At 36.5% G+C, this 115,343-nt stretch carries 125 protein-coding genes and 2 pseudogenes (2 of these 127 cut by a window edge); 25 read left to right on the forward strand and 102 right to left on the reverse strand.

Features of this window, described 5'->3' with window-relative positions; all coding sequences use genetic code 11:
- The 10 genes from U9M49_RS15875 to U9M49_RS15920 all read right to left on the reverse strand — a co-directional run.
- Positions 1–243: the 5' end (the start) of an NUDIX hydrolase gene (locus U9M49_RS15875; protein WP_322910153.1), read on the reverse strand. The gene continues 276 nt to the left of window position 1, outside the view; 243 of the gene's 519 nt are visible here — the first part of the coding sequence; it begins with the start codon at positions 241–243; its stop codon lies beyond the left edge, outside the window.
- 667 nt (positions 244–910) lie between these two features.
- On the reverse strand, positions 911–2,440 hold the full coding sequence (gene ahpF / locus U9M49_RS15880) for an alkyl hydroperoxide reductase subunit F (protein WP_307315039.1): 1,530 nt from the start codon (positions 2,438–2,440) through the stop codon (positions 911–913).
- A 13-nt stretch (positions 2,441–2,453) separates the two neighbouring features.
- The gene (gene ahpC, locus U9M49_RS15885; RefSeq protein WP_095370569.1) at positions 2,454–3,017 is read right to left on the reverse strand and encodes an alkyl hydroperoxide reductase subunit C; all 564 of its coding nucleotides are present in this window, start codon (positions 3,015–3,017) and stop codon (positions 2,454–2,456) included.
- 426 nt (positions 3,018–3,443) lie between these two features.
- Positions 3,444–4,442 (reverse strand): NADP-dependent oxidoreductase, encoded by a 999-nt coding sequence (locus U9M49_RS15890; RefSeq protein ID WP_322910154.1) that lies wholly within the window; start codon positions 4,440–4,442, stop codon positions 3,444–3,446.
- 22 nt (positions 4,443–4,464) lie between these two features.
- A complete protein-coding gene (locus U9M49_RS15895; RefSeq protein WP_095370570.1) occupies positions 4,465–4,803 on the reverse strand; it encodes an ArsR/SmtB family transcription factor in 339 nt (112 codons plus the stop codon).
- 252 nt (positions 4,804–5,055) lie between these two features.
- A complete protein-coding gene (locus U9M49_RS15900; RefSeq protein ID WP_322910155.1) occupies positions 5,056–5,541 on the reverse strand; it encodes a GNAT family protein in 486 nt (161 codons plus the stop codon).
- Between the two features lie 27 nt (positions 5,542–5,568).
- Positions 5,569–6,048 carry a hypothetical protein gene (locus tag U9M49_RS15905; RefSeq protein ID WP_095370572.1) on the reverse strand — a complete coding sequence of 160 codons (480 nt, stop codon included), beginning with the start codon at positions 6,046–6,048 and terminating at the stop codon, positions 5,569–5,571.
- A 44-nt stretch (positions 6,049–6,092) separates the two neighbouring features.
- Positions 6,093–6,560 carry an NUDIX domain-containing protein gene (locus U9M49_RS15910; RefSeq protein WP_322910156.1) on the reverse strand — a complete coding sequence of 156 codons (468 nt, stop codon included), beginning with the start codon at positions 6,558–6,560 and terminating at the stop codon, positions 6,093–6,095.
- A gap of 186 nt (positions 6,561–6,746) precedes the next feature.
- Positions 6,747–7,130, reverse strand: a complete 384-nt coding sequence (locus U9M49_RS15915) for a GNAT family N-acetyltransferase (protein WP_322910157.1) — start codon at positions 7,128–7,130, stop codon at positions 6,747–6,749.
- Positions 7,094–7,282: a hypothetical protein gene (locus U9M49_RS15920; protein ID WP_322910158.1), complete on the reverse strand. Its 189-nt coding sequence runs from the start codon at positions 7,280–7,282 to the stop codon at positions 7,094–7,096. The genes U9M49_RS15915 and U9M49_RS15920 overlap by 37 nt, the downstream gene beginning before the upstream one ends.
- A 709-nt stretch (positions 7,283–7,991) precedes the next feature.
- On the opposite strand from U9M49_RS15920, the gene U9M49_RS15925 reads away from it, so the two are divergent.
- Both U9M49_RS15925 and U9M49_RS15930 read left to right on the forward strand, forming a co-directional pair.
- Positions 7,992–8,303 (forward strand): GyrI-like domain-containing protein, encoded by a 312-nt coding sequence (locus U9M49_RS15925; RefSeq protein ID WP_267892256.1) that lies wholly within the window; start codon positions 7,992–7,994, stop codon positions 8,301–8,303.
- The gene (locus tag U9M49_RS15930) at positions 8,284–8,424 is read left to right on the forward strand and encodes a GyrI-like domain-containing protein (RefSeq protein WP_267892257.1); all 141 of its coding nucleotides are present in this window, start codon (positions 8,284–8,286) and stop codon (positions 8,422–8,424) included. The genes U9M49_RS15925 and U9M49_RS15930 overlap by 20 nt, the downstream gene beginning before the upstream one ends.
- 356 nt (positions 8,425–8,780) lie before the next feature.
- On the opposite strand, the gene U9M49_RS15935 is transcribed toward U9M49_RS15930, so the two are convergent.
- The 13 genes from U9M49_RS15935 to U9M49_RS15995 form a co-directional block, all read right to left on the reverse strand.
- On the reverse strand, positions 8,781–9,947 hold the full coding sequence (locus U9M49_RS15935; RefSeq protein ID WP_180317009.1) for a hypothetical protein: 1,167 nt from the start codon (positions 9,945–9,947) through the stop codon (positions 8,781–8,783).
- A gap of 125 nt (positions 9,948–10,072) precedes the next feature.
- Entirely contained in the window at positions 10,073–10,858 is a 786-nt protein-coding gene (locus U9M49_RS15940; RefSeq protein WP_095370575.1) for a hypothetical protein, read from the reverse strand.
- 19 nt (positions 10,859–10,877) lie between these two features.
- Positions 10,878–11,963 (reverse strand): UvrD-helicase domain-containing protein, encoded by a 1,086-nt coding sequence (locus U9M49_RS15945; RefSeq protein ID WP_095370576.1) that lies wholly within the window; start codon positions 11,961–11,963, stop codon positions 10,878–10,880.
- Positions 11,947–13,557, reverse strand: coding sequence for an ATP-dependent nuclease (locus U9M49_RS15950; RefSeq protein ID WP_095370577.1), 1,611 nt, complete (start codon positions 13,555–13,557; stop codon positions 11,947–11,949). Before U9M49_RS15950 ends, U9M49_RS15945 begins: the two co-directional genes overlap by 17 nt.
- A gap of 330 nt (positions 13,558–13,887) precedes the next feature.
- Positions 13,888–14,643, reverse strand: a complete 756-nt coding sequence (locus U9M49_RS15955) for a hypothetical protein (RefSeq protein ID WP_095370578.1) — start codon at positions 14,641–14,643, stop codon at positions 13,888–13,890.
- 893 nt (positions 14,644–15,536) lie between these two features.
- Positions 15,537–15,707, reverse strand: coding sequence for a hypothetical protein (locus U9M49_RS15960; protein WP_157733796.1), 171 nt, complete (start codon positions 15,705–15,707; stop codon positions 15,537–15,539).
- A gap of 323 nt (positions 15,708–16,030) precedes the next feature.
- On the reverse strand, positions 16,031–16,276 hold the full coding sequence (locus tag U9M49_RS15965; protein ID WP_322910222.1) for a DUF1643 domain-containing protein: 246 nt from the start codon (positions 16,274–16,276) through the stop codon (positions 16,031–16,033).
- A 463-nt stretch (positions 16,277–16,739) separates the two neighbouring features.
- Complete coding sequence (locus U9M49_RS15970; protein WP_416337103.1) at positions 16,740–19,907, reverse strand: type I restriction endonuclease subunit R; 3,168 nt, start codon at positions 19,905–19,907, stop codon at positions 16,740–16,742.
- Positions 19,908–19,919: 12 nt separating this feature from the next.
- A complete protein-coding gene (locus U9M49_RS15975) occupies positions 19,920–21,149 on the reverse strand; it encodes a restriction endonuclease subunit S (RefSeq protein WP_095370580.1) in 1,230 nt (409 codons plus the stop codon).
- The gene (locus tag U9M49_RS15980; protein WP_095370581.1) at positions 21,139–22,731 is read right to left on the reverse strand and encodes a type I restriction-modification system subunit M; all 1,593 of its coding nucleotides are present in this window, start codon (positions 22,729–22,731) and stop codon (positions 21,139–21,141) included. The genes U9M49_RS15975 and U9M49_RS15980 overlap by 11 nt, the downstream gene beginning before the upstream one ends.
- A 1,169-nt stretch (positions 22,732–23,900) precedes the next feature.
- Positions 23,901–25,280: a 23S rRNA (uracil(1939)-C(5))-methyltransferase RlmD gene (gene rlmD / locus U9M49_RS15985; protein ID WP_095370583.1), complete on the reverse strand. Its 1,380-nt coding sequence runs from the start codon at positions 25,278–25,280 to the stop codon at positions 23,901–23,903.
- Between the two features lie 115 nt (positions 25,281–25,395).
- Positions 25,396–26,106 carry an alpha/beta hydrolase gene (locus tag U9M49_RS15990; RefSeq protein WP_095370584.1) on the reverse strand — a complete coding sequence of 237 codons (711 nt, stop codon included), beginning with the start codon at positions 26,104–26,106 and terminating at the stop codon, positions 25,396–25,398.
- A gap of 73 nt (positions 26,107–26,179) precedes the next feature.
- Positions 26,180–27,103: a diacylglycerol kinase gene (locus tag U9M49_RS15995; protein WP_095370585.1), complete on the reverse strand. Its 924-nt coding sequence runs from the start codon at positions 27,101–27,103 to the stop codon at positions 26,180–26,182.
- 290 nt (positions 27,104–27,393) lie between these two features.
- On the opposite strand from U9M49_RS15995, the gene U9M49_RS16000 reads away from it, so the two are divergent.
- Together U9M49_RS16000 and U9M49_RS16005 are read left to right on the forward strand one after the other, a co-directional pair.
- Positions 27,394–28,494: an MBL fold metallo-hydrolase gene (locus U9M49_RS16000; protein ID WP_157733797.1), complete on the forward strand. Its 1,101-nt coding sequence runs from the start codon at positions 27,394–27,396 to the stop codon at positions 28,492–28,494.
- Between the two features lie 15 nt (positions 28,495–28,509).
- A complete protein-coding gene (locus U9M49_RS16005; protein ID WP_095370587.1) occupies positions 28,510–28,767 on the forward strand; it encodes a DUF3006 domain-containing protein in 258 nt (85 codons plus the stop codon).
- A 79-nt stretch (positions 28,768–28,846) separates the two neighbouring features.
- On the opposite strand, the gene U9M49_RS16010 is transcribed toward U9M49_RS16005, so the two are convergent.
- From U9M49_RS16010 to U9M49_RS16060, 11 genes and pseudogenes are all read right to left on the reverse strand, one after another.
- Complete coding sequence (locus U9M49_RS16010; RefSeq protein WP_095370588.1) at positions 28,847–29,137, reverse strand: hypothetical protein; 291 nt, start codon at positions 29,135–29,137, stop codon at positions 28,847–28,849.
- Between the two features lie 7 nt (positions 29,138–29,144).
- Positions 29,145–29,606 (reverse strand): ASCH domain-containing protein, encoded by a 462-nt coding sequence (locus tag U9M49_RS16015; RefSeq protein WP_095370589.1) that lies wholly within the window; start codon positions 29,604–29,606, stop codon positions 29,145–29,147.
- 24 nt (positions 29,607–29,630) lie between these two features.
- Positions 29,631–29,756 carry a hypothetical protein gene (locus tag U9M49_RS16020; RefSeq protein WP_267892258.1) on the reverse strand — a complete coding sequence of 42 codons (126 nt, stop codon included), beginning with the start codon at positions 29,754–29,756 and terminating at the stop codon, positions 29,631–29,633.
- Between the two features lie 78 nt (positions 29,757–29,834).
- A complete protein-coding gene (locus U9M49_RS16025) occupies positions 29,835–29,978 on the reverse strand; it encodes a hypothetical protein (RefSeq protein ID WP_157733799.1) in 144 nt (47 codons plus the stop codon).
- Positions 29,957–30,163 carry a hypothetical protein gene (locus tag U9M49_RS16030; RefSeq protein ID WP_322910159.1) on the reverse strand — a complete coding sequence of 69 codons (207 nt, stop codon included), beginning with the start codon at positions 30,161–30,163 and terminating at the stop codon, positions 29,957–29,959. The genes U9M49_RS16025 and U9M49_RS16030 overlap by 22 nt, the downstream gene beginning before the upstream one ends.
- 1,124 nt (positions 30,164–31,287) lie before the next feature.
- Positions 31,288–32,538, reverse strand: a pseudogene (locus tag U9M49_RS16035) (FtsW/RodA/SpoVE family cell cycle protein).
- Complete coding sequence (locus tag U9M49_RS16040; RefSeq protein ID WP_322910160.1) at positions 32,535–32,966, reverse strand: PadR family transcriptional regulator; 432 nt, start codon at positions 32,964–32,966, stop codon at positions 32,535–32,537. Before U9M49_RS16040 ends, U9M49_RS16035 begins: the two are co-directional and overlap by 4 nt.
- Positions 32,967–32,982: 16 nt before the next feature.
- Positions 32,983–33,480 carry a sigma-70 family RNA polymerase sigma factor gene (locus U9M49_RS16045; RefSeq protein WP_322910161.1) on the reverse strand — a complete coding sequence of 166 codons (498 nt, stop codon included), beginning with the start codon at positions 33,478–33,480 and terminating at the stop codon, positions 32,983–32,985.
- 421 nt (positions 33,481–33,901) lie between these two features.
- On the reverse strand, positions 33,902–34,339 hold the full coding sequence (locus tag U9M49_RS16050; protein ID WP_322910162.1) for a GNAT family N-acetyltransferase: 438 nt from the start codon (positions 34,337–34,339) through the stop codon (positions 33,902–33,904).
- Between the two features lie 209 nt (positions 34,340–34,548).
- On the reverse strand, positions 34,549–35,040 hold the full coding sequence (locus tag U9M49_RS16055; protein ID WP_095370607.1) for a DUF3291 domain-containing protein: 492 nt from the start codon (positions 35,038–35,040) through the stop codon (positions 34,549–34,551).
- A gap of 123 nt (positions 35,041–35,163) precedes the next feature.
- Entirely contained in the window at positions 35,164–35,940 is a 777-nt protein-coding gene (locus U9M49_RS16060) for a class I SAM-dependent methyltransferase (RefSeq protein ID WP_322910164.1), read from the reverse strand.
- 796 nt (positions 35,941–36,736) lie between these two features.
- Between U9M49_RS16060 and arr the strand changes: the two genes are divergently transcribed.
- Positions 36,737–37,153, forward strand: a complete 417-nt coding sequence (arr, locus tag U9M49_RS16065) for an NAD(+)--rifampin ADP-ribosyltransferase (RefSeq protein ID WP_322910165.1) — start codon at positions 36,737–36,739, stop codon at positions 37,151–37,153.
- Positions 37,154–37,339: 186 nt separating this feature from the next.
- Here the strand turns inward: arr and U9M49_RS16070 are convergent, their stop codons facing one another.
- From U9M49_RS16070 to U9M49_RS16090, 5 genes are all read right to left on the reverse strand, one after another.
- The gene (locus U9M49_RS16070) at positions 37,340–37,831 is read right to left on the reverse strand and encodes a hypothetical protein (protein ID WP_322910166.1); all 492 of its coding nucleotides are present in this window, start codon (positions 37,829–37,831) and stop codon (positions 37,340–37,342) included.
- Between the two features lie 133 nt (positions 37,832–37,964).
- Entirely contained in the window at positions 37,965–38,843 is an 879-nt protein-coding gene (locus U9M49_RS16075; RefSeq protein WP_322910167.1) for an alpha/beta hydrolase, read from the reverse strand.
- Positions 38,844–39,008: 165 nt separating this feature from the next.
- Positions 39,009–39,278, reverse strand: coding sequence for a CPCC family cysteine-rich protein (locus U9M49_RS16080; protein WP_322910168.1), 270 nt, complete (start codon positions 39,276–39,278; stop codon positions 39,009–39,011).
- A 228-nt stretch (positions 39,279–39,506) separates the two neighbouring features.
- Entirely contained in the window at positions 39,507–40,271 is a 765-nt protein-coding gene (locus U9M49_RS16085; protein WP_322910169.1) for an HAAS domain-containing protein, read from the reverse strand.
- Between the two features lie 14 nt (positions 40,272–40,285).
- The gene (locus U9M49_RS16090) at positions 40,286–40,612 is read right to left on the reverse strand and encodes a PadR family transcriptional regulator (RefSeq protein WP_095370623.1); all 327 of its coding nucleotides are present in this window, start codon (positions 40,610–40,612) and stop codon (positions 40,286–40,288) included.
- A 294-nt stretch (positions 40,613–40,906) separates the two neighbouring features.
- On the opposite strand from U9M49_RS16090, the gene U9M49_RS16095 reads away from it, so the two are divergent.
- Positions 40,907–41,857, forward strand: a complete 951-nt coding sequence (locus U9M49_RS16095; RefSeq protein ID WP_322910170.1) for a lytic polysaccharide monooxygenase — start codon at positions 40,907–40,909, stop codon at positions 41,855–41,857.
- A 153-nt stretch (positions 41,858–42,010) separates the two neighbouring features.
- Here U9M49_RS16095 and U9M49_RS16100 read toward each other — a convergent pair whose 3' ends face one another.
- From U9M49_RS16100 to U9M49_RS16120, 5 genes are read right to left on the reverse strand one after another with little or no spacing between them, the layout of a single operon-like run.
- Positions 42,011–42,613 (reverse strand): YIP1 family protein, encoded by a 603-nt coding sequence (locus U9M49_RS16100; protein WP_095370624.1) that lies wholly within the window; start codon positions 42,611–42,613, stop codon positions 42,011–42,013.
- 55 nt (positions 42,614–42,668) lie between these two features.
- On the reverse strand, positions 42,669–43,862 hold the full coding sequence (locus U9M49_RS16105) for an ABC transporter permease (RefSeq protein WP_095370625.1): 1,194 nt from the start codon (positions 43,860–43,862) through the stop codon (positions 42,669–42,671).
- Between the two features lie 2 nt (positions 43,863–43,864).
- Positions 43,865–44,551, reverse strand: a complete 687-nt coding sequence (locus U9M49_RS16110; protein ID WP_095370626.1) for an ABC transporter ATP-binding protein — start codon at positions 44,549–44,551, stop codon at positions 43,865–43,867.
- On the reverse strand, positions 44,548–45,669 hold the full coding sequence (locus U9M49_RS16115; RefSeq protein WP_307315174.1) for an efflux RND transporter periplasmic adaptor subunit: 1,122 nt from the start codon (positions 45,667–45,669) through the stop codon (positions 44,548–44,550). The genes U9M49_RS16110 and U9M49_RS16115 overlap by 4 nt, the downstream gene beginning before the upstream one ends.
- Before the next feature lie 7 nt (positions 45,670–45,676).
- Positions 45,677–46,336, reverse strand: coding sequence for a Yip1 family protein (locus U9M49_RS16120; RefSeq protein WP_307315176.1), 660 nt, complete (start codon positions 46,334–46,336; stop codon positions 45,677–45,679).
- Positions 46,337–46,501: 165 nt separating this feature from the next.
- On the opposite strand from U9M49_RS16120, the gene U9M49_RS16125 reads away from it, so the two are divergent.
- A complete protein-coding gene (locus U9M49_RS16125) occupies positions 46,502–46,750 on the forward strand; it encodes a hypothetical protein (protein WP_307315178.1) in 249 nt (82 codons plus the stop codon).
- Positions 46,751–47,030: 280 nt separating this feature from the next.
- Here U9M49_RS16125 and U9M49_RS16130 read toward each other — a convergent pair whose 3' ends face one another.
- Together U9M49_RS16130 and sipW are read right to left on the reverse strand one after the other, a co-directional pair.
- Positions 47,031–47,633: a TasA family protein gene (locus U9M49_RS16130; protein WP_251163232.1), complete on the reverse strand. Its 603-nt coding sequence runs from the start codon at positions 47,631–47,633 to the stop codon at positions 47,031–47,033.
- 51 nt (positions 47,634–47,684) lie between these two features.
- A complete protein-coding gene (sipW, locus tag U9M49_RS16135) occupies positions 47,685–48,224 on the reverse strand; it encodes a signal peptidase I SipW (protein ID WP_233435312.1) in 540 nt (179 codons plus the stop codon).
- A gap of 254 nt (positions 48,225–48,478) precedes the next feature.
- On the opposite strand from sipW, the gene U9M49_RS16140 reads away from it, so the two are divergent.
- Together U9M49_RS16140 and U9M49_RS16145 are read left to right on the forward strand one after the other, a co-directional pair.
- Complete coding sequence (locus tag U9M49_RS16140; RefSeq protein WP_322910173.1) at positions 48,479–50,203, forward strand: M4 family metallopeptidase; 1,725 nt, start codon at positions 48,479–48,481, stop codon at positions 50,201–50,203.
- Positions 50,204–50,746: 543 nt separating this feature from the next.
- Positions 50,747–51,469 (forward strand): MerR family transcriptional regulator, encoded by a 723-nt coding sequence (locus U9M49_RS16145; protein ID WP_322910174.1) that lies wholly within the window; start codon positions 50,747–50,749, stop codon positions 51,467–51,469.
- Here U9M49_RS16145 and U9M49_RS16150 read toward each other — a convergent pair.
- Positions 51,461–53,479 (reverse strand): HelD family protein, encoded by a 2,019-nt coding sequence (locus U9M49_RS16150; protein WP_322910224.1) that lies wholly within the window; start codon positions 53,477–53,479, stop codon positions 51,461–51,463. The two genes, U9M49_RS16145 and U9M49_RS16150, sit on opposite strands and share 9 nt — an antisense overlap.
- Positions 53,480–53,688: 209 nt before the next feature.
- Between U9M49_RS16150 and U9M49_RS16155 the strand changes: the two genes are divergently transcribed.
- Together U9M49_RS16155 and U9M49_RS16160 are read left to right on the forward strand one after the other, a co-directional pair.
- Positions 53,689–54,921: a helix-turn-helix transcriptional regulator gene (locus tag U9M49_RS16155; protein WP_322910175.1), complete on the forward strand. Its 1,233-nt coding sequence runs from the start codon at positions 53,689–53,691 to the stop codon at positions 54,919–54,921.
- Between the two features lie 293 nt (positions 54,922–55,214).
- Entirely contained in the window at positions 55,215–56,426 is a 1,212-nt protein-coding gene (locus tag U9M49_RS16160) for an MFS transporter (protein WP_322910176.1), read from the forward strand.
- Positions 56,427–56,459: 33 nt separating this feature from the next.
- On the opposite strand, the gene U9M49_RS16165 is transcribed toward U9M49_RS16160, so the two are convergent.
- The 3 genes from U9M49_RS16165 to U9M49_RS16175 form a co-directional block, all read right to left on the reverse strand.
- Positions 56,460–57,800, reverse strand: a complete 1,341-nt coding sequence (locus tag U9M49_RS16165) for a DUF4179 domain-containing protein (protein WP_322910177.1) — start codon at positions 57,798–57,800, stop codon at positions 56,460–56,462.
- Entirely contained in the window at positions 57,766–58,314 is a 549-nt protein-coding gene (locus U9M49_RS16170) for a sigma-70 family RNA polymerase sigma factor (RefSeq protein WP_322910178.1), read from the reverse strand. The genes U9M49_RS16165 and U9M49_RS16170 overlap by 35 nt, the downstream gene beginning before the upstream one ends.
- Positions 58,315–58,445: 131 nt before the next feature.
- Positions 58,446–58,742 carry a hypothetical protein gene (locus U9M49_RS16175; protein WP_322910179.1) on the reverse strand — a complete coding sequence of 99 codons (297 nt, stop codon included), beginning with the start codon at positions 58,740–58,742 and terminating at the stop codon, positions 58,446–58,448.
- A gap of 119 nt (positions 58,743–58,861) precedes the next feature.
- Between U9M49_RS16175 and U9M49_RS16180 the strand changes: the two genes are divergently transcribed.
- Positions 58,862–59,455: a hypothetical protein gene (locus tag U9M49_RS16180; RefSeq protein ID WP_180317013.1), complete on the forward strand. Its 594-nt coding sequence runs from the start codon at positions 58,862–58,864 to the stop codon at positions 59,453–59,455.
- A gap of 5 nt (positions 59,456–59,460) precedes the next feature.
- Here the strand turns inward: U9M49_RS16180 and U9M49_RS16185 are convergent, their stop codons facing one another.
- The 4 genes from U9M49_RS16185 to U9M49_RS16200 form a co-directional block, all read right to left on the reverse strand.
- On the reverse strand, positions 59,461–59,775 hold the full coding sequence (locus U9M49_RS16185) for a hypothetical protein (RefSeq protein WP_322910180.1): 315 nt from the start codon (positions 59,773–59,775) through the stop codon (positions 59,461–59,463).
- 16 nt (positions 59,776–59,791) lie between these two features.
- Positions 59,792–60,190: a hypothetical protein gene (locus U9M49_RS16190; RefSeq protein WP_322910181.1), complete on the reverse strand. Its 399-nt coding sequence runs from the start codon at positions 60,188–60,190 to the stop codon at positions 59,792–59,794.
- A 69-nt stretch (positions 60,191–60,259) separates the two neighbouring features.
- The gene (locus tag U9M49_RS16195) at positions 60,260–60,715 is read right to left on the reverse strand and encodes a hypothetical protein (RefSeq protein WP_095370640.1); all 456 of its coding nucleotides are present in this window, start codon (positions 60,713–60,715) and stop codon (positions 60,260–60,262) included.
- Positions 60,705–61,283, reverse strand: coding sequence for a histidine phosphatase family protein (locus U9M49_RS16200; protein WP_322910182.1), 579 nt, complete (start codon positions 61,281–61,283; stop codon positions 60,705–60,707). Before U9M49_RS16200 ends, U9M49_RS16195 begins: the two co-directional genes overlap by 11 nt.
- 234 nt (positions 61,284–61,517) lie before the next feature.
- Between U9M49_RS16200 and U9M49_RS16205 the strand changes: the two genes are divergently transcribed.
- Positions 61,518–62,711 (forward strand): MFS transporter, encoded by a 1,194-nt coding sequence (locus U9M49_RS16205; protein WP_095370642.1) that lies wholly within the window; start codon positions 61,518–61,520, stop codon positions 62,709–62,711.
- On the opposite strand, the gene U9M49_RS22705 is transcribed toward U9M49_RS16205, so the two are convergent.
- Genes U9M49_RS22705 through U9M49_RS16215 form a run of 3 tightly spaced genes read right to left on the reverse strand, consistent with a single transcriptional unit; the run spans position 62,652 to position 63,562 of the window.
- The gene (locus U9M49_RS22705) at positions 62,652–62,927 is read right to left on the reverse strand and encodes a GNAT family N-acetyltransferase (RefSeq protein ID WP_416337104.1); all 276 of its coding nucleotides are present in this window, start codon (positions 62,925–62,927) and stop codon (positions 62,652–62,654) included. The genes U9M49_RS16205 and U9M49_RS22705 overlap by 60 nt on opposite strands.
- A 24-nt stretch (positions 62,928–62,951) precedes the next feature.
- The gene (locus U9M49_RS16210) at positions 62,952–63,197 is read right to left on the reverse strand and encodes a hypothetical protein (RefSeq protein WP_322910183.1); all 246 of its coding nucleotides are present in this window, start codon (positions 63,195–63,197) and stop codon (positions 62,952–62,954) included.
- Complete coding sequence (locus U9M49_RS16215; protein ID WP_095370644.1) at positions 63,194–63,562, reverse strand: VOC family protein; 369 nt, start codon at positions 63,560–63,562, stop codon at positions 63,194–63,196. Before U9M49_RS16215 ends, U9M49_RS16210 begins: the two co-directional genes overlap by 4 nt.
- A gap of 342 nt (positions 63,563–63,904) precedes the next feature.
- Here U9M49_RS16215 and U9M49_RS16220 point away from each other — a divergent pair, with 342 nt between their 5' ends.
- Entirely contained in the window at positions 63,905–64,402 is a 498-nt protein-coding gene (locus U9M49_RS16220) for a hypothetical protein (protein WP_322910184.1), read from the forward strand.
- A gap of 415 nt (positions 64,403–64,817) precedes the next feature.
- Here U9M49_RS16220 and U9M49_RS16225 read toward each other — a convergent pair whose 3' ends face one another.
- The 10 genes from U9M49_RS16225 to U9M49_RS16270 all read right to left on the reverse strand — a co-directional run bounded on the left by U9M49_RS16225 (position 64,818) and on the right by U9M49_RS16270 (position 72,190).
- Entirely contained in the window at positions 64,818–65,423 is a 606-nt protein-coding gene (locus U9M49_RS16225; RefSeq protein ID WP_322910185.1) for an AAA family ATPase, read from the reverse strand.
- Positions 65,424–65,604: 181 nt separating this feature from the next.
- On the reverse strand, positions 65,605–66,147 hold the full coding sequence (locus tag U9M49_RS16230) for a histidine phosphatase family protein (RefSeq protein WP_322910186.1): 543 nt from the start codon (positions 66,145–66,147) through the stop codon (positions 65,605–65,607).
- A 4-nt stretch (positions 66,148–66,151) separates the two neighbouring features.
- Complete coding sequence (locus U9M49_RS16235) at positions 66,152–66,607, reverse strand: GNAT family N-acetyltransferase (RefSeq protein ID WP_322910187.1); 456 nt, start codon at positions 66,605–66,607, stop codon at positions 66,152–66,154.
- Positions 66,604–67,146, reverse strand: coding sequence for a GNAT family N-acetyltransferase (locus U9M49_RS16240; RefSeq protein WP_095370650.1), 543 nt, complete (start codon positions 67,144–67,146; stop codon positions 66,604–66,606). Before U9M49_RS16240 ends, U9M49_RS16235 begins: the two co-directional genes overlap by 4 nt.
- Positions 67,147–67,273: 127 nt before the next feature.
- Entirely contained in the window at positions 67,274–68,083 is an 810-nt protein-coding gene (locus U9M49_RS16245) for a glycerophosphodiester phosphodiesterase (RefSeq protein WP_095370651.1), read from the reverse strand.
- A gap of 223 nt (positions 68,084–68,306) precedes the next feature.
- Entirely contained in the window at positions 68,307–69,089 is a 783-nt protein-coding gene (locus U9M49_RS16250) for a tyrosine-protein phosphatase (protein ID WP_095370652.1), read from the reverse strand.
- 96 nt (positions 69,090–69,185) lie between these two features.
- Entirely contained in the window at positions 69,186–70,115 is a 930-nt protein-coding gene (locus U9M49_RS16255; RefSeq protein ID WP_095370653.1) for a hypothetical protein, read from the reverse strand.
- A gap of 7 nt (positions 70,116–70,122) precedes the next feature.
- Positions 70,123–71,190 (reverse strand): hypothetical protein, encoded by a 1,068-nt coding sequence (locus tag U9M49_RS16260; protein WP_095370654.1) that lies wholly within the window; start codon positions 71,188–71,190, stop codon positions 70,123–70,125.
- Positions 71,187–71,648, reverse strand: a complete 462-nt coding sequence (locus tag U9M49_RS16265; protein ID WP_095370655.1) for a hypothetical protein — start codon at positions 71,646–71,648, stop codon at positions 71,187–71,189. The genes U9M49_RS16260 and U9M49_RS16265 overlap by 4 nt, the downstream gene beginning before the upstream one ends.
- On the reverse strand, positions 71,645–72,190 hold the full coding sequence (locus U9M49_RS16270; protein WP_095370656.1) for an RNA polymerase sigma factor: 546 nt from the start codon (positions 72,188–72,190) through the stop codon (positions 71,645–71,647). Before U9M49_RS16270 ends, U9M49_RS16265 begins: the two co-directional genes overlap by 4 nt.
- Positions 72,191–72,406: 216 nt before the next feature.
- Between U9M49_RS16270 and U9M49_RS16275 the strand changes: the two genes are divergently transcribed.
- The 3 genes from U9M49_RS16275 to U9M49_RS16285 all read left to right on the forward strand — a co-directional run bounded on the left by U9M49_RS16275 (position 72,407) and on the right by U9M49_RS16285 (position 74,850).
- On the forward strand, positions 72,407–72,841 hold the full coding sequence (locus U9M49_RS16275) for a cell wall hydrolase (protein WP_095370657.1): 435 nt from the start codon (positions 72,407–72,409) through the stop codon (positions 72,839–72,841).
- A gap of 573 nt (positions 72,842–73,414) precedes the next feature.
- Positions 73,415–74,029 (forward strand): glycerol-3-phosphate 1-O-acyltransferase PlsY, encoded by a 615-nt coding sequence (plsY, locus tag U9M49_RS16280; protein WP_095370658.1) that lies wholly within the window; start codon positions 73,415–73,417, stop codon positions 74,027–74,029.
- Between the two features lie 11 nt (positions 74,030–74,040).
- On the forward strand, positions 74,041–74,850 hold the full coding sequence (locus tag U9M49_RS16285; protein ID WP_095370659.1) for a GNAT family N-acetyltransferase: 810 nt from the start codon (positions 74,041–74,043) through the stop codon (positions 74,848–74,850).
- Here the strand turns inward: U9M49_RS16285 and U9M49_RS16290 are convergent.
- From U9M49_RS16290 to U9M49_RS16300, 3 genes and pseudogenes are all read right to left on the reverse strand, one after another.
- Entirely contained in the window at positions 74,830–75,942 is a 1,113-nt protein-coding gene (locus U9M49_RS16290; protein WP_322910188.1) for an alpha-hydroxy-acid oxidizing protein, read from the reverse strand. The two genes, U9M49_RS16285 and U9M49_RS16290, sit on opposite strands and share 21 nt — an antisense overlap.
- A 23-nt stretch (positions 75,943–75,965) precedes the next feature.
- Positions 75,966–76,698, reverse strand: a pseudogene (locus U9M49_RS16295) (class I SAM-dependent DNA methyltransferase).
- Positions 76,699–76,714: 16 nt separating this feature from the next.
- Positions 76,715–77,461, reverse strand: coding sequence for a metallophosphoesterase family protein (locus tag U9M49_RS16300; RefSeq protein WP_322910189.1), 747 nt, complete (start codon positions 77,459–77,461; stop codon positions 76,715–76,717).
- Between the two features lie 469 nt (positions 77,462–77,930).
- Between U9M49_RS16300 and U9M49_RS16305 the strand changes: the two genes are divergently transcribed.
- The 3 genes from U9M49_RS16305 (at position 77,931) to U9M49_RS16315 (ending at position 80,661) form a co-directional block, all read left to right on the forward strand.
- The gene (locus tag U9M49_RS16305; protein ID WP_322910190.1) at positions 77,931–78,857 is read left to right on the forward strand and encodes a manganese-dependent inorganic pyrophosphatase; all 927 of its coding nucleotides are present in this window, start codon (positions 77,931–77,933) and stop codon (positions 78,855–78,857) included.
- 110 nt (positions 78,858–78,967) lie between these two features.
- A complete protein-coding gene (locus U9M49_RS16310; RefSeq protein WP_157733804.1) occupies positions 78,968–79,459 on the forward strand; it encodes a DUF3888 domain-containing protein in 492 nt (163 codons plus the stop codon).
- 68 nt (positions 79,460–79,527) lie between these two features.
- Complete coding sequence (locus U9M49_RS16315) at positions 79,528–80,661, forward strand: zinc-dependent alcohol dehydrogenase (RefSeq protein WP_322910191.1); 1,134 nt, start codon at positions 79,528–79,530, stop codon at positions 80,659–80,661.
- A gap of 494 nt (positions 80,662–81,155) precedes the next feature.
- On the opposite strand, the gene U9M49_RS16320 is transcribed toward U9M49_RS16315, so the two are convergent.
- Entirely contained in the window at positions 81,156–82,253 is a 1,098-nt protein-coding gene (locus tag U9M49_RS16320) for an NADH:flavin oxidoreductase (RefSeq protein WP_322910192.1), read from the reverse strand.
- Between the two features lie 132 nt (positions 82,254–82,385).
- Between U9M49_RS16320 and U9M49_RS16325 the strand changes: the two genes are divergently transcribed.
- Positions 82,386–83,237, forward strand: coding sequence for a LysR family transcriptional regulator (locus U9M49_RS16325; RefSeq protein WP_095370668.1), 852 nt, complete (start codon positions 82,386–82,388; stop codon positions 83,235–83,237).
- Positions 83,238–83,311: 74 nt separating this feature from the next.
- Here the strand turns inward: U9M49_RS16325 and U9M49_RS16330 are convergent, their stop codons facing one another.
- Positions 83,312–84,325, reverse strand: a complete 1,014-nt coding sequence (locus tag U9M49_RS16330; RefSeq protein ID WP_322910193.1) for a DUF3231 family protein — start codon at positions 84,323–84,325, stop codon at positions 83,312–83,314.
- 699 nt (positions 84,326–85,024) lie between these two features.
- Between U9M49_RS16330 and U9M49_RS16335 the strand changes: the two genes are divergently transcribed.
- Positions 85,025–85,474 carry a hypothetical protein gene (locus U9M49_RS16335; protein WP_322910194.1) on the forward strand — a complete coding sequence of 150 codons (450 nt, stop codon included), beginning with the start codon at positions 85,025–85,027 and terminating at the stop codon, positions 85,472–85,474.
- 389 nt (positions 85,475–85,863) lie between these two features.
- On the opposite strand, the gene U9M49_RS16340 is transcribed toward U9M49_RS16335, so the two are convergent.
- From U9M49_RS16340 to U9M49_RS16405, 14 genes are all read right to left on the reverse strand, one after another.
- Positions 85,864–87,054, reverse strand: coding sequence for a cytochrome P450 (locus tag U9M49_RS16340; protein ID WP_322910195.1), 1,191 nt, complete (start codon positions 87,052–87,054; stop codon positions 85,864–85,866).
- A 204-nt stretch (positions 87,055–87,258) separates the two neighbouring features.
- On the reverse strand, positions 87,259–87,951 hold the full coding sequence (locus tag U9M49_RS16345; protein ID WP_095370672.1) for an LrgB family protein: 693 nt from the start codon (positions 87,949–87,951) through the stop codon (positions 87,259–87,261).
- Complete coding sequence (locus U9M49_RS16350; protein ID WP_095373534.1) at positions 87,921–88,325, reverse strand: CidA/LrgA family protein; 405 nt, start codon at positions 88,323–88,325, stop codon at positions 87,921–87,923. Before U9M49_RS16350 ends, U9M49_RS16345 begins: the two co-directional genes overlap by 31 nt.
- Before the next feature lie 44 nt (positions 88,326–88,369).
- Complete coding sequence (locus tag U9M49_RS16355; protein ID WP_180317015.1) at positions 88,370–89,026, reverse strand: GntR family transcriptional regulator; 657 nt, start codon at positions 89,024–89,026, stop codon at positions 88,370–88,372.
- Positions 89,007–89,159 (reverse strand): hypothetical protein, encoded by a 153-nt coding sequence (locus tag U9M49_RS16360; protein ID WP_180317016.1) that lies wholly within the window; start codon positions 89,157–89,159, stop codon positions 89,007–89,009. The genes U9M49_RS16355 and U9M49_RS16360 overlap by 20 nt, the downstream gene beginning before the upstream one ends.
- An 89-nt stretch (positions 89,160–89,248) precedes the next feature.
- On the reverse strand, positions 89,249–89,689 hold the full coding sequence (locus U9M49_RS16365) for a GNAT family N-acetyltransferase (RefSeq protein WP_095370674.1): 441 nt from the start codon (positions 89,687–89,689) through the stop codon (positions 89,249–89,251).
- Positions 89,667–90,284, reverse strand: a complete 618-nt coding sequence (locus tag U9M49_RS16370) for a nucleotidyltransferase domain-containing protein (RefSeq protein ID WP_322910196.1) — start codon at positions 90,282–90,284, stop codon at positions 89,667–89,669. The genes U9M49_RS16365 and U9M49_RS16370 overlap by 23 nt, the downstream gene beginning before the upstream one ends.
- A 113-nt stretch (positions 90,285–90,397) precedes the next feature.
- Complete coding sequence (locus U9M49_RS16375; RefSeq protein WP_095370676.1) at positions 90,398–91,468, reverse strand: NAD(P)H-dependent flavin oxidoreductase; 1,071 nt, start codon at positions 91,466–91,468, stop codon at positions 90,398–90,400.
- 13 nt (positions 91,469–91,481) lie between these two features.
- On the reverse strand, positions 91,482–92,033 hold the full coding sequence (locus U9M49_RS16380; RefSeq protein ID WP_095370677.1) for a thioredoxin family protein: 552 nt from the start codon (positions 92,031–92,033) through the stop codon (positions 91,482–91,484).
- Between the two features lie 55 nt (positions 92,034–92,088).
- Positions 92,089–92,538: a DinB family protein gene (locus U9M49_RS16385; protein ID WP_157733805.1), complete on the reverse strand. Its 450-nt coding sequence runs from the start codon at positions 92,536–92,538 to the stop codon at positions 92,089–92,091.
- A gap of 22 nt (positions 92,539–92,560) precedes the next feature.
- Positions 92,561–93,286, reverse strand: coding sequence for an MOSC domain-containing protein (locus tag U9M49_RS16390; protein ID WP_095370679.1), 726 nt, complete (start codon positions 93,284–93,286; stop codon positions 92,561–92,563).
- 116 nt (positions 93,287–93,402) lie between these two features.
- A complete protein-coding gene (solA, locus tag U9M49_RS16395) occupies positions 93,403–94,539 on the reverse strand; it encodes an N-methyl-L-tryptophan oxidase (RefSeq protein WP_095370680.1) in 1,137 nt (378 codons plus the stop codon).
- Positions 94,540–94,775: 236 nt separating this feature from the next.
- Positions 94,776–95,012 (reverse strand): hypothetical protein, encoded by a 237-nt coding sequence (locus U9M49_RS16400; RefSeq protein ID WP_095370681.1) that lies wholly within the window; start codon positions 95,010–95,012, stop codon positions 94,776–94,778.
- Between the two features lie 207 nt (positions 95,013–95,219).
- Complete coding sequence (locus U9M49_RS16405) at positions 95,220–96,329, reverse strand: Xaa-Pro peptidase family protein (RefSeq protein ID WP_322910197.1); 1,110 nt, start codon at positions 96,327–96,329, stop codon at positions 95,220–95,222.
- A 99-nt stretch (positions 96,330–96,428) separates the two neighbouring features.
- Here U9M49_RS16405 and U9M49_RS16410 point away from each other — a divergent pair, with 99 nt between their 5' ends.
- From U9M49_RS16410 to U9M49_RS16420, 3 genes are all read left to right on the forward strand, one after another.
- Positions 96,429–96,971 carry a cupin domain-containing protein gene (locus U9M49_RS16410; protein ID WP_095370683.1) on the forward strand — a complete coding sequence of 181 codons (543 nt, stop codon included), beginning with the start codon at positions 96,429–96,431 and terminating at the stop codon, positions 96,969–96,971.
- Positions 96,972–96,999: 28 nt separating this feature from the next.
- The gene (gene eutH, locus U9M49_RS16415; RefSeq protein ID WP_322910198.1) at positions 97,000–98,094 is read left to right on the forward strand and encodes an ethanolamine utilization protein EutH; all 1,095 of its coding nucleotides are present in this window, start codon (positions 97,000–97,002) and stop codon (positions 98,092–98,094) included.
- 293 nt (positions 98,095–98,387) lie between these two features.
- Complete coding sequence (locus U9M49_RS16420) at positions 98,388–99,266, forward strand: hypothetical protein (RefSeq protein WP_322910199.1); 879 nt, start codon at positions 98,388–98,390, stop codon at positions 99,264–99,266.
- A gap of 128 nt (positions 99,267–99,394) precedes the next feature.
- Here the strand turns inward: U9M49_RS16420 and gatB are convergent, their stop codons facing one another.
- The 16 genes from gatB to pruA form a co-directional block, all read right to left on the reverse strand.
- A complete protein-coding gene (gatB, locus tag U9M49_RS16425) occupies positions 99,395–100,822 on the reverse strand; it encodes an Asp-tRNA(Asn)/Glu-tRNA(Gln) amidotransferase subunit GatB (RefSeq protein ID WP_322910200.1) in 1,428 nt (475 codons plus the stop codon).
- Between the two features lie 16 nt (positions 100,823–100,838).
- Positions 100,839–102,296, reverse strand: a complete 1,458-nt coding sequence (gene gatA, locus U9M49_RS16430; protein ID WP_322910201.1) for an Asp-tRNA(Asn)/Glu-tRNA(Gln) amidotransferase subunit GatA — start codon at positions 102,294–102,296, stop codon at positions 100,839–100,841.
- Positions 102,297–102,312: 16 nt separating this feature from the next.
- On the reverse strand, positions 102,313–102,603 hold the full coding sequence (gatC, locus tag U9M49_RS16435; RefSeq protein WP_095370688.1) for an Asp-tRNA(Asn)/Glu-tRNA(Gln) amidotransferase subunit GatC: 291 nt from the start codon (positions 102,601–102,603) through the stop codon (positions 102,313–102,315).
- 466 nt (positions 102,604–103,069) lie between these two features.
- The gene (locus U9M49_RS16440) at positions 103,070–104,320 is read right to left on the reverse strand and encodes a glycosyltransferase (protein ID WP_322910202.1); all 1,251 of its coding nucleotides are present in this window, start codon (positions 104,318–104,320) and stop codon (positions 103,070–103,072) included.
- The gene (locus U9M49_RS16445) at positions 104,313–105,095 is read right to left on the reverse strand and encodes a hypothetical protein (protein ID WP_322910203.1); all 783 of its coding nucleotides are present in this window, start codon (positions 105,093–105,095) and stop codon (positions 104,313–104,315) included. Before U9M49_RS16445 ends, U9M49_RS16440 begins: the two co-directional genes overlap by 8 nt.
- Before the next feature lie 102 nt (positions 105,096–105,197).
- Entirely contained in the window at positions 105,198–105,767 is a 570-nt protein-coding gene (locus tag U9M49_RS16450) for a hypothetical protein (protein WP_095370691.1), read from the reverse strand.
- Complete coding sequence (locus U9M49_RS16455) at positions 105,760–106,284, reverse strand: GNAT family N-acetyltransferase (RefSeq protein WP_322910204.1); 525 nt, start codon at positions 106,282–106,284, stop codon at positions 105,760–105,762. The genes U9M49_RS16450 and U9M49_RS16455 overlap by 8 nt, the downstream gene beginning before the upstream one ends.
- 306 nt (positions 106,285–106,590) lie before the next feature.
- Positions 106,591–106,713 carry a hypothetical protein gene (locus tag U9M49_RS16460; protein WP_322910205.1) on the reverse strand — a complete coding sequence of 41 codons (123 nt, stop codon included), beginning with the start codon at positions 106,711–106,713 and terminating at the stop codon, positions 106,591–106,593.
- 20 nt (positions 106,714–106,733) lie between these two features.
- Positions 106,734–108,089 (reverse strand): tripartite tricarboxylate transporter permease, encoded by a 1,356-nt coding sequence (locus U9M49_RS16465; protein ID WP_095370693.1) that lies wholly within the window; start codon positions 108,087–108,089, stop codon positions 106,734–106,736.
- Complete coding sequence (locus tag U9M49_RS16470; protein ID WP_233435315.1) at positions 108,086–108,550, reverse strand: hypothetical protein; 465 nt, start codon at positions 108,548–108,550, stop codon at positions 108,086–108,088. The genes U9M49_RS16465 and U9M49_RS16470 overlap by 4 nt, the downstream gene beginning before the upstream one ends.
- A gap of 1 nt (position 108,551) precedes the next feature.
- Entirely contained in the window at positions 108,552–109,817 is a 1,266-nt protein-coding gene (locus tag U9M49_RS16475; RefSeq protein ID WP_095370694.1) for a hydroxymethylglutaryl-CoA reductase, degradative, read from the reverse strand.
- A gap of 156 nt (positions 109,818–109,973) precedes the next feature.
- A complete protein-coding gene (locus U9M49_RS16480) occupies positions 109,974–110,591 on the reverse strand; it encodes a helix-turn-helix domain-containing protein (protein WP_233435316.1) in 618 nt (205 codons plus the stop codon).
- Between the two features lie 65 nt (positions 110,592–110,656).
- Positions 110,657–111,097 (reverse strand): YueI family protein, encoded by a 441-nt coding sequence (locus tag U9M49_RS16485; protein ID WP_095370695.1) that lies wholly within the window; start codon positions 111,095–111,097, stop codon positions 110,657–110,659.
- 254 nt (positions 111,098–111,351) lie between these two features.
- Positions 111,352–112,176, reverse strand: a complete 825-nt coding sequence (locus U9M49_RS16490; protein WP_322910206.1) for a hypothetical protein — start codon at positions 112,174–112,176, stop codon at positions 111,352–111,354.
- Positions 112,177–112,403: 227 nt separating this feature from the next.
- Entirely contained in the window at positions 112,404–113,699 is a 1,296-nt protein-coding gene (gene aceA, locus U9M49_RS16495; protein ID WP_095370697.1) for an isocitrate lyase, read from the reverse strand.
- Between the two features lie 1,120 nt (positions 113,700–114,819).
- Positions 114,820–115,343, reverse strand: the final stretch of a protein-coding gene (pruA, locus tag U9M49_RS16500; protein WP_095370698.1) for an L-glutamate gamma-semialdehyde dehydrogenase. It continues 1,024 nt past the right edge of the window; only the last 524 of its 1,548 coding nucleotides appear in the window; its start codon lies off the right edge, out of view; its stop codon occupies positions 114,820–114,822.

Here is a 115,343-nt window from a genome sequence, read left to right on the forward strand (position 1 = left end):
CTCTCTTGAAGCAGCTTGCTGACTTGTGTCGCCTGCAATAGCACTACCACCACAAGTAATATCCCAAAGATTCGACCATCCTTTCTTAAAAGGCTGACGCTGCTGAATAAGCATTTCTCCCTTTGAATTAAATATACAAACGTGTACTACTAAATGAAACTCGTCTGATGCCATTTCATCCCCACGAGTTATTTGTTTCGATATTTTATTGCGATGTTTATCATATAAATCCCACTTTTCCATTGTTAAACTCCTTATGGTTTTTTATTGTAGCTAGCCTTTTATTATACCGTAGAACAAGTTGACAAAAGTGAATTTTACGAAAATTCCAACTTTAATTTGTATATTGTTAGACTAAATTGTTCCCTAGGCCTCATTTGGTAACATCTATTAAAAGATTGTTTTTGAACAATCTGGCCCGATTGTTGAAGATCGTCATGTTATTTTCACCATAAAATCCCTCTTCGGACAATGCATATTCAAAGGGGTAAATCTTCGCATCTTTTTTATAAATATCGTACCTTTGTTTTAAACATCGCATCTTTTTTACAAACGTCGCGATTTTATTTTAAATCTACACCACTAGCGTAAAAAGGTCTCCACATATTTATAGTCATCCACCCTCTAGAAATACTTTGATCTCACTATAATTGTATCAAAATATATGTAAAAATTGTAAAAATAACCTAGTTGATAAACGCTTAGTCAACAAATAAGGACTAAATAGGAGAGAATGAAAACTTTTTGTTCGGCTATCTTTGAAGATTTTACTCTAGATGTACGAGCAAAACTCTTTTTCTTCGATTGCATGATTGAACCAGCCCAAACAATATTAATACATCCACTCCATAAAAAAAGAGAAAGGCCAAGATGAGTTTCAACTCACTTGACCTTTCTCCGCAAATATATATTAATTCCTAATCAGATAATCAAATGCACCTAATGATGCGTTGGCACCTGATCCCATAGAAATTATAATTTGTTTATACGGGTTGTTCGTACAGTCACCTGCTGCAAATACGCCTGGGACGTTTGTTGCACCATGGTTATCGACGACGATTTCGCCTGTTCTTGTGCGCTCAATCGTATCGCCTAACCAATCCGTGTTTGGAACAAGACCAATTTGAACAAAGATTCCTTGAAGTTCAATATGGTGTACTTCTTCTGTTTCACGGTCTAGATAAGTGATACCATTCACTTTATCTGTACCCGTGATTTCTGTTGTTTGTGCGTTCTTAATCACTTTTACATTCGGTAAGCTATACAGACGCTCTTGTAGGACCGAATCGGCTCTTAGTTCTGCACCGAACTCAATAACTGTTACATGTTTAACGATACCCGCTAGGTCGATTGCTGCCTCGATACCTGAATTACCGCCACCGATGACCGCAACGTCTTTTCCTTCGAATAATGGGCCGTCACAATGTGGACAGTAAGCGACACCTTTATTTTTGAATTCTGCTTCACCAGGTACACCAACGTTTCTCCATCTTGCACCTGTGGAAAGAATGACTGACTTACTCTTAAGAACTGCACCGTTTTCTAATTCCACTTCAATGAGTTCTTTTCTTTGTAAGCTTTTCGCGCGTTGTAGATTCATCACGTCGACATCGTATTCTTTCACATGTTCTTCAAGACTAGCTGCAAGCTTAGGACCTTCTGTATACTTCGTACCGATAAAGTTCTCGATACCTAACGTATCCATGATTTGACCACCGAATCGCTCAGCAACAACTCCAGTACGGATACCTTTACGAGCAGCATAAATCGCTGCACTCGCACCTGCTGGGCCACCACCAACAACTAGTACATCAAATGGATCTTTATTAGAAAATTCGGCTGGATCTTCTGTGCTACCCATCTTCGCTAAAATTTCATCTAAAGTCATACGTCCACTGCCAAACACTTCTCCATTAAGGAAAACAGTTGGTACGGCCATGATGTTTTTGCTATCGACTTCTTCTTTAAAAGCCGCGCCATCGATCATTGTGTGTGTAATGCCTGGGTTTAACACACTCATGATATTCAAGGCCTGTACCACATCAGGACAATTATGGCATGTCAGACTAACGTAAGTTTCGAAATGAAACTCTCCTTGAATATTCTTTACCTGTTCCATCACCTTATCATCTACTTTTGGCGCGCGGCCACTTGCTTGTAATAAGGCTAATACTAAGGAAGTAAATTCATGACCAAGAGGAATACCAGCAAAAGCTACACCTGTATCTTCACCCATGCGATTCACGCTGAAGCTTGGTGTTCTTTTTAATGTAGCTGTTTCTACCTTAATTTTAGATGACATTGTGGCAAGTTCATCAACGAGAGAAAGCATATCTTTTGATACGTCATCGTCTCCGGTACTTACTTTCAGTAATACATCGCCCTCCATCAGTTGAAGATACTGATGGAGTTGCTCTTTAATTTCTGCTTCTAATATCATGGGGTTCCACTCCTTAAATTTTGCCGACTAAATCAAGGCTTGGCTTAAGTGTAGAAGATCCTTCTTTCCATTTTGCCGGGCAAACTTCGCCTGGATTAGAACGAACATATTGAGCTGCTTTAATTTTATCGATAAGAATGCTTGCGTCACGACCAATACCATCTGCATTGATTTCAACTGCTTGAATGATACCATCTGGATCGATAATGAATGTACCACGATCTGCTTGACCTAATTCTTCAATAAGAACATCGAAGTTACGAGAAATTGTATGTGATGGATCACCAATCATTGTATAAGTGATTTTACCAATTGCTTCTGATGTATCATGCCATGCTTTATGAGTAAAGTGAGAGTCTCTTGAAACAGAGAATACTTCTACACCTAGTTCTTGTAGAGCTGGGTATTGATCTTGAAGATCTTCAAGCTCTGTTGGGCAAACAAATGTAAAGTCAGCTGGGTAGAAACAAACGACACTCCAATGACCTTTAAGATCTGCTTCAGATACTTCAATAAAATCTCCATTTCTATATGCATGTGCGTTAAATGGTAATACTTCTTTTCCTATTAATGACATGTTGTAGTCCTCCTAAAAGTTGTTTAAATTTAATCATAGATTAACAGAATGATCACATTCATAATCTATAATTATTATTAATTAGCATTGATTATTATTATATTACTAATATTATATTTGTCAATTAAAGCGCATGAATTAATTTATATCAATCATTCCTAATCGGTTAAATATTATGAGGAATCAACGCTAAATATAGGCTATATAAGAAATGTATACGTTTTCAACTAAATATTACATTATTGTGAAATAAACTATAAAATAGAAAAAAAGAGTCTTCAATTGAGAATGGATAGCTTCAAATGAAAATTCTTCCCTCTCCATTCTAAGAGAGAACGGACAAATAAATACGATTTAAGAAAGGGAAAAACTAGTTCCATATGTGAGGGACTAGTATTTTACAGTCACTAAAAGAATATTTAGCACCTATTTAATTTTTAATATGATTTTCCCTTTTGCCCTCCCTGATTCTGCATATTCCATCGCTTTTTGTGCATCGTCAAATGAAAATTCTTTATCTATGATCGGCTTTATTTTACTAGCCTCAATCAAGTCTGCGATGGCTTTTAATTGTTTGCCACTTGGTTTCATAAATAAAAAAGTATAATGAACCTGATATTTTTTTTCAAGACTCGTAAGTTTATGGCTTGCCACGGAAAACAATAACGTCTTAAAAAAACCTGAGCCATAATCTTTACCGAAGCGAGCATTGGGTAGTCCCGAAACGGAAGCAATCTTTCCTCCAGGCCTTACCACTTCAAAAGATTTTTCTAATATTTCTCCGCCAAGCGTATCAAAGACTGCATCGTAGTCATTCAGTATCTCTTCAAATTGTTCCGTCTTGTAATTGATAATGATATCGGCTCCAAGAGATTTTACTAAATCTTCACCAGCTTGACTCGCAGTCGTTGCCACGGTAGCACCCATTTCTTTTGCCAACTGAATAGCAAAGGTGCCGACTCCACCTGCTCCAGCTTGAATAAACACCTTTTGACCCTTTTGCAATTGTAAAATATCTATTAACGCTTGATAAGAAGTTAGCCCTACCAACGGAATTGATGCTGCTTCTTCAAAGGTCAAATTTCTTGGCTTTAATGCAATGTCATCTTCATGAATGGCAAGGTATTCCGCAAAAGTGCCAATTTTACTCTTGCGGGGGCGGCCATATATTTCATCACCTATTTTAAAACGCGTCACTTTTTTACCGACTTTTGTAACAACACCAGAAAAATCATTACCTAATATAAGTGGCATACTATATTTAACTAATAGTTTCACTTTCCCATCCCGGATCTTAAAATCAATGGGATTAAAACTAGCGGCATAAATGGTTACGAGTACCTCATGATCACTCATTTCTGGTATAGACATATCTGCCAATTGCATGGGCACTTTTCCATATTGATCAATAACCATTGCTCTCATATTTCATCCTCCTTTTCCTTCATTATCTATAAAAATCATCCATGAATTTTTCAATATCCCCTACAAGCGTTTTTAATAACCCTAATTCTGTTCGTACATTTATATAATAAAAATTCTTTGTGCCTTCTTTACGCATTAATATGATTCCAGCTTCACGCAAGATCTTTAGATGATGAGAAACGGCAGGTCTTGAAAGATGCGTTTGATTAGTAATCTCACCCACGCGCATTCCCGTTTCACAATCCGTCCCCATAAGCACTAATAATATTGATTGACGCGTTTCATCACCAATGGCTGATAGCACCTTTTGACTTAGAATAAAATCCTCTTTAATCTTATTCAGTTGGACCTGTTTATTCATTCAGCTAAATTCCTCCAATTGTTTGTTGAATCGATTAAGTTGATAAACCAAATAACTTAAGAGAACAATATACTATTGGTTTTTCTAGTGCAATATTGAGAAAGAAAATCGAGACGAACACATTAACGTTTTAATCTTATAGACCCCATCATTCGCGCAGGTTTTATTACAATAAAGAAAAGCGTTTCTGCATAAACAGAAACGCTAGTATTCCTTCAAAATAAGAAGGTGGTTTGAGATGAACATGGTCAATTACTTCATTTCTAATTTCAATATAAACTGTTCGTCAATTTTTCCTATTTTCCGCTCACCAGTATCAACAAAACCAACTTTTAAGTACAATTGCTGTGCGGGAAAGTTTTTATGATTGACCGCCAAAACCACTTCATTGCAATCGGGAAAATGGGTGGTAATAAACGCTTTTAAATCGACCATCGCTTGCTTAGCATACCCTTTGCCCTGATGTTTGTAATCTATAGAAAGGGCTGTCAATAACATAGCATGAGGATTGACGGTATATTCACTTACCCTTTTTGTACTATGTAGCAGGAAAAAGCCTACTGGTAAGTCTTTTGAAAGGATCACCACTCGATATTCCCCATCAGAAACAGCTACTTTTTCCTTTGGTAATGCTGTAAATTTCGCTTGCGTTTCTGGTAATTCGAATCTATTTAATATGTCTAAGTGCTCCTCGCGATAAAATGCTAGTTGAACTTCTTCAGATGTATTCAGTTTCATTCTCTCCTTTTGACTATATTAAATCTGCTATTTGCTTTTTAAGTAAACCACATCATCATCCCAGACCACTTCAAATGGGCGCTGTTCATCCGCTTTAAGGACAAAGCCAGCAGGAATTTGACTTGCATTTTCACTCATAGAAATACCGTATCCCGTATTTTCCGGGTAACCATATACATAACAAACCACTTGATTATTCTTTTTAAATACAATTTGGTTCATTCCTTCATTGACTGTTTCACTAATAGTATCCCATTTATACCCGACTGTTTCATATATCCACTCTTTCTGTGTATAAGGCTCAAAGAAATAAACTTTATCCCAATCAAATGGGGTGATATCCAATAAATTTACTTCTTCTACAGATGACTCAATGGACAATACCTCTTCTTTCAATAAATCAGCATTCACTTCCCAGACATCTTTCTTGAAAAAGTTGAATAATTTCACACAAAAGACAGTAAGCAAAATGATACTAACTATGACTTTCGTTTTTTTGTACTTCATTTATATTGAACCCCTTACTTTCATCATGATTCTAGCAAAACCTACTATCCCCTAATCGTTTGTTCTTCTATGAATTCAATATTTCTTTTCTGTTGATGATAGGTAAGAATATGTTCTACTAAATGGGGATATAGTACGATGTTATTTAATTCAGATAATTTAATCCATTTTACATCTATTTGATTAGGATCAGGATACTTTGGTTGTTTAGGAACAGAGCCATTTGTCAGGGTACATTCAAAAATTAACTGCAACGAATGAGTATCACCAGATTTATGCGCATTCAAGTGGGGAGCATACTCATATATAAATGCTAAAGGACCTACATTCACATCAACTGATGCTTCTTCTTTCGCTTCTCGCTTCACAACTTCAATGACTGATTCATTCGGTTCTACACCGCCTGCAGGCAAATTATAATGAATGCCTCTCTCATCTTCATATTCAATCAAAAGAATCGAATCATTCTCAATAATCAGCGCACATGCCCTCACTCTTATTGGGTAAGTCATTAAAATCCCACCTTCTATTTATATAAGCCTATTATACAGTAAATATGGTAATTTTTTCTTTATAATTAAACAAAAAAAACATTTGGCTCCTCCTTCGCCAAATGTACTGACAGCCACTGATGCTATCCCCGCTATCAATAAGATAACAATTGAGTATGAATCTCACTTTAACGATATGTAAAACGTTTATTGATTTCTGATGTCAAAGGAAGTTATATCTCTCCATCCATACACCATCTCCGTATATTTCTCACCAGCCATATTCATTTCAATAGAATCAATCTTTTCACCACCAAGGGCTTCATAAAATCGATAAGAGTGATTATCCTCCACAACTAGGACGAGCATTGATTGATATCCTTTTTGTTTCAGTTCAGTAGTAACGGCTGCAAACAGAGCCGAGCCCACTCCTTTTCTTTGATACTCCTCTAATAAATAAATCGCATATAGCTCGCCATCAAAACCATTGTACTTCCCACTTCTCTCTTTCCCACCCGAAGAAAATCCAATGATTTCACCCACCTCATTTTCAGCTACATATACGCCACCGAGAGGAATATTGTTTTCCATAATGTTTCCCTTTTTTCGTAAGAAAGCCTATTTAGATATTCTTGTGGAAAAATAGTAGCATAGGTGCTACGCCAACTATCGACATGGACTTTTGCTATACCCATGGCATCCTCGATAACTGCTTTTCTAATGGTAAAAGGAGTTTGATTCATTGTTTTTCCTCCCCTGGGTATTTTTGTAAGTAATTCGTTTTAGAGTCTAAATATTCCTCCTTCTATAATGAAATATTATGCTAATTTATACTGGAATTAATAATTTAGACCTTAGTGCCAAAGGACTATAGTTTCCAATCATCGTTGTTGTTACTCTATTATTAATCCTTTTGCTTATACCCATAAAGAGAAACAATTGTACAGAATTATATATCATGTTTTGTATTGTTGGGTTTGCTACATGGTTCATTGACGCATTTGTCTTAAGAGTTTCGACTTGATTGACTTAGAATCACCTTCAAAACCCGAACTCGGAGATATCATCTCATTCACATTCATCCCTTCATCATTGGCGACGTTGATAACAAATGAAAGTTTGGAAGATTTGTTAACGCCTTTCTTTATTACATCGGAGGTAAAAAGCCACTCCACTTTTTGAACGCGCGACTGAACCCATCCATTGACTGATAACCATACTTTAGCGCAACACCTGTCACTTTTTCTTTATTTAATGAATCCATGCTTGCTCTGATATTCTTCTGCTTTTTAAATATTCATTAAGTGTTAAACCTGGAAGATAAAAAAATATCTTTCTAAAATGGTAGTTAGATATTTTCGGCCTGTTCAAAGGAGAAAGCGATATGGAATTTAGGATTGAAAATAAACCTGCCATTCAGATGGGATGGTCGGTGTAAGTATACGAGTACTTATGCAATTTGAAAGCGTCCACAACGAAATCGTCCAACTAGCCAAAAGTATCACAGACGAACAAAAAGAGGAAATGCGCTCCCTGCAGAACTTTGCCCCTTTTGAGATTATCAACGCTTCATATGAAGCTGACGCAAACTTCATAAAAGAAGAAGGGGATTTGACTTACCTTATAGGTGTTCTAACAACTTCAAATCAAATAAGTAACCAATTAGACAAAGTACCTGTTTCTGCAAACACATGGGCAATATTCCCGAATGAAGGTCCATTTCCTACAACCTTACAAGACACCTATGGCAAAAGTGTACTCTGAGTGGCTCCCATCTTCTAATTATGAATTAATAAGGGCACCAAACTTTTCCTTTACTAAAATGGATCAGCTCAAGCCAGGTTACGCTTATAGTGAAGTTTGGATACCTGTTATGAAGAAGTAAGTAAGCAATCATGAGAACCTAACAACTAAGAAAGGCATATAGACTCTCACAGCTACCTGTAAGAGTCTCTTGCATCATCTTAGTGTACTTTTTTGCTCAATAAAACATCACTATTTACGTGCTCTATATTCTGTCATATAAAGCTTAAGACTCAACACCAGCGGTTCTCATTGAACTCTTTAGTAATCTTAAATGTGATATAAAAAATAAGGTTCCTTTACTCCGTGGTTCAAGTAGACTCTGTTCGTTTAGCCACTACCTAATTCTTCAAGCTTTTGCATGATTTCTTCTGGTTATAATTATAAAAAAGGTTGCATTCGTATCCAAAAAACGAGAAAGATGGTATTTTGAAAATGTTAATAAAACATCTCTATAAACAACTCTCTAAAAGGCTCATCAAGAGTTGCACATACAAGTTTACTCCAAGTGCTTATTTCAATGGTATCACTTTCAACACACCATATTTTATAATGCTCATCACCATATCTATCAATTGGTACATCTGTATCCGTCATAGCATCTCTATATTTTTCTTCAAAAAGACCTTTTGAGTATTGATTTACCGAAAAATCAATATGATTAAATATCTTTTTATCCGGATAGTACTTTGCATGCACATAATTTGTAAGCACAAAGTTGTCTTTAACCTTCTCAGGATTCCATAATTCTTCAACCTCAATATGATAAAAATTCCGACCATCTGGATCTCTATCTGGTTTAATTATCATAACCACTTTATCTAAATATTTTGGATCATAATGTACTATAATTTCCTTCTTGTTGATTAGTTTTTCTATATCACCAAAATCAACTGTAATCCCACGATATTTTTGAAAATCCATAGTCGCAGTGCATATCATTTTATCTGCCGGCACAGCAACTTTTTCATCACACCTAAAATATAACTCAGCTTTAGGAATTTCTGCATTAATTATCTTAATAGTATATGGAACGTCATCAATAGCTGCCCCAATAGTAGTATCAAAAAATATATTATAAAGGTAGTATCGACCATCAAGAATAAATCCTTGCCTCAAAAACTTCGCATCATTTACTAAACTTAATCCGTATTTGTTATGTGGAGTCCGTAACACTTCATATCTTCGAATTTCTTCAATACCTTTTATTTCAATCATTTTACTTTTTATTAAATAACATACTAATGCATATATTAAGAGCTTATTATCCAATTCATAATAATCTTGAAATCTTGACTTCGATGATATAACAGACCAGATTAGGGGTACATTTTTATTTATCTCTTCAAACTCTTGTTTAGGTATCAATAATCGGAAACCAACATACCAAAAATTATCGTCATCAAAACATAACCAACATAATTCTTCTATATTTACTTCACTCATTAGATATTCATGATAAGCTTCCTCAACTAGTGCTGTTAAAAAATATGGAATATTATATGGTTCATGAGTAAATAAACGAAATGTATCTGCTGTATAATATTTCAAATATACATTTGGATGGAATATACGTGCTACCCCACCATGTGGCTGCTTCTTCATACTCCTAAAATAATAATTCGCCTCTCGAAACAAATTAGAGGATACTATTCTATCAATCAAATAAGATAAATCTCTATTATCATCCATGTTTAAATATCTTTCCTTTATCGATTGAATTATTTAATTCATATATCTACAAAACGTATCGCAGATTGATTAATCAAATCAATTTGCCATCGTTTCCATTTAAAATTAAGATTACCTATCATAGCTATTCGATATTCTTTATTAATATCAATTATGTCTTTATTTCTGCCTCTATAAATTTGTGTTCTGTACTTCCATTCTCCGTTTTTATTCAGAGTCCATAAATTTAATAAATAATATTTATAGCTGTCTCCATCAACATTAACTTTTTCTTTTTCAACTATCTCTAATTTTACATCCCCATAAAATAAATAAAGATCCGTTCCATCAGTTTCATCAATCCAACTCGATAAGCTTTTTCTTCTGAGTGATTTCAACTCAATAACATCTTTTCTCACTTCAGGAATTAACATTGGACTTGAGCTGTTTTTACTATTAGAGATATTGTTATTAGTTAAGATATTAGGTTTTTGATTTTTCACTTTAAACAACATATGCATAATAGAATTTAACTTTTCTTGGATTTGACAATTAGTTAATCCTTTAACATAATTTTGAATCGTTTTCCTAGAAGCATAGTCGTATATATATGAACAATTATCTTCATGTGAAGATGACGGTTTCTTTTTTAAATGAGCTCTTCTACCAGACGTTTCTCTTACTAAAAACAATTCTGCTTTTTCGCACTCTGGACAAAACATTGCTTCTTCAAAAGGAGTGTAATCACCGTATTTGTTTTTAGCATAATCCACCACAGCTTTAACATTACAGTTCTTACCCGTTTTAACATAATAAAATTCTTCAAAACTCTTAGATTTAGCCATAATATCACCTTAATCGTAATTATTTTAAAATACTCTCTTCCTTAAAATTACAAGTTCCAATTATCTTAACATTTTTAGTTGCACTAATAATTCCTACACTATATTTAGCCCTTGTAAGAGCAACATAAAATTTAGCTAAAGTGGTTTCATCTAAATCTAATTCCCCAGTTCTCAAAAACTTCTCCATCTTAGCTGTAGGTTTTATAAGCACCCTATCAAATGTTAGACCTTTTGAATCTCCAAAATTAATCGCTCTTGGTAAGACCGTTCTAGCGTCGTATCTTAAACACTGGGGATTAAATTTTTGAAGATACTCTTCCACATCATTTGGATGAACAATAAATATGCCATCGTGTCCAGTACGTTCTTCATTTGTTGATACTGTACTAGCCATACCCAAGAATAAGCTATCAGCGAAATCACATATTAACTGATTGCATCTATGGCTAATATTTAAACTTTGATCAACCTCACAGATATCTGTTCTTTCCATAAAGTAATGAATAATATTTATCCCTTTATATTTTTTGTTCTTATTAGTATTATTCGTTGCATAAGTTGCTTGTCTAATATCACCTACAAATAATACGTTTATATTAGAATGCATAAAAAAATTAAATATCTCTAAATCATACCCAGCCATATCTTGTACTTCATCTATAAAAATAGAGTCATATAATTCGCTAATACGAGTAACACCCTTATACTCACTGTTTTGTGCAATTAGCTCTGCTAATTCAGAAAGTCTATCCTTGTTAACTTCATTTTTTGCATTTAAAAAATAAGCCTTAATATTAGTTTTCGTTGCAAACCTATTAATAGGGCCTGTAGGAAAATATACACCTTCTATACGTTCTTCATAAACGAAATTTTGATACGGTCTTATTAAATCAGATAATAAAAATGCATACCAACTTTTCACTACAAGATGCTTTGGTATAAATCCATGTAGCTCTATAATTTTCTTCTCAATTTCTTCACGATTCTTATTAGTATATGTAACAATCAAAGTCTTTTTGGGGGCATTTTTAAGCGCTTTTTTCACTATATATGTTGTTTTTCCAGAACCAGCAGCTGCAACAATAATTTTATTCTTCAATTGCATTTAATATATACCTCGGCATTTGAATAGTTTTATCAGATTCAAATATTTTTAATGCACACCTTGTTTTATTATTTAGCATATACGTAATTAAACGATCATCTGTATAATCAGGATGACCTAAAATTTCTTTAAGAATCGATAGATTTGGTTTGTTAGCGTCAACAATATTTAGTTCAAGTGTTTTAAGATTTTCATCCAGACCATAGTGGAGTTTCACTAAATCATTTGATGAATATTCTTCGTACTTCTTATGAATATTCTGTTCAATGTCACCATCGTTATCTGTAATTATTGTAATTTCTTTTTGAAGATTAGCGGATATCTCTATAAACCTTTTAAAAGACAAACCATCTATACAAAATATATCTACACCATTTTCTAAAGGTAATTTGCCATACAAATCTTTATACGCTCGTTGTACTATTAAATCTTCAGATGGTCCCTCCACTAAAATAACTTTACGACTTAATACGATACGCAGCGTATCATAACCAGGCAACCTCATAAAGAACTCTCTAGTTTCATCTTCAAGATCATTGAACGATGTTGTCTCCTTCTCACTAGAGAGTAAAATCATCCTTCCAATGTCCAATTTATTTAAAATAAAACTACTATGCGTTGTAATTATTAATTGTTTATTTTCATTCTTAGTTTTAATTATATTTAATAATTTATTTAAATTAGAAAGAGATAAATGATTTTCAGGTTCTTCTATTAAGACTACTGCTTCTAAATCTGTATTAGATTCTAATGCTAATTTCATTTTTATAGCATTTTGTTCACCTTTCCCTATGTAATCAAATGGAACCTCATCTAAATATGCAGTAATAATTTTATCCCAATTAGTTTTGCTCGAAATATCGACCGATACATTTAAATTTTTATCAGTAATATTTCCTTTCTTTTCGTTTAAGCTTTCATTTATTGTTGCAATGGATTGATTTTCGGAAAATGTTTCTTTTAGCTTTCTGTAATGAACAGCTAGTTCTGTGCGTTGTGAAGGTTCTAAGGAGTCATTTAAAATCTTGTGCAGATATATATCTGTACCATTTTGATATTTTGAAGTGGATGTATCTATTAGTGTGGATCTGGCAGGTATACTTCTTGAAGTTAGGCTATTCCCAGCAAAAGATCGCCAAACTACTTTGTAATATTCAATTGGTAACGTTTTAATTGTACTTACATCTTGAATATATGCTTCGTACTCGGTGTGGTAAGTTGAATCAAATTCAATGCTGATAGATACACCTGGAGTATCAATTCTTAACAAGTTATTTGTCCCTTTTAATTCGCTGTAAATGTTGTTTGGATTATTAAAATACAGTTCAATACTGATTCTAGGTAATTCAGCTTGTGCATTAGTTATTAATTGTTGTAAATACGTTCTTACACTATTAATGTTAAACAAATATGGACTTAATTCATTCTGAAGCAGCCTATTATTTAATTGGCCCGTCAAAACTAAATTTATTGCTTCTAATAATGTTGATTTCCCAGCTTCATTATCTCCAATGATAATATTTAAATCAGAATTCAAATCTAACTCAAATTCCTGAAATGACTTATAGTTATTTATTTTTAATTTATTTATCATACCTAATATCCTTTCGCTTCGTGCTTTATTAAAACAATTTTTTATAAAAAGTTTTTACTGTTTTGTATTGATACTTTATTAAACACCCCACCTTTAATCCTATATATACAACTTACCGACTTTAAAAGTATCCTCTAATGGTCACTAATGTTAGTATCTTCAATTACTCATTCAATCTCCTAACTCATTAATTCTTATGAAATTTTCAACAGGCTCCCTCTATTAGTAACCAACTTCAATTATGTTCTTTTTCTTTTTTATTCATATACACCTAACACTTCATTATTATTGTACAATAACCTGTTATTAGTTTCCTAAACGAGACTATATTTATCTTGTAGCGTCTTTTTCGCTCTTCTTCCTTTTATATTTTTTCTTTTGCATTTTCATAGAAGTTTTTGGAAGTTTTATTTCTAATTCAAATGGACGAACATCTATATCATTATAAGTTATCTGTATATCTTCATTTCCACTCAGAATTTTATAATCCTCAATGATATAATTATAAATTTCTTTGTAAAACTCTAAATTGCCAGTCATGCTATGATATAGACTGAGTAGCCATTGGCCTTCATATTTATTAAATTTTGCAATATATATTGGGTTAAAGTTATTTAAGTACCAATTCAATTCTTCTTTAGGCCAAAATTCTTTAATATTTTCTAGGTGAGCATTCAAAAGTGATTCAGGTTCATGCAATCCCCAATTCCTTGAATTATTCATTTCACTAAGCATTTGAGATAAATTATCTGGTACTTCTCCAATTAATTGTTTAACCTCTATATTTCGCTTAACTAGTTTCTTTTTAAATTTAGTATAAGACATTGAATCATTTTGCATATCACCCAGCAAATTTAATATTTTATTTTCAACAAATTGAGTTTTATCTCTGAAATCTTCGTATAAATTTGAATCAATCTCTAACTCTGGATTTTCTATTAACGCTAATTCCTCTACAATTGATTTTAAACTATCTCCATACTTTTCAAGGGAGTTGAAATGATTATTTAAACCAATAATAATTTGTCTTAGATAAATTAAGTAATCATTTTTAGATACAACTTTAAATTGTTTATAATTGTTCATATGTTACCACCTCTAATCTTAAAACTATACTGTTCTAGCCATCTAACTCTTTTAAATTCCCTTCATTACTATAAATATAGTTGAATTCTAATCTTTTCGACACATAACCCTTATCATTTAAGAATTGTTATTCCCCACCAATACACCAAATTATTTGCATACCATTCTTTTCAAGCTACCCATCTAAACATCTTTCCGCCCATTTCCAGCTAAATTCCGCTACTCTTTCTGTAACACCTAAACCATTAATCCATCTGAAGATTTCCCCGGCTGTTCTTCTATTAGTTTTGTAGGTGACCACTCATAAACACAAGTCATCGTATAATTTCCGAAATCTCCAGGGAACTCATTAGTGAACTCTTAATCGAAGAATATTTTTCACCAACAAAGTTTTATTATAAAGTCTATAAATTCTCTATTAAATTTCTCTGAGAAAGTTATTCCTAGATCTTCTATAATACCTGAATACATGTAAAATTCATTTAGAAACACCTCTATTTTCCATACTTGTTAAATTCGGATTCTAGATTTTCTATATTCAAGCTACTTACTATATTTTCTTCTATGAAATACTCTCTAAATCTCTCATATGTAAACCTAATTACTTCAATAAATTCTCCATTTTATCAGTGATTATACCTAATGCTAGTAATCCTTCTGAAATTAATAAATCTATTAACTCTTTTCTGAAATTAGGTTTAGGATCTATATTTTGTATAATTTCATATGCTCATTAATATCAATACCAAACATATTAATAGGAAAATTTTTCTCTACAATAACATTCTTTACTCTAAGTGCAGTTTTAACAGAACTATTGATTTAACTCCACTCGCTAATCTCAAGCCTCTCAGTAAAATATTTGGCTTGCCAAGCTTGTTCTGAGTCATCTTTTAATTCCCAAAACATTCAACCCCAGCATCTCCGCCTGCACCCCCTTTTCTTATAAAAACAAGACTATTTCTAGGTTTGTTTAAATGAGCTAATTGACAAATTAACTCTTCAAATTCTCCATCTTTACTACCATCAAAAGGTCTAATATGTAAAAAATCAAGTTCTATCATTCAACCATCCCCCATAATCTTCAATGAAAATCCAATAACCATTTTTGTAATTATTACACGAAATATATTTTTATCTCCTATTATTAAATGCAGATCTTTAAGTTTTAGAAAATTCTGCTACAAATTCCACGTGTGGAACTGGATTTTGCAATACATGAGATGTTTAGTGAAGAATTAATTAAAAAAACCTACTAAGTCTGGTTCATTCCCTAGTCTACTTTGGTTTTTTCCCTTTCTTCCTTGGGAATTTTTAAAACACTTTACATTTCTGGATAATTTTTGTATAACTGCTGTTATTTCTATCTTTCTCTTATCATATTTTTTTAATCGCTTCCCCATGCAATGATTACTAGGTCTGATTTCTTTATAGCTTCAACAATGTATTTATCCGTTTCTCTTCTAATTAGGTCTTGGTCCTTTATTAATTTCTCAGGATCAGTAGCTATATAAGAGAATAGGATAACTATATCTAATGAACCATACTGACATTCTACTAAGTAATTTCCCATTTTCATTACAGTTAAATCAACTTTTATTTGATCTGCGAAGTTTGGGTTTAACATTATAATTGTGGCTTTCTTTTATTTTCGTCCCACTTCCTTTGTAAGAGAAATGAGAAATCTATGTAACTGATCATCTGAAAAAATAACTGTTGTTTCTACTATAGTCTTTTTTCTAGTACCATGAAATCTCCCTCCCCATTGGTAGACAACAAACCATATTTTCCTAAATTATACAACACATCGTATTTTTTTACTATTTTTACAATTAGGTCTTGCATTATAAAGCCGCCGTTTTAATAGAGTTTGATAAACGGCGCAAAGAATAATCTTGATATTCCCCCCTCAATGAATTCAACGTACTCTCCACTAGTCAAATAGGTTCCCAACTTAAAGAGGCGACTACGACCTCTTGCAGCAACAGGTGGATGAATGCTGGTTTCAAATAGAACTCATCTTACTAACAAAATAATAAAAAAGGACAGGAAGCGTATCATTCTAGCTACCCGTCTCGATCAACTACACTAAATTTTTATCTCAACTCTTCATCCAATGGCACTATAACCTCATCCAACGCTTTCCGCCATGTCCTCTTCATCTCCGGTCCATATTTTAACGGTTTTGCTTCCGGATGGATTGCTTTGTACTTATCAAATTGCTTGCTGTTAAGGATGCCGGCAATATTAGGAATCGGTTCGGTGCCGATGATGTATTGCATGGCTGATAGATGGAGTTCATTTTCGTCTACGAACCATGTTTGGGCAAATTCTTGAATACGTTCGTTCTTTGTTTGTGTAAAGAATTGACGTTTGACAGCTAGGATATCTTCGTTGGCATCAATTTCTTTCTGGTCTATGGCATTCAAGATGTCATTGTACACTGCTTTTACTGCTTCAGGCTTCTTCAATTTCTGTAAAGCTTTTTCGATTTCCTGACGGATATCTTGGTTGTTGGCCGAGTAGTTCCCGAGTAATTGATCGATAAAAGCGGAATCAATATCATAGAGTTTGATTGTATTTTCTCCGTAAAATTCAATCTCTGAGAAATCAGGACTTGTTTCCTCTTCACCCTCGTCTTTTTCATTGACGAGTGACCCTTTTATCGTATTGTATACACCGATTGTTTCCTCAATTAGCATAACCTGATCTCTGAGTGCCTGTGATTTCTCCATATCATCATTATAATTATCGTACGTGACAAGGGCTTCATAAGCATTGCTTAGCTCTTGAAAGGTTTTGACAAATTCAATACGTGTCTCTATTGGCGATTGCTCATCAATATCCGTCGGGATGATTTCAAAAGACTTTAATTTCTTATGTGCTTTTTTAAATCGTCTTAATGAGTCATCATACGTTGGATAGACAAGATCTGTTTCTTCTTGTTTGTCAGAGTATAATTTCGTCGCATCTGCTACATTCTTTTCCATCGTCCACGGTTTTCTAAAAGTCATAATAAGCCCTTTTGTTTTCCCTGGATACGTACGGTTCGTTCGTGAAAAAGCTTGTATGAGATTGGCATAGCTTAAGTTTCGGTCAACAAACAGTGTTTGAATGGTCGGCGCATCGAAGCCAGTTAAAAGTCGATCGACTACAATGACTATATCTAAATGCTTCCCAAATTGCTTATACTCTGCTTTTTTTCGAGCTAAGCGATTATTAATATCGCCATTATATCTCTCTATATCTTGAATCGACCATGACGTATCATAATACGCATTGTACTCTTTGATGATTTGCTTCATTTCCTCTTGATTCTCATTGGCATTTTCTTCATTTTCCTGTAATGAGTAAGTAATGGCAATGCGAGGGAAGTCAGGATCTTCTATCGTACGCCCTTTACGGATTGGGTGATCAGCAAACTCATCCGTTAACCAATTTGGGTTTTGTGTCATTTGCTTAATCGCATGATAATAGCGCTTTGCCATATCAATAGAGCTGGTCGTTAAAATGGCAGACTTTTGTGGTCGGCCGTTTTGAAAATCAAACTTCGTATACGCATTATCTGGTCGAAAGATCTTATGGATGACTTTCTGGATATGGTCATCATTTTCATAGTTCGCTGGCGATAAGTAGGTCTCTTTTTCCATACCATCCATTTGATCAATCAAATCATTAATTTCATTATCCGTTTTATTCGCGTATTTCTCATTTTTGCGCAGTTCATTGAATATGTGGTTGCTTAAAGAAACGGGTTCGACAGTATCTTCATGTTCGACTTGAAATCCTAGGACAGCATGATCATCTAACGCATTTTTAATCGTGTATGTATGTAATACATCCCCGTACTGATCTCTCGTCGTACGTGCTAATCTTCCCTTTGCTTGCTTCTTATTGTCATCGAATATCGGCGTGCCTGTGAACCCAAACCAAGTAGAATTAGGGAATGACTTCTTAATGGATTCCATCCCTTCCGCACTCAGAGCACGATGGCATTCATCCACAACAAAGACAATATGTTGCCCCACCAACTTCTGAAAACGATTCTTCCCCTCTTTTTCTTCTTGTTTTTTCGCATATTCTAATGCTTTTTCTAGCTTTTGACGGGTTGTAATAATGACCGTATTTGAATTTGCATCCGCTAGTAATGTTTGACTGAGCTCTTTTGAACTACCTGTTCCGACGATTAAACTATTCGATTTTGCTTTACCTGATGAAATTCCAGTATTAAATTCGGAAGCAAATTTCGTGAATTCCGTCGTCGTTTGGTTATCTAAATCTTTTCTGTCAATCAACATAATCGTCCGGTCAACTCCCGGTTTTCGGGCCAATAACTTTGTAGAAACAAAGCTCGTTAACGTTTTTCCTGAGCCTGTCGCATGCCATACGTATCCAGATTCGTGTTTCATTGCTGAAGTAAACAATGCTTCGATGGCGTGTATTTGATAAGGGTGCAATACCATCAAGGCTTTGAAGTCATTTTCTTCACTAACGATAGTATAATGAGCAATGAGACGATGCGCATCAGGAATATTCAATACTTGTTTAACAAATTCGTAGAGATTATCTACTTTGCGATTGTCTTTTGTCCGCCAGCTAAAGACGAATTTCTTATGCATATCTTTTGGCGTCGCATTGGCAAAATAACGCGTTGTCTGCTCATTCGAAATAACAAATAACTGAAGAGTCGAAAAAATATTGTTACGAAAAACCCCTTCTTCGGCATATTTTTTTACTTGATTATATGCTTGAAACACACCATCTTTAGCCGTCGCTTGTTTTAATTCGATTTGAACAATAGGTAAGCCGTTAATCAACAAAGTCACATCAAAACGGCGTTCACGACCATCTTCTTGGACTCTTTTCTTCGCAATTTGATGAACCACTTCGTATCTCGAAATTCCTCCACCAATATCTTGGTTAGAAAAAAGAACTAACGACAGCGACCCTAAAGAAATATCATCGCGCTCAATCGTAATCCGCGCAATGCCATTTTCCCCTTTTAACCATCGTGCGGCATCAAAAGGGGTTTGCGTTCTCAGTAAAATTTCTGTCTTTACTTTATCAAACTCCTTATCAGAAATCGGGAGTTCCCCAATTTCTGATAAGTTATTCTGTGTAATGATATTACGTAAATTCTGCCATAAATCAGCTTCAGATTTTAAATCCGAACGATAATTCCACTGATTATGACCCTCTCCAAGCACCTCTATCAGCCGGCGCTCGACCTCTGCTTCATCTCGATGTGCGACTTTCACTATCATCTCACCACTTTCTTATATAAACATCTTTTGTAGGAATGCTTTTTTTGTTTCTTTAAGGGCATCTAATTCTTTTTGTTGTAGAGCAATGGTTTCGTCTAGTTGTTTGAAGAAATTACCGATTTGGGTTTGTTCTTCAATGTTATTAGGAAAAATAATAACTTTTTCTAATAATTCATTTTTAGTTATACCTTTTATTGAAGTGCCTTGTACCTTTGTTAACTCTTTTTGTAAAAGTTTATATAATGAATAAACTCCAAACCATTCATCTACCTTTAAATTACTAAGTGAAAGAAAGTCTTGACTAGTAGTATATGAGTAATTCATTAAAGCAATTTTCCCAACACCTACTCTAGTCACTATAGCTATTGAATTTTCAGGAATTAGCTTAGTAGCCGAATTTTGTAGACCTAGTTTAGTTATTTTTTTCTTAGCTAATACGTTACTAACTTGATGTTCCACTACATCAGAACTTTGAATCCAAGGAATATCTCCATTCCAATATTCATTAATAGATGTTTTTGGAGTACCTCCTCCTAAAGTTGTGGCTGAGAAATCATTGACCTTACACTCTTCCCACTCCCCACTAAACCCAGGAAAACGAACTTCCGGTACAGTCTCCCCTTCTTTTGGAAACATCTTTTGCAAAAATCCTTGTTTCGTTTGTTTTAAGGTGTCTAGTTCTTGCTGCCCGAGAGCAATTCTTTCGTCTAGTTGTTTGAAGAAGTTGCCGATTCTGGTTTGTTCAACTCTTTTAGGAAAAATCAGATTAACTTCTTTTAAATCTGAATTATGAAGATGAACTATAGATTTACCTTGAGCACGTTTACTTAATTCTTTTTGTTGTTTGCCGTTAGAAATTGTCAGTGCCAAGAATATATGATCAATATCTTTATTTGGTCGAACAATATTTATGTCTCCACCTAAAATAATTCCTGGTTTACTAACAAATGAAGCTCTCGCAATATCTTCAGAAGATTCTCCAGAAGATGGAACGATAACCTCATTTCCGTTACTAAATATTGTTTTACCTTTTTCGATAGCAAATGTATCTACAGATTCAATTACACTTTCATACTTTGTATACAATCGTCCATACAAAATGATTGGTTTTCCCTCTTTAGCCAAGTCCCCTTTGGAATACCCACTTCCTTTAGAAAATTCTGCTAGTTTATCTAATTTACATTGCTCCCACTCCTCATTAAACCCTTTAAACCTAATTTCTGGCACTTTCTTATTTCCCACGATTAAACACCTCTAACGCGCCTTTCATCCATTCTGCATTTTTCTCATCGAACTGCATCGAAGAAATCATTTCATACAGGCTAGATTCCAGTTTTTCTTTCTCTTTTCGAATTTCTTGAACGGATGCTCCGATTGCAACCATATCAACAGGTTCTTCTTCTTCAAATGTGTCGACATACCTTGGGATGTTTAAGTTGAAGTCATTTTCTTTGATTTCCTCAAAACTTGCCACATGCGCATACTTTTCAACGTTTTCTCTTTTTTTGTATGTCTCTACAACTTTATCAATGTTTTCTTGAGATAGTTTATTTTGGTTCTTACCTTTAATGAACTCTTTGCTTGCATCAATAAACAACACATCACGAGTGGTACGGTTTTTCTTTAAAATAATGACCGTTGTTGGGATGCTTGTCCCGAAGAATAAGTTTGCAGGCATGCCGATGACCGCATCGATGCTTCCGTCTTCTAGTAACTTTTTACGAATTACACCCTCTGCTGCGCCCCGGAATAGGACACCATGCGGTAAGACAATGGCCATCGTTCCTGAATCTTTTAAATGATATAAGCCGTGCAAAAGAAAAGCAAAGTCTGCTTTTGATTTTGGTGCTAATTTTCCGTAACGATTAAAGCGAGAATCATCTAAGAATGTATCGTCTGGAGACCATTTGGCTGAGTATGGTGGATTCATCGTCACAGAATCAAATGTATAAGGTTCATCTGTTGGCCAGTCTTTATTTAATGTGTCTCCATTACGTAAACGCATATCTTCATCATTTACTCCGTGCAAAATTAAGTTCATCTTTGCTAAGTTGAACGTTGTTGTATTCAGTTCTTGTCCATGATATTTCATGCTTTCTGGATGATTAATGAAGTTACGAATATTCAACATTAACGAGCCTGAACCCATTGTAGGATCATACACACTAAATAGCTTCTTGTCTTCTTGACCTATGGCGGCAATACGAGCCATCATCACCGACACTTCATGTGGCGTATAGAATTCGCCAGCTTTTTTTCCCGCTTCTGAAGCGAATTGGCTAATTAAATATTCATACGCATCACCAATGACATCGCCACTATGCCCGACAACATCGATATCATTTAGCTTTTTCAACACTTCCGTAATGGTAATATTCCTTTGTTGGTCATCGGATCCAAGCTTTTTCGATTTCAAATCAACATCATCAAACAAGCCATTGAACTGAACATATTTAAAAGATAAATCAATGAACGCTTTATTTAGATCATTTAATTGAAAGATATTTTGTTTGGCTTGCGCCGTTAATTCATTGAATAAATACTGAGGTTCAATATCATAGCCGAGCGTATCGATTAAAGTTTCGACTAAGTCACCTCTGATGTCTTCATCAGCAAGTAACCCTTTGTATAATTCAGCTTGCTTTTCTTGTGTATCAAATTCCTCCGGAGATTCATCTGCTACTTCAACAACTTTTCCCAATAATTGATCAGATAAATATTTATAGAAAATCAATCCTAATAAATAGTTTTTATACTCTGAAGCATCCATCTTGCTTCGTAAATTATCTGCCGCACTAAATAATTTTTGATGTAAAACTGCCATGTTTGTTCCTCGCTTTTATCATTAATTTTTTCTGTTCTGCTTTTTTGAGAGCGCTTAACATTCTCGGAAAATACTATTTTTAACCATAACTTTATCTAACAAGCCCTAGTAAGTATTAAGATTCATCTATATTCCTTCTTTTCATATAATCCTTCCGAATCATTATTAAAATAATAACAATATACATTATACTATTGAATAGTCCCTTTCGCACAAGCATGTTAAAGTTATTATTCCATATTTATCAAGACCAAAGACCACCATTCTTAACTCATCTTAACAGGAATGAAAACATTGAAAACAAAATAAAAAACTTACTTCAATTAAATTAGCTTACACCACCGGTCCTGTATCCTCTAGTCAAAAAGTTACGCACACAAAGAAGGAGCACTTTACATCCAATATACCTTTTATAAAAGAATTAACCTTTAATGCTATTCCACTTATGCTCAGTTAACTTCATCCCAAATAGAACCAATCTTACCATTTTACTAAGTAAAGCCAACGTTTTTTCAATTTTTTTCTTTCATCAATATTTTTGATTTAAGTCTTAAACGAATCTGTTATATAAACATATTGACAAGCTGGTGAACAAATGGTTTTGCTGAACATACTAAAAAGAAGGGATTGATTTTATGTTTAATATTTGTCGCTGTACGACTCAACTTTTAGAGGAAGAAGTGAGGGGTGATTACTATATCTGTTATCTTCGATGTAACAAATGTGGACACAAGACCACTTGCATTTATTATGGGGGGAAGCTTCTATTCCGGTCAGACAAGAAAAAGGACTGGGCAATATTCAACAAGGATATTTCCTACCTAGTAGAAGAAAATCCAGATTAAAAAATGAGCTGACCAAGATTGAGAATAAAGCAAATAAATTAGGTTCTAGAAAGAAGGATTACCTTGATATGTATGCAGAGGAAATAATATCTCGGGAAGAGCTTGTGGAATACCGTAGTATCAAGAAAAGCTATAAGAGCGCGAAAGTGAGAACTATGAGAGTGATTTAGGAAACATAAAGAAGTAACAATACTAGACACTTTAACTCATCAAGGCTTGTACTCACTGGTGAATAAAGGTACCGGTAGCACTGAAGTAACCCAAGGATTCATTGCAACATCGTAAATCCTTTCGACGAACAAAAATAAGCAACCACCACAAGGGTTAGTTGCCTTCTTTCAAAACAAGCTGCGCCACACATTCGACGTGCATCGTCTGCGGAAACATATCCACCGGCTGCACCTCCACAGTCCGATACCCCCCATCCTCAAGCACCCTTAAATCACGCGCTAATGTACCAGGATTACATGACACATAAACAACCTTCTTCGGTTTCATGTCAATAATGGTTTGCAACAGTGCTTCGTCGCAGCCTTTTCTTGGCGGGTCGACGACGAGGACGTCTGCTTTGTGTCCTTTTTCGTACCAGGCTGGGATGACTTCTTCTGCTTTTCCGACGGCGAAGTTTGCGTTGGTTATGTTGTTGAGTTCGGCGTTGCGTTTGGCGTCTTCAATGGCTTCGGGAACGATTTCGACGCCGAAGACGGATTTGGCTTTTTGGGCAAGGAAGAGTGAGATGGTACCGATGCCACAGTAGGCGTCGATGACTTCTTCTTTTCCTGTGAGTGCTGCGTATTCTAGAGCTTTGTCGTAAAGGACTTTTGTTTGTTCTGGGTTAACTTGATAGAAGGATCTTGCTGAGATGGCAAAGCGCACATCACCAATATAGTCATAGATGACTTCTTGTCCCCAGAGTACACGGGTTTCGTCACCCATGATGACATTTGTTTTCTTAGGGTTAACGTTTTGAACGATAGATTTGACGCCTGCAATATTCTCTGTGATGTCCGCGATGATTTTCTTTCTATTCGGTAGATCCTTCGCTTTTGTGACAAGGACAATCATGACATCCCCCGTAACTAAACCGTAGCGGGCCATGATATGCCGAAGATCGCCTTTATGGCGCTGCTCATCGTATGCACGAACGCCATTTTTATTGCAGATGTCTTTCACTTTTTGAATAACCTCATCATTTTTTTCTTGCTGAATAAGGCAAGATTTCATATCAATGATTTGGTGGGAGCGTTGTTGATAGAATCCACCGATTAACCCGCCTTCATGTTCACCTATTGGTACTTGGGATTTATTGCGGTAACGCCACGGATCGCTCATACCAAGTGTTGGGTGAACAGTGACGTTTTCAAGCTTGCCTATCCTTGTGAGCACATCACGGACTTGTTTTTGCTTGGCTAGTAGCTGGCCCTCGTAGCTTAAATGCTGAAGCTGGCAGCCGCCACATTCCTTATAAATAGGGCATGGGGCCGTGACACGATAAGGGCTTTCTTCGTATGTTTCGATTAGTTTACCGAAGCCATAGCCTTTGCTTGTTTTAAGCACCTTAATTTGTGCTTTTTCACCTGGAAGGGCATTGGGGACAAATAGTGGATAACCGTCGACCTTTGCCACGCCCGCTCCTTCATGGGTTAAATCTTCAAAAGTAACATCTATATAATCGTTTTTCTTAACAGGTAATGTTTGCTTCATTTCATTCTTCCTCTTCTCTTAAAATCCGTGCAAATCGCTAGTCAGATTGTAACATAAAAACAAGCGCAATACGAAAGGAGGTTTCTTCCTCAATTTTAAATAAAAAAGCCATGCATTACGCATGACTAGTGATGTTTGCTTCAAACCGATCCTCCACCTCAAGAATAAACCCGCGAAAATACTTCTCAAAATAAGGGTGGCGATGAATCCCTTCCGCGTCAGTGATAAACTGGAAGGTCGCATGTGGATGAACGAGCTTCTCCTCAAGTGCTTTCGTTGCTTCTATTGTATTAGGTACCATTTCTCTAAGGATATTTGGATATTCGTCTCCTTCTTTTTCACCTACGTACCAGAAGATATGTTTCTCATCCGTAATGGCTGGTTGTTTTTGCAAGAATGATAGAAAGTCAGGGTACCATAGAGAAGCCGATAGTAAGAAATAATAGTCGAAATCCTCACGTCTTGTTAATAAAGAGTAAAGGGAGACGAGCGCCCCGAACGATGCTCCTGCGATGCCTACATGCTTCGGTTCTATTGATAGATGAAATTCTTTATGTAAAAAAGGCAACAGCTCATCTTTAACCATCGTTAAATATGTATCTGCCTCACCTTCATAGGCATAGTCATCTACTTTTGCATACCAAGGAGTGTATTCTCTATTACGATCTATCGGGTCAACACCTACAAAGGCAATATGCTTCAGCGGGTGTTGCTCGAAGTACTCAAACAAATAAGAGCCATCTTGAACAATAATCGTCAGTTGCGGTGTTTCATTTTCTGGTAAAAGAATCGATAAGTTATATTCTTTCCATTGCCATTTTTTCATGGTTCCCCCACCTTCCTTGTTTTTAAAAAAAAGCTACTGAAGGCTCCATCACGACAGTAGCTTTTATTCATTCTTAATCTTGATAATCAGGGCGATCTTGTTTACGTATTTGATTGAGTGGTACAAATACATCCAAATGACGATACAAGTTCACAAATTCAGCTGGGGTGTCCCCGCCGTATTCACCGTCAAGGTTCAACATAACCGGATCTTTTGAATATACTTTTATTCTGTTCGCTTTTGCATAGATGACATGTGGATCATTGACATGCTCACCTCGTAAGGCAAGTGAGGCAATGCGAATAAACTCAGCTAAATTGGTTTTCTTCAAAATCAACAAGGTGAACATTCCATCATTAATGGAGGCATCTGGAGCTAATTTTTCAAAACCGCCGACAGAGTTTGTTAAAGCGACAAGGAATAACATCGCTTCTCCTTCAAAAATTTTGCCATCGAATTCAATCGTGACATCAGCCGGTTTAATACTTGGAAGCATTTCTATTCCTTTTAAATAGTAGGCAAGTTGACCAATCATCGTTTTTAGCTTGCTTGGTACTTCATATGTGAGCTCTGTAATACGACCGCCACCAGCAATATTAATAAAATACTTTTTATCCATACGGCCAATATCAACAGGGATTTTCTCTCCTTTGACAATAATATCCGCTGCCGCTTCTACATCACGTGGAATGTGCAGTGCACGAGCAAAATCATTCGTTGTCCCAGTCGGAATAATACCCAGTTGCGGTCGGAATTCCTGCTCTGCGAGTCCATTGACGACTTCATTAATCGTGCCATCTCCACCGGCAGCTACGACAAGGTCATACTTTCTCTCAACAGCAAGTCTTGCAGCCTTTGTCGCATCACCTTCACAAGTTGTCGCGTGACAAGAGGTTTCATATCCTGCGCGTTCGAATTTCTCTAATACTTCTGCAAGATGCCTTTTAAAAATTTCACGACCAGAAGTTGGATTATATATAATTCTCGCTCTTTTCATTACCCATCATCCTATAAAATAAAATAAGTGCTTATATATGTTTTTACTGTTCTTTATACTGTAATGAGCCATTGGTTCCATCATTTTACATCATACATTGTCCACAATCAGATAGCAATATTTAACCATTTCCTCTAGCCCAATCCTATTCTAATTAATCTCGACCGTTTAGACAAGTTTCATACCTATCTATTTCATTATTTAAGGAATATTCAGATTCCCACATTTCCCTTTTCTTTTATATTATAATCAACACAGAAGCGAATGTGCGAAAGAGGAGTGACACCATCGTGACCATACATAACTGGCGTAAATCATTACTATTAATTGTTATTATACTATTCACCGTTACACTAACTGCATGTGCCACTGAAACAACAACTGAAGAACAGACAACATTTTCACCAACCTTAACAGCTCACTTTATAGATGTAGATCAGGGAGAGGCGACATTATTACAAGGTGAAGATTTTACGATTTTAATAGATAGTGGGAGACATGATGGCGATGAAGTTGTACCCTATTTACAATCAGTTGGGGTAAAAGAAATTGACTTACTCGTTGGCTCTCATCCCCATGCTGATCATATTGGACAAATGCCTGAAGTAATTGACTCTTTTCCTGTCAAAGAAGTGTGGATGAGCGGAGCAGAAACAACGTCGAGAGTATATGAAGACGCATTAGATGCCATTATTGAAAGTGAAGCAGCTTACCATATACCAAGAGCAGGCGAATCATTTACAATTGGTTCAGCACAGATCGATATTCTTCACCCATCATCTGTTGAAGAAGATTTGAATAATAGCTCGATTGGGATGAAGGTCACTTATAAAGAACAATCGTTTCTCTTCACAGGCGATGCGGAAACATCAGCCGAAAATGAGATGCTCGCCTCAGGCAACATAGAAGCAGATATTTTTAAGATCGCACATCATGGTTCAGATACATCTAATAGCGAGGCATTTATAGAAGCAATCCATCCTGAAATCGCTATTTACTCTGCTGGTGCAGACAATTCTTACGGTCACCCACATCAAGAAGTATTGAACCGCCTTCAGCAAATGAATATTGACGTGTACGGCACGATCGAAAATGGGACGGTTATCATTCAAACAGATGGCCATGACTACCTCTCCATAAATGGGGTAAAAGAGAAAAAAGATAACAAAGCGAACGAGGAAGTTGTCATTGAAAGCTGTCCTGCAGATCATATTATGATTAATGAAGCGAATGCTGAAACATTGCAACAAATCCATGAAATTGGCCCAGATCGTGCCGAGGAAATCATCGAGAAAAGACCTTTCACTTCCTATGATGACCTGCAACGCATTGCTGGTATTGGCCCAGCCAAAGCAAAAGAAATTGAAGATCAATCTATAATTTGTTTCTAAGAGGAGTGGAGTCGAGTGAATAAAGCTGTTATAGATAGAATGGAAGAAGGCAAAGCTGTGCTCCTAGTCGGTGATGATCAAGTGGAAAAAATAATTGCGGCTCATCTCCTACCTCCTGACTCAGTCGAAGGTACATGGCTTCTTATTACAATGAAGGAAGACGAAATAACTGAAATCATCATCGATCACGAGGCAACAAAAGCTGCCAAAGAAAGAATCAAGCAGAGACAAGCGAAGTTATTAAATAGAGGCAGCCGCTTTAAACAAGACTAATCAACACTGCGAAAAAGCACATCAACATTTTACTAGATTGATGTGCTTTTTTATTATCATATACGCCCTCTAGTCATCCTCACGGGTGATAAATAAATGGGACAATGATAAGCAAGATGGCTATCATCGTGATTGTTTTCGTCAGAGGCTTTGATAGCTTCTCTCCTCCTTCCCCTTTATACCAACCAGAAAATTGCCATTTATTCCGATAGAGCACAAATAATAGAAGTAAAATACCAAGAAAGCCCATCCAAGGTTGCGTAACCGTTTCTCCTCCTATTGTATAGACACCTGCTAACGCCTCACTTCCTAACCAACCTACTACTAAGAAGATAGCAATAATTCTTACAAGTTCAAAGACAATCGTCATTGTTTTGTCACTCCTTTTTATAAACAACTTCAAAGTCTTCACATACGACGAGAATTTTTTCGTGAAAGTCTTTCCCTAAAGGTGCTAGCTCTCGTTTAAAAAAGGCTTCATGTACCTCTCTCCAATAAGCTAGCGAACAATCACCCTCCCCTTCATTAAATGCATGATTCTCTGTTACCTCGTCAAAAGGCACGACCGTCACATTTGTCGTTTTAACAATCAATTTCGGCGACCCTTTGCCATCAAGAATAATATTCAACTGTCCGACTTGCGGCAAATCTTCATTTTCTAACTCGTATAAAAGGTAATTGGATGCTGTTGCTGTTTTCTTCCCTTCTGCAACTAGTTCCACCAAGGCATCCGCCATTTCTTCACTATCACCGAACGCCCATGCTGCATAAGTATCTGGTGCTTCTGAGTGTTGCTGTCGATATTGCTGCCATATTTTATCTATTGCTGTCTGACTCATCTTTTATTCTCCTATTCACTTCTTCTATTTTTGTTGCGTGGTTTCCTCTTTGCTTAAAGTGCCATCGATGATTTTATCTGCATCCATCCTGACTGTCTCAAGCATATGGATATGCGCCTCTCCTCTTCTCCATATAATCAGCTGCCGCATACTGTGACGCTCCATTTCGATGAATTTCAGCTAGCAGGACCGAGTAGTATCATCCAGTGGATTGAAAATGGCGCGACCTCACGTATAGGACAACACTCCGATTGTAAAAGAGGTACAGCGATTAAACAATGCCTTCGTTATCTCTGTTTTCCCTCCACCAGAAACGGCTGCAATTGCAATAATGAAGCTGTCTTTCTCTTTTATAAACGTCTGAGATTCCACCTTTTCTGATTCATCTCTCCAATATTCTTATGTCGATTATTTTCTATCTTATAAAAATAAGTGATTTCAAAAGCGAAATAACCAATTAGCAATCCACCACCCATTGCCGAATGGAGTCCATTAAAAATTAAAAGGGGAATAAAAACAAAAGAACCCGTCAGGATACCTATTGTTAACGCTCTCACACAATCACTCCTTTTACATTTTCATTTTAACAAATATTGGATGATTAAACTACTGTCCATCACTTGCATTCGCGGCTCTACTTTTACACGTTTCATACCATCAAAGATAAGTTTGTATCTATCATGTTTATTCACCTATGCCAAGTGTTTTATTATTACCTCTTATTTACCATTTACCAATTAATAATGAAGTCTATCAATTTAATTCTGTATCAACTAAACACGAAAAAAGCCAAATAACTTTACTTTAAGAATTTTGGCCTCTGTATTGTTTTACTTTTATTGAACGATCTTTATTAACTTACTGTCTTATTGGTCATTAAATGAATACAAATAATTTTAACGACAAGATACTCCACTTTCTTTTTTGAGGAATGTCGGCAGATTCAAAACAATTTTTGCAATCTAATTTAAACGCACTAATTTTTTTCAGTCTAATTTGTGTGACTATCTCTCTTCGTTAGCTCAAAGGGTCTTTAAGTATTGTGTCTCGAACCATATATAGTTTTTTTTGCCATTTCGACTTAGAAATCAACCATTACATATTTCTTCTTAACTACTACCGGAGAGTCGAGAAATTGTTACCTCTTTTTTGTTAAAGGATTGAAGTAAGGGCAGTCAATTTTATTGTTGCGGATTTACGAGATGTTAATTTCAGTGACGCTGATCTGTCCACCAGTATATTCTTGACCCAAATGCAAATTAATTCGACTAAAGGTGATGTAAAGACAACATTATCCTCTCATATACATCGAACTTCTCATTGGATTAATTAATTTTGTTCATGTTTGTTTGAAAGAGCCTTTTTGAAGATTGTTTTACTATCAGTCTTATTCAAGAAAATTGCGCTTTATTGGAAGAACATACTACAAAAAAGATCAAACTTATTTATAAAAATTGTATAATACTTCACAAAGAAAAAGCCCATTTTGATCAATCTTTATTTCAAAATGGGCTTTTTAAGTTAACGCAAAATATGGATTTCGAGATATTTCTTGATCAAACTTTATACCAAACCGCGAAATAGAAATCAGCCTGTATCAAAGGTTATTTTAATCTAAGATACAGGCTTTCGATTTCAATATGTGTTTTAATAAAGTATTTGGTAACGGTTATACACTAAATTAATTTACTATTGTAGGTTCGACAATATCTTTTCTTCGATAAACGTTCAGAATAAGGCCTAGTAGTGCAGAGTAAACTAGCAACATGCTTCCTCCATAACTAATAAACGGCAAGGGAACTACCATGATTGGGACGATTCCAAGACCCATTAGAATGTTCCAACAAGCGGGAACAATAAATAATGCAGCCCCACCGATTGCTAATAATCTGCCGAATACATCCTTTGTTTTAAAAGCATTTAATGAAATCCGCAAAATAAATACAAAGAGAAGTAGACAAAGGATCATTCCGAATGCCCAGCCAAGAGAATAGACAAGAAATGGGAATACCAAATCTGTATGTGCTTCAGGGAGCTTTAGATCATTGTAAAGTCCCTTGCCGAACCAACCAGCCTCTGAAAGGATATCTTTCAGTGGTATGAGTGTATCAGAGAGAAAGCTATTAGGGAAATAAAGGATCATTGTACTAATGAAAATGATACCTATAAGCAAATTACCCACGGCTACTTTAATGGCAAATTGTTAATGAACATAAGAAAAAACATACATCGCTAATACGCAAAAAAAGTATATTATACTATACATAAATTGTGGGACCATGATGTAGAGAAGGACTGGAGTCCAAAATAGGAATAATAGCATTCCTTGTTTTTTCCAACCCTTAAACTCATTGATTTTGGCAAAAATGCCGGCCCACGCTAAGAAAAATAAAAATAAGGTTATAGCTGGACCATCAATCGTCATACCCCCGAAAGAAATCCATCTTTTGGCTCCGTTAACCTCCATACCAACTAAAAAAGTTGTAAGAAAAAGGATTAAGCCACCTCCATAAAAATACATCCACAAATTTTTCAGTTTCCTGTAATCAAAGAATAGAAATCCTACGAGAGCAAGAATTGCAAGCACGAGCCAGACTACTTGATTTTTCATTAAAGAAATGCTTGGTTCTGAAAAACCACCAATCAGTGGAAGAAAACTAACCCCTGCAAGAATAACAAATAAAACAATAAGGAGCCAATCCATTCTCGGTTTATGAAGATGATTCATTTTTTTACCAACGGTAGAGGGATCTCCCATTTCCTCCATTGCCTTTTTATCCGCATCCTTTATAGATACTCCTCTCTCTTGAAAGGATTTGCTGAGCTCTTCCATATGATCACTAAGCTCCTTTTTGATCATACTGTGAGCTTCCTTGGATTTCACTTGAGAGATGACTTTACTTAAATATTCCTCAAATTTGGAAGAACTCATAAAGAAGCCTCCTCAATTAAATAGTTCAGTGATGCGCATTGTTTAGAACCTCTATGCTCCCAAGAAGATACATATTTTTTTCCTTTCGTAGTTAGGGAATAGTATTTCCTGTCTTCAATCCATTTTGAAGTAATGATTTTCTTATTTTCAAGTAGATGTAAAAGGATATAAAGCTGGCCTTCATTGCTTTTGAAGCTAAGCTCATTCTTTCGAAATAGTTGGGTGGAAATATCGTACCCATGCTTTGTTCCATCTTGCAGTGACTCTAATATATTTTTAAGGGTTTCTACTTTCCAATTATGTAGTTCTAGGTGAGATTGTTTCCTACGGATCGTTTCTTTCACCGCATTTTTTCTCTCCTCGGAAAAAGAAAGACCTGCAAAATCTTTTTTTATAGAATTCTTTAATTTATAGAATGGATCGCCCATGATTAAACCTCCTTTTTCATCTAGTTTTTAATGTATTACTATTGACACCCGTAATCTTGCTGATATTTGCTAATGAAAGCTCCTCGTAGTAATGTAAAAAGGCAACTTCCCTGTATTTTACTGGTAAATCCATCACAGCACTTGTTAAACTGTCCGCTACATTTCTTGAGATTATTTCCTCTTCCACATGTTTTGACTTGGATGGGATATGGTCCCAAATTTTATCGCTGAATTTTATTTTGCGATAATGCCAACTACGCAAGTAATCCTTACAATGATTAATGGCAATTCGATATAGCCACGTTTTTATTGATGACTTATGATTAAACTGACCTAGTTTTTCATAGCACTTAATAAATATCTCTTGCGTTAAATCCTCAGCTGTCGTTCGATTCTTCACATATGAAAAAACAAGATGCAGTACATCATCGCTGTAGTTATCCATTAATTGGCCGATAATTTGTTCAGTATTTTCTATGTCATTAACATTTATTGCTATTTTTTCATCAGCCATCTAAGCTTCACCCCTATCACCCATTTTAGACGAAGCAAGTATCATTTTGGTTTGGAAAAATTTAAGGGAAAGTAAAGGAAATATTTATGTTTATATTGGAATTGAAATTTTAAAGAGTATGAACTAACGATGTTTTTCATCAAACTTCATTTCAAAGCAACACGAGCAGTTATGTGTGATTTAATGGCTTGAATTAGAGGGGAGATAAACACATGATTGAATTACGAAAGATCGATCAAAGGGGATAAGATGAAGTAATAACACTTGAAGTTGCAGAAAACCAGAAAGAATCTATATTAGAAACTACTATCTTAGATGCTTCTCATTTGGTTTCGTAGATACAGGAATCATTCTATGTTGGCGATTAAAAATAGAGACTTGAAGAACCAACCAACTCCTACGACTTCGTATGGTAGCTGCTCTATTTTGATGAGGAAATACAACTATATTTAAAAACACTAATGAAATAGTCTTCTTCTGGAAAATCGCCTATATATTCTAATCCATTCCTCAAATAAAATTCTTTTAACTTCTCATTACCAGCCCAACAATCTAAATATAGAGTTTGGTTTAATCCTTTTACAAAAGAACAAGTAAAGTCGGTTATTGCGGAACCAACATTTCTTCCTTGGAATTTGGGTAAAATAGCAATTTGAGATAAGTATTTACTTTCTTCATCAACTGTTAAATCATTGATATAGTTTATATCATTAATACAAAAGGTTCCTATTATTTTATTATGTTTTAATAATACATAAGAGTAGTTATTTTTTATTTGGTTTTGTATTTTATTCCTATCCCAAGGGTATTCCCATTGATGAATCCCTTTTTGTTGTAATTCCAATGTAGCCTCATTCAATATAAATACCACCTGCTCTAAGTCCTTTAACTTAGCTAATCTTATTTCCATCTACTTTTCAATCCAATCTTCTAATATTACAATAATTAGTCCTAAAAAAAGACACGTTGCACAATAAACGCACCCTTTAATTGAATAACTAACATCTTCATTGTTCATAAGACTTAATTTTGTTAAACTAAAGCACCTGTTTGTTTAAGTGGAACACTTCACAATTCTCTCCTAAGTGAGCCCTCGTTACTAATCATGATCCTCTCCCCTTTTTCATCAAATGCATGCTTAAAATCAAATGCAAAAGGAGTTGGGCCATGCTGAATATAATAGTTATATCTCTTAAATGCTTCCTCCCATGAGACATCCTTCAAGTTTTCTGTCCACCAAACTACATAAGAAAGGTGTTTCTCTGGATATTGCTCCATCCATTTGCTTCTATCCCGTAATGCTTGTATATGCTGTCCCGAATAGGTAAAGCGATATAAGGATTGAAGATTTCTCCATACCGTAAGAGTAAGAATAGGAGAGCCCTTTCCCTTTACGGTTTCTTCAGGGAAAGGGACTCCTTCAGGTGAAAATGCCTCTATAAGTCCTGATTTAGTTGCCTGACGATATACTCCATTTCCAACTTGATAAAATTCACGAGAGGTAGGGTGGTCATAATGATGGTTTAGCCTACCAACAGTATAGATTGATACTAATGCCATAAACAGCCCTCCATCTTATAGTCTTTTTATAGATATATTCAAGTAAAAATATAGAAATACCTTCTTCCACTAACCTGCCCCGTAGTTTAAGTGTATTTGTTCACAAAATAACAAATGATACACCTATTTAACTGCTTTCCAAATCGTCCATCTGTCTTTTTCAACTATGTTCTGCTCAGTTGAAATTAGTTCATCTATATATTTAATTAATACTTTCAATTCTCTAGCTTCTAAATCATGTAGAATACTTCTTCCTGCTCTTTTGCTTAAATCTTGAAGTAATTGTTCTTTGGAATCATACACCCTTCGAATTTCCCATAATTTAACTTCTTGAATTTCTCTGAATCCTACTTGCTGAAGTGCTTCCTCAACATATTGGCTACTATATCTCCTTTTAGTTTCTTTATTTATTAACTTTGGAAATAAATCAAAGAAATACCCTCTAATATGACTGTCACTCCCTTTTAATAAACAGTCTTCGGGCGTACGGTCTTGAATAATGAAGTATCCATTATCTTGTAATAATCTATATGCCTCCACAAAACAATTCTGTAAATCGCCTATATGATGGATCAATGCTCTTTCAAGCAAAAAATCATAACAGTCACTTTCCAATTCCGTATGTAAAGCATTCCCTTGTTTAAAAGTTATGTTCCTATAATCTTTACAGTTTTCTTTAGCACCTTCAAGTATTGCATTAGAAAAGTCGACACCAGTAATAGATTTTACGCCCATATCAGATAATGCCTTAGAATAAATTCCTCCACCACACCCTATATCCAATGCATTAGAAATATGTTGTATTGGTACAAGCTCATTTATAGCATCCATCCACGACTTATCTGCTTTTCGAGTCGTATAAGTCATACGATTTTCATCCTTATGAAAATCAATCCCCATACTTAGCATCCCCTTTTATGAACTGTTCTCAATTTTTAATTCTACACTATCGGTAATTACAGGAAAATTTAGAATTATTTATCTATTTCTATAAGTTTTTATTATAGTTAAACTACTTTTGAAAAATCTGTACTGTACAACAAACATGCCACGTTTGTTAAACAAAAAAAAGGCACGCTCCAGCGATCCTCATCTTTAACTCTTGGACCCTTCTGTTGAATAAGGTGGATTGTATTAGTTGGATTTAAAAATGCTAATCAAATAATCTTCTTCAGGATAATTTCCTTGATATTCAAAACCATTTTTAAAATAAAATTCTTTTAACTTTTCATTTCCCGCCTAATAAGTCATTTTCCCTACTGCTTGGGGTCCAAATATAAGAATAAATTTCATAAACTTCCTCCGGTAAACGATTTTTCCTAATGATTCTTTATTTATTCGTTATTTTCCTTCTTCAACTAATCTGCCACTTTAGTTCAATTAAAAATGCGATACCTCTTTATTGAAGTATCGCACCCGTTATTTGAAGAAGAATCTTAGCTTTCACTTTGATCCAATCTAATTTAGTAATTGATCATTTACTATAAATACGTTCTCACTTCTCATTCAAATTCCGTATTTAAGCAATTGAAAAAACTATCTTCTAAGTAAATAGATATGGAACGACCCTCTTTTATTTGAGAACTCGTTCCTCTATTTTTATTATATTACAAATTCACAATTCTTTATAGACTATACTTTGAATAGTTCTCACATTATACTATTATTTACAAATCTAAATCAGAGGTGTATCCGTATGAATGATAATAAAGATGTCTTAGATCATGGTCCTTTTTTTCATGGTACTAAAGCAAAACTAAAAATTGGAGACCTTTTAGAACCACAACACTTATCAAATTACCAAGATAAAAAATCAAACTTTATTTATTTTACTGGAACATTAGAAGCAGCAAAATGGGGTGCCGAATTAGCAAAGTCTACTTCGAAAGAAAGAATTTACATCATAGAACCATTAGGTGATTTTGAAAACGATCCGAATTTAACTGATAAACGTTTTCCTGGAAATCCTACACGTTCTTATCGATCTAAATCACCTTTAAAAATTTTAGCAGAATTGGGAGCATGGGATAGACATTCCGATGAAGAAATTAATCATATGATTGCATCATTAAAAAAGTTAACTGAAGAAGGAAAAAATGTAATATACGATTAATAATTACAATATTTAAAAGTCATGAATTAAGAAGGGCATCAGAAAAATATAGGTTCACACTATAAAAAACTCGGTTCTTTACGATGTTTAGGAACCGAGTTTTTTATAGTTTATTTAGCTAACCTGCCCCTTTTGTTTAAAAAGAAGTTCAATAAAAAAGCGTTCATCCTTTTTTGGATCAACGCTTTATTTCTTTTTAGGGAGTTTTTCCGACACAATAAAGGGTTCGGTCCTTAAAATTTCTTTTCCATCCTCTGAGACAACTACTCTTGTTTCTTTTACGTTTAATACAATTCTTAATGGGTTTTGCATTGATACAAACAATTCCCCATGCTCATTAGGCTTAAATAAAGTATCTCCTACCATTGTTCCAAAAGTTATTTTAACATTTTCCTTAGGTCCAAAAACGACTCCTTGGTTTTTCTCTCCTTCAAGTGAAATCTCATAGTTGACAGAATGTTTCAGGCCTTTTGCCGATACAATTACTTCAATAAGTCCGTCAGAAATGGCAACTTCATCGGAAATTGGTTCATTAACAGCAATAGTTACTCTACCTGACCCTTCTTCAAAAGGAATATCCTTAGCCTTATAAGCTTCAACTTTAATAACACTTGATTGATTTGAACAACCAATTAAAAGAATGCCAAACCCCAAAAGATAAACAATGACACTACGCATTGATTTCCCGCTTTATTTTATGCTCAACATACTTTATTCTTCAATATGATTCGTTTTCCTTCTTAAAATAACCTGCCCCTTATGTGACATAAGAAAGGAACAATACCATTAATCAAGTATTGCATCCGTTACTCTAAGTATGTTTATTCACAATCTCAGAAATTATTTGAATGATAATGCCTGGTCTATTAATATGTATAGAATGGCTTGCACCTCTTACAAATACGATTTTGCTATCGTTAGAAAGGTTAACCTGTCTGTTAATGAGTTCTTGCCATTTTTCTTCAAAGATTATTAATTCTCCTTCTGGTAGCCCATCCTGTTTTCCTAGCTTAATGTTAAACTCTTTATCTCTCCCTAAAACAATTAATGGTACATTAATAGTAGTTTCTAAGGACTTAATAATTTTAGCATCTTGTTTCCAATTGCTTATTTCAGAATGCATAGCTTTGTATAAAGAAGGTTTTATTTGAAAATCTAATAACCTTTGTTGAATCTCTTCAGGAATTGATTTTAGCTCTTCAGGAATAGTAGGATTTAAAATTCTCTTTAATTGTTCTTCTTCCATCGAGGAATAAGAATTACATTTCTCTAACCAATCTTCATCGGTCTCATCTTCATCCAATACAGGTAAATGTAACTGGTCCAATTCCTGTAAATCCACAGAAGTTGAATCCACCAAAACTATTCCTGCAACCTTTTGAGGATGAGTTTTAACAAAGTGTTGTGCACACAATCCTCCATATGAATGACCAACCAATATGATTGGTTCAGTAATTTCAAGAACAGTCAGTAATTCAAGTAATTCATTAACGACAGCCTGTGTATTACGAGTTTCATTCCCATTCCGAATTTCACTTTCTCCAAGTCCAGGTCTGTGAAACATTACTACTCTGTTTGTTTGGCTTAAAACCTTTGTAATGTTGTACCATTCATCAAAAGAACAGCCCATTCCAGTTAGTATAATGATAGTTTGCCCTTTGTTACCTTTACTAAGGATTTCCATCTTCACTTCTTTTATTTTTAATAATGAAATAATATTTATTCCCCCTAGAATCTACCCTTCTATTATGAATGTTTGTAAAAAAATATCCTTCTTAAACTAAACTGCCCCTTGCATCATAACAAAGAGTCTTCCCTTTATTTAAGGAAAGCTCCCTTAGCTGAATAACTTTCTTTAAAATTTTAATGGTTTCCAATTAGGGTCTTTTACGTCTTTCTCATTAGGCTTCCTTACAAACTCAATATATCTTTCTTCACAACCACCAAATACAACATAGTTTTTTTGTGCTTGCCTTAAAGAAGGGATATTTGCACCGCCCTCATAATCGGAGTCACTATACTGAACTCCATCATCTTCCCAAAAACAGATACTACAAATATCATAAGTTCCTGGCGGTTCTTCATCTAATGTTTTATAACCACAACAAGGACAAGTATATTTCATACAATCACCCCAATACTTAAGTATAATAGCTTCAACGTTTTTAGACTTAACACTAAGCCCCTTTTGTTATAATTTTGCTCTAGACTTTAATTCTCCAAATTGAGTAAATCTAATCTTTTCGCTATACTCCTGGGTTGCTCTTAATGTTAAACTCTCTTGCCTGTTTCTAAGACCTGTTGCGAATAGAAAGAGTGAGTATGCCTAACAAAATAAATCATTATTAGTACCTCATTCACTTCCTTGCTGCTTCTTCTTTTCCTTTGCAAAAATATAAAACAAGTACAGTCCAATGAGGCTATAAGTAATGAACATGCCAATAATTAGCTTACTTGATTCAGATAGCGCCGTTTGCTTAAGTAAAATATCTGGTAAGAAAAGTGCGAGTAAAACAACTGGAATAATGATCGTTTTGCTCCATATGGAGAAGGCGATGATGAGTATGAATACAACGCTCCCCAACACAATACTGCCGATTTCTCCAAAGTTGACGATCGGTGTGTCTATCATTGTATCCAAAAATAGGACTAATAGATAAAACAGCATGCTAACGATGATTGGTAACGATAAGATGATTATTTCCTTTGTGACGGATGTCTGTTTTCTTGATGTATATTTGAATACAATGGAAACACCCATAATAAATAGGATGGTATAAACAATGATTCCAATGATATTAAATAGACTATAAGCGAGTACTCCATTATCAAGTAAATCTCCGAATATGGTAAAAGCAATCGGTCCCAGCAAGACAAGTGGAAAGTACTTTGCCCATGATGCAAGATCTGATTTCATTTCACCTGAAATACTCTCCATATAGGCACTTGGGGAGTCTCCTACAATTTGGTCAATCGATTTACCATTTGCTTCTGCTTCTATTAGATGATCTTCGAGTTCTGTAGTAATCTCCTTAATTTCGTTGAGGTTTTTTCCACTTGATAGTAAATAGATATGCAAGTCCTCAAGAAATTTTCTACTCTTCTGTGTTAATGCCATTTTTTTCACCTCCACTATTCCATTTCTTTTTTTAGGACGGCATTGACGCTTTTCTCTAGCTGTTGCCACCTCAGGATAAATTCTGCTAATGCCTGCTTGCCTTCTTTTGTAAGAGAATAATATTTTCGCTGCGGTCCAGCTGTCGATGCTCTGCGAACAGAAGTGACTAATCCTTCTCTTTGCATGCGCATGAGTAGCGGATAGATCGTCCCTTCACTCACCGCATCAAAGCCATAATCACCTAGCCGTTCAGCCATTTCATAGCCATAGCACTCTTTACCATCAATAATCGCTAACAGACAGCCATCGATAATTCCCTTCATCATTTGTGTTTGCGACATTTCTTTTCCACCCATTTCACTATCTTGTTTTACAAGGTATAGGAACAGTATAAAAGATACTATCTTGTAAAACAAGGGTTATAGTATTTATTTTTCAATAAAAGCGTCTCTAACTCAAACGTTTGTTAAACCATTACCCTTGTTCCCTCTATCTATACAGATATCAATTGGATATTATATTACAAAACTTGGGCTATCGTATCTAAATGAAAAATTAGGTCCTTCTGACATTTATTCATAACCAATAGAACGATACACTTTTAGTACGTTCAATTATTAAAGGAGATGAAGGATATGAATGGAAATAAAAAACGGTACCTCAGTGGGGCGATACTTATGACTGCCATGCTTATGGCTCCAGGTGCAGCATTCGGACATGGTTATGTCGAGCAACAACCTTCTCGTGCCCTTTTATGTGCACAAGGTGTCAATGAAAATTGTGGCGGAGTTCAGTATGAACCACAATCAACCGAAACAACAAAAGGTTTTCCTGAAGCAGGTTTAGAAGATGGCCAATTTGCTTCTGCCAATGGGATATTTCCTGAATTGGACGAACAATCCGAAACGCGATGGGCAAAAGTCGATATGGATGCAGGGGAGCAAACATTTACATGGCATTTGACTGCTGCTCACTCAACAGCCAAATGGCATTATTACATAACAAAAGAAGATTGGGACCCTAATGCACCCTTAACACGAGATCAATTTGAATTAACCCCTTTCTTTGAAGAAAATGATCATGGGGCAGTCCCAGGCTCAACCGTTTCACATGAAGTAACCGTACCTGCGCGTGAAGGCTATCATGTGATCTTAGCTGTATGGGATGTGGCGAATACAAGCAATGCCTTTTATCATGTGATTGATGCCGAATTCTCTGGTGAAAGTAATATACCTACACCCGAACCGGATCCTGAGCCAATACCTGAACCGGAAGAACCAAGCACAGACCCAGAACCCGAAACGCCTATTGAAAGCGATACCTGGCAGACAGACACTATTTATGTAGAAGGGGATCGTGTAATTTATAACGGTTTAACATATGAGGCACAGTGGTGGACAAAAGGGGATCAACCTGGTATATCGAGTGCGTGGCAACTCATCAGCGAAGCGGAAAACCGTGAATGGAATAGCGAAGTCATTTACTATGGTGGTGACCAAGTACTGTTTAATGGGCAACTTTATAAGGCTAAATGGTGGTCAAAAGGGGACGTGCCAGGTGAATCTAGTGTCTGGGAAGAAATTTAAGTAGGTGAATAACTTATTGCTCTCCTAATTAGACAAGAGAAGTTGTGTGGGCATTTCTCATTTGCCCACACTTCTTTTTTCATTTGGCGAAACCGCCTAGGTAGACATCTCATTCCTCTTATCTATCAGCTTACCACCGTCTCTCTTCCTTCATTATGGGAGGATCGTTATAATGAAAATGAAAAGAACATAAAGACTAACCATTATCCACGCCCACATTCTCCTAATTCCAGCTGTATATTGAAGACCTATACCTACGAGTATAAGTTCCCATATAAAGAATACTTCGAGTATATGTAGCGGACTTGACACGTCACTGTTAAACAAATAACCAATACTTGTTATCTTAATTAAGCCATCACTACCAACTAGGGCTTGAATAATGACATTCAAGACATTACCAAAAGTCGTTACAATGACAATATATGTATACATGGAAAATAATTGTGTAAAGGTTGCACCTGTTTTGACCACTTTTGTTACGACCCAAATTATTAAGCTCACAACTGTTATAAAAAATATGGGACCAAATAAACTGGCAATAGAGATTGGTACGATACTTAGCCACATACCTCCCATTTCACCCAAACCGACTTCAGAAAATATACTGGATTCTACGTAAAATGCACCGAAAAACATATGGATAAAGGATAAAATAAAGACGATAAATAAGGCACTTTTCACCTTTGGTGTTTGCTTTAACTGTTTAAAGAGCATAGACGGCTCTGATACTAGTGCTTTTAAATCGTTCCACATCACGGTTCCTCCTCTAACAAAAAGAAGTGCAGCTTATCTACTACACTTCTTCTAATTATTCATAACGCAATGATTCAATAGGGTCGAGCTTTGATGCTTTACTTGCAGGTAATATCCCAAAGATGACACCGATTAGCATAGAGAATAGCATGCCTCCAGCAATGACTTGCCAACTCATGAGAGACGGCCAACCCGCAAATAGACTAATTAATGTTGTCACACCCCAACCAAGCAGAATACCGACTACACCACCAATGAAAGTAAGTGTAATTGACTCTATGAGGAATTGAGTTAATACTTGCTGTCTCGTTGCGCCTAACGCTTTTCTTATGCCAATTTCACGCGTACGCTCTGTGACAGAGACAAGCATGATATTCATGACGCCAATTCCACCGACAAATAATGAGATCCCGGCAATACTACCAATAATCATCGTCATAATTGTTGTGACCTGACCGAGTCCTTCAGCGATTTCTTCCATATTTAACACTTGGTATGCTTCTTCCGTGTTATAGCGACTGTTCATTAGAGAGACTGCTTTCTCTCCTGCCTGCTGTAGATCATCTGCCGAATCAGTCTGTAATGTCACTTGCGATATATCACTACTGCCATAAATCGTTAACCAAGTCGAACTAGGCAAGTATACTTCCATACTACCGAAGGAGAAAATCCCTGTTGGTTTTTCTAGCACACCAATAATTTCAACCGGTTGAGCACCAAGGCGAATCACCTCACCCACTGCTGCTTCTCCTTCAAATAGCTCTTCCTGAAGTGATTGACTAACAATAACAGCCCGTTTTCCACTTAAGAAATCTGCTGTTGTAAAACCTCTTCCATCTGATAGATTTAACGGGTTCAATTGAAAATAAGATTCGTTAATCCCCATTAAAGTTGCTTCTATCTGCTGATCTCGAAACTGGACAGGGCCGAATTCTAAGCTTGACGCAACGACCCTTTTCACTTCATCAATTTCCTCTAAAGCGCGAATATCCTCTTGTGAAAAAGCCGAGGCATACAATGCATTAGGATTGGCCATTATCTCTTCATCTGACGGTTGATAAAATAAATCAACCGTATTTCCCGGGCCTGTGAGTTGCGATTTCAACATGGCTTCCCCGCCCTGGCCAATAGCAACAACAATAATAACAGAGCCAACACCGATAATGATCCCTATCATTGTAAGAATGGAACGCAGCTTATGTGCCATTAACGAACTAAGTGCCATTTTTATACTTTCAAGAAGGCTCAAAGTCATCGCCTCCCTACTTGGCGCTCATTTTCGACAATGATACCATCGCGGACGAGAATTCTACGACTCGCATAAGCGGCGATTTCCGGTTCATGTGTTACCGTTACAATCGTAGTACCTTCTTTATTTAGTTGGGTAAAAAGCTCCATAATATTTTCACTCGTTTTTGTATCGAGCGCGCCAGTCGGTTCATCAGCCAAGATTAACTTCGGTTCGTTCACAAGTGCACGGGCGATGGCTACCCGTTGCTTCTGTCCGCCTGATAACAAACTCGGAAGCTGTTCCATCCGGTCTTCTAAACCCACCTTAATGAGCGCCCGCTCAGCTTTAGCCATTCTTTCCTTCTTATTCAGACCACTATAGATCATCGGAAGTTCAACATTTTTTAAAGCCGTCAGCCTTGGTAGTAAGTGAAATTGTTGAAAGACAAAACCAATGGACCGATTTCTAATTTTCGCTAGTTCCACTTCAGAATATTGCGATATATCTTCACCGTCTAGTTGATAGGTTCCATTCGTCGGTCGGTCTAGACAACCAATAATATTCATTAATGTCGATTTTCCAGAACCAGACGGTCCCATAATTGCGAGTGACTCTCCATTTTCAATCGTTAAGTCAATGCTTTGTAAAATATCGACCATTTCATCGCCTATCTGATAAGATTTTGTGATTTCTCGTAAATGAATCATTCGACTTCCACTTCCAAGCCATCACTCAATTCATCAGAAGGATTAGTAATCACATCATCTTCAGCTGTTAAACCATCTAATATCTCTATCTTTTCACCAGTGGCAACGCCTACACTCACGTCTTGACGATGAGCTTTTCCATCTCTTAAAAGATATACATAAGATTCACCATCCGCAGATAACACAGACTCAGATGGGACAGTAAGTGCCTTCTTACTACTTGTCTCCACTTCAATAATTAATTGGAATCCTGTGCGCAATTCAGTTATATCATCTTCAATTTCAACTGTCATTCCATATTGCGCTGGGGTCGCTTCACCAGCGACAGACTGGCTGTTTTCATCTGGCATTAAACCGATGAAATTAACCTTCCCCTTCCATTCTTTATCAGGTAATACATCTGTGCGAATTGTCGCTTTCATCTCTTTCTCGACCTTTAAAGACTCAAATTCTGATAAAACACCTCGGGCTACCATTTCATCCGTATTACCAATATGGATGACTGGCTGCTGAGCCATTGGATCCGTTGGTTGGTCTTCATTCACTTGTAAAATTGTTCCGTCTAATTTACTTTTTATCTCTAAATCTTTTTGTTGTGCTTCAATTTCTTTCTTTTCTAGAAGTAACTGACGAACATCTAAATTTGCCATTCTTAAATCTAATTGCAGCTGATCTCTTTCCGGTGCTATTTGCTTAGCGGCTTCTTTTTTGCCGACTTGATCACGCAATTCATTTTCTTGGTCTGAGAGTCGATCTAATTGTTTGTCCACTTGATTGATTCGTAAATAACCAGATTCAATCTGTAAACTCAACCTTTCAAGCTCCATCGCCACTCGTGTATCATCATACTTGGCGACAGCTGTACCTTTTTCAACAGCATCGCCTTCCTTTACAAGGATTTCAGCAATTTCTTCGCCATCTATACCAGGATACACTTTCTGTTCATTTTTCAAAGATAATGTACCTGGCACAATTAACGTATCTGTAATTACTTCATTCTCAGCATTTGCAGTCGTTACAGAAGGTCCTTTCGCAAAAGCTTGATGATAGACGCTAGCGCCTATCATCACCAAAACTACACTTACCACTCCAACAATGATCCAAGTTTTTTTCTTCATATTTATCTTAGACCGCCGTAGAAGTAACTAATGCGAAAATCATACTAATAATAAAGAAGGCAATGGCCACACCGTATGCAACACCTTTACTTAATCCCGCCACTTTATGCAAACCTAAACCGACAAGGATTGTTTGCCAGATGGAGAAAACTTCAATACTCGCCCAAACACTCGTAGCTTCTGCATTTAATACAGATGCTAAACTCGTCACATTTAACTCTGGGTTGCCACCAATTATCATACGAATGACACCATTCAAGATTAGTCCAATGACACTGATAACCAGAATGTATGTATTCATTGAGAAAAGCTGCTTAAATGACACATCAGAACTGGCAATTTTACAAATTAATAGATAAATAGCTGAAGAAATTAATACCGTAAAAATGGGTGAAATGATACCAATAATCACAAACATAATCAGTGAAATCATGTATACCATATCTTGTTCAGCTTGAGATAACTCATCAATTCCAAGATAAGCTGGGTCCATCGATGAAGCGGTAATAATCATACCCACTGTGAATAATAATGTCACTAATAATAGTGGTACCCAGATCTTCGGTTGTTGCTTAATCCGCTCAAATTGCTCTGATGGATTGGCAATCATCCCAAACAAACGTGGTTTCTTTGGCTCCTCCACCTCATGCTTTAATTCAGCTTCCATAAAAAAATCTCCCCTTTTTATAAACTTGCTACAATAATGTATACGTGGTGGTAATTGTAAAGTTTCATTTTTTTGGTAAATAATTTTATTAAAGACGCTGAATACTATCCGATGTTTCGCTCATATCATTAGCAAAGAAATAAAATTTAATAGAAGGAGATTGAAATGGGAGTGGAAGATAAAAGAGAACACTTAAAAGAAGAGCCATTTAGTTTTCAAATAATGAAAAATCAATCAGTTGTAATTTCCTACAACCATAAAGTCATAAAAACAATCAATGGAAAAGAAGCGGCGAAATTCATAAATAAGATGGAGAACGAAGAGGGCAACATTCAATTATTGTTGGCAAAACTCACTGGTAACTTTAAGCGAGGAAATGAAAGGTTGAGTAAGGAACATCCAAAACAGCAGTAGGGAAATGCCCTTTTTAGGGTGCCTGATGACATGTTTCATCAGGCACTCTATTTGAAGGTGAAGCTTACTAATATAGAAAAGCTTGATTCGAGTACATGAGTTTTTTGTGGCGCTCTTATTTTTCATGCCTAATTTGAGACCGCCGTATCTAGTTTTACAATGGCCTCAATGTGCCATTCTGATTTGAGAGACCGCAATTCACTTCCATGCGACACTCTTAAAGCGGATCCCTCGTTCAAGAGCAATGTTTCACATTTTTATATAAAGACATTTAACCTCATTATTGCTCATCATAGTATTCCCCGGCAGTTTGCTCAGCATTAAATGTCCAATTTACACGAAGTTGATCACCTTGAAATTGATTTTGATCTTGTCCATTATCAACAAATTCGAATAACACAAACATTTTTTCTTTCTCCCCTGCTAGGATACCATCGGGTATTTGTCCACCGCCAACGAATGTATCGATAGCCGTTAAGTCTGGCTCTGTATTCGATAATTCTGCCAATGTAGTTTCGACAACAGGGACTGTTGCGCTGCTTGTATTATACATAATCGTTACTTTGATATGGTCAGCGAAATCTTCTACATTATCCCCATTTGCATCCACTACAGAGTAATCTGTTTGTAGCAGAACTTTATGAATATCTAATGTACCATTATTCTCTAAAGTGAATTCTCGATAGATTTCATCACCTGGCTTGATATTATCAATATTCACAACAAAATCCGGATTTACAGCTAAATCTAATGTTCCTGCTGCAAAAGTATTTTCAGTGGCAAAACTATCACTAAAATAAGCATAAGTGCCTCCGGTAATTAATGATAATCCAAGTGCAGCTGTCATCAGATTCTTTTTTGTTAACTTAAAATTTAATCCCATGTAAACATTCCTCCTAATATATGTTTCACTTCCCCTTGGTAGAGAAGAGAATTACTGCGTATATACCTCTTTTGGTTTTCTCTCCCCTGGTTGCACAAAGGCAGAGAAGAGTAAAATGATGCCTGGAATAATCATTAATAATGCGGCTCCTGCTTTTGTTTGTGCGGTATGCAGAACATAGCCCAGATAGGGGATAGTCACACCTGCATATTCCCCAACCACATGATGTGCTGGGACTTCCCATCTATCAACAGCGTCATTATTATCACCTTTAGTCTTATACGTAATTGCCCCATCTTTTAAAGATGTTTCTACTATTCTATGTGTGATAAGGATCTCATCAAGTTTGTAAGTAATAATATCTCCTTTTTGATAGGTTTGATTTTCTTCTGTTCTGTTAATCGCTATCACTGAACCTGTTTTAAATAATGGCTCCATTGATCCAGAAAGCACTGTTTTAACCTGGTATCCAAAGAGATTGGGTTCATTACCAGTGAATCGAGCAAAAAGCATGATAAATAATAAAACACAGATAAGCAGAAATAGTAGATTACCAATTAAGCGCAGTGTCCATTTTGCTAGACTTAACAATATGAATGACTCTCCTTTCATAAAACTTCATCGTTTTTCTCTGCTACCAATAATATAACTGAAATATCTGATAAATAAATTGGGTTATTTTTATCTGTAATTAGACCTAACAAAGCGTGCGATTCCTATTGAAAATGATAGAGTTGAGAGTCCAAAGTCGCGTTTTATTAACCCAATCGCTAACATATTGACGTAGTATTAAATTTTCAGAATAATTGTAATTGTTTACAGAAAATGAATATGAGGTGATTGTTTTGAAGAAGAAAAATTTTACTAAGAAAGTGCTTTTACCCACTGCATTAGCCTTGTCCGTCACATTCACGGGGTTTTCTCCATTGTCCACATATGCAGCGATTCAAACAGAGACCAATGAAGTCATCTGGCAAGCACCGAAAGGATTAAATAAAGAGGAGGTTGTACAAGCTTATTTACAGGACCAATTAAAAGATCAGCCCCAACCTAAAGCACGTTCAAGTAAAAAGAATGTGAATCAATTTAAAATCATTGATGAACAGGTTGATATACAAATAGGAACAACTCATATGAAAACCGTTGAACAAATTAACGGGGTCCCAGTTTACGGCTCAGGCCAAACAATTTCACTAGATGAGAACTTAAATGTTTATGCTTCTATCGGAGAAGTAAATAATGAGTTAGTAAAAGTAAATATCAATACAACACCTACTATTACTAAGGAAGAGGCAGAGTCTCAGGCGAAAGATGCGATAGAAAATGAAATTGGTGCGATAAAAGATTATGATGGCATTGAAACAGATCTGATGGTATTTCCAAAGAATGATGAATACCATCTGACCTATTTAGTCAAAGCCTCTACATCTATTCCTGAGCCTGGTTACTTCCATTATTTTATTGATGCGCATACGGGTGAAGTACAACATCACTTTAATGCCCTTCATTCTGCGGAGCCGGAAACAGAAACTGTCAGTGCTCGTGGATTAGACTTATTAGGAAAAATGCAAAATTTCAATGCGACAAAGAATATGGAAACGGGTAAAACCCATTTATATTCATTAGAAACTGTCAAAAATCGTTCAGTACCTATTCATACGTATGATGCACAAAGAATGGGTGAAACCCCTTTTATCCTTTTATCTGCCTTACTAGGATTTACAGGATTTGAAGTAGAGACAGCGTCTAACTTCTTCTACGATCCAGCAGCTATTTCTGCCCAACAAAACTCGATAAAGGTAAACAAATACTATCAAAACGTACATGATCGTAATAGCTTAGATAACGATGGTATGAAGATTATTAGCACCGTGCACATTGGTGAAAAGTGGAATAACGCAGCGTGGAACGGGAAACAAATGCTTTATGGAGACGGTGATGGTTCATACTTCAGTTCACTAGCAGGGGCACTTGATGTTGCAGGACATGAAATGACACATGGCGTGATAACAAATACAGCTAATTTAACGTATGAAGGTGAATCAGGCGCACTAAATGAATCCATTGCTGATATTTTCGGTGTGTTAGCAGAGAATCATTCCAAAGCTGAAGAAGATAGAAATTGGGTAATAGGGGAAGACGTATACACTCCTAATATCCCAGGTGATGGAGGGCTTCGCTCCCTAGAGAACCCGAAAGACAACTCACTTCACCCGAACTATGGGATGAAAGATGATGCTTATCCTGACCATTATGATGATCGCTATTTAGGAGAGTTAGATAAAGGTGGCGTCCATATTAATAGTAGCATTAACAATAAAGCAGCCTACCTTATTGCAGAGGGTGGAGAACATTACGGTACTACTGTTAATGGAATAGGATCAGATAAATTAGGCAAAATTCTTTATAAAGCATTAACAGTCTATTTAGTGCCATCATCTAATTTTTCCGAGATGAGAGAAGCTATGGTGCAATCTGCACGTGATTTATATCCTGATAGAAATGGAGAACCTTCCGCTGAAACAGCTGCTGTAATGGCTGCTTACGATTCAATTGGAGTACTAGAATAATTATTGAATCTTGTAAGCTGAGTGGTAATCATAACGAACAAACACTATGAATAATAGTCTTTGTTCGTTTTTTTATGAAAATAGCTAGCGTTTAAAATCCTATGCCTTAGGGCCTTTTTAGGTTCCCACTCATATTTTTGGGTTTTTCTGATTTATGGACTAAACCTACGAATAGCTCACACAACCTCTTTGTCTGGATTTTATTTCCATATCAAGAAATTCAAATGACGTGCAAAATGCTTTTGCTCGGCTTTCATTTCGGTTTTTTCCTCTGAGTGACCAGTCTTTTTTCTGTCTTTTCTACGTATACGTCTCTTGCAAACAGTTCGCTACAAGAATCCTCATCATTTATTATAGAATAATTAGAAGAAAATCAAGTTGTACCAATTAGAGTATGACATTGAAAGGCTAGAGATAGAAACCTTTTTCGGATATCTAGCTATTTTTATCATTTGCTTTAACCATGTTGATATGATAAACCTTAATTATTCGTAGGATTTTTTTCATTACATTCTATCTTCAATTAGTAAGGTGGCTTTTTTTATGAACACTAGTGAAATTGCTAAATTATCTAAGGTCCATCCAAATACAGTACGACTTTATGAAGAATGGCAGTTTATTTCGCCTGTACCAAGAAAACCAAATGGTTACAGAGTTTATTCTGAACTTCATCTTAAGCAAATGGAAATCTCTAGACTTGCTTTTAGACAAGAATTTATACAGAATAACCTTCGCAAAAAGGCAACAGAAATTGTTAGACTTAGTGGCCGCGAACAGTTCAAGGATAGCTTACGAGCAGCAGAATCCTATTTAACCTATTTGCAAACAGAATATGAGTTTGCTTTAAAAGCAATTGAGACGGTGAAAAATTTATTACAAAACAAATCGATTACAGGTGAAACTTACTCCCACAAGTCCGTTGCTTCTATGCTTCAGTTAACGGAAGAAACATTACGGAATTGGGAACGGAATCATTTGTATACTATTAAAAGAAACACGCAAAATCGAAGAATTTATACAGATCGTGATATTCAAAAATTACTCGTAATACGCGTGTTACGCAGCGCACATTTCTCGATTACTAGCATTGCACATTTATTTCAAGAAATGGAACAATTGAAAAAAAACACAGATATCCTGCAAATTTTACAAACGCCCACCTTTTCTTCGGATTTTTTTCATGTAACAGACGATTTAATGAATCAATTAAAGATAGCGATGGATGATCTGAAAACAATCATCGCTATCTTAACAGAACTACAATAATGGTGATGGTGCTTCTTTATCTACCAATACGGTTAATTCATGCATTGCTCTTGTTGAGGCTATATACATTAGCCCACGATCAAATTCGGTTCTATAATTGGTTTCATTCACAAAAGGTACGATAACAACATCAAATTCAAGACCTTTCGCATACTGAATCGTCGTTAAAACTAAACCTGTTTCAAACTTTCCCGTTTGGCCATCCAGTACTGTAAATGGTATGTTTAAACGTTCCTGCAAGATCTGTAAGTCTTTCTCCCCCTTACAGATAATGGCCGTAGTTCGATAATCATTCATCGCAATTTCATGAATCTGTTTCAGCATCTGTTCAAATGTTAAATACATACATTCTTTTGGTTCTTCCCCGTGTCTTGCAATTGGATGAATTTCCCCATTATGCATGAATTTTTTTGCATACAATGCAATTTCATATGATGACCGATAGCTGGTTGTTAATTCTACATATTCTAGATTATTAAACATGGCTTCAAATGCCTCTTTTGATATCGTTTCATATGGTAAGATAGCCTGACTAAAATCACCAATGATTGTTCGCTTACACGTAAACACTTTAGAAAGTACAGCATATTGGATTGGTGTATAATCTTGCATTTCATCTAGTACAAAATGCTGTACGAGCTCATACTGCTTGATACCTTTAAAATAAAACTGTACAAATAGATAAGGGTATACATCATTAAATTCAAAATGTTTTTTCGAAAACTTAAAAGAGTTTTGCCCCTGTGTTTCGATAAAAGATCGATAAATCTCTAACGGTGAAGAAAACAAGAGTCGTTTTTTCAGACGCTTTATGATTTCACTTTTATTCGGTATTTTCCCTTCTCTATCCCACTTAGATTTAAGCGCTTGAATGATATCATCTGCCATAAGTTCTAAACGTGTAACAATCGGCTCACTTCGATATTGAAGGAAGCGCCCTTGTAAATAATCAGCTTGTAGCACTACACCAGCAATGGAGATATTTTCGTTTTTAAGAAGCCTTGAATCTAAGTTAGATAAAAAGGATTGAAGCTTTTGAACAAATGAATAATTCCCTTTCATTTTTGCACGTAAAGCCAGCTCCCCATTTGGATTCGATAGAATCTCTTTTGTTTCTCCCTCAAATGATCTAAAAGTTACACCAGCTGGTAATAAGTTTTCCGTAAGCTCGTCCAATGTAAAGGAGCGAATTGGCTCTTCACCTAGCTCGGGTAAGACGGTAGAAATATAATCACCGAATACCTTGTTTGGCGACAAAATAAAAATACGTTCTGCTCGTAACGTATCACGGAATTTATATAAATAATAAGCTATGCGGTGCAAAGCAACAGCTGTTTTTCCAGAACCAGCAACTCCTTGAATGATGACATTATACGCTGATTCATTCCTTACTATTTTATTTTGTTCTCGTTGAATCGAAGTGACGATTGTTTTCATCTTATCATTTGTATGCTGATTTAATGTTTGCTGTAGAACTTGATCTTGTATTGTTAATGAGCTATCAAGCACATATTGGAGTTTAGAATTTTCTATTTTAATCTGACGTTTCTTAATAAGTTCTCCGTCAAACTGCTGATCCATCGCAATATAATAGGCCTCACCGATTTCAAATTCATAGTACATATTACAAATAGGGGCGCGCCAATCATAGATAATTTGTGTGCCTTCTTCATCGGCAAAACCGAAGCGCCCAATATAAAACGTCTCTGCCTCACTAGGATGGTCACCATGATATAAAAAATCAAATCGTCCGAAGTATGGGGATTCTATAAGCTTTCTTACCTGCTCACGTTCCACCACTCGTGCGAAACCATGTTTGTCTATCATACTTAAAGTTTGCTGGTAGTCATACACCTGGAATTTATCGAGTTCATTTTTATATTCAACCATATATTTTTGTAATTCCTTAAAATTGTGGTCTTGATCAATAATGTTTGATGAAAGCTTTTTATAGGCCTTTGTTAATTCATTTATAGTTTTTTCAAGATAAATAAATTCGCTTGTCTCCATCACAAAATTCCCTCCTTTTCAAGTGTATCACCAACTATAACAAATAGATTCTCGCTGGTGTTTAAGTGGAGGGTTGTATTTTTATTTCGGTCTTAAGAAGAATAGCGAGAGAAATAATTACAGAATATTAAAAATAATATACCAATTCAATAAATCTATATTACAATTGTATACATTAATAATTAAATAGATCTAGGGGGTAAGTACCATTGTCAGTAGGCCATATTATTAAATTTTATAGAGAAAAAGAAGGTATGACTCAATCACAATTAGGTGACGGTATTTGTACCGCAACACATGTGAGTAAAATTGAGAATGGTAAAACAGATTATTCATTAGAAATTATTCAATTGTTTTCGCAAAAGTTACAAATTGATTTACAAAAAGAAAGTGAAAAGTTCGAGGAAATCGAAAAAACATTGCATTCTTTCAATGAAGCTTTGATTTTGAATAAGATTAAACAGGTAGAGTCTTACCGAAGAATTTTAAATAATATACCGTACTTACTATCTACAAAGTATGCCTATTTTTATCAACTGGTAATGTTACGATATTGGTTCGTAAAGGAGGAGAAGAAGGAGATCGATGCCCTCTTAGGTTCTTTAGACAATGTAGAAGCATGGATGAATCCTTATGAAAAAAACTTTTTACTTCATATGAAAGGATGGCATCTCATCCGCTATTCTTCTAAAAAAGATGATCATTATGAAGCCATCGCTATTTTCAATAAAATCCAGATTGCCTATTACCCAAATGAGGAATTCTATTATCATTTAGCACTTGGTTATCAATATGTAGGCAGACAAGTAATGGCATACATGTATGCAGAAAAGGCATTAAAATACTTTAAAGAAATCAATAATTACGCTGATGCAATTAAGGCGGAGTCCTTGTTGTTATTACACATATCTGAAGATCCTTATGTCGATGTGAAACCTATGTATAACCGATTAATTTATGCGTGTGAATTAATTAATGATAATGACAAAAAAGGGATGTTACTGAACAATCTTGGAAACACGCTTCTCAAAAGAAAAGAATATAATGAAGCTTATCAATACCTGAAGGAGTCTATACGCCTATGTAATAAAAAAGGTAAAGTCTACATTCATCGCCTTTTCAATTATATTCTCGTTGCAGTTGAAGGCCATTTAAGTAGTAAAAAAACCTTAAGAAAAAATATTACCGAAGGACAAAGAATAGCACTAGAACTAGAAGAAGAAGTCTTTATACACCTTTTTAAATTATTGGAGTATAAATTAGAAGATGAACAAGACAAATACCAACTATACTTAGCAGAAAAGGCATTCCCATATTTCAAAGAACATCAACACTTTGCCTTAATGAAATCATCTTTGAAGGAACTAGTCGAGATGAATCAAATGAATTCTTCCCCTCAGTTAACAAGTGAATTATTAGAAGAAGCTGTTCAGCTTATATAATTTTCAAGTGGCACTATAACTGTTAAAAGTTCCATCCCCTGGTATTCTTATCAAGCTGTACGACAAGCAAGAGATTGAAAGTTTTAATAAACAAAGATAAATGAAGTATTTTAAACGAATACCTAAAGATAAAAATATACAACACTTCTATTCCATATAGATAAATTTGTAGAAAGTGAGACCCCCATTATCTTTCTATTGTTCGAAAGGAGTTTGAAGCATTCTTGAATAATCCAATTTGATTTACCCCTAAAAATCCAACTATAGACGAACAAAACTTGGGGGAAATAATCATGTTTCGAAACAAAAATTTTGCTTTATTAGTATCCGGGCAGTCTCTTGCGAATATGGGGGATATTCTTTATATTACATCAATCATTAGTATGATATATCAATGGACAGGGTCAAGCTTTTATACAGCATTTGTCCCTTTTACGATAACATCAGCTATGTTTCTATCAAGTTTACTTTCACCGCTTGCGATGAATCGTTGGAACTTAAAATGGCTACTCACCTTTTCACAAGTTGGGAAAACGATCATTATTATCCTACTCACCCTTCTTGTAACTGAAATGGTTGCTGTACCGTTTATCATTGTCTTTTTACTCATTGCTGGCATCGGGTTGCTCGATGGCTGTGCGAATCCGATCAGCCAAACATTGATTCCTTATTATGTTAATAGTGAACAATTAGTGAAAGCAAATGGGTTTTTCGATACGATTACACAAATCATTCAAGCTGGCATGTGGTTCATCAGTAGTTTGTTGCTCATTCGTATTGGTAGCAACAACTTATTGTGGGTAGTGATTGGTTTATTCTTCTTATCTAGTTGTTTCCTTTCTTTTTTAAACAGCGTACAAAGCTCAAACACAAAACAACCGTCTCCGTTTGCCGAAATGAAAGAAGGTTGGCACATCCTGTATCGAACACCGATATTGCGAAAAATGGCCTATATTGAAGGGCTTGATTCCATCGCTACTACAGTATGGATCGCTGCTATTCTCTATGTATTTGTGAGTGAAAGGCTACAAGCCGACCATCAATGGTGGGGCTGGATAAATGGCGCTTTTTTCCTTGGGCTCATTCTCGGCAGTCTGTATTGTATGAAGTATGCAAATGTAGTAGAAAACAAAATACGAAAGGTGTTTCTGTTAGGGGCCATCACAGCGTTTTTTAGTACTTTCTTATTCGCTTTGAATACGATACCTGTGATTGCACTTATCCTTGCCTTCTCATTTGGTGCTTCTATGCAAATAAAAGGCATACCGCAACATACAATGATTCAAACGAGTGTGTCACTTACACAGTTATCAAAGGTGTACGCCGCACTAGGCGCTTTGGGTACAGGTATTTTCGCCCTTTCCTCTTTATTGATGGGATGGCTCGCTGAAACGTTTAATGCGCAGCTTGTTTTTCTCATCTCTGCCGCTTTAATGGCCGTGATAAGTATTTTAATAAAAGTTAATCAACAGGTTTTTGTTAAAGGAAATGTGAAGCAAACGTAAAAAAGAGGGGGCGGACATCCGCTCCCTTTTTCACTATCTTAGGGGTATCTTCATCTCATCAAGCTGTAGTGGGATATTCGCACTCAAGGAGCCTAAATTTACACGAATGATATAATCGTCTTCATCACCTTTTATTTCATAAGTGCTACGGAAATGAAGGGCTTCTTGATCGATTACTTCTGTTTTGTGCTTCATTGGCGCCTCATAAATATCCTTTCTCTCCTTCTCTACTAAAGTAATATCGTTTTTAGCAAAATCTTTATAGAAGGTAAAATCACGACCGAATGTCTCTCCTTGATTTATTTGATAATCGAAAGTGACTTTCCCTTTAAGAACTTCCAACTTATCAATTTCGACTGAAAAAGCCTGACGCTTTGATGCTATTTTAAATGGTAATTTGTGTTTTAATGATATAAATTGATCAGGTGTTGATAATCGGACAAAGGGTTGTAGAATTAAATCGTCTTCATTAAGCCGTTCTAGAATTATACTTCTCCCCTTCACTATAAAACGGCCATCAGCCACTCCCCTTTGTATACTATAATCAATAGATATTTCAATAGGTTTCCCACTATAATCGGATGCATTTAATTCTACAAAATCATGTTGCTCATCTTTTGGAAAAGTAGCTGTGTAATCAATAGTAGTAGAGGCCTTTCCCTTTATGACAGAGTCAATATGTAATTTCATATCCAATTTCTCATCTGTGACACTTTTGTTCACTTTCACTGTTTCATAAGGTAATTGTTTGATCGGCACATCAAATTTCCAGTTACCTTCTTGTTCACCAACGCTAAGAAAGGCCAAAGGAAAAGTAGTTTCTTTTGGAAGCTCTTTTTTGGGGTAGGGAAATTGAATATGACCAATATACCGTTCACCATCTTTCTTCATATGAACGAGTTCTTGACTTTCTGATATGTTCTCATCTCCGTCAAAAATTTCATATAATGCTTGAATCTGTTCCTCCTTGCTATCTATACCTGTGACCGAAAATACCGCTCCAACAATGGTTCCGTCATAATAAACTTCATTCATCTCGATACCAATACCGTGTTGTGTAGACGTTTCGTGTAATTCAGTTACCAACCCTTGAGATTGTAAGCTCCTACCAACCGAATCATTAAATGCGGCATAGACATTACCAATTAAGGGAATTTGGGCCATAGCCTGTGAAAAAGTAGGAGAAAGAAAACTAGTAAACAATAAAATAATTGCTGCGACTGATGATAATATAACGACACTTTTTATTCGGGGTTGAGATTTACGCTTTTTTTGTTGAGCTCGATATTTACCTACTTTTATCGCCTGCTTGAGAGAATCCTGCGGTACTTCTATATCCTTATAAGCTTCTAGGTATTCTTTTTCCTTCATCATAATAATCCCCTCCTAACTTTTCCTTTAACTGTTCTTTCCCTCTACGTAAATACGTTTTAACTGTTCCCTCGGGTATTTTCATTATTTTTGAAATTTCATTTATTGTTAGGTCATGAAAATAAAAGAGAATAATAGCATGTTTTTGCTTTTCTTTTAACGTTCGAATAACATCTAGTAAATCTAGTAATGCCTCTGATGTTGGTTCGTGCTGCTGCATAAAAATCTCATCAGTCGCTTGAATCCTCACTTCCTTGTTCCGCTTCTTTAATACACTGTAAGCACAATGGATCAAGATTCTCGTTAACCATGTGAGGAAATACTTCTCCTGTTTTAATTGTTCAATAGCAATGAAGGCCTTATAGGAAGCTTCTTGCACGACATCAAGGGCATCCTCTCTATTTTGCACATATAAGTAAGCAGTCCGGTACAGTTGGTCACTATGTATAAGCAACAACTCTTCTAAAGATTCCATATCTCCTTTTATTGCTCTTTTAATTAAGCTACGTTCATTCAACCTTTTTCCTCCTCTCTTTGCCTATTAGAGGAATACCTAGGTCAAAAAGTTTCAATAAAATGAGTACTTTTATAAAAAACAGGAAATAAAAACGGACAAAGCAAAAACATTGTCCGCATATCTCTATCAATTTAAACCATAACCGCATGAATAAACAAAGCAAAGACAACAAATAAATGAACAACCGCCAATATCCCAATGTATAAACCATTTACCGGAAAGAGTAATAAGTGAATCAAAATAAGTAAAAAACACTCCACTGCAAACAAGATAATAGTCAGACCGACTCGATTGGCTAGCTTCTTTTCATTCCTTACTCTTCCCTCTTTATAACCAGCGATAAAACTGACACTACCCTTACGTTGAATTAATACACCAATGACCACTAAAATACTACAAAGGAATACAGCAAGAATGATCTCCACCAACCTATGTGACCTCCTACCTTCTATCTATTTTTTTAAAAAATGTATAGGAAAAAGTTTAATTCATGATAAATGAGCCTAAATAGAAACTATATATTTTTGCTAGGGAGTGTGCATATATCGTGTTTGACCTTTTTGATTGGCTTAGACTTTTATTATCTGCCATTATCATTTTGCCATTAACAACAATCGTTCGAGAGTTTGGGTATTACCTAGCAGCGACCATTTTAGGGAGTAAAGAAAAGAAACTAGTGATTGGAAGTGGGCCGGTATTATTTAAAATACCTACTATCGAAGTGAGAAGATACTTCTTTATGAATAGCTGGATGGAGTATGAAGAATTAAATCCGAGCGGGCGCTTTTGGCACGGGTTCATATATGCTTCTCCTATTTTAACGACAGGTGGTTGCGCGATTATTGCTAATTCGCTTGTATTAGAAGGGATCTTACCAAATAATATTTTCTGGCAAACATTTATCTTTTATTGCTTTTATTATGTATTTTTTGATATTGTCCCTGTTTATTTGCCAGATGGGCAACCTACTAACGGTCGGGCAATTTTTGACCTCATTTATTACGGTGAGCGCTCCGATTATTTAAGACAGAAAAATAGCCAAAGTAATGAGCAACGAGCTTACACCGATGAACAAGAAGAAACAATGGAGAATAGGGATCGAGATGAAAAAGAACATAGTGACCATACCCAGCCTAAATAATTTCTTTAAGCTGAGGCTGAATCTATCTCACTGTTTTCTTCACGTTTACTTAGTTGATGATAAAAAATATTAGTCGCCGGAAAATAAATCACAGCACCCATTACCAAAAATATAATGAGTTGGATAACCTTTTCTTCTTTCAATAAATGTTCTGTATGATAAACAAATTGTAATTGCTCGTTCAATGAAATGGGAGAGGTAAATATCGATAAAATAAAACCTAAAATAACGAAAATGCCATAAATATTTAAAACAAACCTTATTGTGATTTCTTTTTTACCATATACGATTACCTGCTGTTCCTGTGATCTTGCGCCCATTTAACCTCCCCTTTCATTAAATCCTGATCAACACTAGAAAGAATATAAAAAAGCATATCGGTAAAAGAAAACTTAAAAGCGCTGTCTTCGTTTGATAGTTTTCCTGCTTCCTTTTTAACAAACGATCGATAACAAAAAACAACCATGCGGCAATTAAACTAATATGTAGGAGAACGAGTCCAAATATAGTATGGAAGAGAAAGGTAAGGAAGATAACTATCTTATTTTTCTTTTTAGCAAGTAAACTGGCAAGCCAATCACTAACGAGGGAAGTCGCTATTCCATAGATATAAATGACTGGAAGACTATACATCATAACAAGTCCAAGGAATTCTAATTCTATGAAATGAGGATTTAAGGTCAGTGGATAAAGCACGCTTGTAATGGAAGCTGCAATCAATTTTCGTCGAAACATATTGCCACCTCTCATTCGATTGGTCCCATTAATTATAACATAATTTTGAAAACTATATGAATTTTACCATTATGAACTTGCGATTCGATCAAGCTTTTTCAATCCTGATTGTTCAAACTCATTGGCTTCCGTCTTTAATCGGTTGATGTCATCCTGTTGATCTAATCCCGTTTCTAAAACTTCTTTCTCTAATTGATGTACCTCCGCCTTTAATGAGAAAGCTGTAGAGAGGTCGGCACTCGCCCCTTCAAATACGGATAACATACTTTCAGTTAGATTTTCAGGTGGCGGATATTGGCTGTATAAACTTGATAGCTTCGTTGCCTCTGTATATAAAATTTCTAGTTCCTTTAACATCTCTTCTGCTTGATTATCTTCCTTTGCTTCTTCATATGCCACTACATGAGTTTGATAGGAAGATTGTTTAGCTAACATTTCTTCCTTAAATTCTTCAAAATCAGCTTCCTTTGTGCATCCGAAAAGTAAAACTATCATGAAAATGAACCGACTATATTTAAGCTTCAATTGTATCCCCCTTTGGCAAAATATAAGTACTACAGCTCCAATGCGTGTGATGAATCATTCCGTGCCACTGTCGTTTTTCTAACTCTTTAGCCATGAGGCGATTGAATATGCCATGTCCGACTAAACAAACCGATCCTTTTTCTCGCGCTTCATTAATGAGAAAATCAGCCGCGGCAATAGCTCTCTCTTTAGCTTCACAATAAGACTCGCACCTATGTTTGGCACCTAAAAACCATGCGATTCTTAAAAAGAGTGTCCAATGTTTTGGCTTTAACCTTATAAACTTACTTAAGTAAATATGAGGAAGCTCTGCCTCCCGAAAAAGAGCATGAGCTGCATAACTTTGATTAACAGCTAAATAATGAAGAGTCGCCGTCGCACGTAACAAATCACTCGTCAGCAATGTATGTGCTTTTTGAATCTTTTCGATTGTCAGTGCTGGATATTGTTCCATTGGTTCGACTCCGGATTCATCATAAGCTTCTACCCACGAACGATACTGCTGCCCATTTATTCGTTTATTCTCTTTATGAATGGAGGCGCCATGTCTGATTAAGTTAATTTCCATCCTTATCACTTCTCTTCCCTTGCCTAACTTTACCTATGTCCACCTTCTCATAGGGGTCATTCGCATAGTTAAAGCCTCTCATTAAAAGTTAAATGATACATTCTCTTCTTAAAAATATTCTATTTAGTAAACACAAATTCCTTTTCTTTTTATTCGAAATATATTGAATAAATAATTCTAAAAATATAGAATATAGACAATCTACTTATCCATTATAAGGAAAGGAATCAATTCATGTTACATACGCGGTCATTTAAAATATTATGGTTAGGAAATTTAATCTCTGAATTTGGTGGGGCCATCGGGGGAATTATTAATGGCTTATTACTCTATGAGCTGACAGGTTCAAAGGAATGGATGGCAACCATGTGGCTCTGCTATTTCCTACCTTCACTCTTTATTCAAAGCTTGAGTGTCCCGTTTTTAAACAATATCAATAAAGAAAAAATGTTATTTGTCATCCAACTCTTCCGCTCAGCTGTCTATCTTTTACCTCTATTAGGAAGCATAGTAGGCATAAATAATATAACCATAGTATTGCTTGTCATTCTGCAATGTACAATCGGTATATTGCAACCAATCTATGCTAGTATCTCATTCGCGTTAATACCCATATATTGTGAAGATAACAAGCTTGTTTCAGCCAACAGTTCGCTCGATGCAACGATAAGGTTAATGAGCTTTATCGCACCAGGAATCGCTTCTTTTTTCTTACTCGTCTTCCCTCTACACTTTCTTTATCTACTCACAACATTGCTCTTTCTTCTCAGCGCTTTTGCAATACACCAATTGCCATACACAACAACAAGGTCATCAGTTAACAAAAATAAAAAAAGTTGGCTAACAGCCTTCGTAGCAGGCTATCAAACCTTCTTTTCTTATCCTCCTTTATGGAAGTTAACCCTTCTCTCTTCAGCGGTGCAGTTTGCTGTAGGAGCAACAATGGTGATAAAGATTCCATTTTTTCGTGAAGAATTAGGCGGCACTTCCTGGGAGTATGCCCTATTTGCCGCTGCTTTTCCACTTGGTTATGTACTAGGGACATTCTTGTTAGCGAAGTTACCTAAGAACAATGTAACGCTTTATCTCGGGTTGTTTGGGGGAGGGCTCTCTTTTATGCTATTGTCTCTCACACCATCCATAACCTTTGCATTGATTTCCGAGCTACTCGGCGGCTTACTATTCCCATTATTCAACGCACAGAGTGTAGCCATTTTCCAAAGAGTGGCTCCTGGGGATCAATTAGTAGAATTAAGTGCCATCCGCCTCCTGTTTTTAAGAATAACGATGCCTTTAGGGATTTTATTTGCTTCTTTGCCGTTACCAACTAGGGACATCTACCTTTATATCGCTGGGCTCATCATCTTTTTAGCGATTGTTTCCTTCTTTAAGGGGGCTCGTGTTTCTAGCAAACACCTTACAGTTTAAGCTTTTTTCTAATTTATAAATCACTTGCCTTGCTCCAAAACGATCAATATAACAATCAATAGTGAAACCAAATTTTTCTAAAAGTTGACACGACCGCTTGTTAGCTACTTGTGTTTCAGCGACAACCTTTTGCTCCTTAAGAGTAAAAAAGGCATACATCAACACTTCCTGAACGGTTTCACTTGCATACCCTTTCCCCCAGCAATGGGGGAAAATTGATAAGAGACTTCTATATCCGCCTTACAATGGTGGGGGGGTAAGAGCGATGAATCCTAAGTGATGATGTGTATACTTATCTGATACGATCCAATAAGACGATGATAAGTTCATCAACATATTCTCCATTTGCTCCTTTACTTCCTCAATTGTCCTTATCCCACCAAGATACTCCCGGACCTCGGCATTCCGATACAATTTCACCATTGTGGGAAGATGCTTCATAGAGAGCGGAGTTAATACACATCTTTCAGTCATCAACGGCATCATTTTCTAATCTCTTCAATCATTTCTACACGATTGCCGAACGGATCTCTAAATTCAAAGCGGTCAAAACCTGGAATAGGGACGCCCTCTATTAAACTAATGTTTTGCTGCGATAATACTTCCTTCCAAAAGGATAGATTATCTACTTCATAAGCGATATGTGCCTTTGTAGTCGTTCTGTCAAATCCATTCTCAGTGCCAACATGGACAGCACGGTCACCTACCTGTAACCAAAAACCACCTCTCCCTTTCAATGAAGCTGGTTTTTCAATCTCCTTTAATTGCAGAACTTCGCAATAAAACTGCTTGCCTTTTTCTTCTGCTCCTTTTGGAATCGTTAATTGTACATGATGTATCCCTATAATCATAGTTTACCTCCTTTATCATTCTTCTCCGAAAGAATAGCACCATTTAGGAAAGTCCAGTTTTTCTTCATAAAAACGATGAGCTGCTTTTCGTGACTAGGCTGATTCAAGACAAATATAGCCCGCTCCATGTTTCGCCAATTGCATTAGCTTTCCACCATTTCCTTTTGAACGAACAGTTGCATCCGTGACGTATTCTGACATATACACCTGCTTGCCTCAACCTGACCATTCACCAGTCGTATCCCTTCTTTTATTTAACTTTATATTTCTACTTTTAGAAGAATATTCCTTTCAGCTAACGACATAATAAAAAGAATCTTATTACAAAAGGAGCTGTTCAATATGCGTAAAAAAAGAAGAATGGTCATATTACTTTTCATTTTCATCTATATTGGCCTTGTATCAAATGTTAGTGCCCTTACCTTCGACACCTTACCCGTCGAGCAATCATCTCAACGTTGGTCCGTGGAAATAAGTGAGGGTGTGGACGATAATCCAAAACAGCAATCCAAGTTCGGTCATTATGATACACGGTCTTTGAAAGTTGAAAACATGGGAGCGAACAACCTCGTAACTGCTGAAATTTCAATGTACCGAAATGAACCAAAATCCACAACAAAGTATGCCCTACAAGGTTGTCCGGGAGCATTAGATTGCAAGCAAATTTCAGAAGATCAAAAGCATACGCTTGCGGCACAATTAAATAATAGCTCCCCATACAATTTCGCAAACTTTATCCTAGCTGAAAAAGCAACAGAACTTGAAGTTGAAATCACCTGGACAGAAAAAGGCAATGAAGGACGTCCACTGAAAGAAAGATTTGTTTTTTCTGAGGAATAAATGAGAAAGAAGGTTATTCTTTGCTGATAAAGAGTAACCTTCTTCAGTAGTAAATAGGTAGCTATATATATGGAAGCACCATTTGATACACCGCTATACTGAAACCTAGTATACTGGCTTTTAATTTCGAGGGATGATACTTCCTTGATGTTTTTAAATGAAGAAGAATAAAGATAAAACCCATTGGTATGAAAAGTTGAAAATATCCCTCTTCACTAGAACTTGTATAAATCGGTAGCACAAAAGTACTGATTATAAAATAAAATAAAATTCTAATTTTTTCCGTTTCAAGTTTTTTTGCCCAACGTACTAATAAAAAAATAATTACAATTATTGCAATGGTATATGGTATTGGAGGTAAAACAATCGACATCCCGTCTCCGAAAGGAAATTCCATTCTGCACCTTCTTGATTTTCAATTCTCTAACACCACTTGAGAAGATCCTTCAAGCGGTTTCTCCGTTGTCCAATAATAATCTTCCGCACGCCAATAACGCCGCTGATACTTAAGTAACAAATCCTTACTGCCATTATCTCTCTTCATAAGTCTGATTTGCCTGACCTCTTTAGGAACATGCAAGAATATACTATAGTCAATAAATGGTCGCCACTCTTCTCTCTGAATAAACACACCTTCGATAAGAATAATGTCAAAAGAGTCAATGGAATACGATTGCATCATGGTCCGGTCTTTCCCCTCATCATAAAAAGGAAAAAAGACTTTGCGCTCACATTCTTTCACTCTACTAAAAAACTGATTACTTATCTCCTTTATGTCCCACTGTAAATAATAGTATTCAAACCATTCTTCATAGCCGGTACCATACCTCCTAGCTGCAGGTTCGATAGCATTGTCTAAATGAAAAAGCTTCACATTGTAATAGGGTGTTAAGTATTGCTGTAGCTTTTTCGCAAATGTGGTTTTTCCTGCTCCTCCAAAGCCGTCGATGGCTATGATGAAAGGGGCTGTCTTGTTCCTCTTCTCTAACTCTATTAAAATCTGTTTAAATATTGGTGTCATACATCTTCTCCTAACCACCCAAAAACCAAACAACAATCGTCATAAGTAACGAAAGCAGTGCCATTATCTCCATTTGCCTCGCTTCTCGTACGTCCTTCTTGATGACATACTCGAAAAAAGTGAGCGTGCTATAAAATCAAAGAAGTAGAAAAGTAATCGCTAGTATATGTAACAAAATGAATTACTTACTCCATATCCGCTCGACACTATATCCATCCTTCTTTTCTCTTAATCTATAAACATCAGGATTCGATAATTCTTTCCATTCGTCAAACCCGAATGAAGCATGATACTGTTTTAGTAGTAAAGCAATAATATTTCCGTGGGCTACGATTATTGTGCGCTCGGCCTCACTGCTTCGTATTTCCTCTACGACTTGAGAGATTCGGTCCTTCGCTTGCCTGCTTGATTCACCACCAGCAAAATATAAATCTAGATCATCGAAAGTGGCCTTTAACTTATCTTGCCAATCATCTAAGCTTGTTGTACTCAGCACACGTTCGGATAAACGTTTATCCACTTCTACTGTAACGCCGATGTTTTCAGCTAACGGTTCGATCGTTTGTGTCGCACGTAAAAATGGACTAGAGAGGATACGATCAATTGGCATGTCTTGAAGGAATGCCTTTAACTCTTCTGCTTGTTGCTGACCCGTTGTGGTTAGTTCAGCATCAGGTGCTTGTCCTGTTGCTTGGCAATGTCTGACGATATAGATTTCTTTCACTTTATTAACCCCCGATTACTTTTGTCATCTTCACAATTTCTTGCGAATACCCGATATGTTCGTAAAATTGGACGGCACGTTGATTCTCGGAAAACACATCTAGAACGAGGACTTTGATTCCTCTTTCATGTGCCCAAGTTTCTGCAAAACGCATCAACTGCTTACCAACTCCTTTTCCCTCACCTTCAGCAGTGACCGCGATAGCAGATATATACGCTAGCTTTTCTTTTGAAAAATAATCCTCTTCTTCCTTACATTCAATATATCCTAAAAACACACCTTCTTCTTCTGCGACAAATATATTATCACTATTCTCATCAATGGAGGCCTGTGCCATTTCCAATTGTTTTTGCTGCATCTGCTCGGAATCACGGTGTTCTAGAAAGGAAATCTCACTCAAACGAGATGATAATTGCAAGATTCTTTGTTTATCTTGTTGATTGTACGACCTTATATTCATACTGTTCTCCTGTTCATATATTCCTCCTGTAATAGACCCATATGGATCATATCAAACCATTTGCCTTCTCTAAATAAACATTGCCTCACACGACCTTCTTCAATAAATCCTAATTTTTCGTAAACATGGTGTGCTCTCTTATTTAATGAAAAAACCCTCAATGAAAGGCGGTGAAGATTTAACTCCATAAAAGTATATTCTAAGAGGATTTGAACGGCGCTCGTACCAACACCTTTACCCCATTCATTTTTTTCGCCAATATCGATAATGAGTTCAGCATTACGATTTTTCATGTCTATATTCACTAATGAGATGATGCCGATTGGACGTTGATGACTCTTCTCCTCAATGATATAGCATTTAGAATCCGTCGCCCCGAGAATGACTGTCTCAATGAATTCCTTTGTTTCTTCATATGTATATCTATCTAAATCTAAACTCGTAAAAGTCATCACATCTAAATCATTTCGCCATTTATGATAAATGGGTATATCATCCACAGTCATCTTTCTTAAATATAAATGTTCATTTGCAAGCATTCCTTATCACACCTTTCTTCCTTGACTTTGTTCAAGTATACCGTAACATTAAATATTTTTACTATAAATTACTTTTCTGGAAATCAAAAAAAGACAAAGACGTTTGAGAACGCCCTTGCCCCACTATTTAATATACATAATCCGGATAATCAGTAATAATGCCATCCACTTTCATTTCTTTTAAGAATTGTGCTGCTTCAGGTGTACGAACAGTCCAAGACTGGATTTTCATTTTGTTTTTTCTCACCTTTTTGACGAGTTCTTCATTCACAAGACCGATACTCGGGTTAAAATAATCAGCATATTTCCGAAATGCTTTGAGCGCTTCATCACTAACATCGTTAGGAGAGGAAGTTAATACGCCAATAGGCATTCTTGGTAATAATTTATTTGCCAGTTTCATAGATTCGAAGTTAAAGGATTGGACAATCACTTCTTCTCTTTTCGGTTTATCCATCTTCCGTTTCTTTAATGCTTTCGTCATTTGCTTCTCGATACCAGGATATAACTCGGGTGCTTTCAGTTCAATGAGAATACCGATTTTTCCTTTATAACGATCGAGGACTTCATCGAAACTAGGAATTTTCTCTCCTGCAAATTCCTCACCTTTCCAGCTACCAGCATCTAGTTGTCTTAACTCCTTAAAATCGAGGTCACCTACTTTGCCAGTTCCATCAGTTGTGCGGTCGACTGTCGTATCATGTAAAATGACTAACTTGCCATCCTTACTTCTTTGCACATCAATCTCAATATAATCTGCACCCATCGCAACAGCTAAATCAAATGCTGCGATTGTATTTTCTGGTGCATAGCCCGAAGCTCCCCGATGCGCTACGTTCGCAATTTCTTTTTCTTTCCTACTTGCCTCAGCCTCACCAAAAGGCAAAGTCACAAAAATCACTGTCGCTAGTAAACAGAAAAGTAATACTTTCTTCAAATTCCCCAACTCCTTTATTTTATCTTTCGAATCAAATGATAAAGGAGGAACTTGAAGAGAATATAAAAAGGGTGTATAGAAGATATAATATTAAAGTAAAAATATTCAGTCTTATTTACTTATAATTTTTTACAAAGAGAGTAAGTAAAAATACATAGAACGGAGAAAAGGAGAAGTCTTTCACCCCAAAAGGCATCTTCCAACCATTCTCCGTATCATCTAATCAATCCAATAACCTTCTTCTTAATTTCTCTATAACCTCGCTCTCAACTGAGCACTCCTTCATAAGATAGTCCTCGATTGTATCATATTTAGAAAATATGGCTTTATAGGCTTGTTCAAGATAAGCTTCTCGTACTTCAAGCACTGGTTGAATATCTGCTTCCTTCAAACGGAAAAGGCTAGCTATCTTTAGTGCTTTTGCGGTTTTCTTCATTCTGGGCGCAATCAATTCATTGGATTGGAGGTATTCTTTCATGACCATATCGTATGGAACATCCGCTGTTAATTGAATTAACGATGACATAAAACCTGTCCGGTCTTTACCTCCTGTACAATGAATAAGCAGTGGAGCGTGCTCCTTTTCAACTGTCAGATCAAAGATTTGTTTAATTTCCCTTTGACAACCGAACGCCATATGCTGATACATTTTAAGCATCAACTCTTCAAAGTTCATATGTCTCGCACCAGTTAGTAAAAATTTAAGCATCCCTTTTCGCGTCAATTCCCAACTAGGGTCTTGAATAGGAATTTTTACTACTGAGAGATTTTGTTCTTCATGAATTTTCGCTCGCTTTGATTCTCCTTCTGAAACCGTTCTTAAGTCACAGATTGTTTTTATATTCAACTTTCGAAAAAGATTCATATCCGCTTCAGTCAAACGAGACAGTTCATCTGATCGGTAAAGCAGACCTGATTTCATTCTTAGTCCGTTGCTCGTAACAAGTCCTCCGATATCTCTGAAGTTATATACCCCTTCTAGTCGTTCCCATTCCATCGTCGTCATCAATTGTTCTCCTAACTACGCTTTTAATAATTCATTTTAACATCTTGAAGTTTAAGAAAACAAAAAAAACCGACTGTAAGCCGGCTTCTCCTCAAATCACTCTTTATCTTTTATTTGCAAGTAATCACTATTATTGATTGAAATGGTGTATTTACCATCGCCATACTTAAGCATGGCTTTCTCTACTCTCTGTTGTTCATCATATTCATCCTGTTTTTCTGTAAAAACGATATTATTTGGTTCTTTTTCAGAGTTAAGGTCACCAACATCTGATATAACAAGCTCGGCATTACTGTTTTTACTCATGTACACATTCACTGCAGAACTGTTATTCACGTCCCAATCTGCTGTTAGTTGACGAGGCTTCATCGTAATTTCGTTATAATTCCCGTCAATTTCTAGTGTCACATCTTGTGGAATCACGAGTGTCGGATCCAAAGTACTATAATTTTGAAACATTGCGATTGACTCACGTGGTAGTTCCTTAAAAGCAATGTATAAGGTATCTCCCTTTACAGTAGTTGTCATATAATCTTCAACATCCGTAATTAATGGTTTTTTCTCTAATTGGGTAGCAGTGTAGGTACCAAATACAGACAGTTCCTTTCCTGTCGATCCTTCCACACTTATGCCAGTTGAGCCTGAATCAACAACGACTCTTTTCACATCATTATTCATAGCAAAATCGAATGTTGGTAAATCACCTGTCCTATGTTCAAGGTCCATATTGGCACTCACTTTATCAACAATACCTGTCATACTAAGAAGTGCAATGGTAATACCAACTGTTCCTAACACACCCACAAAGAAAATGCTAAAGATATCATACTTTAAGTAAGGCTTTTCTTGTTTTGAGAAGAATAAAAATAGCAAGATTTCGCCGCCTAAAATAACAAAAATAATCGGCCACCATGAAATAAGTATACTCGAGACATCCAGCTTAAATATTTGTGAAAGAAGCAAATATACGCCTAAAAATAAAAGTGATGCCCCCATTGAAAAGGTTCCTACTCTCCATGTCCTCATTTTTTCTTCACCCCTTCTTCATTTTTTTCTTTTCTTTTGTTCCAGATAAGAGCTTTAACCCGCCACCAATTAAAACGATACATACAATAGCTGTTTGGAAATAGCGATTAAACCAATACCAGACGTCAATATTCAACACTTCAATAATACTTGGTGCAAAAGCCGGCAATAAGACATTTGTTGTCATGTAATACAAACCAACTACAACCAACCCTATACCTAACCATTTTTGATGATTTTCAAAATAAGAAACAATCGGTACATCTTCTAACTCTTCTTCCCCATAGCGTGAGGATTTTTGTAAACCGTCGAAAAAACTATAAAACCATATAATTGGTATGAGAAACAGGAAAATCCCTAAACGCAGAACGTCCAAAATATAGATAGAGAAAAGAAAAGCAGCCATTAATTGAATCCCTCTTCGCTGTAGTCCTAAATACAAATGACCTGCTCCCGGGAAAATAGATAAGAAAGTAGCAAGCCCTTTACTTTTCCGGCCCTCTTCTCTTCCTCTTTCTATATCTTCTAATAAAGTTCTGTCTACAAGCTCTTCCCCTTTTTGCTTTTTATTTAATTGTTGAATCGCATCAAAGAAACTGTATACCCAAATTACTGGGAATAGTAAAAGAAAGACCATAAACTCTCCACGATCAGTTAAAAAAGCGACAAACAAAACCATAATACAGAAACCAAGTGAAGCCGTTAGTAAGGTAATCCCTCTATTCATTAATCCTAAATGAAAATGTCCCACCCCTGGAATAAAAGATAAAAGAATAGTACGGAACCGTTCATAGTCCAGTTCCTCTCCGACTTTAGAGGACGGGTCTTGTTTATTCTTTAGCAACTTTGAAGCCATAATAGCTGTATCGACGAGATTAATAATATAAAGAATGACACCAGCAAAGACAACAAGTATAATTTCGCCTCCTACCCCAACCGAAAGCATGAAAAATGTAAAGGCAATAAGGGCAAATTCGCCTATTAGATAGGCCAACCCGCGGAGGAATACGCCTAAATATAAAAGACCTCCTCCAGGGAAAAAACCTAATAAGAATGCCAATAAAGGGTTTTTCATTTTTTATCCTCCTCCTTCTTTGTATCCATCCAAGCAAATGTTTTATCCATAATTCCTTCTGTTATAGATGCTTTATCCTCTTTAAACTGTTTACTCTCCACATCACCAGCATATTGTGTGAGCGTTTGGAAAAAGCCCGTTGACATAAGTATTAAAGTCATCGCTGCCGCTATCCCATAATGAAAAATTGTTTTTTTATAGAACGCTGTGGCTTTGCGAGAGAAATTTTCATTCTTTGTATCTTGTTTATTATTTTCATTTGGCAATTGGGCCATAATGTTGTCGGTAAAAGCTGTTCCATCTATAATATCTGGGAGTTCCTCTGCCTCAATTGCCGTCAGATAGACCTCCAAGCATTGATCACAGGTATAGAGGTGGTCCTCATAAAGAATTTTATCTTCACCATCTAATTCATTCTTCACATATTTCGTCCATTGTTCATAACTGTAATGTTTCATGAAAAATCGTCCTCCTTCCAATGCTTTTTCATCCATTGACGTGCTCGGTATAATTTTGTTTCGATGGTCTTCACCTGCACATTTTGCTCATCTGCCATTTGTTGATAGGTTTTTTCGTTTATATAAAAATCATAAATGACATGTCGATAGCCTTCTGGCAATTGATGGATACGTTGTCTTACTAACTCTACCGTTTCTTTCCTAAGGAACTTTGTTTCAATATTACCATGTGAAGATTCCCTTCTATCAAAATCAATCACATCCATTATGTCTTCACGCTGTCGTTCTTTTTTTCTTTTCATATCAATGGCGTGATTGACGGCGATTCGTTTCATCCATGTTTTAAAACCTTGATCCTCATATTGGGGGAGAGAGTGATAGATTTTCAAAAACACTTCTTGTGCGGCATCTTCAGCAGCATTCCGATCACGTAATACCGCAAACGTAACTTTAAAAAGTTCATTGCGATATTTTTCGACAAGTAATCGGAAAGCATGGTCGTTGCCATCTAATATTTTTTGGATAAGAACTTGGTCGCTAATGTCACTCTCCCCCTTTCCTTTTTAGCTTCCATCATAATAGACGTTACACAATCATCTTTCCCCTACACAAAAGATAAAAATATTTTCACTAGCTTTATTCAAGCAAAAATTAGCCTGCTTGACTATACTTATATTTTGCAAAATAATGGGTTCTAGACATTTTCAATCATGAATATCACTTTATCTTCATATTCTTAACTATGGGGTGAGAACAGCATGAGAGTAGCTTATACAAGTTCCGACGTAGATTTAATGGCAAGGATGATGAGAGCCGAAGCTGAGGGTGAAGGAAAGCAAGGAATGTTATACGTAGGCAATGTAATCGTTAATCGTGCAATCGCTGACTGTCTTGACTTTAAAGATGTTCGAACAATCGAGGATGTCATTTATCATGTGCAAGGTGGTAATTATTCATTCGAAGCCGTGCAGAAGGGGAACCTCTTTTACAACAGAGCAAGGAGCACAGAAAAAAGACTCGCCGAGAAAAATTTGAAATATTGGCGTGAACACCCTGCTAAATATGCACTCTGGTATTTCAATCCATATGCTCCCTGCCCGCCTACTTGGTATAATCAACCTTTTGCTGGCCAGTTTAAAAATCACTGCTATTATGAACCAATCGCTAACACATGTGACAGTGTTTATGTGTAAAAGAGAACAACAAAGAACATCCCAAAAAGGGGTGTTTTTTTGTTATTTGTTTAAGTTGGGGTGATTTATTTACAAAAGAATCGGCATTTATAACCCTTAGGAAATAATTTTTTCCCGTAGATTGAAGCAATGTCTTTATCGAGGGTTTAACTTTTGTTCAAGCTACATTTTTTTAAAATAGACGAATAGTATTAGTAATCGAAGAGCAGATATCATCCAAGGAGAGAAAAAACGTTTTACGGAACTACTAAGAAACAAAAAAACATAACGTCCCTTTCAAGAAGAAGCCGATTACTTAATTGTTATTCCTCTACCATGAGGATATTGCAGAACTTATTCAATCCCTGATTTATAACAGTCTAGTTGAATGATGTAACTCTTAAGACGATTAAATTTTTTATAATTTTCTGTCATCCACTCTATCACACTGTTATTTTACACTAAATAGTTTCTTTCATTTTGAAAAAGATAGACATTATTTTAATATTTATTTATTATTTTATAGGATATTTTCGCATAGACTAATATGGTAAAATTAGTAATGTTAGAATTTTCTTGATAAGGAGTTTAGCTATGGACTTATTTATATTATTACTATCTTATCTCATTGGCTCGATACCTACTGCCTTGCTTGTAGGTAAACTTTTCTTTGGCATTGATATTCGTGAATATGGTAGCAACAATCCCGGCGCAACGAATACACTTCGGGTTTTAGGAAAAAGAGCAGGGGTTACTGTTTTAATTATTGATATAGGTAAAGGTGCACTTGCTGCTTCACTCCCCCTGTTACTTCAAACAGGTGGTGATCCACTGATTATTGGTTTGTTTGCAGTTGTTGGGCATTGCTTCCCTATTTTCGCTGGCTTTCGTGGAGGAAAAGCCATTGCTACTACTGCTGGTGTGCTATTGGTCGCGAATATCTGGTTATTTCTAATTGCCTATATCACCTTTGTTGCCGTGGTTTCTATCACAAAATACCTTTACTATGGCTCCATTTCTGTAGGGGTTGCTCTTTTCTTATATGCCACCCTTTCACCACTACAAAAAAATGAATGGATTTTCTTCCTATTTTTATTGTTGCTCATTTATTTACACCGTTCAAATATTCGCAACCATTTACTGCAGAGGGAGCCTAAAATTAATGATAAGAAAATTAAAGATGACCGTCTGCCACCTAAACAAGCTTAAGGAGGTCTGTTATGACTAAACAGTTAGCCAAGTTCATCGCTGATTTAAATCAATTAGACAAGCATCATATCGGCTATTGTGGAGAAAAGGAAGAGGACATTCTGCATGATATACAAGAAATAAAGCCTTATTTTATCACTTATGAATATGAGGGTGAAATTGAAGCTGCAATAGGATTAGATATTGATGAAGCTGACCGGAGTGCCGAAGTATGGGGTCCCTTTGCCAAGAATCATGAGGTAAAAAAAGATTTGTGGAACCAAGTTGTAAACTCCTATGAAAATAAGCTACAGCAATTATCGTTTTTTGTGAACGAAAAGAATAATAGTACCTTACATTTTTTACAATCAATCAATGCCACTCACCAAGGAAATCACGCCATACTCGCAGCAAAGCGAGGGATTTTCCAAAACATCTGTCACAGCTATCATGAGCAATATCGCAACGATTTCCTGCTACTACACGAAGCAACTTTTCCACAAACTTATTTGTCAGGCGAAGAGATACTAAAACTGTTGGATCAGCATCATAAACTGCTTCTATTGACAGAAAATGGCCAATTACAGGGCTATGTATATCTCGAAGCTGCACCACACTTTGGTGAAGGGCAGATTGAATTCCTTGCTGTATGTCCTAAAGCAAGAAAAAAAGGAAGAGGGCGACAGCTCATTGAGGCTGCACTCGAAACACTCTTCCAGTTTGAAAACATAGATAAAATCACATTATGTGTTTCGCTTGATAATCATCAGGCGATCAAGTTATATCAATCAGCTGGATTTGAGCTGAGTGCACGGTTAAAATTATTCTCTTATCAATTTTAACTGATTTAAGTCTTTCACTCTTGCAATGCCAGCTAGGGACATGGTAATTCTCGTTTCTTCTATTAAGTTTTCTAATACTTTTTCAACCCCTACTTGGCCGTCTATACCTAAACCATATACAAATGGTCGACCAATACATACAGCTGCTGCGCCTAGTGCCAATGCCTTTACTATATCCGTCCCACGGCGAATACCACTATCAAATACTACTGGCACTTTTTGATTAGCTGCTTTAACAACCGCAGGCAATGCATCTAGCGCAGCAACTGTTCCATCTAATTGCCTGCCACCATGATTAGAAACAATTAGCCCTGATGCGCCTGCCTCTATTGCACATTGTACATCTTCTGGATGAAGGATACCTTTAATATAGATAGGTAAGGACGTTCTTTTTGCTAATGCTGCAATATGCGACCAATTCATTTCAGGATAATGAATATTATCTAAAACAGATTGAATCATAGATTCATGGTCAGTCTTCTCACCAAGCGCATGCATAAAGGCTGGATCTGATTCGTAATTTGCTTTACCATAGCCCTCTTTTAGCGGAGAAAATTGTGTAGCGATATCCGTTTCTCTCCAGCCTGTCATAATTGTATCAACAGTAACGACAATCGCTTCATAACCTGCTCTTTCAGCTCTCTCTACCATACTGAATGAAACCTGTTCATTCCTCGACCAATAAAGCTGGAACCACTTTGGACTATCTACTGTTGCCGCTTTGACCTCCTCAATCGAGTAGCTAGAGACTGTACTCTGGATAAAAGGAACTCCGATTGTTTTCGCCGCTCTAGCAGTTGCCAATTCACCTTCTTCATGTGTCAATTTTTGCATGCCGACTGGGGCAATAAAAATGGGGTATCGATAAGTATGCTCTCCTAATGTCACACTCATATCTATATCTGCTACATTTCTAAGCATTCGAGGTAGTATTGACCATTTTTCGAAGGCTGTTGTATTCTTTCGTAATGTTTCCTCATTACTTGCTGCCGAGCGGACGTATCCATATGCTCCCTTAGACATAAGTTTTTTTGCTTCTTGTTCTAATGCTTGATATGAAACAGGGAAAACGGCTGGAACCTCAATATTCATCTGTCTATCTCCTTTTGTTAAACTCATTTGCGGCTTTTTTCACATGCGAAGAGTAGGAATAGTGGGATCCTTTGGCGTCTTTTCCACTCTTTTTCTGAAGAGAATGATGATTGAATTGGTGTAGCTTCACTAAGATTCATAATATTAAATTGGCAATCTTGCAATATTTTAAAATACTGTTCGATCGTCCGATGAACCTTCACAACTTTTTCATCAATCCACGGCTCTACCCGCTCACCAATTAGAAAGTAGTCATCCACTACCCAATTTTCTCGCTTACCTCCACCGCTAATGAAAGCACTTGTAAGGACCGGATGCTGTACACTAAAGACAAATTCGCCACCCGTTCGCAAACTGTTATAAATATTCTCGCAAATTTGTTTGAAATCTTCAAGATAGTGAAGCGTTAATTGTGAAAAGATACAATCATAAGTTTCTTTTTTAAAGTCATATGTTTCTAAACTAGCATGAGTTAATTTCACATTAGGAATGCCTGCGAGGTTTTTCAGAGCCAATTCTAACATTTTTTGCGAACCATCAATCCCTGTATAGGACCCGAGTAAGGGTGCCAACTCTTTTGCTAAAGTGGCAGCACCACCCAAGTTCAAGCACATCTTTATTGCTCATGTCACCTAGTAAATTCAAAAAAGCTGGTTTTTCTATCATTTCATTAGGGCTTTCTTTACGCATTCTTCTTTTCAAATAATTTTGTAAAAATTCATCATTTTCATAAACGGATGATCCCCGATATTCCACTGTATCGCTCCCTTCATTATTTTGTTGGTGCTCCTCGATATCTCGCTTCACGTAGCTCGAGAGCATAGGCTGAAACATTGGGCATCCCCATTATTTCAGCTTGATGTATTTCTCTTTCAATATCATAAGGAATTCTCACTATTTCAATTGAGAAGGGACCTTCTTGTTTAGATTGATAATTCCCATGCATAATCGCAAAAGTTGCCTGTGGGATATCTAATGAATTACCGACACTGCCACAATTAAATAATGTTCTTTGGGGTTGAATTGGTTCAATGAGCGCAGCATGAATGTCTCCGAATCCAATTACATCAGGCTTCCTCTCTTGTTCAAGCGGCTTTATCCATTCACTTATTTCAAACATCTCATTTTTCTCTTTGGTCGTGGCCTTCATTGGGATGACTCTATGATAAACACTTTTTGCTGAAGCATGATAAAGTCGTATATATTTTCCACTCATATAAAAATCATAATGGAAGGGTAAGCTCTGTAAATAGTCCATAGCTTCTCCCTCAAGCTGCTTCTGATGCCACTCGATTTCTTCACTATCAATTGGCTTTCTAATAAAATCATCCCAATTCCCTTGCAGTACCACATCACATGTTTCTCTTACTTTATGTACTACCTCTAAACCACTCGGACCCTTACCAATTAAATCACCTAAGCAAAAAATCTTATCTATTTTTCTTTCTTTTATGTGATGTAGGACCGCTTCTAAAGCTGTCAAATTACCATGAATATCTGAAATAATTGCAATGGCCATGGTCATTTCCTCCTTCGTGCTTGTTGATTATAGTATTTTGCCATAAATAATAGCAGTTTTATTGTTGAATTGGTTACTCTACTTTGTTCAAGAGGGACGGTTCTTCTTTCAGTAACTAGTAACTATCTCAATTGTACTTCTTTCCCTGAAGTCAGTGATTACTTCTTTTGCGACGGTCTCACTTGAGATTCCTTTTTTAAGAGCTGCGCATCCTTTCATTTACCACTTCCTCAATTACTACCGAGGAGGGCAATACCTCACTATTGCCAACAAACGACAATTCATTACGAAAAGTCTACTCCTCTTTCACTGAGCAGTAAAGGGTTTAGCAATTACTAAAAACTCCCCCTCTCTTCCTTCCATTTCTTTTCTCCGAATTAAACATGAATGTATTGTGTTCTTGCCATGATTACTGCTAAAATTTATGTTAAAATAGCAATGAATAATCTTTTAATCAAGGAGACGAACGATGTCAAAAGTATATATTTTCGGTCATAAAAACCCAGATACTGATACGATTTGCTCTGCAATTGCCTATGCAGACCTCAAAAAAGAATTAGGTATGGATGCAGAACCAGTTCGCCTTGGCGAAATTAACGGAGAAACACAATACGCATTAGACTATTTCAAGCAAGCGGCACCGCGCTATGTAGAAAAAGTAGCTAGCGATGTAAAGGAAGTCATTCTCGTTGACCATAACGAATTTCAACAAAGTGCAGATGATATTCGTGATGTCCAAATTCTTGAAGTCATTGACCATCATCGTATTGCCAACTTTGAAACAAGCGATCCTCTATACTACCGTGCAGAACCAGTCGGGTGTACAGCAACCATTTTAAACAAAATCTATAAAGAGAATGGTAAAGAGATTAAAAAAGAAATTGCTGGTTTGATGCTTTCAGCTATCATTTCTGACTCTTTACTTTTCAAATCACCGACATGCACAGAACAAGATGTAAAAGCCGCTCAAGAGTTGGCTGAAATTGCTGGTGTCAACCCACAAGTATATGGTTTGGAAATGCTTAAAGCCGGTGCAGACTTAAGTGAAAAAACTGTGGATCAATTGATCACACTTGATGCGAAAGAATTTCAATTAGGTGAACACAAAGCTTATATCGCTCAAGTAAACGCTGTCGATTTAGACGATGTCCTTAAACGTAAAACGGAAATAGAAGCCGCAATGATGACAGCGATTGTTGATAAAGAATTAGATTTATTCCTATTTGTATTAACAGATATACTTAACAATGATTCAATGGCTATTGCTCTTGGATCTCAAGTAAAAGCTGTGGAACAAGCATTTGAAGTCATTCTAGTAGATAATCAAGCTCTACTAAAAGGTGTTGTTTCTCGTAAGAAACAAATCGTACCACCATTAACAAATGTATTAGCTTAATTTTTTTTAAAAAGTGTCCTCATTGCAAAATGAGGACACTTTTTTTTATGGAAAAATATATGTATAAAAAAGGATATATATACAAATTTTAATAAAAAGGAGGTAATATGATGAAAAAAATCCTAACGTTTATGTCCATTGTTTTACTTGCAATTAGTGTCATGACTCCTATAGCGAATGCCGAGGGCCACCATAAACACCGTAGTCATAAAATGCACGGGATGCATGAGGCATTTAACCAATTTCTATTCGACCAATTTGATGAAGAAATAAATAAAGCCGTCAGCAACTATTACAAAAACGATTCCATGAAGGTGCAGTATCATACAAAAGGTCAGCACCCTCATGCACTGGTAAAAATCGTACAATCTAAAGAAGAAAATAAACTGAGTCACCCCTATATATTAACTTTCATCGTCAATACTTACGAAGGTGATCAAACGGAACCCACTGGTATTGATAAAATCAGCTTTGGTGTCACACCACTTGATAACAACAAAGTATTTAGCCAGCAAGCTGTGGCAGGTTCTAAAGTTGAATTAATCGAGTTTAAACATCATGACCCTAAAGAAAAAATAGAAACGAACAAAAACGCCGAATAAGGCGTTTTTTTGCATAATAGCCTCCACATTTGAAAGAATAAACATTAAAACATATAGAGGTGATAACCATGAAAGCTGTTACATACCAGGGACCTAAAAAAGTAGCAGTAACAAAGGTAGCCGATCCAAAGATAGAAAAGAAAGACGATCTTATTGTAAAAATAACTTCAACGGCTATTTGTGGATCAGACCTTCACTTATATCAAGGAAATATGCCACTACCGGAAGGCTATATCATTGGTCACGAACCAATGGGAATCGTAGAAGAAGTAGGTCCAGATGTGACAAGGGTTAAAAAAGGCGATCGGGTTGTTATCCCCTTTAACGTATCATGTGGACATTGTTTCTACTGCGAACACCAAATGGAAAGCCAATGCGATCATTCTAACCCTCATTATGATTCAGGTGGATACTTTGGCTATGCAGAGAAATTCGGTAACTATCCTGGAGGACAAGCAGAATATTTGAGAGTTCCATTTGGAAATTTCACCCCTTTTATTGTGCCTAAAGATTGTGAATTAGAAGATGAATCTCTGCTTTTTTTATCTGACGTATTACCTACTGCCTATTGGAGTGTACTTCACTCTGGAGTAAAAAAAGGAGATACAGTAATCGTTCTTGGTTGCGGACCAGTTGGGCTAATGACTCAAAAATTTGCCTGGATGATGGGAGCCAAAAGAGTAATTGCAATCGATTATTTGGACTATCGAATGAATCATGCAAAAAAAATGAACAAAGTAGAAACATTTGAATTTACAAAGTATCCTGATATGGGGGAGCATTTGAAAGAAATCACCAATGGTGGTGCGGATGTTGTCATCGATTGCGTTGGAATGGACGGAAAAAAATCTCCAGTAGAATTTCTTGAACAGAAACTTAAATTACAAGGCGGCACTTTAGGACCCATCCAAATTGCCACAAAAGCCGTAAGGAAATTCGGAACAGTTCAATTGACTGGCGTATATGGAGGCAATTATAACGCATTCCCACTTGGTCCATTTTGGGTCAGAAATATACAGCTAAAAATGGGGCAAGCTCCTGTCATTCATCTGATGCCAGAACTTTATCAAATGATACAAGAAGAAAAGCTTAATCCTAAAGAGATTATCACACATAAAATTTCTTTAACAGATGCCAGTCATGGATACCAGATTTTTAATAACCACGAAGATCAATGTATAAAGGTAGTATTAAAACCGTAAATAATGAAATTGGACGCTCATAATGGAAAGATGGCTTTCATTTATTTGAGAGTTACCTGTTTGACCAAACTTCTTGCAAGCTTCTTCACTATGTAATGTGAGGCAATTAGATAGTGCAAATTTTTAACCTATACATTCGATAAGTAAATGATACAAATTTTACAACCCCCAGAGAAAGTATTGTTATAACAAACAAAATAGAAATGAATTCCTCTCAAATGCACTGTTAATGGACGTTCTGTCTATATTGCGAGTGGATACAAGCTCACTAAAAGTCCCTAAAGATTTTAATAAAGGACAGATAAAGACATAAAGATACTGGTTTTAAATTTATATATAAATACATCAAAATGACAGCCTTTTAGACTTTTCTATCAATATAACAAAGAAAACCCGCCTAAATTTGCAAGTTTTCTTTGTTATACTTTTGTCTCTTCTTAAATTAAAGCCTTATTAGTTATATAGCCCAAACGTGATCATTGATCAAGTTAGTATTATTCTATTTCAAAATCCTTTATATTGGCTATCGGATGAAGTGTTGCTTCGGCATTAAATGTAGAAAGTGCTTCACCTTGCTGAACTTTTTTTACCCAATCATGATCAGCTAAGGCTCCTTTACCGAGAGCTACTAGATCGGCACCTCCATCGGTTAACATTTCAATTGCTCGATCTACATTTTCGAGTTGTCCATTGGCGATTATCGGTAATTCGCTGTATTTTTTTGCAAGAGATACAAGAGAAGTCTCACTACCTTCGAAGGCAGGTTGCCAAGCTTCAAATTCTGTTACGTGAATATAATTTAATCCTGACTTACCTAATGCACTAAAAATGATCTCTGCATCTACTTCTTTGCCTGACCACTTATAAAAGTAGTCATTGACTTGTGATTGTGAAATTCTCATCCCAACAATAAACTGCTCATCCGCAACGGCTTCCGTTACAGCGTTGGCAACTTCAACAAGAAACCGTACTCTATTTTCGGTGCTCCCCCCATATTCATCTGTCCGAACGTTCGTGTACTCTGTTAAAAAAGCATCTAATAAATATCCGTTTGCACCATGCAATTCTACACCATCAAAACCAGCAGATTTTGCTTTTTTTGCCGCCTCTACAAAACTGTATTTAACATCTACCATTTCCTCTTTTGTAATGGTTCTTGGCCGTTTAAATGGACCTTCTCCAAGATAGAATTTTAATTGCTCTCCTTTCGGTTGAACAGCAGATGGCGCTATGGTTTCTTCAGTAAATCGATTTCCTTGGGAAAGTGGTCCGGTATGTTGCAATTGCATAAAGATCTTTCCACCTTCTGAATGAACAGCATCAACAATTTTCTTCCATTCTTTCGCTTGTCCATCCAATGCAATTCCCGGTTGAAACTGATACGTTTGACTGTTCTCGTCATCTATATATGTGCCTTCCGTAATAATTAGCCCAAAGCCACCCTCTGCAAAAGAACGGTAGTATTTAATCATTCTGTCTGTAATGAAACCTTCTTGGTCTGCACTAATTCGCGTCATAGGTGCAACCGCTACTCTATTTTTAAGTTCTGTATTGTTGATGTTGAATGATTGAAACAAAATATTTTTATCCATCTTAAGATTCCTCCTGTTGATTTGATAATTGACAACTTCTTAGTAAATAGCTTAAATGAAGTATGTAGTTTAGTAAAATGAATATATTAAAATTAAACATTCAATAATATTGAACCAATAAGGGGGATAAATATGGAGCTACGTCAATTAATTACATTTAAAACTATAGTAGAAAAAGGTAGTTTTAATAGAACAGCCCAACACCTAGGCTATTCACAATCCTCTATTACAACACACATTAAAGAGCTTGAAAAAGAGTTAGACAATCCTTTGTTCGACCGATTAGGAAAAAAGGTAGTTTTAACGCATTTTGGAAAACAATTCTATCCATATGCTACCCAAATTATTGAACTTTACAATCAATCTTTAAATATAGATAAAGAACCACAGGGTCAACTAACCATTGGTATATCGGAATCGTTGACCATCTGTCGAATTCCACTTATTCTACTTGAATTTAAACAGAGATATCCAAAGGTTAATTTACATGTTAAATCATTAGAGAACTATGATGTTACTAAGAGTCTACAAAGCGGAGATATTGATTTAGCACTCATTTTGGAAAAAGAAGATTGGATAAAAGAAGATTTATTTATTAAGGAATTGATAAGAGAGAAAATGGTATTAATTAGCCCCAATGAAAAAGACTTCTCCAGAACCGCATTGTATTCTGATTTACGATGTAGTTACAAGTCTGTTTTTGATGAGTATATAAAATTAAACCAGTTAGATATTGAAGCTAGTTTAGAGTTTCAGAGCATTGAAGCCATTAAGCATTGTGTTAAACATGGGTTGGGCATATCATTAGTGCCTTTGTTCTCAGTGAAAGAGGAATTGAAAAATGGGGTGTTTAAGGGGGAAAAGGTATCTAATAAGCAATCGTCGATTTCAACTTATATGACGCATCATAAAGATAAATGGATTTCTCCATCGATAAAGTGTATGATGGAAATCGTTCAAGAGCATGCAAGTCATTGGGAATAAAAAAAGAGCTTCTTAGCTCTTTTTTTATTTTGCCTTCCTATTAGTATTAAGAAGAAAAAGCCACCTATTGGTAGCTATTCATTTTTTTGTTCTGCTAATTTACTTCTATCTTCAGACAATGGGGGTTGTTCGATCCAACGATTCTTAATCATTAGATTAATCCATTCATTACCAATTTCTAAATCATCTGCAATTGCTTTCATGTATTTTGGTGATAAATCTCGTCTTGGTGAAGTAGCCCAACCGGTCCCGTAATACACCATTGCTGTTGAAAATAAAAATCCTACTTGAAACATGATGAGCTTTTCAGAGAATGGTGAGTTTGTCGAATCTGTAATTTCAGCATCAAAAATAGACGGATTCGGGAGGTTTTCTGCTAGAAAAACTTCAAAAAACGTCCTTACATGCTTCTCTTTTGTCTTTACAGCTTTCTTTAATAATTTTTTTACATCTTTTGATTTTGCCACTTGATGAGCAAAAACTACAAACGCCTTAGCAAATATGCTTTTCTTTAAATTAAAATAAATATCTGCTATTTCAATGCAGCTTAATGGCCTTTTTTCTCCCAACCATCCCGTTAAATAACTTTTATCATCTATATATTCTGCTCTATCTGGAGGGGTAATCACAGGGGGACGCAAATACAAACCTTTTTCTAAAAGTAAGTTTTTCGTTTGGTTACACAATTCCACCGAAGTAGTTATACATTCACTAAAATAATTTCGAACATCTACTCTAGTACATGTAGTTATTGCACCACTATACCCATTACAACCATGTATGGACATAATGTTTAAATAATTTAAACAAAAAACATCAGAGAAAACGCAAGGTACATTTGGTATGTAATCATTGTCAGAAAATCCAATGGGAATCGGAAAACTTTCACTCTTAAAGAACTCTTTAATTTTTCGTGTATGTTCGTGGCTAAGGGCCATTGCATATTCAAATACACTTCTTATTTCAGTATCCTCTATATGTTCCAACATATGTTTGTGAATACAAATACTTGCGGTTTCGTTCATATACTGTGTCCATAATGCTGCAATCTCAGCAGAAGTTAATTTTGCATTAGATGTATTGTTCATTTTTGACTCCTCGCAGTTTTTACTCATAAGGTGTCCCATTCACCAAGTAATATTCGATGCCAAAGTTATTAAGGATAAAAAGGAAATTCAATTGCATTGTAAAAACCCTGTTTTAAAAAGGATAAAGGTAATAATTAACTTAAACTCATAATTTATTGGGAGTTTGAAAATGATAAATTTAAGGTGATAATATGAATAATAATCTTAGACTTACTTCTCTAAAGACAAGGACAAATATGGGGAGCATATATGAATCAAACAATAAAGATATAGTTAATGGATAGTCTGATGACTATAGTTGTGGATAAATCCATTAAAGAAATATTTAACTTGTTGTTACTTTTTTTGCAAAGCAGGAGAAACAAGATCATACGAAATTTAGGGTATTACAGTTCAAATTGGACTTAATGAAATCGTTTTTGCAATTATCCACATATAATTAAATTACATTAATTCCGTGTGATGAAACTGTATAAAGAGGCGAAGACATAGTGTCTTACAACTGATGCTAAAAAAGGAAAGGCGGCAAAAACCTTCATCTCTTGTCAAGTGGCACAATCGAAAGAAATAAGGGGATTTTAACCGCTTCTGGAAAAAACGGTCGCTCTCAAATGAAGGTATTATCTCAATTATATAGAGAGATTACTTTCCAGCTTAAATCCTTTGAAAAAGAAGTAATGCTTGTAAAGGTGGAACAGTATGAAATATTCTCCACTAGAGAAAATATTATGGAGTATTGCTTTACCAGGACTTGGACAATATTTAAATGGAAAACTATTTAAGGGCACCGTTTTTCTCATGCTAGAAATATTTATAAACATTAAATCAAACTTTAATGAAATCATTATATATAGCTTTAAAGGGAATATTCCTATGGCTATAGAACAAGTAAATTATCACTGGCTTATGTTTTATCCTTGTTTATATTTCTATGCGATTTGGGATGCTTATAAAGAATCTGGTGTAGGAAGTAAATATTCTTTCATCCCATTTGTGTTTTCGGGTTATTTTGTTACAGCTGGTTTGCTTTTTTCGGTAGACTTCACGATTTTCGGTATACTATTGGGACCTGTTTGGTTACCAATGTTATGTGTAATTCCTGGAATAATTATAGGAAATATATTTATGAAGTTAATACCTTTTAAGTAATCATAAAATGCTAATGACTTAGAAACATTGTAACTCCCAATCCAAACTTCAGTTTCTGTTGATTTTCCTTCTCCATTGTTAGACAGTATAGCGTAACACATAAATATTTCTTCTATTGAAGGTAGCTAGCAAAGTATTACCATATTCTTGTTTCTTCACAAGAAATTACAATGATATTCCTATTCATTTTCAACTTTTCATTGATCTGCACCATTTAGATTATTTAGGTGTTCTTATACTGGTGGTTTGTCCTACATTAAATATAAAATCAAGAACAATGAAAACCTAAAATAGGAATAAAAAAGGAAAATGACGTGCACCTGTTCACACGTCATTTTTTGCGATTTATCCATAAAGCATCCAAGAACAAAGAGATTTTGTTTATCCTCTTAATTTTTATTTAAGTTAATAAACATGGTTTTTAACCCACGAATAATGATACTTTGTCTCCACTCTAGTTCAGACTCGGGGACAGCTAAGCTTACATTGGGAAAGATCTGCAATAATATACGTAAAGCGATGTCCCCTTCTAATCTTGCCAATGGTGCACCTAAGCAATAATGAATTCCTTTTCCGAAGGCAATATGCGGGCTCTTCTCTCTTGTAATATCTAACTGCTCTGGATTTGAGAAAACTTGCGGATCGTGATCAGCTGAAGCAAGAGAAACAATGACATGATCACCCTGTGCAATTTCCTGGCCCATAAAGGTAAAAGACTCACTCGCCCAACGATCCGTACTGAACTCAACCGGCCCGTTATATCGTAAAAGTTCTTCAATTGCCTGTGGCATCAAGTCAGGGTTTTCTTTTAATAATTGTAGCTGATCGGGATGTGACAATAAGGCGAGTAACCCGTTGGCGATTAAATTTACTGTAGTCTCATGCCCTGCTACGATTAATAACATGATGACACCGATTAGCTCACGCTTCGATAATTTATCCCCATCCTCCTCCGCTCGAATTAAATCAGAAAGTAAGTCCGCCTGCGGAGTAAGTTTCTTTTGTTCAATTAAATTTTCTAAGTAAACAATGAATTCGCCCATCGCTTCGTCGTGATCTTCGGGATCCATTACATCTACTAACACATGTGACCATCGTTGAAAATCCATTTGATCTGCCTCAGGCACACCAATCAATTCACAGATGACACGAATAGGAATCGGAAATGCATACACTTCTATAAAATCAACCGTCTCTTTTCCCTTCATTAGTTCCGCTTGTTCTAGAGCAATTTCTTCCACTCTTCCTTTAAGCGCATTTATTTTTTTGGGCGTAAAGCCATATTGGACAAGATTGCGTAACCTTCTATGGTCAGGCGGGTCAACAAATAACATACTACTCGCAATCGGTGGCATATTCTCATCTGTTATTTCGTCTGGATAGACTTTTCTCATATCTTTTATAAAACGTGGATCTTTTAACACCGCTTCACTCGCTTCATAACTAAATGCCATCCAAGACTCCATACCACTGAATAACTTCACCTTTGTAAATGGCTGGTGTGGTCTAATTTCTTTGTAATAATCATAAGGGTTTTGATGAAACTGATGTGAGAAAATCTCATCTGTTTTTTGTGGCAAATCGCTTCCTCCTTTATTGACTCTGTACTGTATCTATTCTTGGCGATCGTTGAAAACCCTTTAATTTGCGTATAAACTGATACGATAAATGAACTGATAAATAGCCTAGCTGACAGTAAAGGCATCTCATCCCTCGTCTAAGATATATTTAACACAATCAGAATGAATTCGTTAAACAAAAAAAGCCTCTATTATAATAGAAGCTTACATTTGCAAGACCCAAACGATGAGTGGTCCGATGATTGAACCAATAATGGCACATATAGACATAGTAATGGAGCTAATGGAAAAAGCGAGCTCATCATATTCAGCCGCTTTTGCCGTACCCATTGCATGCGAGGTGCCGCCAAGTGCAATTCCACGACCAATAGATGTGTAAATCCTCAAATATTTAAAAATATAGGGGGAAATTATTACGCCGAAGATCCCCGTAATCGTTACCCCGACAACTGCCATGGAAGCATTCCCTTCTAACACTTTAGCTACTTCTATTGCGACAGGTGTTGTAAGTGATTTTGGTAGCATTGAAATGATTAGTGCAGAATCAATACGAAGTGCCTTTCCAAGGAGACCCACACTTAACATCGCTGTTAGAGTTGCAATAAACGCCCCACCTATAATCGTAAAAAGGTATTTTTTCAAAAAATCACGTTGTTTGTATAATGGATAGGCTAGGGCAACAACGGTCGGACCTAATAATGATGTAATGAACTGCCCACCTTCCATGTATTTATCATATGAAATACCTAAGCTTACTAAAATGATAATCATTAGAACTGTACCTGACAAAATTGGTAACAAGATGGGTAGTGGATACCTTTTATATAGCGATGAAACAACGAAATAGATAACTAAAGTGAGAAGAATCATAGAGATTGAGAAGAAGATGTCTCGCATGCTTGATCCGCCTCTCTTTGTTGTGTCTTTTTCGCAAAATACTGGGTTGTTTTACCGGATACTGCCATTGTAATTATTGTACTCACCAATATCGCAATAATCAGTAATAATCCGCGCACAGATAGTAATTCTGGGTAATCCATGACCCCCACCGTTGCTGGAATAAAAAACAACATCAGAATACTAAGAAGAAACTGCGCACCGCTCTCTATCATTTTGACGGGCACAATGTTAAAACATAAACAAACAAATAATAACAACATACCAATAATATTTCCTGGTATGGTTAATGAGAAAAAATGCTGAATAGAGATTCCTATAAAGGAAAAAATATATAAAATACATACTTGTAAAATAACCAATAAAACTTTCATCATTCACGCTGCTCTATTTTCCTGAGCAACTGCCCTTCTTTCTATTAATAGGATGATAGATTGGCCATCATTTCAGAATAAAAATGATCAAGATGTCTAACCATAGCCGTTTTTGTGCGATCAATATCTCCTGACCTTAACCCTTCTATTATCAATTGATGTTCATTATAAACCGTTTCGATACTCACTCTTTTATTTAATATATATAACCCATACCAATTCACATAATCTATTAAATTACGAATAATTTGATACAATCTTTCATTATTTGTTAACTCTGCTAAAAATAAATGAAAAGCAGAATCATGATACATAAATGCGACTGGATCCTCTTTCAATTCAAAAAGTTGCTGGTCCTTTTCCTCTAGTTTATGTAGCATCTCCTGATTTAATAATGGGATTAAAAGTTCAATGACGAGCGCTTCATTCGCTTTTCGCAATTGAAATACTTCATTGACATCTTTACGCTCTATCTCTTTCACTGAAATCCCTTTTCTCGGTAATGATTGTACCCAGCCTTCCATTTCTAACTGTTGAAGTGCTAACTTTAAAGGCGTCCGGCTAATCCCTAGGCTTTCGCTCAAGGTACGTTCATGAATTGTTGAGCCTGGTGCAATATCATGTTGAATAATCGCTCTTTTTATTTCACGATAGGCATGTTCCTTAAAAGAAGGTGGTTGTTCAACCTTTTGAAAAACCATACAATCTCCCCTTTGAAAATTTGGTATCTGCATCTGGTATACCAGATGCCAACCAAGAAAGTATACCAGTTGTTGCAATAAACAACAATAGGTGGTTGTAAAGAATATATGCTTGATATCTTTTTATCATCATTATATATTTCACACCAACTTATTATGACAAGAAAAAGACTCCCCAGATGAGAGTCTCAATAAACAAAATATCTTACTTACCGTAGATTATCATGATTGCTTCCATTCCATTGAAATATTTCTGGGTTGGAATCCCAGTGACTCGTACAATCCAATGGCTGGGTTACCGTGATAAGCTGTTAATCGAAATTCTTTGAACTGTTGTTTTCTTAGCTCCTTCATCGCTGCCATCATTAATTGCCGACCCATTCCTTTTCCTCTATTGTTTTCTTGCACATACAATTCATAAATGAAGCCAATTTCTTGCTCGGTCATTTCGTCTCTTTTTCCACCAAGCAGCACCCATCCCATTATTTCTTCATGTTCTACAGCAACAAGATATTCTCCCCCGTTACTTCTTATAGATTCAACCATCTCTCTCAGCTTACGCTCTTCCGGTTTAGAACGGTTTAATGTACCTTCATACACTGATTGAACAGATAACTTTAAAATACTTTCTACCTCTTTTTCAGTTGGCTTTCTGATCTCCACTATATTTCTCTCCTTTTCTTGCTGGTTTCCAATGCGTCCATCGCGTTATATCTTGGTCAGCTAACCAATCGTAAAATTGCTCACTATTTATGGCTCCATCTTCTAAGACTGCTCGATACACAAAAATGGAAGGGTAGGTTAATTCTCTCTTAGAGAGTTCCTCTTTTATTGATAGGATGTGTGTTCTTGATTCATGTGTTAACGAATATTGCATTTCCTTCACAAGATCCCTAGACAAAGGTCCTTTATGACTTTTTGGAAATAACCACATATCAATTTTCCAAACTTCTAGATTATCATACTTATATAAAATCTTAAAATAGAGACCATTAAATGATTCATTCAGGTAATTGTGATATTTAATATCTACTACTTGTGGGTGGTCAACAATCTCCGCTAACATACTAAACACTTGATTGGCATTAGGTTCATCACAAAAGACTTCGATATCAATATCACAATCGACCATTAAATCATAAGCATAGGCTCCCACTACATATACTTCTCCTATTCGAGACCACCTTTCAAGTAAAGAAAGCTCCTTCAATATTTGTTTAGCGCGCTCTTTTCGTTTCCCTGCTCTTTCTAATAACATCGTAACCTCCAACTATTTCATTTTTAAAAATTATTTGATTTTTTTAAGTGTAAGAGGTTTTGTCAAGATAAAAAACGCGTGGTCTCATCTCCCACGCGTGAGTAATTTAATCTTTATTCATCATCCAATTGCTGATCCAACCCTGCAACAAGATTATCCATGAGTACTTTTACAGATTGAAGAGTAGCCTTTTGATAACTTTCTCCTGCCCAAAGTGACATGAAGTCAGTCTGATTTTGTTTCGCTGCCACTAATCTTATCGCTTGTGTTAAGTCATTTTGAAGTGGATAAGGTAAGCTAGTTTGGTTTTTCATTTGCTCCATAAAACGGTTGTGAATCCCTCTTGCCCATTTACCCGAAAAGGCTTCTGTCAAGCTTGTTTTCTTATTAGAAGAGACAAGCATTTTCTTATAAGCGGGATGAATACCACTTTCTTCTGTTGCTAAAAAAGCAGTACCTAATTGAACACCCTCAGCTCCTAAGCGAAAGGCAACTTCTGCATCCGAAGCGTCCATTATGCCACCCGCCGCAATGACTGGAATACTGATTTCATCCGTAACTGCTGGAATAAGGTCAACTAACGGAATAAGGGAATCAAGTGCATCACCGATAAAAGTACCACGATGACCGCCTGCTTCTTTCCCTTGTACAACAAGAAGGTCGCAACCTCTCTCTTCCCAGAGAACAGCTTCTTCTACTGATGTCGCTGTACCGATTACTCTTGTTCCTTCTTTTTGTAATTCTTTTATCACTGCTTCTTCTGGAATACCAAATGTGAAACTACATATCGGAACAAAAGATTTCATCACAACTTCTAATTGCTGTTCATAAAATAAGCGGTGATCTTTTCTTGGTAATTGAAGCGGTGCATCAATTTGAAGTTCGTTACGAAATACTTCTAGTGATTCAATCGCCCTTTCTTCTTCTTCTTTTGTGAAAGCGATATCATTCCCAGGTATAAATAAGTTGATGCCAAAAGGGTGATTGGTTTTTTGACGAATATCATGAATCATCGTTTCCATATCCATTGGGCTCATATAACCCGCTCCGATATTTCCGACACCACCATACATAGAGGTTCTACTAATTAAATCAACAGTCGTCGCTCCTCCTGCCATTGGTGCTTGGAATATTGGGTATTTCGCCTTTAACATATCTGTTATTCTATTTTGGTTCCAACTCATTTCCCCTCACCTCTTATTTTAATTTTGCAATAATGCTCTCAGCCACACTATGCCATAAACTTGGATCAGATTGATAGGTTTCTCCAATGCTTTTATAAAGCTCTTTTTGAGCCTGTTCAAAGCTTGGATCTTCCTTAGCAGGTAGGGAGGTTCTTCTCTCCATCACATAATCTTGCAATCTTGGTGCACGTGGGCCCCATACAGCTTGTTCTGCACCTGCTTCATCAATAAATACAAAAATAGGAATTGCTCGTGCTGTTCCGTTTGTTAAGTATTGATCCATTAATTCTAAATTACTATCTCTTAGAACAAACCGTACTTCCATACCGATTTCCTCAGCAATTTTTAATAGAACAGGATTATTAATCATCGCATCGCCACACCAATCCTCAGTAAGGACAATGGCGTGCAGATTTTTTTGCTTGACCTCTTGTAATGCTTCCTTTTCTTCTTCACTAAGTGAAAAACCCTCATAAATGGTAAGCATACCTTCTTTGTTTACTTGCATATGATTTAGATATTGCTCTTTCGTTAAACCCTTTTCAAACCATTCTCTTAATTCCATTTCCTTTGCACATCCCTCTTACGTTTTTATCCAATCATATCATACCATTGAACGATTAAAGTATGGCACTAATTTGCTTCATATGATGTTCGTCATGTGCAGCAAGCCCGATGAGATAATCATATAGGCTTATTTTCTTATTGCCAATGATTAATGGTTTTTGCCAATACGAATCTGGAATTTTAGAGATTCTTTCTATTATTAGTTTTCTTTTTACAAGCAATTCTGCAATGATTGTCTCCTGCGATTGATTTCTTGCTGCTTCCGCGGCTGTTGGATTCATTTCTTCTGCAGAAGGAGCTTTTGGTAGAGGAAGGTGTAATAAAACAAATGGTAGACGCTTTTTTAAAATAAATTCATCCCACGGAATAAAATGACCTACCACTTCAGCGACCGACCATTTTCCTTCATTTATTTCTTTCCGCCAATGGCTTGTTGGGATTGATTCTATAAATTTAATAAACTGTTCATGATGGCGGATCATCGCTTGTTTTTGCGATTGCACTGTATCACCCCTCATCAGTCATTTATAGCCAAATCTCATCACCAAGCTTTACGTTCCCCGTTTGAATCACTTTTGCATAAACACCAAAATGATTATGATTGGTTCTAATAATCTCTTTATGTATGGTAGGTGTCCTTTTTCCATTTTTCGGATCAATAGTAATAATCATACAACGTTCGCAAGGCTTAGTTATCTCTATCACCACTTCTTCTCCTATTTTCATTTGGTTGGAGATCCAATCATGTTCCGAAAATGGCCTATCGTAATCAGTATGGATAATAAAGTTGGGACGGAAACGCTTCGGATCGATTTCACTTTTTCCAAGTTGCTTACTTAAATATTGTAGTGATGAATGTGTTACTAACAAAAGGGGAGCTTCTTCAATAGCCCCAATGGGTACATAGGATGGCGTAAAAGAATGAAAAGATAAATCCCTTCCACTTTTCAGACGAAGATCTTGCCTCCACCTCTCATCATTCCACCCGTACCTCTCTCCATTTGCTGTATGTATTTGTAACTCCGGGTATGTATCTTCATTTTCCTCACTGACAAAAGTGGCTTGATATGCTGCCATTTCTTGATATTGAGTGATCGTAAGGTATTTTCCTTGTCTACTCCTATCTATAATGACGTGGCTTCGGTCGCCATACACACCGTATGGTAAGACTCTAGTGGACTCAACATTTTCACCACCAAATGACTTGACAGGATAACGTAGTAATGACGAAAGAACACCAATTTTTTGCATGCTCTTACACCTCCTCTATGACCTGGTGTCGAAACTTGAACCTTCTTCTATCCCTCTCCGACATAATTCCTCTTATTTCCCAGGAAAGTATCTGATTAACGACATTTCCCTCATTATTATCGCTTCAATTCAGCAAATCTCTCAATTGTGAAAGGGGAAATATCCACTGACGAAGTTTTTCCTTGGATTAGTTCGCTTAAAACATGACCAACTACACTACTAAATTTAAATCCATGACCGGAAAATCCCGCTGCAATTGCAACATTCTCATATTGAGGATGTTGATCAATAATAAAATGCTCATCTGGTGTCATTGTGTACATACAGGTTTTACCAAATTGTAAATTTGTTTTTTCAGTGAAATATCTCCCTAGAAATGTTGTAAGCTCTCTCTCATCATCCTCATTAAAAGGCTGCACTTCTTGTTTACTCTCTATTCTCTGAACATCTCCATCATGCCTTCCTAGTTTCAATCCTGAACCATCTATACTAGGAAAGCCATAATAATGACCTAATGGCGATTCAAATGTAAAGGCTGGAAACTGTTTCGCCTCATAAACATCCTCTTGTGCTTCATACCAAGCGAAAGTTTTCCGAATCGGATTTAATGGAAGCTGCAAGTCCAGATAACTAAGGATGGAATTTGTGCCAGCTCCTGCTGATACAATTAACGAGTCTCCTGAATAATGACCATCCTGTGTAGCAATATTAACAATCCCTTCTATAATAGATAAGTCAGTAATTACGCTATCAGTCACGATTTTAGCACCATAGGACAAAGAAAGTCTCCGGTAAGCCTCAATACAATCTTCACACTTCAAAACCCCAGATGTCGGCTCATGATAAGCAACCATTCCATCATCTAAATGTAATGCACTCCATTTAGTATTGACCGTTTCATGTGTGTAAACATCAAGTGGTAACTGATATTTTTCCGCACTTGTTTTGACCTCCTTCATAAAAAGAGAAGTCTCGCTACCAATATTTAAAACACCTGTTTGTAAAAACAACTCCATTTCGGATTCTTTCTCTACTTCTTCCCATAGTTGTTTAGCCTTTAACAAGAGTGGCACATAAGCATGTCCTTCACCATAAGCATATCTAATGATTCTCGTCTCACCATGATGACTTCCTTTCTGATGAGGTGGCCTATTTGCATCGATAAGCAAAACCTTTTTGCCCTCTTTCGCTAAATAATAACCTGCAGCCATCCCCATCGAACCTGCGCCGATAATAATTGTATCGTAATGCAATTTTTATCCCCTCCAAGATGCTAAACTATAAGTGTTCTTTTATTTAATTTTCTAAATACTATCACCATTAGCCAATATACCACAGGAACGGGAAGACTTTTGTCGAAATTTGTTGCAATTGTTTAACAATCTCTTAAAGGAAGTAGTCGTGTAGGAAAAATTAACAAAAAAAAGATTGATTCTATAAAATATAAACTCCTAAACAATCAAAGTGTTTTATTTTACAAACCAATCTGTTATTCGAAGAAATCATTAAATGACCATATAATAAGAAAGATACTTACGACACCCCAGGCTACTGTACCTAAAATCCAGTATATAATTGCTTGCATATCTCTATTTCTTTTGTACGCCCCATTTTCACCTTGAGCCACTAGCCTCGCGAGTTTATTCTCCATCCTTTTTTTCATAGAAGCAACTGTGATAAAACCGGAAACAATGATGAATAGAATCATCCAATGCAAAAGGTTCACACCTTCCCTCCGCTTCGTTTTAACCATAATAACATAAACTAGCGAGGTACTCTTATACGTGGATTAAGAAAGGATAAAATATCCAAACGAGATATGTATGGCATTTTAATATAGAAGATCTGCAAGTTATTTCGATAAACTACCTTTTACCATAAGTAAAGTGGTTGTAATCCAAATTATTTCGATAAAAACGATCGTTAAACTAAGTTAAAAACGGTCAATTACTTGCAATGCTGTTGGGAAAGATGTAAGAATTTCGGCCGTTCCTTCTTCGTTTATATAGACGTCTTCTTCAATTCTCACCCCACCAAATCCCGGTATATAAATCCCAGGTTCTACCGTGAAAAGTAAACCTTTTTCAACTAAACGATCGTTCTTTTCATGAATAGAAGGCTCTTCATGAACATCAATACCTAATCCATGGCCCACGCGATTATTAAAATATTGTCCATAGCCTGCCTCTTGGATCACACGGCGAGCTGCTTTATCAATCGAGCCGATTGGGATACCTGCACGAGCTGTTGAAACACCCGAAAGTGTAGCCTGCCTTACAATTTCATAGATATTCTTTTGCTTAGTCGTTGGTTCTCCTAGAACAAAAGTACGTGTGATATCGGAACAATACCCATCCGCAACAACCCCCATATCAATTAAAAGAAAGTCACCTTTTTGGAGCTTGTTCTGATCAGGATGCCCATGTGGTAAAGATGATTTTGCACCTGAGAGGACCGTTGTAGAAAATGAAGGACCATCGGCACCGAACTTTCTCATTAAATAATCAAACTCTGATACCAAATCGAGCTCTGTCATCCCTTTTTCAATTTTCTTCAATCCATCAGCCAGTACTTTTTCAATAATTGTTACTGCATGTAAAACCTTTGTCCGTTCAGCTGGCGTTTTCAGCATTCTTTGGTTTGCTATGAACCTACCTATATCTTGATAATTAAAATGCGGAAAAACGTTTTTAAGTTGTTCTTGTTGATAAAGTGTGATCTCTTTTATTTCCAATCCTACTATTTGATTATTCACTTGGATGACTGATTTTAATTTTTCATATGGATTTTCATCATCACTAATCGGAATAATGTTTTTCACATACGAATGCTCGCTAGCTGCTTCATAGTCTAATGCTGGCACAAATAAGTACTCCTCACTCTTTTGTAGATCAATAACAACCGCCATGAATCTTTCATACGGTTCACTATTAAACCCAGTATAATAGAATATGTTTTTAGGTTGAGTGACGATAGCAAAATCAAGTTTCTGCTCATTTAAATATAACTGTAATTGTTTTAACCTTTTTTGGTAAATACTCATTTTTAATCCCCCCTTTTATAGTATAGGTAAAATTATTATACTATTACTGTATAAAACATGATAAGATAAAAAAGCAAAAAAAGAAAGGATGTCACCTCAATGGATGATATATATAAGAAGATTAAACAACTTCGGTACGAGCAAGGCATGACATTGAAAGAACTAAGTGAGAAAACGGAGCTATCTGTTAGTTTTTTATCACAAATTGAAAGAGGTACCTCTTCATTAGCTATCACTTCTTTAAAAAGGATTGCTGATGCTTTTGGGGTTAAAATGATTCATTTCTTTGAAGAAGATGATGATTTTCATTATGTGATGAAAAAAGAGCACCAACGACCATTTAAAATGGAAAGCTCGGACTCTACATTTATTAAACTAAGTGGTCATTTTCCTGAACGGAAATTGGAACCATTCATCGTAAAGTTAAAACCTCGACAAAAAGATGTTGAACTGGTAAGGCACCCAGGTGAAGAGTTTTTCTATATATTACAGGGGGCACTTATTGTAAGAGTGGAGGATGAGGAATATCATCTAAACGAAGGAGAAACCATACATTTTCCATCAACCGTACCTCATATGTGGGAAAACCCACTCAATCAAGAAACAATCATTATTTCAATTACAACCCCTGCAATTTTCTAATAAACATCATTTCGAATGGAGAAACAAGATGAGCATAAATGATTTGATTATTTTTATTGTTGCCGCTTTCCTTTGTGTCGGTGCACTTGATAAAATATGCGGGAATAAATTAGGACTAGGTGAGCGATTCACTGCAGGAATGATGACGATGGGCTCCCTCGCGTTATCTATGATTGGGATTATTTCTTTAGCACCCGTCATAGCAGCCATTTTAACACCTGTGATTTCTCCCGTTTATGAATTCGTAGGCGCTGACCCAGCAGCGTTCGCCAATACTATTCTCGCCATTGATATGGGGGGCTATTCCCTAGCCACTGAGATGTCCATTAGTGCGGATTCAGAACTTTTCGCTTGGGTCTTCCTTGGCACTATGATGGGACCGACTATCGTATTTACAATCCCTGTTGCCTTAGGACTCATAGAAAAAGAAGACCAACCTTATTTTGCGAGGGGTATTCTAGTGGGACTTATTACTGTACCTTTTGGTTGTTTAGCTGGAGGCCTAGTTTGCGGATTGCCGTTTTTTATGATTATCAAAAACTTGATTCCTACCATTGTATTCTCTTTGCTAATTGCTTGGGGATTATGGAAAAAGCCTGAGAACATGATTCGAGGATTTGCCATCTTCGGTAAATTCATTGAAATCATTGCAATTATTGGTCTTACAGCGATTATATTTGAAACATTAACAGACCTAACACTGATCCCCCATTTAACGCCAATTGAGGAAGGGGTTCAAACAGTCGGTTCGATTGCTATTTTCTTAGCGGGCGCTTTTCCTTTGGTAGCTTTTATTTCGAGATATTTTAGGAAACCACTCAGTAAGGTGGGATCTTGGTTAAAACTAAGTGATAAATCAACAGCTGGGTTGATTGCTTCACTCGCTCATAATATTCCCATGTTGATCATGCTAAAAGATATGGAACCGAGAGGCAAGGTCGTTAATGTTGCTTTTGCTGTAAGCGGAGCCTTTGTTCTAGGAAGTCATTTAGCCTTTGTCGCCGGTATTCAGAAAGAAGTCGTATTTGCCATGATTATTGGCAAGTTAGTGGCAGGCATTAGTGCCGTTTTATTAGCAATGATTGTAAGTAGGGATCTGAAGAAGAAGCATACATTTCGCTAAAGCGCGTCATCCTCTCAACTGATGATAAACTTAAGTGCTAGGGGAATTTTCATATTTGTATAGAGACGGGGATTAATAGTAACTGCTGGTGTTGATAATGGTGATAGATACAACTGAGGTGTTCGTTTTGGATAGATTATCGTTGAAGATCAGTTTATGTTAGCATGTGTTTTCTTTTTTTTGCAGTGCTTGTATGACAGGAGAGCCTTTATTTGTAGCGGTTCTCTTGGTTGTGTTACTTATATGGCGTGGGAGCCTTTTTTAGTCGCGATTCTTCGGGTTGTGCTACTTATATGGCTTGGGAGCCTTTTATCAGTCGCGATTCTCTTGGTTGCCCTACTTATCTAGCACGGAATCCTTTTTTTAGTCGCGATTCTTCGGGTTACGCTACTTATATGACGTGCGAGCCTTTTATTAGTCGCGACTCTCTTAGTTTCGCTACTTATGTAGCAAAGAATCCTTTTATCAGTCGCGATTCTTCGGGTTACGCTACTTATATAGCACGGAATCCTTTTTTTAGTCGGGATTCTCCAGGTTACGCTACTTATATGTCAACAAATCCTTTTTTTAGTCGCGATTCTCTTGGTTACGCTACTTATATAACGCGCGAGCCTTTTATTAGTCGCGATTCTCCAGATTACGCTACTTATATAGCACGGAATCCTTTTTTTAGTCGGGATTCTCCAGGTTACGCTACTTATATGTCAACGAATCCTTTTATCAGTCGCGATTCTTCGGGTTGTGCTACTTATATGGCATGGGAGCCTTTTATCAGTCGCGATTCTCTTGGTTGCCCTACTTATATAGCACGGAATCCTTTTTTAAGTCGCGATTCTCTTAGTTGCCCTACTTATATAACAAGGAATCCTTTTATCAGTCGCGATTCTCTTGGTTGCCCTACTTATCTAGCACGGAATCCTTTTTTAAGTCGCGATTCTCCAGGTTACGCTACTTATATAACAAGGAATCCTTTTATCAGTCGCGATTCTCCAGGTTACGCTACTTATATAACAAGGAATCCTTTTATCAGTCGCGATTCCCTTGGTTACACTACTTATTTGGCAGCTACCCTTTCTTTAGTAAAGATTCTCTATTTACTTATATCTCAAGCGATTCCATCTTTTTACTCCCAAACTTCTGCTATTGAGCTGTACAAAATTTCTATCCGTTAAAATTACTCTTTTCATTTCAGTTTCTGGCACCATTTATACAAAATGTAATGACTTTATTAAATTAATCAACTTTATTGCATTGCCATTACTAAACGAAAAAATCCGAACAATTGTCCGGATTTTTTTGATTAACGCTTTTGTATTTCCTGCATTAATAATTTATTTACGATTTGTGGATTCGCTTGTCCTTTTGTTGCTTTCATCATTTGACCAACAAGGAAGCCGACTGCTTTTTTCTTCCCATTTTTGAAATCATCAATGGATTGTGGGTTATTATCAAGGATTTCAGTAACGATAGCGAGTAGTGCTGATTCATCTGAAATTTGCACTAATCCTTTATCTTCAACGATTTTCTTTGCTTCTCCACCATTCTCAATTAATTCTTTGAAAACAGTTTTAGCAATTTTTGAAGAAATCGTTCCATCTTCAATTAACGCAATCATTCCTGCTAACCCTTCTGCTGTTATCTTTGTTTCATGGAGTTCGAGCCCTTCTGCATTAAGATAGGCTGATACCTCACCCATGATCCAGTTTGAAGCTTGTTTCGGCTCTGCTCCCGCTGCAACAGTCGCCTCAAAGAAATCCGCTGTTTCCTTTGTTACGGTAAGGACACCTGCATCATAGGCAGGTAAGCCGAACGTATCGATATAACGTGTTTTACGTGCATCTGGTAGTTCAGGAATTTCCGCACGAATACGGGCTTTCCAATCTTCATCAATCACAATATCTAATAAATCCGGCTCTGGGAAGTAACGATAATCGTCAGAACCTTCCTTCACACGCATCAACAATGTTTTCCCAGTAGCTTCATCAAAACGGCGTGTCTCTTGTTCAATGACACCACCCTCACGAAGGACTTCTGCTTGGCGCTTCTCTTCGTACTCTAATCCTTTACGAACAAAGTTAAAAGAGTTTAAGTTTTTCAGTTCTGTTTTTGTACCAAATTCCTCCTGGCCGACAGGTCGTAATGAAATATTGGCATCACAACGTAAGGAACCTTCTTCCATCTTACAATCAGAAACACCAGTATATTGTACGATTGATTTTAGCTTCTCTAAATACGCATAGGCTTCATTTGGTGTGCGTATATCCGGCTCAGAGACAATCTCAATTAAAGGTGTTCCTTGACGGTTATAATCGACTAAAGAATACCCTTTGCCATGTGTTAGTTTACCCGCATCTTCTTCTAGATGAATACGCGTAATCCCGATTTTTTTCTTATAGCCATCTACTTCAATCTCAATCCAGCCATGTTCTCCAACCGGTTTGTCGAATTGAGAAATCTGATAGGCCTTTGGATTGTCCGGATAGAAATAGTTTTTACGATCGAATTTCGTCACTGATGCAATCTCACAGTTTAGGGCCATAGATGCCTTCATCCCGTATTCAACTGCTTTTTTGTTGACTACTGGCAGTACACCTGGGTAACCAAGGTCAACAACAGTTGTGTTTGTATTTGGCTCTGCACCGAAATGGTTCGGACTAGCAGAGAAAATTTTTGAATCTGTTTTTAATTCAACGTGGACTTCAAGTCCGATGACTGTTTCAAATTCCATTATTCCTTGTCCCCCCTTACAGCTCCGGTTTTTGTTTATGGAAATCAGTTGCTTGCTCAAATGCATGGGCAACACGATAAACCGTGCTTTCATCAAAGTGCTTACCGATAATTTGCAACCCTAATGGTAACCCTTCTGAGAATCCACAAGGTACAGAAATACCTGGTACACCAGCAAGGTTCACAGGAATGGTTAAAATATCGTTCGCATACATTGTTAATGGGTCTTTCGTTTTCTCACCGATTTTGAATGCCGGTGTTGGCGTTGTTGGTCCGATAATTACATCATACTTTTCAAAGACGTTTTCAAAATCTTGTTTAATTAGTGTACGAACCTTTTGCGCCTTTTTATAATACGCATCATAATAACCTGAGCTCAGGGCAAATGTACCAAGCATAATACGGCGTTTTACCTCATCACCAAATCCTTCAGAACGAGACTTTTTATAAAGGTCAATTAAGTTCTCTGGATTTTCAGTACGGTAACCGTAACGTACACCGTCAAATCGTGCTAAGTTAGCTGAAGCTTCAGAAGAAGAAAGTAAATAATAGGCTGCAAGTGCATATTTAGAATGCGGAAGGGAAACCTCTTCCCATGTTGCTCCTAATTTTTCTAATACTTTAAGGGAAGCAAGCACCGATTGTTTGACATCTTCTTGCACACCTTCGCCTAAGTATTCTTTCGGAACAGCGATTTTCAATCCTTTCACATCACCGGTTAAGCCTTCAGCAAAATTCGGTACACTCACATTAGCTGAAGTAGAATCCATTGGATCAACGCCAGATATCGCCTGTAAAAGATACGCATTATCTTCAACTGTACGTGTAATTGGTCCCACTTGGTCAAGAGATGAAGCAAACGCCACTAAACCAAAGCGAGATACACGACCATATGTAGGTTTAAGCCCAACAACCCCACAGAAAGATGCTGGCTGACGAATCGAACCACCCGTATCTGATCCTAGTGAAAATAATACTTCTCCTGCCGCAACTGCTGCAGCTGATCCACCAGACGAACCACCAGGAACCGTTTCGATATTCCATGGATTGCGTGTCGCTCTGTAACTTGAGTTTTCATTTGAAGATCCCATAGCGAACTCATCCATGTTTAATTTACCGATCGTAATGGCTTCTGCTTCTTTTAATTTCGAAACAACCGTTGCATCATAGATTGGATCAAAATTATCTAATATTTGACTCGCACAAGTTGTTCTTAAACCTTTTGTGACTAAGTTATCTTTGACACCGATTGGCATCCCGAATAACTGACCTTTTTGTTCGTCCGTTCCCAATTTACCATCGATTTCTTTTGCTACTTGACGTGCATGCTCTTCATCTAATGTTAAGAAGGCTTTTACTTTGTCATCTACTTCAGCAATTCTTTTATAAGATGCGTCGACTAAATCAGTCGCTGAAATCTCTTTTTTATGTAAAAGCTCATGAAGCTCAGACACTTTATGATCAAATAAACTCAAAATGTTTCCCCTCCAACTAATCCATGATTGACGGCACTTTAATATAGCCGCCTTGTGAATCAGGTGCATTCTTCAGAACTTCCTCTTGCGGCAGTCCTTTTGTTGCCTCATCTTCACGTAATACATTGTTCATATCCAACACATGGGAAGTCGGTTCCACATGATCGGTATCTAACTCGTTTAACTCTTCGGCAAACGAGATAATTGCATCTAGCTGATGTTGGAATTGCTCTGCTTCTTCTTCCGTAATCGCTAATCTCGCTAGGTTCGCCACATGCTTAACCTCATCAATTGTAATTCTTGACATATAGACACCTCCAAATTCAAATAAAAATACACAATTATATTGATCATATCAAACTTTCACGCGTTAAAGCAACATGAAGATCTGATCGTTTTCACCACCCTTTATTTTACCACGAGTTCAATAGATCGCCTAATGGACAAATAATAGAAATTGATTTTTGATAAAGGGGTCAAAGAACTTCCAGATAGAGGGGAAGGATTACGTAGTTTGTAGTTTAGTTAGCTATAGAGTAAGATCAATGGCAAAGTAGGGATGAGTGGTTCATAGGGTTGAAGAACCATCAGAGAACCAAGATTTTCTTCAATAATTCTGATTCATTACATGTGACCAACAATTCCCCCTTGGACGCACTCACCTCTGCGTCTTCATTTGCAACCAGTAATTCTTATCAGGCCCCAAGCATTTATCTCTACCACAACTCGACAATAAAAGTGAACCACATCCATATAAAAAAGATGAAGCCATTTTATGCTGCTTCATCTTTCTCGCCTGCTTTAAAGCGTGTTGTTTTATCCCATCCAATCGTTAAGCCTCTCACACGATGATAAAGATAAATCGCAAACGCGCGAATAAGTAAGATGACGAATAGTTGGGCATACGTAAAATACATAATTGCCCCAACAAATAGGCTTGTTAGCGAGAGCTGTTGATTTACTGCTAAACTGCTTATAATTTGGATGGAGTATACCACATAGCTCATTAACCAAATCATCAATAAAGGGGCTGCCATTTCGGGAAAATTAATACCGAATAAGCTACCGACAAAAATAACATTTGAAGTAATTAAGAAAAATATAAATACAAAATAGGTTAAAAGATGTTGCAGACTATGGAAGAAAGTTTTACCTTTCCAAAAATTAATATCCTTGAAGCTCTTCTCTAGTAAATAAAGATTACCAATGAGCCATCTTGTTCTTTGTTTTAAAAAGGTTTGAAGATTCTCTGGTTCCTGTTCCCACGTTTGTGCATATGGAACAATCGGTAATACGTATCCCTTCTGGGTAATTCGTATCGTCAACTCTGCATCTTCCGCAAGTGCATACGGGTCATACCCCTCTAGCTCTTCAATGACAGAACGTCTTAAAAGCATATTAGTTCCCGGTAAAGAGCCAAGGTTAAACAATTTCCACCTACCGCTTTGCATTGTCAATTGAAATACTTGAAACTCTATTGAAATCATCCGCGTGAGCAAATTTTTATTTTGATTAAGGGTACGAACTACTCCGACAGCTCCGGCTGCATTCTCTGTTTGTTCTGCTATTTCTACTAGCTTTGTCACAGCATCCGAGTCTGGCTGATTATCCGCATCGTACACAAGAAAATAATCAGATTGGCTAATACTCAATCCATAATTAAGCACTCTCGACTTTCCCTTAGGTTCGCCAGGCGGGACCTTAATATAGTGAATACGCGAAAAGTTTTCTGCAAAACTTCTAGCCACTGCCGCTGTTTGATCTATCGACTGGTCGTCTAATAAGAATACATCAAGATGACCAGGATACCTTAATTTCATCATAGCATTCAGCGTATCCTCAAGAATTAACCCTTCATTATGAGCAGGGATTAAAATAGCAACAGAAGGATATTTCAAAAGAGGTCTACGCTTTCTTTCTCTTTCCCTTTTATAATGCAAAACACCAGAGACTAATAAAATCGTATAATAAAAAAGCAAAAACCAAAAGAAAGCCATAATCAAGAGTAACACGACCTTAAACATTCGACTTCTCCTCCAGCAACATCTGATAGACCTCGTCAAAATCGACTATAGCATAATCGCGAAAGTGGATAGGTGGCTGAATCATGTTCATTTGCAGACGTAAATTACTTAATAGTCTGTTTTGAAATTTAATGACGCCTTCTTCATTCGTATTTTGCAAGAAAATAATGAAAGACGCACCTTCACTCATAAAGAAATCGAAATCACTCCGAATGGTTTCTTCTATTACATTTTGTATTAAGCCTTGCCAAGCCTTTTGCGTCACTCCACTATTTAAACCAGATACCTTTAATAGAAAACCTGTTTCATTCCTTCTATTCATTCCCCGCAATGTTATTTTGCTACGTTCATAAAACTCCTGTTTTGTAAGCATTAGCCCGTCTGAGTCCATATATTTTCTTAAAGCAACCGTTTCCGCTAATAATTCTTTCATGCGGATGTCCATACTTAAAAAGCTATGCCTGATAAAAAGGAGAGGGACAACAGATAATACATAAGATATAAATAAAGAAATCAATTGCATCTGATTAAAAACCGTTTGTAAATAACTGAAATAACATAATAGAAAACCATATAACACAGTGAGTGCACTTATAACTATATAAGACCATTTTGGTGAAAGGAAAAGTATAACCATAACACTAGCTAGTAGAACTGCCCAATGGAAAAAAAAGACCTCAAGAGATGAGGAGTGAATGGCGATCGCAAATAATAAGAAATTTCCTATCATAAAGAGAAACAATAATAAAGAGAAGTTAGCTTTCCGAATAATCATCCCATAGCCTCGTGATCAAACTCAAACTTCTCTCATCATACTCGATTGTCTTACGATTTTCATTGCATAATCTTTGGTAAACTTTTATTTCACAACAGTTAATCAATCTTCCCAATAAAAATGCGCGTCAAAGACTTTGTATGGCGGTTCACTGAGTATTGTTGGGATGTCTATCTGAAAATCTAAATACTGATCTACATCTGCTTTTGTCAAAATAACATAATGATATGCTTCTACGATTTTTTTTATTGCCCAAATTTGTTTACTCCATGTCTCAGATGGCCATTCACACACAGTATGACTTGCTAAAAAGTCGCTACTTCCACTACTACCATGTCTCGTCATTTCACCTTTACCCATAATAACTACGGGCGCTAACCTTGAAATATATAACCATAAACCCTTCATAGATACTTCACCATTTGCTAATACTTCTTCCTCTTCCTTTTTCCAGAGAAACACACTAACATACGAGGCAAATCCACTGCCATAATGGTCAAAATCTGCTTCATACAACAACCCTTTTAATCCACCTATCTCTCCTACCAAATGGGAGATGTATTGTTCCATCTCGGTATCACCACCTTGTATAAAAGGGTAGAAATCACCCACTCGCTTTCCTTGAATAACCTTTTTTAAAAAATTTTCCGTAAGTAACGTCCTTTTATCCATTACTCTCATTCCTCCGCCCCATTAAGATCGTAGAATAATAGATATCGCCTATTTTTTTATCATCCTTTAATTCTCCTTCTACGATAAAACCAAGTCGTTCATACAGTGCAATCGCCTTTTTATTTGTTTCTAATACTTGCAGCGTTACTTTTCTAATCCCTTTTTGATCTGCCCATTGCAACATTTCTTGAATAAGACTTTTTCCTATAGATTGTCCCCAATATTGTTTTTTCACAGCAACACCAAACTCCAATCGATGTGAAGTCCTCTTTAATTTGCCCCCTTTACCTCTTAGGAAACCCACAAGGTGACCTTTGACTTCTGCTACTAAAAATATACTATTCTTTTCAACTGACTCAGATCGTATCATCTCTTCAAAATCTGCCGTACTTAAAAAATCTTCTCCTCGTTCCCTGTCAAAGTTATCCGTCTCACCGTCCACAATCAACCTTAACTGAGATAATTGTTCCGCATCCATCACTGTCGCTTTACGAATATGAAAAATTCTCGTTTCCATTCATTTTCTTCCTTTCTACCACTTTTGCAAACCTATACCAAAGTTGTAACGCTTCCTCTAAACCACTTGTACGGTCACAACAAAATTATCTTCTAACAATTCAGTACTATCTTCATGTACAACTAAGTGTAAAGTTTTCTCATCGGTTTTAAAAACATTTAACTTATCTAGATATTAAAAACGAATGAATTACATTAGAAAAATAATTGGAAGCATCCGTTTCATCCTCATTCGCTTGAAAAGGATCTCTTATTTGTATGTAATCGGCAGGCATTTACTCGTTTTAGCCTAATTAACAGCATCCCTTCAGCCATATCCGCAATCTGGCTCCTCACTTTTTGCTGACGGAGACATGATTTTTCTTATCACCATTAAAAAGAGACCGTATGCATACGGTCCCCTCTCCCGACTTTCTATCCATTTCTTCATTTTCATAAAAAAATCCTTTCTTAAAAACCAAATAAAACACTAATTAACCAGGCTGATGCATAAAATACCATAAACTGAACGCCTGAACCAATTCCGAGGATTTTATTCAAAAGCCCCCCAATTGCAGCCATTGTAAAGGTGAGTACGATACCGACTAATCCTGCTTCGTGAAAAGCCAATAAACAGGCTAAACCAATAAACATAGCAACGATTGCCTCTTGACTAATAAAGCGCATGACCAAAACGGTTGCCTTTCTCGCGTAATTCATTGAAAACGGATAAGCAATTAGAGTGGCAATGATAAGACCAATCGCTCCATATAAAAGAAAATCTAAAGGATCTAGGTAATTATGGAGATTATTAACCGGATCACTTGTAAACACTGGTGGTGCATTAAATAACGGCGATGCTGGTCCTAATGCAACAGGACTCAACGGAATACCAAATGCTATTAAAGGAATGATTGCTTCGGCAATATAGGTTGACTCTGTGACTCCATTCATTGTGGTTAAACTGGACGTTGATTTTTTATAAATCCCTTTCGATCTCGAACCCACAATTTCCCCCATTAAGGAAGTCATTCCTACAGGGCTAAATACAAAAGTCAAAGAAGAAATAAAGCTTGTACCAGTCGTTTGCATCGTTTGCCTTTTTGTCAGTATTTTAAATGGATTAGGAAAAAATCCTGCCCATGATTTATTATCTGGTGCCAAATGATACTCTTTAGGACGATCTCTTTGAATGGTCTGTCGTGCATTTCCTGACAGTGCAAACAAAATATCAGTAAACATTGGACCAATGGCAATTCCTAAAAAGAAACTAATGGTTAAATGCTTATCTAATATGCTAAAACTTAATACATCTAAACTTTTAATAAAAAAAGCTAACGGGATAATCATCAAAACACTTACCCATTTTCCTTTTGAGAAAAAAGCAATTAAAATGGCCGCTAACGTAAAAATCAATCCTGAAGCTGATTTGAAAAAGTCAGCAAATTGTCCAAGGAATTGTCCTAATAAGACGGCTGTCGGTAAGGCGATAAAAGCACCAATCACACCACCCGATACCATTTTCCTTAATGCAATATGAGGCATCCCTAGCCTTCTTAAAGCAGAGGCATGATCAATTAATGGGACAGCAGTTGTATCTCCCGGAATACCCATTAACGCGGTAGGAACGGCATGAGTTAAGTGTTTGGCAAGTACAGCTGCCATAAAAAAGGCAAACACAGCTGCCGGGGGAGCTCCTAACAAGATAACTAATAAGGTAAATGGCACCATTATAGCCGTTTCATCTGTTCCAGAGATTAACCCAATTAAAGAAAATAGAATAGCACCAATTAAAGCTAAGCAAATAGATATGAGGAGAATACTCATTTCTTATCGTCCTCCCCAATTGTCCTAAACTTATCGAGAACGCCAAGTGCTTCCATTTCTTTTCTCGTAACAGGATCTTCTTCAATTAATAAATATTCTTCCTTTGGATCTAACTGCATATCTTTAAAAATCTCTTCCATACTTTCAAGAGAAGTTTCTTCTTCTGTCAGCACTCTACTAGGTTTAAATATAAAGGCACATAAAGCAAGTGATAATACACTACCGCCAATACCAAGCAATAAAGAATACGACGATACCATCTTTTCGCTGGCAAACAGAGGAAATAATCTTTCCCCTAAAAGGTATCCACTTAAACTAAGAATGATACTTATAATAATTGCTAGAATAATATTACGAGGTAAAACTGTATCACCTAATATTTCAAGATATTTAGGTGCTTCATTTATTTTATCTAGTTCTATGCTTTGCTTCCCCTTATCCACATGTAAATTAGGAGCCATATTAAATCCTCCCTTGTATCTCTTTTGTTAATTGTAGGATTCGATCAAACCTTACATCTTTTTCCTTTACTGCTTCAGCAACGACTCGACCAATCTCATCCCCTGTTGCACCAGCCATAACAGCTAAGTTTTTTGCATGAAGGGCCATATGACCTTTTTGAATGCCATCAGTTGCTAAAGCTCTCATCGCAGCTAGATTCTGCGCTAAACCAACGGATGCAATACAACAAGCTAACTCTTCTGCTGATTGAATATCTAATATTTTTAAATTTACTTTGGCAACCGGATGAGTCTTTGTAGCTCCACCAATAATGCCAACAGGCATCGGAAGTTCAATAGATCCAACTAAGTCACCTGCTCGATTTTCTTCCCATTTCGTAAGGGAACGATATTGCCCTGTTACTGCAGCGAAAGCATGGGCGCCGGCCTCAACTGCCCTTGTATCATTCCCAGTCGCGAGTACAACGGCAGATATACCATTCATAATTCCTTTATTATGTGTAGCCGCTCGATAAGGATCAGCATCTGCAAACTCGTAAGCGTTTACAATCTTTCGCACAACTTCTTCTCCACCAAGTAGATCCTTTGAAAATACCGCATGAGCTCTAGCTAATCGTCTGTCAGCCAAGTTAGAAATAATTCTAAGAAGCGCTTTTCCTGAAGTAATATTCTCTATCAATGGAGCAATTGATTCCGCCATTGTATTGACAGCATTCGCCCCCATTGCATCCTTTGTATCTACTAATAAATGAACCACAAGTAAAACCTCATTCACCGTTTGGATAATCTTTACCTCTATGTCTATTGCGCCTCCACCAATAGCTACTAGAGTTGGATCCTTTTCGTTGCATATTTTCAAAATTTCTGATTTCTTATCATACACCCTTAATCTTGCAGCATATGGATCTTCAACACCTATAACTTGTATCTGACCAATCATTACCGATCCACTTAATGATGCAAAAAAACCACCTTTATCATAGGATGCCTTCGCTGCATTACTTGCGGCAGCGACTACGGAAGGCTCTTCAGTTGCCATCGGTATAAAAGTGTCCTTACCATTAATTTTAAAATTCGTTGCTACCCCAACAGGAATTGAAATTGAACCTAACACATTTTCAATCATGGCATCTGCCGTACTAATAGAAAGGGGTTGTTTGCCAATAAGTATTTCCTTATCTTCCTCTGTCAAATGACACGCTTCTGATATTATTTGAAGTCTCTCCTCAACCGAAAATCGATGAAAACCAGATAGACGACTATTCATTCCATTCACTCCTTAGTACTTTTATTTAATATCATTCAACTAAGTTGAATGATATTAAATAAAATATTACACCCCCTTTCTGTAAAAGTAAATAAAAAATCTGAAAATTATAAAGGGTTTTGGAATCTCTTGAGAAGATCATCCAAAACCCTACTATTATCTTTCATCTGCTTGTATAAAAATGGTTAATACTTTTGCTTCCTTTTTTTCTACTGGTAAAAACACATGTGGAATGGTACCAGCAAAATACGCACTATCACCTTCATGTAATAAGTATTTTTCTCCATCATAAGAGAGATAAATTGAACCTTTTAATATGTATATAAATTCATCTTCTAAATGTGTGTATGGACCTTCTTTAGCTGAGTCCTCCAAAACCGTCACAACAACTGGATCAATCTTACTGAACGGAGATCGATTAGCTAATGTTTCATATAGATAGCCCATTTCCTTATTGCCAACCTTTGTCGTGCGGCTTTGACTCGGAGAAAGCACTAAATTTTTACTTTCATTTTCTTCAAGCACCCAAGATAAGGGAATATCTAGTTGATTAGATATTTTTAACAAAGTTGCCACAGCAGATGCTGTTTGACCATTCTCTATTTTAGAAATTAGACTTTTCGTTAGCCCACATTTTTCTGCTAAATCTTGTTGTGTCATTTGCTTGTTTAATCTAGCTTGCTTAACTCTCTTACCTATTTGCCTTAACTCGATTAGAAACCTCTCCCTCATATCTTTTAATAAAATTATATAATGAGGTTTGGATGGTTTCAAATAAAGTTTCATTCTTTTCAACAAAGTTGAATTAGAAAAAGGCCGTTATCCCACGACCTTTCCCTTTATTTTCTAAATATTTTTTTCATCCACTGTTTAAATCCAGCCTCAGTTTGATTCGCTTCTTTATAAACCTTACTTTGTTCTTGCACATAAATGTCATCTTGATCAATGGCATAATCATATGCGAGAACAAGACCAAGGTCCGAGTTGTAGTCCTTGTTCGTGACAATGGTAAATGACATATGCTGTTCAGACGCTAGTTTGGCATACTTCGATATGTCACGATAAGCAATATGACCATTTAAATATACGCGTGCTTGTTTATTTTTTGTCATCGCTTCTTTTACTTCTTTCATGATACCCGGTTTCCTTACTTGCGCCTGTGTCAAAGCGATAACGGTTCTTTCTCTCAATGTGCCCAGAAATTTTCTACGTTCATCTGGCTTCGTTTCTTTTTTTCCATAAATTCCTTGTGTAATATAATCATCAACCTTCTCAGCCATACCGTTATTACCTCCACCTCATCAATCAAACGTTTGATTAATGGATATGTTCGTTTTAGTATACGTGCCCATTGACTTGAACTCAACTCTTTCACTTAAGCGTATGAAAATTTGGGCAAAAGGTGATTAGTGGACCTGTAATTATTTACTTTTCTTTGGAGGACTTTGAATCGTAGTACAATCAGTCGTGAGAGGAACAAAAATGTACATTATCAATTATTCTAGACTGGACTAAAACATCCTAGAAAATATGCTTAATTGGATTTCGATGTGCACTCAGCTTTGGTTTTTCTTTTGAGTGACTTGCTAACCTCGTTTGCTACGCACTCAGCTTCCGGTTTTTTTCTGAGTGACTCGCTAATTACTTTTGCTTCTCTCTCATATCTACTTTTCCTCTTGAGCGACTTACTAACCACTTTTGCTACGCGCTCATTTCCTCTTTTCCTTCTGAGTGACTCGCTAACCACTTTTGCTACGCGCTCATTTCCTCTTTTCCTTCTGAGTGACTCGCTAACCACTTTTGCTACGCGCTCATTTCCTCTTTTCTTTCTGAGTGACTTGCTAACCACTTTTGCTACGCGCTCAACTTCCGGTTTCCTTTTGAGTGACTCGCTAATTACTTTTGCTAATCGCTCAGCTCCGGCTTTTCTTTTGAGTGACTCGCTAACCACTTTTGCTACTCTCTCATATCCTCTTTTCCTTCTGAGTGACTTGCTAACCACTTTTGCTACGCGCTCAACTTCCGGTTTCCTTCTGAGTGACTCGCTAACCACTTTTGCTACGCGCTCATTTCCTCTTTTCTTTCTGAGTGACTTGCTAACCACTTTTGCTTCTCTCTCATATCCACTTTTCCTTCTGAGTGACTTGCTAACCACCTTTGCTACGCGCTCAACTTCCGGTTTCCTTTTGAGTGACTTGCTAACCTCTTTTGCTACTCTCTCATATCCACTTTTTCTTCTGAGTGACTTGCTAATCCACTTTGCTAAGCGCTCAGCTCCGGCTTTTCTTTTGAGTGACTCGCTAACACCTTTTGCTACGCGCTCATATCTACTTTTCCTCTTGAGCGACTTACTAACCACTTTTGCTACGCACTCAACTTCCGGTTTCCTTCTGAGTGACTCGCTAACCTCTTTTGCTACACGCTCAGCTCCACTTTTCCTTCTGTGTGACTCGCAATCCCTATTTCTTTCCGCCCTAACGGCATTAGATTACTTTTGTAGCCACCTTCTCCTTTACACAAAAAAGACCTCCCCATCTAAAATAGGGAGGCAAAAAATTGGAGTTATTATTAGGGCAATACAAAAAATTACACTTGAACTTCTTCATCCTTCGTAAACTGTTCTTCTTCGGTTGAGCCTTTTAGTGCGGTTGTGGATGATGTACCACCTGTAATAGTCATGGAAACTTGGTCGAAATAACCTGTTCCTACTTCACGTTGATGTCTTGTTGCCGTGTAACCATCTGCTTCACTAGTAAATTCACGTTGTTGAAGTTCAGAGTAAGCTGCCATTCCACGATCCTTATAACCTAGTGCAAGTTCAAACATGCTGTGATTTAATGAGTGGAAACCAGCTAATGTCACGAATTGGAATTTGTAACCCATTTTTCCTAACTCAACTTGGAATTTAGCAATCGTTTCTTGATCCAATTTCTTCTTCCAGTTAAATGAAGGTGAGCAGTTGTACGCTAGTAGTTTACCAGGGAACTTCTCGTGAATAGCATCTGCAAATGCTTTTGCTTCTTCTAAGCTTGGCTCTGATGTTTCGCACCAGATAAGATCAGCATATGGTGCATAAGCAAGTCCTCTTGCAATTGCTTGATCTAAGCCTGCTTTGGTCCGGTAAAACCCTTCCGGTGTTCTATCCCCAGTAATAAAAGCGGCATCATATGGATCAACATCACTAGTAATTAAATCAGCGGCATTCGCATCGGTTCTTGCAATGACTAGTGTGGGTACACCCATCACGTCTGCTGCTAATCTAGCAGATATTAAGTTTTTCACTGCCGTTTGTGTAGGAAGTAAAACTTTCCCTCCAAGGTGTCCACATTTTTTCTCCGAGGATAATTGATCTTCAAAATGGACCCCAGCTGCACCTGACTCAATCATGCCTTTCATGAGTTCATACACATTCAGCTGTCCACCAAAACCAGCCTCTGCATCCGCTACAATTGGCGCAAACCAATCAATTGATTCATCTTGTTCCATATGGTGAATTTGATCCGCTCTTTGTAGCGCTTGATTAATACGTTTCACTACATTTGGTACACTATTCGCTGGATATAAACTTTGGTCTGGGTACATTTGTCCAGAAAGGTTCGCATCAGCAGCAACTTGCCACCCGCTTAAATAAATCGCCTTCAACCCCGCTTTTACCTGCTGTACCGCTTGATTGCCTGTTAATGCACCTAAAGCATTTATGAAATCTTCCTCATTAATGAGCTTCCATAACTTCTCAGCCCCTCTCCGAGCAAGCGTATATTCGATATCAATTGATCCTCTTAGTTTAATAACCTCTTCTGCAGAATAAGGTCTTTCAATCCCCATCCAACGTGAATCATTTGCCCAAGCCTCTTGTAATTGTTTAACTCTTTCATTCGCCATCTGTTAAATCCTCCCTTTAATCATTTGAATAAAAAACCCGTCTTTATTGTTGTATTACAATAACCTCTTAACAATTTGTATTATATAACAGAAAATCCATTATTGGAACTGTTTTATTCAAAATAATCTGATATTATTTTCGACAAATATCGACAACTACGATAAAAACATTGATATACCAACGTTTTCAAAGGGGTTATAATTTAAGATTGTTATAATACAGATTAAAAAACATTCAAAATTACAAACTAGAAAACTTTCATTTGTTTGGCAATAGTTCAATTCTAATGAAGAGTCTTTATAAAGTTTTAGAATGAGGAGTCTTGAGGTTTTTGCTCTTTTGACTGTAGAAGATCCTTTAAGGATAGCGAAGCAAACCTCTTTTGCTTTGCTATTTTTCTTTCAATTTGTATGAGTAAACTCGCTCTGCTCGGGTATCTTTCCGGTTTCTGCAGATTTGCACGCGCTATCTCACTTTGTTCCGCTATCTTTCCATTTTCTCACACAGTTGTACGCGCAATCGCACTTTCCTACGCTATCTTTCCCGTTTCCCACACAGTTGTACGCGCAATCGTCCTTTCCACAGCTACCTTTTCCATTTTCCCACACAGTTGCACGTGCAATCGTCCTTTCCACAGCTATCTTCCCAGTTTCCCACACAGTTGCACGTGCAATCGCACTTTCCTACGCTATCTTTCCCAGTTTCCCACACAGTTGCACGTGCAATCGTCCTTTCCTACGCCATCTTTCCCAGTTTCCCATACAGTTGCACGCGCAATCGTCCTTTCCCCAGCTATCTTCCCAGTTTCCCATACAGTTGCACGCGCAATCGCACTTTCCCCAGCTATCTTCCCGGCTTCTTACGGTCGGAATCGCTATCTCGCTTTCCTCCGCTATCTTGCCATTTTCCTACAATGTTATCCGAGCAAACTCTTTAATACTAACTATCCAACCAGATTTCAGTAAAAGTCTACTCATAACCACCCTGGCTAAGGATTGCCGAGTAATGTTTGTCATCCGCTCACTACTACGTCAACTTTTTCCAGTAGATTTGGTAAAGGTACGTACATAAAAAAAGGCACTCACCGTATTTTTAGTGAGCACCTTTTGATTAGACAGATTAATACATTTCAGATGTTGTTTTTGCTTGCATGTGTAGCATGATGTAGTCAGGGCCACCCGCTTTTGAGTCTGTTCCTGACATATTGAACCCTCCGAATGGTTGGTAACCGACAATCGCCCCTGTACAACCACGGTTGAAGTAAAGGTTTCCGACATGGAAATCTTCACGTGCTTTTTGGATATGTTCACGGTTGGTTGTAATAACAGCACCCGTTAAACCATACTCCGTGTTGTTTGCCACTTCAATTGCATGGTCGAAGTCTTTTGCTTTTGTGAAACCGACAACTGGGCCGAAGATTTCTTCTTTCATGAGACGAGCTTCTGGATCAAGATCAGCGAACACTGTTGGTTGAATGAAATAACCTTTAGAGTCATCGCCTTCTCCACCGGCTACTAATCTTCCTTCTTGTTTACCGATTTCAATATAACTCATGATTTTATCATACGCAGCTTGGTCAATAACCGGTCCTGTAAAGTTGCTTGTGTCTTCCGGATTACCAGCTTGTTTCTCTTTTGTAATTT

The organism is Cytobacillus sp. OWB-43 (assembly GCF_034651445.1).
GTDB classification, from domain to species: domain Bacteria; phylum Bacillota; class Bacilli; order Bacillales; family Cytobacillaceae; genus Cytobacillus; species Cytobacillus kochii.

Bases quoted from the DNA above. Each gene is read 5' to 3' on its own strand.
- aceA (WP_095370697.1), bottom strand. From the start codon at position 113,699: ATGGCGAATGAAAGAGTTAAACAATTACAAGAGGCTTGGGCAAATGAT.
- U9M49_RS15980 (WP_095370581.1), bottom strand. From the start codon at position 22,731: ATGGCAGTTTTACATCAAAAATTATTTAGTGCGGCAGATAATTTACGA.
- U9M49_RS16020 (WP_267892258.1), bottom strand. From the start codon at position 29,756: ATGCGGCAGCTGATTATATGGAGAAGAGGAGAGGCGCATATCCATATG.
- U9M49_RS15925 (WP_267892256.1), top strand. From the start codon at position 7,992: ATGCAATTTGAAAGCGTCCACAACGAAATCGTCCAACTAGCCAAAAGT.
- U9M49_RS16090 (WP_095370623.1), bottom strand. From the start codon at position 40,612: ATGTCGCAAACACAAATGATGAAGGGAATTATCGATGGCTGTCTGTTA.
- U9M49_RS15910 (WP_322910156.1), bottom strand. From the start codon at position 6,560: ATGACTTACCCAATAAGAGTGAGGGCATGTGCGCTGATTATTGAGAAT.
- U9M49_RS15905 (WP_095370572.1), bottom strand. From the start codon at position 6,048: ATGAAGTACAAAAAAACGAAAGTCATAGTTAGTATCATTTTGCTTACT.
- U9M49_RS16060 (WP_322910164.1), bottom strand. From the start codon at position 35,940: ATGGGGATTGATTTTCATAAGGATGAAAATCGTATGACTTATACGACT.
- U9M49_RS16045 (WP_322910161.1), bottom strand. From the start codon at position 33,480: ATGGCTGATGAAAAAATAGCAATAAATGTTAATGACATAGAAAATACT.
- U9M49_RS16150 (WP_322910224.1), bottom strand. From the start codon at position 53,479: ATGGAGACAAGCGAATTTATTTATCTTGAAAAAACTATAAATGAATTA.
- U9M49_RS16310 (WP_157733804.1), top strand. From the start codon at position 78,968: ATGAAAAAAATCCTAACGTTTATGTCCATTGTTTTACTTGCAATTAGT.
- U9M49_RS15945 (WP_095370576.1), bottom strand. From the start codon at position 11,963: ATGCAATTGAAGAATAAAATTATTGTTGCAGCTGCTGGTTCTGGAAAA.
- U9M49_RS16190 (WP_322910181.1), bottom strand. From the start codon at position 60,190: ATGTTTCGACGAAAATTGATTGCAGCTTCCATTACAAGCGTGCTTTAT.
- U9M49_RS16015 (WP_095370589.1), bottom strand. From the start codon at position 29,606: ATGAGTCAGACAGCAATAGATAAAATATGGCAGCAATATCGACAGCAA.
- U9M49_RS16010 (WP_095370588.1), bottom strand. From the start codon at position 29,137: ATGACGATTGTCTTTGAACTTGTAAGAATTATTGCTATCTTCTTAGTA.
- ahpF (WP_307315039.1), bottom strand. From the start codon at position 2,440: ATGATATTAGAAGCAGAAATTAAAGAGCAACTCCATCAGTATCTTCAA.
- U9M49_RS16325 (WP_095370668.1), top strand. From the start codon at position 82,386: ATGGAGCTACGTCAATTAATTACATTTAAAACTATAGTAGAAAAAGGT.
- ahpC (WP_095370569.1), bottom strand. From the start codon at position 3,017: ATGTCATTAATAGGAAAAGAAGTATTACCATTTAACGCACATGCATAT.
- U9M49_RS16375 (WP_095370676.1), bottom strand. From the start codon at position 91,468: ATGAGTTGGAACCAAAATAGAATAACAGATATGTTAAAGGCGAAATAC.
- U9M49_RS15990 (WP_095370584.1), bottom strand. From the start codon at position 26,106: ATGAAAAAATGGCAATGGAAAGAATATAACTTATCGATTCTTTTACCA.
- U9M49_RS16130 (WP_251163232.1), bottom strand. From the start codon at position 47,633: ATGGGATTAAATTTTAAGTTAACAAAAAAGAATCTGATGACAGCTGCA.
- U9M49_RS16330 (WP_322910193.1), bottom strand. From the start codon at position 84,325: ATGAACAATACATCTAATGCAAAATTAACTTCTGCTGAGATTGCAGCA.
- U9M49_RS16085 (WP_322910169.1), bottom strand. From the start codon at position 40,271: ATGGCATTAACACAGAAGAGTAGAAAATTTCTTGAGGACTTGCATATC.
- U9M49_RS15960 (WP_157733796.1), bottom strand. From the start codon at position 15,707: ATGATAGAACTTGATTTTTTACATATTAGACCTTTTGATGGTAGTAAA.
- U9M49_RS16235 (WP_322910187.1), bottom strand. From the start codon at position 66,607: ATGAATATAAGGTCGTACAATCAACAAGATAAACAAAGAATCTTGCAA.
- gatC (WP_095370688.1), bottom strand. From the start codon at position 102,603: ATGTCAAGAATTACAATTGATGAGGTTAAGCATGTGGCGAACCTAGCG.
- U9M49_RS16360 (WP_180317016.1), bottom strand. From the start codon at position 89,159: ATGATGATAAAAAGATATCAAGCATATATTCTTTACAACCACCTATTG.
- eutH (WP_322910198.1), top strand. From the start codon at position 97,000: ATGAGCATAAATGATTTGATTATTTTTATTGTTGCCGCTTTCCTTTGT.
- U9M49_RS16405 (WP_322910197.1), bottom strand. From the start codon at position 96,329: ATGAGTATTTACCAAAAAAGGTTAAAACAATTACAGTTATATTTAAAT.
- U9M49_RS16205 (WP_095370642.1), top strand. From the start codon at position 61,518: ATGTTACATACGCGGTCATTTAAAATATTATGGTTAGGAAATTTAATC.
- U9M49_RS16345 (WP_095370672.1), bottom strand. From the start codon at position 87,951: ATGCGAGACATCTTCTTCTCAATCTCTATGATTCTTCTCACTTTAGTT.
- U9M49_RS16240 (WP_095370650.1), bottom strand. From the start codon at position 67,146: ATGCTTGCAAATGAACATTTATATTTAAGAAAGATGACTGTGGATGAT.
- U9M49_RS16260 (WP_095370654.1), bottom strand. From the start codon at position 71,190: ATGAAAAACCCTTTATTGGCATTCTTATTAGGTTTTTTCCCTGGAGGA.
- U9M49_RS16390 (WP_095370679.1), bottom strand. From the start codon at position 93,286: ATGCAAAAAATTGGTGTTCTTTCGTCATTACTACGTTATCCTGTCAAG.
- U9M49_RS15890 (WP_322910154.1), bottom strand. From the start codon at position 4,442: ATGAGAGCAATGGTTATTGATCAATATGGAAAAGTGCCCATGCAATTG.
- U9M49_RS15900 (WP_322910155.1), bottom strand. From the start codon at position 5,541: ATGAAACTGAATACATCTGAAGAAGTTCAACTAGCATTTTATCGCGAG.
- arr (WP_322910165.1), top strand. From the start codon at position 36,737: ATGAATGATAATAAAGATGTCTTAGATCATGGTCCTTTTTTTCATGGT.
- gatB (WP_322910200.1), bottom strand. From the start codon at position 100,822: ATGGAATTTGAAACAGTCATCGGACTTGAAGTCCACGTTGAATTAAAA.
- U9M49_RS16115 (WP_307315174.1), bottom strand. From the start codon at position 45,669: ATGAAGAAAAAAACTTGGATCATTGTTGGAGTGGTAAGTGTAGTTTTG.
- U9M49_RS16315 (WP_322910191.1), top strand. From the start codon at position 79,528: ATGAAAGCTGTTACATACCAGGGACCTAAAAAAGTAGCAGTAACAAAG.
- rlmD (WP_095370583.1), bottom strand. From the start codon at position 25,280: ATGAAGCAAACATTACCTGTTAAGAAAAACGATTATATAGATGTTACT.
- U9M49_RS15930 (WP_267892257.1), top strand. From the start codon at position 8,284: ATGGCAAAAGTGTACTCTGAGTGGCTCCCATCTTCTAATTATGAATTA.
- U9M49_RS16145 (WP_322910174.1), top strand. From the start codon at position 50,747: ATGAACACTAGTGAAATTGCTAAATTATCTAAGGTCCATCCAAATACA.
- U9M49_RS16225 (WP_322910185.1), bottom strand. From the start codon at position 65,423: ATGACACCAATATTTAAACAGATTTTAATAGAGTTAGAGAAGAGGAAC.
- U9M49_RS16125 (WP_307315178.1), top strand. From the start codon at position 46,502: ATGGGAGTGGAAGATAAAAGAGAACACTTAAAAGAAGAGCCATTTAGT.
- U9M49_RS16110 (WP_095370626.1), bottom strand. From the start codon at position 44,551: ATGATTCATTTACGAGAAATCACAAAATCTTATCAGATAGGCGATGAA.
- U9M49_RS16470 (WP_233435315.1), bottom strand. From the start codon at position 108,550: ATGGCTCCTAATTTACATGTGGATAAGGGGAAGCAAAGCATAGAACTA.
- U9M49_RS16305 (WP_322910190.1), top strand. From the start codon at position 77,931: ATGTCAAAAGTATATATTTTCGGTCATAAAAACCCAGATACTGATACG.
- U9M49_RS16095 (WP_322910170.1), top strand. From the start codon at position 40,907: ATGAATGGAAATAAAAAACGGTACCTCAGTGGGGCGATACTTATGACT.
- U9M49_RS16220 (WP_322910184.1), top strand. From the start codon at position 63,905: ATGCGTAAAAAAAGAAGAATGGTCATATTACTTTTCATTTTCATCTAT.
- U9M49_RS16420 (WP_322910199.1), top strand. From the start codon at position 98,388: ATGGCTTGGGAGCCTTTTATCAGTCGCGATTCTCTTGGTTGCCCTACT.
- U9M49_RS16485 (WP_095370695.1), bottom strand. From the start codon at position 111,097: ATGGCTGAGAAGGTTGATGATTATATTACACAAGGAATTTATGGAAAA.
- U9M49_RS16070 (WP_322910166.1), bottom strand. From the start codon at position 37,831: ATGCGTAGTGTCATTGTTTATCTTTTGGGGTTTGGCATTCTTTTAATT.
- U9M49_RS15935 (WP_180317009.1), bottom strand. From the start codon at position 9,947: ATGAAGAAGCAGCCACATGGTGGGGTAGCACGTATATTCCATCCAAAT.
- plsY (WP_095370658.1), top strand. From the start codon at position 73,415: ATGGACTTATTTATATTATTACTATCTTATCTCATTGGCTCGATACCT.
- U9M49_RS16275 (WP_095370657.1), top strand. From the start codon at position 72,407: ATGAGAGTAGCTTATACAAGTTCCGACGTAGATTTAATGGCAAGGATG.
- U9M49_RS15950 (WP_095370577.1), bottom strand. From the start codon at position 13,557: ATGATAAATAAATTAAAAATAAATAACTATAAGTCATTTCAGGAATTT.
- U9M49_RS16475 (WP_095370694.1), bottom strand. From the start codon at position 109,817: ATGAATAGTCGTCTATCTGGTTTTCATCGATTTTCGGTTGAGGAGAGA.
- U9M49_RS16300 (WP_322910189.1), bottom strand. From the start codon at position 77,461: ATGGCCATTGCAATTATTTCAGATATTCATGGTAATTTGACAGCTTTA.
- U9M49_RS16040 (WP_322910160.1), bottom strand. From the start codon at position 32,966: ATGGGCGATCCATTCTATAAATTAAAGAATTCTATAAAAAAAGATTTT.
- U9M49_RS16200 (WP_322910182.1), bottom strand. From the start codon at position 61,283: ATGGAAATTAACTTAATCAGACATGGCGCCTCCATTCATAAAGAGAAT.
- U9M49_RS16380 (WP_095370677.1), bottom strand. From the start codon at position 92,033: ATGGAATTAAGAGAATGGTTTGAAAAGGGTTTAACGAAAGAGCAATAT.
- U9M49_RS16080 (WP_322910168.1), bottom strand. From the start codon at position 39,278: ATGAAATATACTTGTCCTTGTTGTGGTTATAAAACATTAGATGAAGAA.
- U9M49_RS16410 (WP_095370683.1), top strand. From the start codon at position 96,429: ATGGATGATATATATAAGAAGATTAAACAACTTCGGTACGAGCAAGGC.
- U9M49_RS16100 (WP_095370624.1), bottom strand. From the start codon at position 42,613: ATGTGGAACGATTTAAAAGCACTAGTATCAGAGCCGTCTATGCTCTTT.
- U9M49_RS16265 (WP_095370655.1), bottom strand. From the start codon at position 71,648: ATGAAACATTACAGTTATGAACAATGGACGAAATATGTGAAGAATGAA.
- U9M49_RS15895 (WP_095370570.1), bottom strand. From the start codon at position 4,803: ATGAATAAACAGGTCCAACTGAATAAGATTAAAGAGGATTTTATTCTA.
- U9M49_RS16285 (WP_095370659.1), top strand. From the start codon at position 74,041: ATGACTAAACAGTTAGCCAAGTTCATCGCTGATTTAAATCAATTAGAC.
- U9M49_RS16215 (WP_095370644.1), bottom strand. From the start codon at position 63,562: ATGATTATAGGGATACATCATGTACAATTAACGATTCCAAAAGGAGCA.
- U9M49_RS16450 (WP_095370691.1), bottom strand. From the start codon at position 105,767: ATGGATAAAAGGACGTTACTTACGGAAAATTTTTTAAAAAAGGTTATT.
- U9M49_RS16290 (WP_322910188.1), bottom strand. From the start codon at position 75,942: ATGAATATTGAGGTTCCAGCCGTTTTCCCTGTTTCATATCAAGCATTA.
- U9M49_RS16120 (WP_307315176.1), bottom strand. From the start codon at position 46,336: ATGGAAGCTGAATTAAAGCATGAGGTGGAGGAGCCAAAGAAACCACGT.
- U9M49_RS15940 (WP_095370575.1), bottom strand. From the start codon at position 10,858: ATGGCTAAATCTAAGAGTTTTGAAGAATTTTATTATGTTAAAACGGGT.
- U9M49_RS16455 (WP_322910204.1), bottom strand. From the start codon at position 106,284: ATGGAAACGAGAATTTTTCATATTCGTAAAGCGACAGTGATGGATGCG.
- U9M49_RS16445 (WP_322910203.1), bottom strand. From the start codon at position 105,095: ATGATTATTCGGAAAGCTAACTTCTCTTTATTATTGTTTCTCTTTATG.
- U9M49_RS16440 (WP_322910202.1), bottom strand. From the start codon at position 104,320: ATGTTTAAGGTCGTGTTACTCTTGATTATGGCTTTCTTTTGGTTTTTG.
- U9M49_RS16250 (WP_095370652.1), bottom strand. From the start codon at position 69,089: ATGACGACGATGGAATGGGAACGACTAGAAGGGGTATATAACTTCAGA.
- U9M49_RS16320 (WP_322910192.1), bottom strand. From the start codon at position 82,253: ATGGATAAAAATATTTTGTTTCAATCATTCAACATCAACAATACAGAA.
- U9M49_RS15955 (WP_095370578.1), bottom strand. From the start codon at position 14,643: ATGAACAATTATAAACAATTTAAAGTTGTATCTAAAAATGATTACTTA.
- U9M49_RS16210 (WP_322910183.1), bottom strand. From the start codon at position 63,197: ATGATGCCGTTGATGACTGAAAGATGTGTATTAACTCCGCTCTCTATG.
- U9M49_RS16460 (WP_322910205.1), bottom strand. From the start codon at position 106,713: ATGAAGAAATGGATAGAAAGTCGGGAGAGGGGACCGTATGCATACGGT.
- U9M49_RS16335 (WP_322910194.1), top strand. From the start codon at position 85,025: ATGAAATATTCTCCACTAGAGAAAATATTATGGAGTATTGCTTTACCA.
- U9M49_RS16055 (WP_095370607.1), bottom strand. From the start codon at position 35,040: ATGGCATTAGTATCAATCTATACTGTTGGTAGGCTAAACCATCATTAT.
- U9M49_RS16465 (WP_095370693.1), bottom strand. From the start codon at position 108,089: ATGAGTATTCTCCTCATATCTATTTGCTTAGCTTTAATTGGTGCTATT.
- U9M49_RS16160 (WP_322910176.1), top strand. From the start codon at position 55,215: ATGTTTCGAAACAAAAATTTTGCTTTATTAGTATCCGGGCAGTCTCTT.
- U9M49_RS16355 (WP_180317015.1), bottom strand. From the start codon at position 89,026: ATGGTTTTTCAAAAGGTTGAACAACCACCTTCTTTTAAGGAACATGCC.
- U9M49_RS15995 (WP_095370585.1), bottom strand. From the start codon at position 27,103: ATGAAAAGAGCGAGAATTATATATAATCCAACTTCTGGTCGTGAAATT.
- U9M49_RS16255 (WP_095370653.1), bottom strand. From the start codon at position 70,115: ATGAGGACATGGAGAGTAGGAACCTTTTCAATGGGGGCATCACTTTTA.
- U9M49_RS16165 (WP_322910177.1), bottom strand. From the start codon at position 57,800: ATGATGAAGGAAAAAGAATACCTAGAAGCTTATAAGGATATAGAAGTA.
- U9M49_RS15970 (WP_416337103.1), bottom strand. From the start codon at position 19,907: ATGATAGTGAAAGTCGCACATCGAGATGAAGCAGAGGTCGAGCGCCGG.
- U9M49_RS15920 (WP_322910158.1), bottom strand. From the start codon at position 7,282: ATGAATCAAACTCCTTTTACCATTAGAAAAGCAGTTATCGAGGATGCC.
- U9M49_RS16185 (WP_322910180.1), bottom strand. From the start codon at position 59,775: ATGGGCGCAAGATCACAGGAACAGCAGGTAATCGTATATGGTAAAAAA.
- U9M49_RS16370 (WP_322910196.1), bottom strand. From the start codon at position 90,284: ATGTTATTAGAAAGAGCAGGGAAACGAAAAGAGCGCGCTAAACAAATA.
- U9M49_RS16350 (WP_095373534.1), bottom strand. From the start codon at position 88,325: ATGAAAGTTTTATTGGTTATTTTACAAGTATGTATTTTATATATTTTT.
- U9M49_RS15915 (WP_322910157.1), bottom strand. From the start codon at position 7,130: ATGGAAAACAATATTCCTCTCGGTGGCGTATATGTAGCTGAAAATGAG.